The organism is Aeribacillus sp. FSL W8-0870 (genome assembly GCF_037963755.1).
In the GTDB taxonomy this organism is placed as follows: domain Bacteria; phylum Bacillota; class Bacilli; order Bacillales; family Aeribacillaceae; genus Aeribacillus; species Aeribacillus composti.
Genome location: NZ_CP150165.1, coordinates 2,561,346 through 2,676,688, shown reverse-complemented (window position 1 = coordinate 2,676,688; position 115,343 = coordinate 2,561,346). Strand labels below are relative to the sequence as shown.

Annotated in this window: 125 protein-coding genes, 1 other RNA gene, 2 pseudogenes and 2 riboswitches (2 of these 130 cut by a window edge); of the genes and pseudogenes, 114 read left to right on the top strand and 14 right to left on the bottom strand. The window is 39.3% G+C overall.

All coding sequences use genetic code 11. The annotated features are described in order from the left end of the window. The 11 genes from NSU02_RS13015 to lysA form a co-directional block, all read left to right on the top strand. On the top strand, window positions 1-70 hold the end of the coding sequence (locus tag NSU02_RS13015) for a purine-nucleoside phosphorylase (RefSeq protein WP_094246165.1). The gene continues 749 nt to the left of window position 1, outside the view; the window shows 70 of its 819 coding nt (coding positions 750-819); its start codon lies beyond the left edge, outside the window; the stop codon is at window positions 68-70. 15 nt (window positions 71-85) lie between these two features. Continuing rightward, window positions 86-1,390 (top strand): pyrimidine-nucleoside phosphorylase, encoded by a 1,305-nt coding sequence (locus tag NSU02_RS13010; RefSeq protein WP_094246164.1) that lies wholly within the window; start codon window positions 86-88, stop codon window positions 1,388-1,390. A 181-nt stretch (window positions 1,391-1,571) separates the two neighbouring features. Next, a complete protein-coding gene (locus NSU02_RS13005; protein ID WP_063388332.1) occupies window positions 1,572-2,738 on the top strand; it encodes a D-alanyl-D-alanine carboxypeptidase family protein in 1,167 nt (388 codons plus the stop codon). A gap of 97 nt (window positions 2,739-2,835) precedes the next feature. Next, complete coding sequence (spoIIAA, locus tag NSU02_RS13000; protein ID WP_063388331.1) at window positions 2,836-3,189, top strand: anti-sigma F factor antagonist; 354 nt, start codon at window positions 2,836-2,838, stop codon at window positions 3,187-3,189. After that, window positions 3,186-3,626: an anti-sigma F factor gene (gene spoIIAB / locus NSU02_RS12995; RefSeq protein WP_063388330.1), complete on the top strand. Its 441-nt coding sequence runs from the start codon at window positions 3,186-3,188 to the stop codon at window positions 3,624-3,626. The genes spoIIAA and spoIIAB overlap by 4 nt, the downstream gene beginning before the upstream one ends. A 12-nt stretch (window positions 3,627-3,638) precedes the next feature. Next, window positions 3,639-4,397: an RNA polymerase sporulation sigma factor SigF gene (sigF, locus tag NSU02_RS12990; RefSeq protein WP_339193018.1), complete on the top strand. Its 759-nt coding sequence runs from the start codon at window positions 3,639-3,641 to the stop codon at window positions 4,395-4,397. 101 nt (window positions 4,398-4,498) lie between these two features. Next, entirely contained in the window at window positions 4,499-5,116 is a 618-nt protein-coding gene (locus tag NSU02_RS12985) for a stage V sporulation protein AA (protein WP_063388643.1), read from the top strand. Then, the gene (locus tag NSU02_RS12980) at window positions 5,103-5,528 is read left to right on the top strand and encodes a stage V sporulation protein AB (RefSeq protein ID WP_094246162.1); all 426 of its coding nucleotides are present in this window, start codon (window positions 5,103-5,105) and stop codon (window positions 5,526-5,528) included. The genes NSU02_RS12985 and NSU02_RS12980 overlap by 14 nt, the downstream gene beginning before the upstream one ends. A 37-nt stretch (window positions 5,529-5,565) precedes the next feature. Next, complete coding sequence (spoVAD, locus tag NSU02_RS12975) at window positions 5,566-6,573, top strand: stage V sporulation protein AD (protein ID WP_063388662.1); 1,008 nt, start codon at window positions 5,566-5,568, stop codon at window positions 6,571-6,573. Window positions 6,574-6,628: 55 nt separating this feature from the next. Then, the gene (locus tag NSU02_RS12970) at window positions 6,629-8,104 is read left to right on the top strand and encodes a spore germination protein (RefSeq protein ID WP_327855896.1); all 1,476 of its coding nucleotides are present in this window, start codon (window positions 6,629-6,631) and stop codon (window positions 8,102-8,104) included. Between the two features lie 74 nt (window positions 8,105-8,178). Next, on the top strand, window positions 8,179-9,501 hold the full coding sequence (gene lysA / locus NSU02_RS12965) for a diaminopimelate decarboxylase (RefSeq protein WP_066247674.1): 1,323 nt from the start codon (window positions 8,179-8,181) through the stop codon (window positions 9,499-9,501). Between the two features lie 43 nt (window positions 9,502-9,544). Here the strand turns inward: lysA and NSU02_RS12960 are convergent, their stop codons facing one another. Next, window positions 9,545-10,411 carry a DUF1002 domain-containing protein gene (locus NSU02_RS12960; RefSeq protein ID WP_094246160.1) on the bottom strand — a complete coding sequence of 289 codons (867 nt, stop codon included), beginning with the start codon at window positions 10,409-10,411 and terminating at the stop codon, window positions 9,545-9,547. Window positions 10,412-10,574: 163 nt separating this feature from the next. Between NSU02_RS12960 and NSU02_RS12955 the strand changes: the two genes are divergently transcribed. From NSU02_RS12955 to NSU02_RS12930, 6 genes are all read left to right on the top strand, one after another. Continuing rightward, entirely contained in the window at window positions 10,575-11,012 is a 438-nt protein-coding gene (locus NSU02_RS12955; protein ID WP_063388640.1) for a peptidylprolyl isomerase, read from the top strand. 392 nt (window positions 11,013-11,404) lie between these two features. Then, window positions 11,405-11,556, top strand: a riboswitch (FMN riboswitch). A 152-nt stretch (window positions 11,557-11,708) separates the two neighbouring features. Continuing rightward, a complete protein-coding gene (ribD, locus tag NSU02_RS12950; protein WP_339193017.1) occupies window positions 11,709-12,824 on the top strand; it encodes a bifunctional diaminohydroxyphosphoribosylaminopyrimidine deaminase/5-amino-6-(5-phosphoribosylamino)uracil reductase RibD in 1,116 nt (371 codons plus the stop codon). After that, the gene (gene ribE, locus NSU02_RS12945; protein ID WP_094246158.1) at window positions 12,797-13,441 is read left to right on the top strand and encodes a riboflavin synthase; all 645 of its coding nucleotides are present in this window, start codon (window positions 12,797-12,799) and stop codon (window positions 13,439-13,441) included. The genes ribD and ribE (NSU02_RS12945) overlap by 28 nt, the downstream gene beginning before the upstream one ends. A 13-nt stretch (window positions 13,442-13,454) precedes the next feature. Beyond that, entirely contained in the window at window positions 13,455-14,648 is a 1,194-nt protein-coding gene (locus NSU02_RS12940; RefSeq protein ID WP_063388637.1) for a bifunctional 3,4-dihydroxy-2-butanone-4-phosphate synthase/GTP cyclohydrolase II, read from the top strand. A gap of 21 nt (window positions 14,649-14,669) precedes the next feature. Beyond that, a complete protein-coding gene (ribE, locus tag NSU02_RS12935) occupies window positions 14,670-15,140 on the top strand; it encodes a 6,7-dimethyl-8-ribityllumazine synthase (RefSeq protein ID WP_063388660.1) in 471 nt (156 codons plus the stop codon). Between the two features lie 127 nt (window positions 15,141-15,267). Beyond that, window positions 15,268-15,636, top strand: coding sequence for a GNAT family N-acetyltransferase (locus NSU02_RS12930; protein WP_063388636.1), 369 nt, complete (start codon window positions 15,268-15,270; stop codon window positions 15,634-15,636). Here the strand turns inward: NSU02_RS12930 and NSU02_RS12925 are convergent, their stop codons facing one another. Then, window positions 15,637-16,161, bottom strand: a complete 525-nt coding sequence (locus NSU02_RS12925; protein ID WP_311066290.1) for a DUF309 domain-containing protein — start codon at window positions 16,159-16,161, stop codon at window positions 15,637-15,639. A 184-nt stretch (window positions 16,162-16,345) separates the two neighbouring features. On the opposite strand from NSU02_RS12925, the gene NSU02_RS12920 reads away from it, so the two are divergent. From NSU02_RS12920 to NSU02_RS12850, 15 genes are all read left to right on the top strand, one after another. Then, window positions 16,346-17,110 carry a segregation/condensation protein A gene (locus NSU02_RS12920; protein ID WP_063388634.1) on the top strand — a complete coding sequence of 255 codons (765 nt, stop codon included), beginning with the start codon at window positions 16,346-16,348 and terminating at the stop codon, window positions 17,108-17,110. After that, window positions 17,091-17,675, top strand: a complete 585-nt coding sequence (gene scpB / locus NSU02_RS12915; RefSeq protein WP_063388633.1) for an SMC-Scp complex subunit ScpB — start codon at window positions 17,091-17,093, stop codon at window positions 17,673-17,675. Before NSU02_RS12920 ends, scpB begins: the two co-directional genes overlap by 20 nt. Before the next feature lie 124 nt (window positions 17,676-17,799). Beyond that, a complete protein-coding gene (locus NSU02_RS12910) occupies window positions 17,800-18,930 on the top strand; it encodes a D-alanyl-D-alanine carboxypeptidase family protein (protein ID WP_339193016.1) in 1,131 nt (376 codons plus the stop codon). Beyond that, window positions 18,927-19,517 carry a nucleoside recognition domain-containing protein gene (locus NSU02_RS12905; protein ID WP_063388631.1) on the top strand — a complete coding sequence of 197 codons (591 nt, stop codon included), beginning with the start codon at window positions 18,927-18,929 and terminating at the stop codon, window positions 19,515-19,517. The genes NSU02_RS12910 and NSU02_RS12905 overlap by 4 nt, the downstream gene beginning before the upstream one ends. A gap of 2 nt (window positions 19,518-19,519) precedes the next feature. After that, on the top strand, window positions 19,520-20,050 hold the full coding sequence (locus NSU02_RS12900) for a spore maturation protein (RefSeq protein ID WP_063388630.1): 531 nt from the start codon (window positions 19,520-19,522) through the stop codon (window positions 20,048-20,050). A gap of 99 nt (window positions 20,051-20,149) precedes the next feature. Then, window positions 20,150-20,887, top strand: a complete 738-nt coding sequence (locus NSU02_RS12895; protein WP_339193015.1) for a pseudouridine synthase — start codon at window positions 20,150-20,152, stop codon at window positions 20,885-20,887. A 171-nt stretch (window positions 20,888-21,058) separates the two neighbouring features. Next, a complete protein-coding gene (locus tag NSU02_RS12890; protein WP_063388628.1) occupies window positions 21,059-21,580 on the top strand; it encodes a thiol-disulfide oxidoreductase ResA in 522 nt (173 codons plus the stop codon). Between the two features lie 16 nt (window positions 21,581-21,596). After that, window positions 21,597-23,228, top strand: a complete 1,632-nt coding sequence (locus NSU02_RS12885; protein ID WP_130157473.1) for a cytochrome c biogenesis protein ResB — start codon at window positions 21,597-21,599, stop codon at window positions 23,226-23,228. Window positions 23,229-23,252: 24 nt separating this feature from the next. Further along, the gene (gene ccsB / locus NSU02_RS12880; protein WP_063388626.1) at window positions 23,253-24,428 is read left to right on the top strand and encodes a c-type cytochrome biogenesis protein CcsB; all 1,176 of its coding nucleotides are present in this window, start codon (window positions 23,253-23,255) and stop codon (window positions 24,426-24,428) included. Between the two features lie 91 nt (window positions 24,429-24,519). Continuing rightward, a complete protein-coding gene (locus NSU02_RS12875; protein ID WP_066247683.1) occupies window positions 24,520-25,242 on the top strand; it encodes a response regulator transcription factor in 723 nt (240 codons plus the stop codon). Next, complete coding sequence (locus tag NSU02_RS12870; protein WP_339193014.1) at window positions 25,239-27,005, top strand: ATP-binding protein; 1,767 nt, start codon at window positions 25,239-25,241, stop codon at window positions 27,003-27,005. The genes NSU02_RS12875 and NSU02_RS12870 overlap by 4 nt, the downstream gene beginning before the upstream one ends. A gap of 50 nt (window positions 27,006-27,055) precedes the next feature. Continuing rightward, entirely contained in the window at window positions 27,056-27,640 is a 585-nt protein-coding gene (locus NSU02_RS12865) for a cob(I)yrinic acid a,c-diamide adenosyltransferase (RefSeq protein ID WP_094246153.1), read from the top strand. 92 nt (window positions 27,641-27,732) lie between these two features. Next, complete coding sequence (sigX, locus tag NSU02_RS12860; protein ID WP_130157469.1) at window positions 27,733-28,323, top strand: RNA polymerase sigma factor SigX; 591 nt, start codon at window positions 27,733-27,735, stop codon at window positions 28,321-28,323. After that, window positions 28,298-29,410: a GerMN domain-containing protein gene (locus NSU02_RS12855; RefSeq protein ID WP_339193013.1), complete on the top strand. Its 1,113-nt coding sequence runs from the start codon at window positions 28,298-28,300 to the stop codon at window positions 29,408-29,410. Before sigX ends, NSU02_RS12855 begins: the two co-directional genes overlap by 26 nt. An 84-nt stretch (window positions 29,411-29,494) precedes the next feature. Further along, window positions 29,495-29,629: a hypothetical protein gene (locus NSU02_RS12850; protein ID WP_261308724.1), complete on the top strand. Its 135-nt coding sequence runs from the start codon at window positions 29,495-29,497 to the stop codon at window positions 29,627-29,629. Here the strand turns inward: NSU02_RS12850 and serA are convergent. Both serA and NSU02_RS12840 read right to left on the bottom strand, forming a co-directional pair. Then, window positions 29,620-31,191, bottom strand: coding sequence for a phosphoglycerate dehydrogenase (gene serA / locus NSU02_RS12845; RefSeq protein ID WP_066247685.1), 1,572 nt, complete (start codon window positions 31,189-31,191; stop codon window positions 29,620-29,622). The two genes, NSU02_RS12850 and serA, sit on opposite strands and share 10 nt — an antisense overlap. Window positions 31,192-31,361: 170 nt before the next feature. Then, entirely contained in the window at window positions 31,362-31,859 is a 498-nt protein-coding gene (locus tag NSU02_RS12840) for an inorganic diphosphatase (protein WP_063388619.1), read from the bottom strand. Window positions 31,860-32,000: 141 nt separating this feature from the next. After that, window positions 32,001-32,152, top strand: a riboswitch (FMN riboswitch). Between the two features lie 196 nt (window positions 32,153-32,348). On the opposite strand from NSU02_RS12840, the gene NSU02_RS12835 reads away from it, so the two are divergent. Then, complete coding sequence (locus NSU02_RS12835; RefSeq protein ID WP_232515771.1) at window positions 32,349-32,891, top strand: ECF transporter S component; 543 nt, start codon at window positions 32,349-32,351, stop codon at window positions 32,889-32,891. A 139-nt stretch (window positions 32,892-33,030) separates the two neighbouring features. Here the strand turns inward: NSU02_RS12835 and NSU02_RS12830 are convergent, their stop codons facing one another. Further along, window positions 33,031-33,279, bottom strand: a complete 249-nt coding sequence (locus NSU02_RS12830) for a ferredoxin (RefSeq protein ID WP_063388618.1) — start codon at window positions 33,277-33,279, stop codon at window positions 33,031-33,033. Between the two features lie 274 nt (window positions 33,280-33,553). On the opposite strand from NSU02_RS12830, the gene NSU02_RS12825 reads away from it, so the two are divergent. The 8 genes from NSU02_RS12825 to NSU02_RS12790 all read left to right on the top strand — a co-directional run bounded on the left by NSU02_RS12825 (window position 33,554) and on the right by NSU02_RS12790 (window position 41,148). Beyond that, window positions 33,554-34,615, top strand: a complete 1,062-nt coding sequence (locus NSU02_RS12825; RefSeq protein WP_063388617.1) for a helix-turn-helix domain-containing protein — start codon at window positions 33,554-33,556, stop codon at window positions 34,613-34,615. Continuing rightward, entirely contained in the window at window positions 34,612-36,108 is a 1,497-nt protein-coding gene (locus NSU02_RS12820) for an ATP-dependent DNA helicase RecQ (RefSeq protein ID WP_130157461.1), read from the top strand. Before NSU02_RS12825 ends, NSU02_RS12820 begins: the two co-directional genes overlap by 4 nt. Before the next feature lie 4 nt (window positions 36,109-36,112). Beyond that, window positions 36,113-36,736, top strand: a complete 624-nt coding sequence (locus tag NSU02_RS12815; protein ID WP_063388615.1) for a CPBP family intramembrane glutamic endopeptidase — start codon at window positions 36,113-36,115, stop codon at window positions 36,734-36,736. Then, window positions 36,711-37,361: a LysM peptidoglycan-binding domain-containing protein gene (locus tag NSU02_RS12810; protein ID WP_157728008.1), complete on the top strand. Its 651-nt coding sequence runs from the start codon at window positions 36,711-36,713 to the stop codon at window positions 37,359-37,361. The genes NSU02_RS12815 and NSU02_RS12810 overlap by 26 nt, the downstream gene beginning before the upstream one ends. 70 nt (window positions 37,362-37,431) lie before the next feature. Next, complete coding sequence (locus NSU02_RS12805) at window positions 37,432-37,884, top strand: DUF2663 family protein (RefSeq protein WP_339193012.1); 453 nt, start codon at window positions 37,432-37,434, stop codon at window positions 37,882-37,884. 130 nt (window positions 37,885-38,014) lie between these two features. Next, entirely contained in the window at window positions 38,015-38,596 is a 582-nt protein-coding gene (locus NSU02_RS12800) for a genetic competence negative regulator (protein WP_063388612.1), read from the top strand. Window positions 38,597-38,832: 236 nt separating this feature from the next. Next, entirely contained in the window at window positions 38,833-40,089 is a 1,257-nt protein-coding gene (locus NSU02_RS12795; protein WP_063388611.1) for a Glu/Leu/Phe/Val dehydrogenase, read from the top strand. A 90-nt stretch (window positions 40,090-40,179) separates the two neighbouring features. Beyond that, window positions 40,180-41,148 (top strand): YpdA family putative bacillithiol disulfide reductase, encoded by a 969-nt coding sequence (locus tag NSU02_RS12790; protein WP_339195795.1) that lies wholly within the window; start codon window positions 40,180-40,182, stop codon window positions 41,146-41,148. A 255-nt stretch (window positions 41,149-41,403) separates the two neighbouring features. Here NSU02_RS12790 and NSU02_RS12785 read toward each other — a convergent pair whose 3' ends face one another. Continuing rightward, complete coding sequence (locus NSU02_RS12785; RefSeq protein ID WP_339193011.1) at window positions 41,404-42,372, bottom strand: asparaginase; 969 nt, start codon at window positions 42,370-42,372, stop codon at window positions 41,404-41,406. 223 nt (window positions 42,373-42,595) lie between these two features. On the opposite strand from NSU02_RS12785, the gene prsW reads away from it, so the two are divergent. The 16 genes from prsW (at window position 42,596) to spoIVA (ending at window position 57,063) form a co-directional block, all read left to right on the top strand. After that, window positions 42,596-43,267: a glutamic-type intramembrane protease PrsW gene (gene prsW, locus NSU02_RS12780; protein ID WP_066251976.1), complete on the top strand. Its 672-nt coding sequence runs from the start codon at window positions 42,596-42,598 to the stop codon at window positions 43,265-43,267. Window positions 43,268-43,359: 92 nt separating this feature from the next. Beyond that, a complete protein-coding gene (gene sleB, locus NSU02_RS12775; protein ID WP_094246145.1) occupies window positions 43,360-44,313 on the top strand; it encodes a spore cortex-lytic enzyme in 954 nt (317 codons plus the stop codon). A 14-nt stretch (window positions 44,314-44,327) separates the two neighbouring features. Then, complete coding sequence (gene ypeB / locus NSU02_RS12770; protein WP_066251975.1) at window positions 44,328-45,671, top strand: germination protein YpeB; 1,344 nt, start codon at window positions 44,328-44,330, stop codon at window positions 45,669-45,671. A 95-nt stretch (window positions 45,672-45,766) separates the two neighbouring features. Next, on the top strand, window positions 45,767-46,414 hold the full coding sequence (locus NSU02_RS12765; protein WP_339193010.1) for a flagellar brake domain-containing protein: 648 nt from the start codon (window positions 45,767-45,769) through the stop codon (window positions 46,412-46,414). A 44-nt stretch (window positions 46,415-46,458) separates the two neighbouring features. Beyond that, the gene (locus NSU02_RS12760) at window positions 46,459-46,644 is read left to right on the top strand and encodes a DUF5359 family protein (protein ID WP_232515564.1); all 186 of its coding nucleotides are present in this window, start codon (window positions 46,459-46,461) and stop codon (window positions 46,642-46,644) included. Between the two features lie 79 nt (window positions 46,645-46,723). Continuing rightward, complete coding sequence (gene cmk / locus NSU02_RS12755) at window positions 46,724-47,395, top strand: (d)CMP kinase (RefSeq protein WP_339193008.1); 672 nt, start codon at window positions 46,724-46,726, stop codon at window positions 47,393-47,395. 3 nt (window positions 47,396-47,398) lie between these two features. Continuing rightward, window positions 47,399-47,983, top strand: coding sequence for a lysophospholipid acyltransferase family protein (locus tag NSU02_RS12750; RefSeq protein WP_339193007.1), 585 nt, complete (start codon window positions 47,399-47,401; stop codon window positions 47,981-47,983). 150 nt (window positions 47,984-48,133) lie between these two features. Then, complete coding sequence (gene rpsA, locus NSU02_RS12745) at window positions 48,134-49,279, top strand: 30S ribosomal protein S1 (protein WP_339193006.1); 1,146 nt, start codon at window positions 48,134-48,136, stop codon at window positions 49,277-49,279. A gap of 846 nt (window positions 49,280-50,125) precedes the next feature. Beyond that, on the top strand, window positions 50,126-50,722 hold the full coding sequence (locus NSU02_RS12740; protein ID WP_339193005.1) for a hypothetical protein: 597 nt from the start codon (window positions 50,126-50,128) through the stop codon (window positions 50,720-50,722). Further along, entirely contained in the window at window positions 50,719-51,621 is a 903-nt protein-coding gene (locus NSU02_RS12735; RefSeq protein ID WP_063388600.1) for a YIEGIA family protein, read from the top strand. Before NSU02_RS12740 ends, NSU02_RS12735 begins: the two co-directional genes overlap by 4 nt. Next, entirely contained in the window at window positions 51,612-51,800 is a 189-nt protein-coding gene (locus NSU02_RS12730; RefSeq protein WP_327856234.1) for a hypothetical protein, read from the top strand. The genes NSU02_RS12735 and NSU02_RS12730 overlap by 10 nt, the downstream gene beginning before the upstream one ends. 191 nt (window positions 51,801-51,991) lie before the next feature. Then, the gene (gene der, locus NSU02_RS12725) at window positions 51,992-53,302 is read left to right on the top strand and encodes a ribosome biogenesis GTPase Der (protein WP_339193004.1); all 1,311 of its coding nucleotides are present in this window, start codon (window positions 51,992-51,994) and stop codon (window positions 53,300-53,302) included. 19 nt (window positions 53,303-53,321) lie between these two features. Further along, a complete protein-coding gene (locus NSU02_RS12720; RefSeq protein WP_339193003.1) occupies window positions 53,322-54,365 on the top strand; it encodes an NAD(P)H-dependent glycerol-3-phosphate dehydrogenase in 1,044 nt (347 codons plus the stop codon). A gap of 114 nt (window positions 54,366-54,479) precedes the next feature. Further along, window positions 54,480-54,680: a DUF2768 domain-containing protein gene (locus tag NSU02_RS12715; protein WP_063388596.1), complete on the top strand. Its 201-nt coding sequence runs from the start codon at window positions 54,480-54,482 to the stop codon at window positions 54,678-54,680. A 20-nt stretch (window positions 54,681-54,700) separates the two neighbouring features. Further along, complete coding sequence (locus NSU02_RS12710; protein WP_339193002.1) at window positions 54,701-55,414, top strand: hypothetical protein; 714 nt, start codon at window positions 54,701-54,703, stop codon at window positions 55,412-55,414. Between the two features lie 170 nt (window positions 55,415-55,584). After that, window positions 55,585-57,063 carry a stage IV sporulation protein A gene (gene spoIVA, locus NSU02_RS12705; RefSeq protein WP_063388595.1) on the top strand — a complete coding sequence of 493 codons (1,479 nt, stop codon included), beginning with the start codon at window positions 55,585-55,587 and terminating at the stop codon, window positions 57,061-57,063. Between the two features lie 150 nt (window positions 57,064-57,213). On the opposite strand, the pseudogene NSU02_RS12700 reads toward spoIVA, so the two are convergent. After that, window positions 57,214-58,070, bottom strand: a pseudogene (locus NSU02_RS12700) (CotH kinase family protein). 351 nt (window positions 58,071-58,421) lie between these two features. Between NSU02_RS12700 and NSU02_RS12695 the strand changes: the two are divergent. The 30 genes and pseudogenes from NSU02_RS12695 to NSU02_RS12550 all read left to right on the top strand — a co-directional run. After that, on the top strand, window positions 58,422-58,637 hold the full coding sequence (locus NSU02_RS12695; RefSeq protein ID WP_066251957.1) for a hypothetical protein: 216 nt from the start codon (window positions 58,422-58,424) through the stop codon (window positions 58,635-58,637). Between the two features lie 259 nt (window positions 58,638-58,896). Beyond that, on the top strand, window positions 58,897-59,175 hold the full coding sequence (gene hbs, locus NSU02_RS12690) for a non-specific DNA-binding protein Hbs (RefSeq protein ID WP_063388591.1): 279 nt from the start codon (window positions 58,897-58,899) through the stop codon (window positions 59,173-59,175). A gap of 227 nt (window positions 59,176-59,402) precedes the next feature. Then, the gene (gene folE / locus NSU02_RS12685; RefSeq protein ID WP_066251953.1) at window positions 59,403-59,969 is read left to right on the top strand and encodes a GTP cyclohydrolase I FolE; all 567 of its coding nucleotides are present in this window, start codon (window positions 59,403-59,405) and stop codon (window positions 59,967-59,969) included. Between the two features lie 17 nt (window positions 59,970-59,986). Next, window positions 59,987-60,214: a trp RNA-binding attenuation protein MtrB gene (gene mtrB, locus NSU02_RS12680; protein WP_063388589.1), complete on the top strand. Its 228-nt coding sequence runs from the start codon at window positions 59,987-59,989 to the stop codon at window positions 60,212-60,214. A 110-nt stretch (window positions 60,215-60,324) separates the two neighbouring features. Then, window positions 60,325-61,104 carry a heptaprenyl diphosphate synthase component 1 gene (locus tag NSU02_RS12675; protein WP_066251950.1) on the top strand — a complete coding sequence of 260 codons (780 nt, stop codon included), beginning with the start codon at window positions 60,325-60,327 and terminating at the stop codon, window positions 61,102-61,104. A 3-nt stretch (window positions 61,105-61,107) separates the two neighbouring features. Continuing rightward, a complete protein-coding gene (locus NSU02_RS12670) occupies window positions 61,108-61,833 on the top strand; it encodes a demethylmenaquinone methyltransferase (protein ID WP_063388587.1) in 726 nt (241 codons plus the stop codon). Beyond that, window positions 61,834-62,796, top strand: coding sequence for a heptaprenyl diphosphate synthase component II (hepT, locus tag NSU02_RS12665; RefSeq protein WP_311066277.1), 963 nt, complete (start codon window positions 61,834-61,836; stop codon window positions 62,794-62,796). 84 nt (window positions 62,797-62,880) lie between these two features. Next, the gene (gene ndk, locus NSU02_RS12660) at window positions 62,881-63,327 is read left to right on the top strand and encodes a nucleoside-diphosphate kinase (RefSeq protein ID WP_063388585.1); all 447 of its coding nucleotides are present in this window, start codon (window positions 62,881-62,883) and stop codon (window positions 63,325-63,327) included. A gap of 68 nt (window positions 63,328-63,395) precedes the next feature. Further along, the gene (locus NSU02_RS12655) at window positions 63,396-64,172 is read left to right on the top strand and encodes a protein-glutamate O-methyltransferase CheR (protein WP_311066276.1); all 777 of its coding nucleotides are present in this window, start codon (window positions 63,396-63,398) and stop codon (window positions 64,170-64,172) included. A gap of 105 nt (window positions 64,173-64,277) precedes the next feature. After that, window positions 64,278-65,450, top strand: a complete 1,173-nt coding sequence (aroC, locus tag NSU02_RS12650) for a chorismate synthase (protein ID WP_339193001.1) — start codon at window positions 64,278-64,280, stop codon at window positions 65,448-65,450. Beyond that, window positions 65,450-66,544 carry a 3-dehydroquinate synthase gene (gene aroB, locus NSU02_RS12645; RefSeq protein ID WP_339193000.1) on the top strand — a complete coding sequence of 365 codons (1,095 nt, stop codon included), beginning with the start codon at window positions 65,450-65,452 and terminating at the stop codon, window positions 66,542-66,544. Before aroC ends, aroB begins: the two co-directional genes overlap by 1 nt. Beyond that, window positions 66,541-66,906 (top strand): chorismate mutase, encoded by a 366-nt coding sequence (gene aroH / locus NSU02_RS12640; RefSeq protein ID WP_063388656.1) that lies wholly within the window; start codon window positions 66,541-66,543, stop codon window positions 66,904-66,906. Before aroB ends, aroH begins: the two co-directional genes overlap by 4 nt. Before the next feature lie 237 nt (window positions 66,907-67,143). Beyond that, window positions 67,144-68,658, top strand: a complete 1,515-nt coding sequence (gene trpE / locus NSU02_RS12635) for an anthranilate synthase component I (RefSeq protein ID WP_339192999.1) — start codon at window positions 67,144-67,146, stop codon at window positions 68,656-68,658. Further along, window positions 68,655-69,671 (top strand): anthranilate phosphoribosyltransferase, encoded by a 1,017-nt coding sequence (trpD, locus tag NSU02_RS12630; RefSeq protein ID WP_339192998.1) that lies wholly within the window; start codon window positions 68,655-68,657, stop codon window positions 69,669-69,671. The genes trpE and trpD overlap by 4 nt, the downstream gene beginning before the upstream one ends. Next, on the top strand, window positions 69,664-70,431 hold the full coding sequence (gene trpC / locus NSU02_RS12625; protein WP_339192997.1) for an indole-3-glycerol phosphate synthase TrpC: 768 nt from the start codon (window positions 69,664-69,666) through the stop codon (window positions 70,429-70,431). The genes trpD and trpC overlap by 8 nt, the downstream gene beginning before the upstream one ends. Beyond that, window positions 70,428-71,066, top strand: a complete 639-nt coding sequence (locus NSU02_RS12620; protein WP_066251930.1) for a phosphoribosylanthranilate isomerase — start codon at window positions 70,428-70,430, stop codon at window positions 71,064-71,066. Before trpC ends, NSU02_RS12620 begins: the two co-directional genes overlap by 4 nt. Next, window positions 71,063-72,262: a tryptophan synthase subunit beta gene (trpB, locus tag NSU02_RS12615; protein ID WP_133309193.1), complete on the top strand. Its 1,200-nt coding sequence runs from the start codon at window positions 71,063-71,065 to the stop codon at window positions 72,260-72,262. The genes NSU02_RS12620 and trpB overlap by 4 nt, the downstream gene beginning before the upstream one ends. A gap of 7 nt (window positions 72,263-72,269) precedes the next feature. Beyond that, a complete protein-coding gene (gene trpA, locus NSU02_RS12610) occupies window positions 72,270-73,046 on the top strand; it encodes a tryptophan synthase subunit alpha (RefSeq protein ID WP_339195792.1) in 777 nt (258 codons plus the stop codon). A gap of 21 nt (window positions 73,047-73,067) precedes the next feature. After that, a complete protein-coding gene (gene hisC / locus NSU02_RS12605) occupies window positions 73,068-74,150 on the top strand; it encodes a histidinol-phosphate transaminase (RefSeq protein WP_066251925.1) in 1,083 nt (360 codons plus the stop codon). Between the two features lie 55 nt (window positions 74,151-74,205). Next, a complete protein-coding gene (locus NSU02_RS12600; protein ID WP_339192996.1) occupies window positions 74,206-75,306 on the top strand; it encodes a prephenate dehydrogenase in 1,101 nt (366 codons plus the stop codon). Between the two features lie 16 nt (window positions 75,307-75,322). Then, window positions 75,323-76,618 (top strand): 3-phosphoshikimate 1-carboxyvinyltransferase, encoded by a 1,296-nt coding sequence (aroA, locus tag NSU02_RS12595; protein WP_144598141.1) that lies wholly within the window; start codon window positions 75,323-75,325, stop codon window positions 76,616-76,618. A gap of 75 nt (window positions 76,619-76,693) precedes the next feature. Beyond that, entirely contained in the window at window positions 76,694-77,605 is a 912-nt protein-coding gene (locus tag NSU02_RS12590; protein ID WP_339192995.1) for a hypothetical protein, read from the top strand. A gap of 21 nt (window positions 77,606-77,626) precedes the next feature. Further along, entirely contained in the window at window positions 77,627-78,892 is a 1,266-nt protein-coding gene (locus NSU02_RS12585; protein WP_144598143.1) for a tetratricopeptide repeat protein, read from the top strand. A 72-nt stretch (window positions 78,893-78,964) separates the two neighbouring features. Beyond that, window positions 78,965-79,507: a ReoY family proteolytic degradation factor gene (locus tag NSU02_RS12580; RefSeq protein ID WP_066251907.1), complete on the top strand. Its 543-nt coding sequence runs from the start codon at window positions 78,965-78,967 to the stop codon at window positions 79,505-79,507. An 83-nt stretch (window positions 79,508-79,590) separates the two neighbouring features. After that, window positions 79,591-80,034, top strand: a complete 444-nt coding sequence (locus NSU02_RS12575) for a YpiF family protein (protein ID WP_339192994.1) — start codon at window positions 79,591-79,593, stop codon at window positions 80,032-80,034. A gap of 140 nt (window positions 80,035-80,174) precedes the next feature. Continuing rightward, window positions 80,175-80,687 (top strand): ubiquinol-cytochrome c reductase iron-sulfur subunit, encoded by a 513-nt coding sequence (locus NSU02_RS12570; protein WP_063388569.1) that lies wholly within the window; start codon window positions 80,175-80,177, stop codon window positions 80,685-80,687. Between the two features lie 3 nt (window positions 80,688-80,690). Continuing rightward, a complete protein-coding gene (locus tag NSU02_RS12565) occupies window positions 80,691-81,365 on the top strand; it encodes a cytochrome b6 (RefSeq protein WP_063388568.1) in 675 nt (224 codons plus the stop codon). Between the two features lie 64 nt (window positions 81,366-81,429). Further along, window positions 81,430-82,197, top strand: a complete 768-nt coding sequence (locus tag NSU02_RS12560; RefSeq protein ID WP_063388567.1) for a menaquinol-cytochrome c reductase cytochrome b/c subunit — start codon at window positions 81,430-81,432, stop codon at window positions 82,195-82,197. An 862-nt stretch (window positions 82,198-83,059) separates the two neighbouring features. Continuing rightward, a complete protein-coding gene (locus NSU02_RS12555; protein WP_063388566.1) occupies window positions 83,060-84,520 on the top strand; it encodes an alanine/glycine:cation symporter family protein in 1,461 nt (486 codons plus the stop codon). A 141-nt stretch (window positions 84,521-84,661) separates the two neighbouring features. Next, window positions 84,662-84,785: pseudogene (locus NSU02_RS12550) on the top strand (IS200/IS605 family transposase); the annotation flags it as partial. Between the two features lie 123 nt (window positions 84,786-84,908). Here the strand turns inward: NSU02_RS12550 and NSU02_RS12545 are convergent. After that, entirely contained in the window at window positions 84,909-85,178 is a 270-nt protein-coding gene (locus NSU02_RS12545) for a hypothetical protein (protein WP_339192993.1), read from the bottom strand. A gap of 660 nt (window positions 85,179-85,838) precedes the next feature. On the opposite strand from NSU02_RS12545, the gene NSU02_RS12540 reads away from it, so the two are divergent. Both NSU02_RS12540 and ypjB read left to right on the top strand, forming a co-directional pair. After that, window positions 85,839-86,438, top strand: coding sequence for a DUF1405 domain-containing protein (locus tag NSU02_RS12540; RefSeq protein ID WP_339192992.1), 600 nt, complete (start codon window positions 85,839-85,841; stop codon window positions 86,436-86,438). Between the two features lie 64 nt (window positions 86,439-86,502). Then, window positions 86,503-87,282 (top strand): sporulation protein YpjB, encoded by a 780-nt coding sequence (gene ypjB / locus NSU02_RS12535; protein ID WP_063388562.1) that lies wholly within the window; start codon window positions 86,503-86,505, stop codon window positions 87,280-87,282. 212 nt (window positions 87,283-87,494) lie between these two features. Here ypjB and NSU02_RS12530 read toward each other — a convergent pair whose 3' ends face one another. Further along, window positions 87,495-88,364 carry a YitT family protein gene (locus NSU02_RS12530; protein WP_094246122.1) on the bottom strand — a complete coding sequence of 290 codons (870 nt, stop codon included), beginning with the start codon at window positions 88,362-88,364 and terminating at the stop codon, window positions 87,495-87,497. Window positions 88,365-88,505: 141 nt separating this feature from the next. Here NSU02_RS12530 and NSU02_RS12525 point away from each other — a divergent pair, with 141 nt between their 5' ends. From NSU02_RS12525 to NSU02_RS12450, 16 genes are all read left to right on the top strand, one after another. Beyond that, complete coding sequence (locus tag NSU02_RS12525; RefSeq protein ID WP_063388560.1) at window positions 88,506-88,829, top strand: nucleotide pyrophosphohydrolase; 324 nt, start codon at window positions 88,506-88,508, stop codon at window positions 88,827-88,829. A gap of 15 nt (window positions 88,830-88,844) precedes the next feature. Further along, a complete protein-coding gene (gene dapB, locus NSU02_RS12520; RefSeq protein WP_063388559.1) occupies window positions 88,845-89,624 on the top strand; it encodes a 4-hydroxy-tetrahydrodipicolinate reductase in 780 nt (259 codons plus the stop codon). 11 nt (window positions 89,625-89,635) lie between these two features. Continuing rightward, the gene (gene mgsA, locus NSU02_RS12515; protein ID WP_063388558.1) at window positions 89,636-90,040 is read left to right on the top strand and encodes a methylglyoxal synthase; all 405 of its coding nucleotides are present in this window, start codon (window positions 89,636-89,638) and stop codon (window positions 90,038-90,040) included. 44 nt (window positions 90,041-90,084) lie between these two features. Continuing rightward, the gene (gene bshA, locus NSU02_RS12510; protein WP_063388557.1) at window positions 90,085-91,227 is read left to right on the top strand and encodes an N-acetyl-alpha-D-glucosaminyl L-malate synthase BshA; all 1,143 of its coding nucleotides are present in this window, start codon (window positions 90,085-90,087) and stop codon (window positions 91,225-91,227) included. Next, window positions 91,224-92,435, top strand: a complete 1,212-nt coding sequence (locus tag NSU02_RS12505) for a CCA tRNA nucleotidyltransferase (RefSeq protein WP_130156202.1) — start codon at window positions 91,224-91,226, stop codon at window positions 92,433-92,435. Before bshA ends, NSU02_RS12505 begins: the two co-directional genes overlap by 4 nt. After that, window positions 92,405-93,385, top strand: coding sequence for a biotin--[acetyl-CoA-carboxylase] ligase (locus NSU02_RS12500; protein WP_117016804.1), 981 nt, complete (start codon window positions 92,405-92,407; stop codon window positions 93,383-93,385). Before NSU02_RS12505 ends, NSU02_RS12500 begins: the two co-directional genes overlap by 31 nt. A 246-nt stretch (window positions 93,386-93,631) precedes the next feature. Beyond that, a complete protein-coding gene (gene panB, locus NSU02_RS12495; RefSeq protein WP_063388554.1) occupies window positions 93,632-94,465 on the top strand; it encodes a 3-methyl-2-oxobutanoate hydroxymethyltransferase in 834 nt (277 codons plus the stop codon). Further along, window positions 94,462-95,310, top strand: coding sequence for a pantoate--beta-alanine ligase (gene panC, locus NSU02_RS12490; RefSeq protein WP_063388553.1), 849 nt, complete (start codon window positions 94,462-94,464; stop codon window positions 95,308-95,310). Before panB ends, panC begins: the two co-directional genes overlap by 4 nt. A 14-nt stretch (window positions 95,311-95,324) precedes the next feature. After that, window positions 95,325-95,708, top strand: a complete 384-nt coding sequence (panD, locus tag NSU02_RS12485) for an aspartate 1-decarboxylase (protein ID WP_063388552.1) — start codon at window positions 95,325-95,327, stop codon at window positions 95,706-95,708. Between the two features lie 278 nt (window positions 95,709-95,986). Then, a complete protein-coding gene (locus tag NSU02_RS12480) occupies window positions 95,987-96,157 on the top strand; it encodes a YpmA family protein (protein WP_065095534.1) in 171 nt (56 codons plus the stop codon). A gap of 12 nt (window positions 96,158-96,169) precedes the next feature. Beyond that, window positions 96,170-96,673, top strand: a complete 504-nt coding sequence (locus NSU02_RS12475; protein WP_063388550.1) for a DUF5590 domain-containing protein — start codon at window positions 96,170-96,172, stop codon at window positions 96,671-96,673. 18 nt (window positions 96,674-96,691) lie between these two features. Continuing rightward, window positions 96,692-97,876, top strand: coding sequence for a pyridoxal phosphate-dependent aminotransferase (locus NSU02_RS12470; protein WP_339192991.1), 1,185 nt, complete (start codon window positions 96,692-96,694; stop codon window positions 97,874-97,876). A 125-nt stretch (window positions 97,877-98,001) separates the two neighbouring features. Next, window positions 98,002-99,294 (top strand): asparagine--tRNA ligase, encoded by a 1,293-nt coding sequence (gene asnS, locus NSU02_RS12465; RefSeq protein WP_063388654.1) that lies wholly within the window; start codon window positions 98,002-98,004, stop codon window positions 99,292-99,294. Between the two features lie 104 nt (window positions 99,295-99,398). After that, window positions 99,399-100,091, top strand: coding sequence for a DnaD domain-containing protein (locus NSU02_RS12460; RefSeq protein ID WP_063388653.1), 693 nt, complete (start codon window positions 99,399-99,401; stop codon window positions 100,089-100,091). 41 nt (window positions 100,092-100,132) lie between these two features. Next, window positions 100,133-100,783 carry an endonuclease III gene (nth, locus tag NSU02_RS12455; protein ID WP_063388548.1) on the top strand — a complete coding sequence of 217 codons (651 nt, stop codon included), beginning with the start codon at window positions 100,133-100,135 and terminating at the stop codon, window positions 100,781-100,783. 3 nt (window positions 100,784-100,786) lie between these two features. After that, the gene (locus tag NSU02_RS12450; protein ID WP_133309192.1) at window positions 100,787-101,302 is read left to right on the top strand and encodes a YpoC family protein; all 516 of its coding nucleotides are present in this window, start codon (window positions 100,787-100,789) and stop codon (window positions 101,300-101,302) included. Window positions 101,303-101,412: 110 nt separating this feature from the next. Here the strand turns inward: NSU02_RS12450 and NSU02_RS12445 are convergent, their stop codons facing one another. Together NSU02_RS12445 and recU are read right to left on the bottom strand one after the other, a co-directional pair. Next, window positions 101,413-104,040, bottom strand: coding sequence for a PBP1A family penicillin-binding protein (locus NSU02_RS12445; protein ID WP_339192990.1), 2,628 nt, complete (start codon window positions 104,038-104,040; stop codon window positions 101,413-101,415). 40 nt (window positions 104,041-104,080) lie between these two features. Next, on the bottom strand, window positions 104,081-104,677 hold the full coding sequence (recU, locus tag NSU02_RS12440; RefSeq protein ID WP_144598150.1) for a Holliday junction resolvase RecU: 597 nt from the start codon (window positions 104,675-104,677) through the stop codon (window positions 104,081-104,083). A 106-nt stretch (window positions 104,678-104,783) separates the two neighbouring features. On the opposite strand from recU, the gene NSU02_RS12435 reads away from it, so the two are divergent. From NSU02_RS12435 to NSU02_RS12425, 3 genes are all read left to right on the top strand, one after another. Then, on the top strand, window positions 104,784-105,728 hold the full coding sequence (locus tag NSU02_RS12435) for a DUF2515 family protein (protein WP_339192989.1): 945 nt from the start codon (window positions 104,784-104,786) through the stop codon (window positions 105,726-105,728). A gap of 309 nt (window positions 105,729-106,037) precedes the next feature. Continuing rightward, entirely contained in the window at window positions 106,038-106,265 is a 228-nt protein-coding gene (locus tag NSU02_RS12430; RefSeq protein ID WP_066251875.1) for a hypothetical protein, read from the top strand. Window positions 106,266-106,315: 50 nt separating this feature from the next. Beyond that, window positions 106,316-106,681 (top strand): YppE family protein, encoded by a 366-nt coding sequence (locus tag NSU02_RS12425; RefSeq protein WP_063388542.1) that lies wholly within the window; start codon window positions 106,316-106,318, stop codon window positions 106,679-106,681. A gap of 244 nt (window positions 106,682-106,925) precedes the next feature. Here NSU02_RS12425 and yppF read toward each other — a convergent pair whose 3' ends face one another. Continuing rightward, window positions 106,926-107,111 (bottom strand): YppF family protein, encoded by a 186-nt coding sequence (gene yppF / locus NSU02_RS12420; RefSeq protein ID WP_063388541.1) that lies wholly within the window; start codon window positions 107,109-107,111, stop codon window positions 106,926-106,928. A 159-nt stretch (window positions 107,112-107,270) separates the two neighbouring features. Here yppF and NSU02_RS12415 point away from each other — a divergent pair, with 159 nt between their 5' ends. Beyond that, window positions 107,271-107,585, top strand: a complete 315-nt coding sequence (locus NSU02_RS12415; RefSeq protein ID WP_063388540.1) for a YppG family protein — start codon at window positions 107,271-107,273, stop codon at window positions 107,583-107,585. 738 nt (window positions 107,586-108,323) lie between these two features. Here the strand turns inward: NSU02_RS12415 and NSU02_RS12410 are convergent. Continuing rightward, window positions 108,324-108,791: an Hsp20 family protein gene (locus NSU02_RS12410; protein WP_063388539.1), complete on the bottom strand. Its 468-nt coding sequence runs from the start codon at window positions 108,789-108,791 to the stop codon at window positions 108,324-108,326. Window positions 108,792-108,937: 146 nt separating this feature from the next. Between NSU02_RS12410 and NSU02_RS12405 the strand changes: the two genes are divergently transcribed. The 5 genes from NSU02_RS12405 to rnpB all read left to right on the top strand — a co-directional run bounded on the left by NSU02_RS12405 (window position 108,938) and on the right by rnpB (window position 113,987). Next, window positions 108,938-111,220 carry a DEAD/DEAH box helicase gene (locus NSU02_RS12405; RefSeq protein ID WP_339192987.1) on the top strand — a complete coding sequence of 761 codons (2,283 nt, stop codon included), beginning with the start codon at window positions 108,938-108,940 and terminating at the stop codon, window positions 111,218-111,220. After that, the gene (locus NSU02_RS12400) at window positions 111,211-112,467 is read left to right on the top strand and encodes a ribonuclease H-like domain-containing protein (RefSeq protein WP_066251863.1); all 1,257 of its coding nucleotides are present in this window, start codon (window positions 111,211-111,213) and stop codon (window positions 112,465-112,467) included. Before NSU02_RS12405 ends, NSU02_RS12400 begins: the two co-directional genes overlap by 10 nt. A 364-nt stretch (window positions 112,468-112,831) precedes the next feature. After that, complete coding sequence (locus NSU02_RS12395; RefSeq protein ID WP_063388536.1) at window positions 112,832-113,059, top strand: CotD family spore coat protein; 228 nt, start codon at window positions 112,832-112,834, stop codon at window positions 113,057-113,059. Window positions 113,060-113,246: 187 nt separating this feature from the next. Beyond that, window positions 113,247-113,546, top strand: a complete 300-nt coding sequence (gene gpsB, locus NSU02_RS12390) for a cell division regulator GpsB (protein WP_063388535.1) — start codon at window positions 113,247-113,249, stop codon at window positions 113,544-113,546. A 65-nt stretch (window positions 113,547-113,611) separates the two neighbouring features. Next, an RNA gene (gene rnpB / locus NSU02_RS12385) (RNase P RNA component class B) lies at window positions 113,612-113,987 on the top strand. Here rnpB and NSU02_RS12380 read toward each other — a convergent pair. Further along, window positions 113,980-115,343, bottom strand: the 3' portion of a protein-coding gene (locus NSU02_RS12380) for an IS1182 family transposase (RefSeq protein WP_339192986.1). Its footprint extends 457 nt past the window's final position; the window shows 1,364 of its 1,821 coding nt (coding positions 458-1,821); its start codon lies off the right edge, out of view — the gene reads right to left on this strand; it ends in the stop codon at window positions 113,980-113,982. The two genes, rnpB and NSU02_RS12380, sit on opposite strands and share 8 nt — an antisense overlap.

Here is a 115,343-nt window from a genome sequence, read left to right as displayed (position 1 = left end):
CATGAAAACGGCGGAAATGGTTCGGGCTGATTTTATAGCGCTAGTAAAATCCATCGTAGCCAAAATGTAGAAAAAGGTGATTTGCATGCGAATGGTCGATTTAATAGAGAAGAAGCGGGATGGGAAAGCGCTCACAAAAAAAGAAATCCGTTATATCATTGAAGGATATACGGCCGGGGAGATTCCGGACTATCAAATGAGCGCTTTCGCCATGGCCGTTTTTTTTAGAGGGATGACGGAAGAGGAAATGGCGGAGCTCACAATGGCGATGGTTGATTCTGGAGAAAAGATCGATCTTAGTGAAATTAAAGGAATAAAAGTGGATAAGCATTCGACCGGAGGAGTTGGCGATAAAACTACGTTGGTGCTTGCGCCGCTTGTGGCTTCAGCTGGTGTTCCTGTTGCCAAGATGAGCGGAAGAGGTCTTGGCCATACCGGCGGAACGATTGATAAACTAGAATCGATCCCGGGGTTTCATGTTGAAATAGACAATCAACAGTTTGTCCGTTTAGTCAATCAAAATAAAATTGCAGTCGTTGGACAAACGGGGAATTTAACTCCCGCTGATAAAAAACTGTACGCATTAAGAGATGTGACAGCGACGGTTAACAGTATTCCTCTTATTGCCAGCTCCATCATGAGCAAAAAAATCGCTGCCGGAGCGGATGCCATTGTTTTAGATGTTAAAACCGGATCGGGCGCTTTTATGAAAAATATAGAAGAATCAAAAAAACTGGCAAAAGCGATGGTGAAAATAGGGGAAAACGTCGGCAAAAAAACGATTGCCGTGATCTCCGATATGAGTCAGCCGTTAGGGTTTGCCATCGGAAACGCTCTTGAAGTCCAAGAAGCGATTGATACATTAAAAGGTGAAGGTCCTGAAGATTTAACTGAACTATGTTTAACGCTTGGCAGCTATATGGTGTATATGGCGGAAAAAGCAGACAGTTTAGAAAAAGCGCGTAAACTGCTCGAGCAATCCATTGCTTCCGGAAAAGCTTTAGAGACTTTTAAAACATTTGTCTCTGCCCAAGGGGGAGATGCCTCAATTGTGGACGATCCATCAAAATTGCCGCATTCTTCGTATACATTCGAATTAAAGGCGAAAGAAGAAGGCTATGTAAACGAAATTGCAGCTGATGCAGTCGGGACTGCCGCCATGTGGCTTGGTGCCGGAAGAGCGACGAAAGATGCTGCAATTGATTTGGCAGTCGGCCTCATCCTCCATAAAAAAATAGGCGATTACGTAAAAAAGGGAGAAACATTCGTTACAATTTACAGCAATCAACAAGATATTGAAAAGGTGAAACAAACTTTATACTACAGCATTAAAATTTCGAAAAACAAAACAAAAAAGCCTGTCCTTATTTATGAAACAATAACAAATTAGGAAAGAAAAAAAGAATCGGGTAATCCCGATTCTTTTTTTGTATAACTTTTTAATAATTGGAAAAAATGGGTTTTATACAGATAATTTTACCAGTAAAAATTCATTCTCATTTCATTTTTAGAGTCTTTTACATTTCATTAGATTAGATTGCAGTTACATATGAGGAATGGAGGATGTGGAGATGAAACAATTACTACTGTCTGTCATGGCAACATTTGTTCTTTTTTTTGGGGTTTCAACGGCTGCGTGGGCAGAAGAAAAAAATGTCAAACTAGTAGATGGAGTGAAATCGGCTATATTGATTGAGCGGGATACAGGTCAAGTACTATATGAAGAAAATTCAGATACACCGCTGCCGCCCGCCAGTATGACGAAAATCATGACGCTTCTTCTTATTATGGAAGCTCTTGATAAAGGAAAGATTCAAATGGATGAAAAAGTAAGAGCGAGCGAATATGCAGCATCCATGGGGGGATCGCAAATCTTTTTGGAGCCTGGGGAAGAAATGACAGTGGAAGATTTATTAAAAGGAATTGCGATTGCTTCCGGCAATGATGCGTCTGTCGCGATGGCGGAGAGAATTGCAGGATCAGAAGAACAGTTTGTATCCATGATGAATCAAAAAGCGAAAGAGCTCGGACTGAAAAATACGCATTTTAAAAATTCGACCGGATTACCTGCAAAAGGACATTATTCGTCGGCAAAGGACATGGCGGTTATTGCCAAAGAGCTATTAAAATATGAAGAAATTACGAAATTTACGGGAACATATGAGGATTATTTACGAGAAGGAACAGACAAAAAATTTTGGTTGGTCAATACAAATCGGCTTGTGAAATTTTACGACGGAGTTGACGGTGTAAAAACAGGTTATACAAACGAAGCGAAATACTGTTTAACGGCAACAGCCAAAAAAGGGAATATGCGGGTTATTGCTGTTGTATTTGGAGCTAAAACGCCAAAAGATCGAAATGCTCAAATCACGAAGCTGTTAGATTATGCCTTTTCCCAGTATGAAACCCATCCTCTGTTTAAACGAAACGAAGTGGTGACAAAAGCAAAACTGAGCAAAGGAAGCGATAAAGATGTACAGCTGATTACTTCGGAGCCTGTTTCCATTATAACCAAAAAGGGCGAAAGCATTGATGATATTAAACAAGAAATTATGTTTAAAAACCACCTGGTAGCGCCAGTGAAAAAAGGAGATGAGCTTGGAACCCTCGTGCTGAAAAAGAATGGAAAGGTTTTTGCTGAAAGCAAGCTTGTGGCTAAACAAGATGTTCGCGTTGCGAGCTGGTGGAAGCTGTTCAAAAGGGTTCTAGGCGAATGGACGAAGGCCGAAAAATGATATTTTTGGCGAAATTCCACTAGTTTTGTCTTCAGGCAGGAAATATGAAAGGTCAACTCGAAAGATTCAATATCATAGTTGAAGGAGGAATATGATCTTGAGTCTAGCGGTTGACCTTGAAGTAAAAGAAAACGTGTTATTGATACGTCTGTCAGGGGAGCTCGACCACCATACAGCAGAGGAACTTCGGCAAAAAGTCAATGATGCCATCGAAAATAACTCTATTCAACATATTTTATTAAATTTAGAACAATTAACTTTTATGGATAGCTCTGGACTTGGAGTGATTCTCGGGCGTTATAAGCAAATAAAACATCTCGGCGGTGAAATGATTGTTTGCGCCATCTCCCCGAGTGTAAAGCGTCTTTTTGACATGTCAGGTTTATTTAAAATTATTCATCTGGCCGAGACAGAGAAAGCGGCTTTGCAAACGTTGGGGGTGGCGTCATGAAAAACGAAATGAAGCTTCAATTTTCCGCTGTAAGTCAAAATGAATCATTTGCAAGAGTAGCTGTAGCTTCCTTTATCGCACAGCTGGATCCGACGATCGATGAACTAACCGAAATCAAAACAGTAGTTTCCGAAGCTGTGACAAATGCGATCATTCACGGTTATGAAAATAATCCTGACGGTATTGTGTATATTTCCTGCACGCTAGAGGACCATATCGTTCATTTGACGATTCGAGATGAAGGGGTAGGAATTGACAACATTGAAGAAGCTAGACAGCCGCTTTTTACAACAAAGCCTGAGCTGGAGCGTTCAGGAATGGGATTTACCATCATGGAAAATTTTATGGATGAAGTGAAAATAGAATCGGAAAAAAATAAAGGCACAATCATTCGATTAACAAAACATCTTACAAAAAGCAAAGCTTTATGTAATTAAGGAGATTAGCTTATGGATGTGGAGGTCAAGAACGAACATTCGAATGGACAATTGAAGGATCAGGAAGTCAGGGATTTGATTAAAAGAAGCCAGCAAGGCGATCAGGTAGCCCGCGATTTGCTTATCCAAAAAAACATGCGGCTCGTTTGGTCAGTTGTGCAGCGATTTTTAAACCGAGGCTATGAGGCGGATGATCTATTTCAAATCGGCTGCATTGGCTTAGTGAAATCGGTCGATAAGTTTGATTTGTCGTATGATGTTAAATTTTCCACTTATGCTGTTCCGATGATTATAGGAGAAATTCAACGATTCATCCGGGATGACGGAACAGTAAAAGTGAGCCGTTCATTAAAAGAGCTCGGAAATAAAATTAGACGGGCTAGAGAGGAACTGTCCAAAACACTTGGCAAGGTGCCAACAGTAGGGGAGATCGCTGACTACTTAGATATTTCACCTGAAGATATCGTTCTTGCACAAGAAGCTGTACGTGCACCTTCCTCCATCCATGAAACGGTTTATGAAAATGATGGCGATCCGATTACATTGCTGGATCAAATTGCAGATCAAAATGAGCAAAAATGGTTTGATCAAATAGCATTAAAAGATGCTATGAACGATTTAGGCGAGCGGGAGCGGCTGATCGTTTATTTGCGGTATTATAAAGATCAAACACAGTCGGAAGTCGCAAAACGGTTAGGAATCTCACAAGTTCAGGTGTCCAGACTGGAAAAGAAAATATTAAAGCAAATGAAAGACCGAATGAGCGGATAGCTCTTTGGTCTTTTTTTGTGGAAATAAATGGTCTTGATCATTTTGCATGAGGGAGTGGCGAACGTTTCATACTATTAGAAAAAAGTAGGATGTGACAGGGCGTGAATAAAACGGTTTATGTGCGTCTAAAGCATCGTATTCAGGCAAAACCGAACGAAAGGATCACGCTTAACAAAATCGCGAAAATAATTGCAGACGAAGCGTTAATCAGCAAAATGGGGGATCAAATCATTCATCAAATTCAATCAAAAGATAAAACATATGTTGTCATTGATGTCATCAACGTCATAGAAAAAATCCAATCCATTGATCCTTCCCTTGATGTCCAACCTGTTGGGCCGACGCAAACAATTGTTGAAATTCAAAATCATCGAAAAAAATTTGCTCCTGTCCTTTTTTTTCTTGTATGGCTGTTATTATTTGTCGGATCGGCTTTAACGATTATGAACTTTCATGAAGATGTCAGCATGCAGCGGATGCATCGCAATTTGTATCAGTTTTTCACTGGCAATAAGATCGATAAGCCGTTAATTTTGCAAATCCCCTACTCCATCGGTTTGGGGCTGGGAATGGTTCTGTTTTTTAATCACGTTTTTAAAAAGAAATTTAATGAAGAGCCGAGTCCGTTGGAAGTCGAGATTTTTAATTATCAAATGGATCTCGACCAATACATCGCCATAAACGAAAACAAAGAAAGCGTGAAAAATGATGATGATTAAATGGTTCATGCTTTTGTTTACGGGGTTTGCAGGGGGCTTGGCTGTCGGGTGTGGATTTGTTGCGTTTTTATCTGTTCTCGGAATCATTCCAAGACTCATGCAGCTGACGAAGACAATAAAATGGATTCGTTTGTATGAATGGGCTGTTATTCTTGGCGCCGTGTCCGGCGGTTGGTTCAGCCTCTCTCCCGTCTATTTGCATGCTTCGCATTATTGGTTTATCCCGATCGGTCTCCTTTACGGAATATTTGTCGGAATGCTTGCAGCAGCATTAACAGAAGTGCTGAATGTATTTCCGATATTAGCGAAAAGGATCGGCATTGATGACAAAATCGTTATGTTGATGATGGCGATCGTTTTAGGAAAAATTTGCGGCTCTTTGTTTCATTGGCTTTATTTTGCTGGTCTGTAAAGGCAATTTGTCATATGATCGGAGGAAACATAGCATGATGCGGTTAACGGGAAAGCAAACATGGGTGTTTCAGCATAAATTGTTTGTCAATAAAACGGCAACTGTCGTTGGGCCGAAGGAAGCGAAAGGACCGCTTAAGGAAACATTTGATGCTCATTTTGATGATATGTACTGCGGTGCGCCGTCTTGGGAATTGGCCGAGCGGAATTTAATGGAGCAGGCGATCAGCCGCTGTTTAAAAAAAGCTGAATTAAAGGAAGAGGATATTGATTTGTTTTTGGCGGGGGATTTATTGAACCAAAATGCTACATCGAACTATACAGCTAGAATGCTCAATATTCCGCTGTTATGTATGTACGGGGCCTGTTCGACTTCAATGGAAACAGTCGCTGCGGCATGCGCGCTGATCGATGGGGGGTTCGCGAACAAAATTATCGCTGCCACAAGCAGCCATTATGGCGCAGCTGAAAAGCAGTTTCGGCATCCAACGAATTTCGGCGGACAAAAACCAGAAACAGCGACGACAACCGTAACAGGGGCAGGTGCTGTATTAATCAGCAAAGACGAAAGTGAGATTGCCATAACGGCTGCAACGATCGGCAAGGTGATCGATGTTGGCAGGAAAAACCCTTATGATATGGGGTCCGCAATGGCGCCGGCAGCTGCAGATACAATTAAGCAGCACTTTCGTGATTTAAATCGGACTCCTTCTGACTACGATTTAATTCTTACCGGCGATCTTTCGGGAGTCGGCAGTCCGAAGCTGAAGGAATTATTGCTTGAGGATGGGTACGACATCCGAGGCAACCATTCAGATTGCGGGCTGTTAATTTTTCATCCAGCACAAAGAGCATTTGCCGGCGGGAGCGGATGTGCTTGTTCAGCAGTTGTAACTTACGGCCACATATTCCAAGAAATGAAAAAAGGGAATTTAAAACGAGTATTGATGGTGGCAACCGGGGCTCTGTTAAGTAAAACGATGATCAAGCTGAACGAATCGATCCCGGCCATAGCTCACGGAGTAGTTTTTGAAAGACAGAGATAGAAAGGCGGGAAAAGGTGAGCTGAACATGAATGATGAAGAGAAAGGATTCGATAGCATGACGAAATTAACCGATCAAGAAAAAAGTCAAATCTCTCCCAAGCTGCAAGATACCGAAAAATTTTTTCGAGATCATATTGGCTTAGGAACAAGCTTTGATTTAGGCGTGCGCAAATTTATGCTTCTCGGAAAACAAGTGCATTTATATTATGTGACAGGACTTTGCGATTCACTTTATGTCATCGAACTGATCAAGGAGCTTTTGAAAATCAATGATCATGAAACGGAAGCCAATCGTTTAAAGGAAATTGTCAAAAACCGTCTCGTTCATCAGCAAGTAACATTGGTTCAAACGCTTGATGAAGCAGTCGATCAAGTGTTGTCAGGCTTAGTCGTTTTTTTTGTCGAAGACAGCGATTTTGCTTTTGTTGTCGATGTCCGCAACTATCCTGGAAGACAGCCGGAAGAGCCGGATACGGAAAAAGTGATCCGCGGCGCACGTGACGGTTTTGTGGAAAATATCGTTGTCAACACGGGACTGATTCGGAGAAGAATAAGGGACGAACGTCTGAGATATGAAATCATGAAAATCGGCGAGCGATCAAAAACCGACATTGCGATCGCGTATTTGGAAGATGTGGCGGATCCAGGATTAATTGAAGTGATCAAAAAGGAGTTAAAAACGATAAAGATTGACGGGCTTCCAATGGCAGATAAAACAATTGAAGAATTTTTAGTAAAGCAAGGCTTTAATCCGTTTCCGCTTGTCCGCTATACGGAAAGAGCGGATGTCGCTGCAGTTCATTTGCTGGAAGGACATGTCATTATTCTTGTTGACACGTCCCCGAGTGTCATTATTACGCCAACTACTTTTTTTCACCATGTTCAGCACGCCGAAGAATACCGTCAGGCGCCAGCGGCCGGAACGTTTGTCAGATGGGTGCGCTTTTTTGGCATGCTAGCTTCTATTTATTTGCTTCCTCTTTGGATGCTGTATGTAGTGCAGCCGTCTTTACTGCCGGAGGCTATATCTTACATCGGACCAAACAAAGAAAAAAATATTCCGATTGTTGTTCAAATTTTTCTTGCTGACATAGGGATTGAGCTTTTAAGAATGGCAGCCATTCATACACCGACAGCTCTTTCAGTGGCGATGGGTTTAATTGCAGCAGTTCTCATAGGACAAATTGCCATCGATGTCGGTTTGTTTTCGCCGGAAGTTATTTTGTACGTTTCCATTGCGGCGGTCGGTACTTTTGCAACCCCGAGCTATGAATTGAGCGTAGCCAATAAAATCGTTCGTTTTGTATTGCTGCTATTAGTAGTGATCTTTAAAGTGCCCGGATTAGTGATCGGCTGCACACTGTTCATCCTTTTCCTTGCCAGCATTCGATCGTTAAATACGCCTTATTTATGGCCGTTTATCCCTTTTAATCCTCAAGCCTTTTGGCAGATCATCGTCAGGTCGTCGGTGCCTCATATAAAAGTAAGGCCAAGCATTGTTCATCCGCAGAACGTAAAAAAGCAGCCTTAAAAAAATTTGAAAGAGAAAATGTTTTATGGTAATGTATTTTTAACTTTTACGTTCACGAAAGCGGGGGCTAGTCTTTGTATTTACAGGGAACAAGTAAAATCAACCAGTTAGGGCATTTAGAAATCGGCGGTGTCGATACAGTTGAACTTGCCAAACAGTATGGGACACCGTTATATGTATACGATGTCGCACTCATTCGCGAACGAGCCCGTTCTTTTAAAAATACATTTGAATCATTAGGAGTTCCATATCAAGTTGCTTATGCAAGCAAAGCCTTTTCTTCCATTGCAATGGTGCAGCTTGCAAATGAGGAAGGGCTTTCTCTTGATGTCGTTTCAGGCGGTGAACTGTATACGGCATTAAAAGCAGGATTTCCTCCGGAAAAAATTCATTTTCATGGAAACAATAAAAGCATCGACGAGCTTGCAATGGCTCTGGAGGCAAATATCGGTTGCATTGTGATTGATAATTTTTATGAAATTGATGTTTTATCTTCTCTTTGCCAGCAAATGAATAAAAAAGTTGCGGTGTTGCTTCGCGTTACACCAGGCGTCGAGGCACATACACATGATTACATTACAACCGGGCAGGAAGATTCGAAATTTGGATTCGACCTTCATAATGGTCAAATCGAAAAAGCGATTGAGCTTGTAAAAAATCAATCGCATTTACAGCTATTAGGAATCCATTGCCATATCGGTTCGCAAATTTTTGGCACTGAAGGATTTGTTTTAGCAGCAGGAAAGATTTTTGGGAAAATTTCTATTTGGAAAGAGAAGTTTCAGTTTGTTCCGAAAGTTGTAAACTTAGGGGGAGGATTCGGAATTCGATATACGAAAGAGGATGATCCTCTGCCAATGAATGTATATGTTGAAAAAATGGTGGAAGTTGTGAAAGGACACTCTGAGAAGCTTCAAATTCCTCTCCCTGAAATATGGATTGAGCCAGGACGCTCTCTCGTCGGGGATGCAGGAACAACCTTGTACTCGATAGGATCTCAAAAGGTCGTCCCTAACATACGCAAATATGTTGCGGTGGACGGAGGCATGAGCGACAACATCCGGCCTGCTTTGTACCAGGCAAAATACGAGGGGGCTCTTGCCAACCGGATGAATGACGAATGTTCTGAGACTGTATCGATTGCAGGAAAATGCTGCGAAAGCGGGGACATGCTCATTTGGGATTTATCCCTTCCTACCGTAAAAGCAGGCGATATATTAGCTGTTTTTTGCACGGGAGCTTACGGATATTCTATGGCAAATAATTATAACCGGATCGCTCGGCCTGCTGTTGTATTTGTTGAAAACGGCGAAGCGAGACTTGTCGTCAAAAGGGAAACATACGAGGATTTAGTCAGTCTCGATTTGCCTTTAAAAGCGGAAGTCGGTCAACCGTAAACGAAAAACGGCGTCTCAACATTAGTTGAAGACGCCTTTTTCATTATTGGAAAAACGATGCGATGGCATCAATGATCGAAGAAAAGAATTCTTTCAATTTTTGCAAAAAGCTTTGTCCTTCTTCGGATTCGAGAAATTTAGAAATTTTGTCTTTTGCTTTGTCAAGCTGGTTTCCGACTTCATCCCAATTGATATTGACGTTAATCATATTGTTAAATAAGAGGATTAAATTGTTTATATCATCTTCGGAAAGATTTATTTGCAAATCTTTTGCTGCTTGTTCAATCATTTCTCTTAGCTCTTGGTCATTTTTCGGAACGCCGTTTTCGGACATCTGTTCTTTTACTTTTGCAATTAATGCCGAAGCATTTTCGTCACCAATCTTATCTCCAAGCTTTGCTGTTTCCACCAGCTCTTGGTTGGCGACCTGTTTCACGTCTTCAGGGATCGCTTTATCAGTCGAAACTTCATAAGCTTTTATCAACCCTGTTAAAGCGGCTGTTCCGGAAACTTCAAAAGGCGCGGTGACATAAACATTTGCATCTTTGACACCAGCTGTCATGAGCGCATTTAAGTACATTTCATCCGTGACCCAGTTTATGTTGTTTGTTTGGACTTCTAAACCAGATCCCTTTTTCTCAATTTGTATTTTGGAAGAAGAAATCGCTTTTGAACCGATTTGCGCTTTCGGAATATAATCCCCTAAATATTTGTGCTCCTCTTCGTTTGTCACGGTGACCGTTTGCACGTTATCTGGTACGTCCATTTCCTTTAAGAGATCCTGCTTTTGCTGCTCCGTTAAATCGCTGCCTAACGTGACAATAACATCTCCAACAACAGAATCAGCAAAACTAGTAGTTGGTGTTGCCAATCCAATAGCAAGTAATATGGATAAAACGATTTTTTTCATCACTTAACCTCCTAAGCGAACATGACTTCGAATATATGATATAGAGTGCAAAAACTTTCATCCATTTAAGACGTATATATATACTAAAACGTTTCATCTGTATTTTATGTTTTACTCTATGATAAAATAAAGAGAAAATTTTTTCATGAAAGGGAGCTGTTTTATGAGCAAAAAAGGCTACATTTTAATGGAAAACGGAGAAAAAATTGAATTTGAGCTTTTTCCGAATGAAGCTCCAAATACAGTGAAGAACTTTGAAAAACTTGCGAATTCAGGCTTTTATGACGGTTTGACTTTTCATCGTGTTATTCCAGGGTTTGTAAGCCAAGGCGGATGTCCGAATGGCAACGGCACTGGTAATGCAGGATATACGATCAAATGCGAAACAGATGGCAATCCACATAAACATGTAACCGGCGCCATTTCTATGGCTCACGCAGGCAGGGATACAGGCTCTTGTCAATTTTTTATCGTTCATGAACCTCAGCCTCACTTGGATGGAGTTCATACTGTTTTTGGCCAAGTAACTTCAGGCATGGAAACTGTGTTGAGCATGAAAAACGGAGATGTAATGAAAAAAGTAGAAGTGTATGAAAATTAAATTCCTCTTTCAAATAGAAAGGGATGTACAAAATGAGAATGAAAAACTGGATATTATTTATTGTTCTTGTTGTATTGAGCATTATTTGGGGACTCGTCTATTGGATGTTCATTGCTGACTAGCTGAATACCGCTCAGCTTTAGTTGATAATATAATTTTTGTAGATGCGGTCAAGTGTAGGAGAGAAATAATCGATAAAAAGGCACTTTTTCATATTGTTCAAAGATTGCTTTCTTGACAGAAGACCGTTTGAAGGGAGATAATAGTAAAATAATTGGCTGTTTTCTTCAGCTTTGTTTCTTTTTCAAAAACTCGTGAATGCTTCAAAATGGAAGGTGGGAAGCAAGAGGAAGCAGCCGTTTTTCCCATTGAAAATAACATAAAATGAATGATGCATCCTTCGGGGCAGGGTGAAATTCCCGACCGGCGGTGATAAAAGCTTTTAAGCTTTTTTAGCCCGTGACCCGCATTGGCGGAACGCCTTTGCGGTGGATCTGGTGAAAATCCAGAGCCGACAGTATAGTCTGGATGGGAGAAGGATCACTTTTGAAGGTGAGGAGTATAAACTGTTCAAAAAGAACAGATTTTATACTCTTATTTGAGTATACCTTCTTTTCGTTAAAGTGATCATCAAGCCCTGGGGGAACAAACCCGGGGCTTTTGTTTTGAAATCAACAAAAGGGAGGTGTGTCCTTTATGAATGACGAAAAATGGATGGAATTTGCCTTTCAGCTAGCGAAACAAGCAATCGGACAAACGAGCCCTAACCCGTTGGTGGGAGCGGTCGTTGTGAAGGATGGGGAACTGATCGGGTTTGGAGCGCATTTAAAGGCTGGGGAACCCCATGCGGAAGTTCATGCTTTAAATATGGCTGGGGAAAAGGCAAGAGGTGCAACGCTGTACGTCACGCTTGAACCTTGCAGTCATTTTGGCAAAACTCCTCCCTGCTCTGAGCTTATTATCAAAAGAGGGATTAAACGGGTCGTTGTAGCTGCTTTGGATCCGAATCCTCTCGTAAGTGGACGCGGTGTGAAAGCTTTGCAAGATGCTGGAATCGATGTGGAAGCCGGGATATTGCAAAAAAATGGACATGAACTTAACAAAGTTTTCTTTCATTACATTCAAACAAACACTCCGTTTGTCACATTAAAATATGCCGCAACATTCGATGGGAAAATTGCTACAAAAATAGGTGACAGCAAGTGGATTACCGGAGAGGAAGCAAGACAGGATGTGCACCGTTACAGAGAAATACACGACGGCATTTTAGTGGGTGTTAATACAATTATAAAAGACAATCCAAGTCTGACTTGTCGGCTGCCGGATCGCAAACGAACACCGATACGGATTATTTTAGATACCCATCTGCGAATTCCGCTGGATGCCAATGTGATAACTGACAAGGAAGCAGAAACTTGGGTCATTTGCCAAGACGGGGATCTCAATAAAAAAGCGGAACTGAAAAAATTAGGAATAGAAGTGTTGACTTTACATGATCAATGGAATATCCCAAATATTTTAAAAATATTAGGCGAGCGAGGCATCACCTCCCTGTTCGTTGAAGGAGGAGCAAGAGTCCATGCTTCATTTTTAAAAGCGGAAGCAGTGAATGAATTAATCGTGTATTTTGCACCCAAAATATTGGGAGACCCTGAAGGAATATCAGCCGTGATGGGCGATGAAGCATTAAAGATGAGCATGGCACATTCATTTGAAATTCAGTCCGTTACGAAAATAGGAGAAGATGTGAAAATTGTCTCCGTTCCGAAAAGAGGTGGACAAGATTGTTTACTGGAATCATTGAAGAAATAGGGGAAATCAAATCAGTAAAAGGAACGAATCAAGCAGTAATTTTAGAAATTTATGCAAAAAACATTTTGCAAGATGTAAAAATAGGCGACAGCATTGCCGTCAACGGAGTCTGTTTAACGGTCACCGACTTTGAATCGAATTATTTTTCTGTGGATGTCATGCCTGAGACGATGGCGGCAACGACATTAGGTACATTAAAAACCGGATCAAAGGTGAATTTGGAAAGGGCAATGGCTGTTGGCGACCGATTTGGCGGCCACATCGTTTCAGGACATGTTGATGGCGTTGGCACGATCGTCAAAAAAGAAAGAAAGGAAAATGCTGTTTATTATCAAATTAAAGCTCCTAAAGATTTGCTTTATTACATGATATTAAAAGGTTCAGTTGCAGTTGACGGAACGAGTTTAACCATTTTTGGCTTAACAGAACAAACCTTTACGATTTCGATTATTCCTCACACATATTCAGAAACAATTATTGGGGAAAAGGAGATAGGCGATAAGGTCAATATTGAATGTGATTTGATCGGGAAATATTTAGAAAAGTTTGCTCGCAAAGAGGCGCCAACCGGAATTACCGTTGATTTTTTGCAAAAGCACGGTTTTTACAGTGAATAGAGGTGATAGAATAATGTTTCATTCCATTGAGGATGCCATCGCAGATTTAAAACAGGGGAAAGTGATCATTGTCGTGGATGATGAGAATCGGGAAAACGAAGGAGATTTTGTCGGTCTAGCTGAGTTTTCCACCCCTGAAATGATCAATTTTATGATTTCAAAAGGAAAAGGTCTCGTCTGTGTGCCGATCACGGAATCGTTAGCGCACCGTTTGCAGCTTCACCCTATGGTAGCGGAAAATACAGATTTGCACCAAACCGCGTTTACTGTCAGCATCGATCATCAAACAACAACGACGGGAATCAGCGCATATGAGCGAGCTAAAACGATTCAGTCGCTCATTCAGCCGGATGCAAGGGCGGAGGATTTTAAAAGACCCGGACATGTTTTCCCGTTGATTGCAAAGAACGAAGGAGTATTAAAAAGAGCCGGCCACACGGAAGCAGCCGTTGATTTGGCAAAGCTGGCAGGATGCTTTCCAGCTGGCGTCATTTGTGAAATTATTAATGAAGACGGAACAATGGCTCGGGTTCCTCAATTAAAAGAAATAGCGGAACAATACAATTTAAAAATGATCACGATTCAAGATTTAATTCAATACCGCAGAAAACGGGAGGAATTAATCAAAAAAGAAGTGGAAATCGAGCTTCCGACAGGTTTTGGCCGTTTTAAAGCCATCGGTTATACCAGCTTGTATGATGGAAAAGAGCATATTGCGCTGGTGAAGGGTGAAATTAAGCCGGAGCATCCCGTTTTAGTTAGAATCCATTCAGAATGCCTGACAGGAGACGTCTTTCATTCTCACAGATGCGACTGCGGCCCGCAGCTTCATTCTGCATTGAGTGAAATTGAAAAAGAAGGAAGCGGAATTTTGCTCTATTTGCGCCAAGAAGGCAGGGGGATCGGGCTAATAAATAAATTGAAAGCATATAAGCTTCAAGAAAAAGGTTATGATACGGTCGAAGCAAATGAGGAACTCGGCTTTCAGCCGGATCAAAGAGAATATGCTGTTGCAGCACAGATGCTGAAGGATATTGGAGCCAAGTCTATTCGTTTAATGACAAACAATCCGAGAAAAATGAAAGAAATGCAAGAATACGGACTTGAAATATTGGAGCGGGTTCCAATTGAAATACCGGCAAACAAGGATAATGAAAAATATTTGAAAACAAAAAAATCGAAACTAGGACATCTACTTCATATTTAGCGGGAGGTTATACTAATGAGCATAAACAAAATTGAAGGACATTTAGTCGGAAAAGATTTGAAAATCGGAATTGTCGTATCAAGATTTAATGAATTTATTACAAGCAAGCTGTTAAGCGGAGCAATCGATGCTCTCATCCGCCACGGCGTTTCGGAAAGCGACATTGATGTTGCATGGGTTCCGGGGGCTTTTGAAATCCCGCTTGTATCCAAAAAACTGGCTGAGTCCAAAAAATACGATGCGGTCATTGCCTTAGGAACAGTTATCCGTGGATCCACTACGCATTACGATTACGTATGCAATGAAGCGGCAAAAGGGATTGCGAACGCTTCTCTGCAAACAGGAGTGCCGGTAATATTTGGCGTCGTCACGACGGAAAATATCGAGCAAGCGATTGAACGAGCAGGAACGAAAGCGGGCAATAAAGGCTGGGACGCAGCACTATCGGCAATTGAAATGGCAAATTTAATCAAATCCCTCGCCCAACTTTAAAGAAAACAGTTTAAAATTCATAAGAAAATGTATATAATGTTAAGAGCAATATGATAAATGGGATTCAACACCAGTTGCCCATAAAATCTTTCTTGAAAGAATGTTATATATTAACGAGGGATCCAGCATGTTAGTTCGATATAAGAAAGCTTTTGAAAAAATTGCGATGGGGCTTCTTTCCTTTATGCCGAGTGAAAAGGATTTAAAGCAGCTCCAGCAAACGATGAAAACGTATGAAAATGACGAAAATTGGCAGCTTTTCTTATGGAAGGAAGAAGATGTTATCGGAGTGATCGGCGTTGAATTGAAAGATAAAGGAATAGTGGAAATTCAGCATATTTGCGTAAACCCGTCCCATCGTCATGAAGGAATCGGCAAAAAAATGATCAATGCCGTAAAAGAGCTATATAAAGATAAACATGTTATTCCTAGCGAACAAATTCAATCCTTTTTTGAAAAATGCGACCATGAACAATTGGAAAAAGAAGAGAGCTGATCACTCTCTTCTTTTTCTTTTTTTATGCCAATTTTTCAATCTCTCCTCAATGATGTCCGTTCGATCCCTTGTTTTATGTTTATGTATTAAAAAAACGTTTGAAATATCGCTAGGCTCACCGAACGTTTTTCCTCGTTCCTTTGCCGTTGTTAAGCAAATTTCGTAAAGGTTTTGATCAAAAATCGGCAGCTGAATGCTTTTATATGGTTCTCTTTTTTGAATTCGACCAAAAGTGTCTTGTAAAATATGTAAGAGCTGTTCATCATCCAAACCGAGTTTGTTAAGAGACGCCGTTTCATTTTTTAAAATGCGAATAGCATTTTTCATCATCCGTTCAGCACCATTGAAATTTTTTCTCCTGTAATGATAAAAGCTAACGGCAATTTGTATGAGCCCGACCCAGATTTGTTTTCTCTCTTCTTTAGGATCTTTTTTCCACAATTCTTCTAAAATTTCATGACATTCAAAATAATCCCGGTCACAATGAAAATGATATAAAAACTCAATATATTCAGGTGGGTACATGTTGAGAAAACTCCTTTTTTCTACTATATATGTTATAGTTTATGAAAATGGCTGCAAAAAAGAAAGTATTCATGCCTGATTTAAAAATAAACAAAAATGAGCTTTGTTGAAAAAGAGTATTGGATGTATTTTTCTATTGGTCTATACTAAAAATTAGCCATTTATCGAGGGTGATGATCAGGTAATGTATCTAGTAAAGTTAGAAGCTTTTGAAGGTCCGTTAGATTTGCTTTTGCATTTAATTCATCGTTTAGAAATTGATATATATGATATCCCTGTCAGCGAAATAACAGAACAGTATATGGAATATATTCACACGATGCAGGAGCTTGAGCTGGATGTTGCCAGTGAATATTTAGTGATGGCAGCCACATTATTGTCGATTAAAAGCAAAATGCTCCTTCCAAGACAGGAGGAAGAGTGGTCAGACGAGGAAATCATCGAAGAAGAGCAGTCCGATCCGAGAGATGAGCTTGTTACCCGTTTAATTGAATACAAGAAATATAAAGAAGCGGCAGTAAAGCTGAAAGAACTGGAAAGTGAACGGGCGCTTGTCTATACGAAGCCTCCAAGCGACTTGAGCGAATATTTGGAGGAAAAAGAGCCGATTTTGCAAAAAGGAAACGTAACGGTTTATGATATGATCGCTGCCTTTCAAAAAATGCTAAAACGAAAAAAAATTGAAAAGCCAATCGAACGAACCGTAGCAAAAGAAGAAATCCCGATCGAAAAACGAATGAAGGAAATGATCATGGAGCTGAAGGCATCGAAAAAGAAAAAGGAGTTTCACGATTTCTTTCCAGCTGACAGGAAGGATTATATGGTCGTGACTTTTTTAGCTTTGCTTCAGCTGATGAAAAATGAATACGTTCATGTAGAACAAGAACATAATTTTTCAGAAATTTATATTTACGGGAGTGAAAAGCTGCATGAGTTTAGGGATTATTGAATGGAAATCCATTTTGGAAGGGCTCTTATTTGCGGCTGGAGACGAAGGCCTTTCCATCAAGCAATTAACTTCCGTTCTTGAAATTGACGAAGCAACGGTTTTAAGTATTATTGAAGATTTAAAAGAGGAATACCAAAAAAAAGAACGGGGGATCGACCTTGTAGAAGTAGCAGGGGTTTACCAGCTCACAACCAAAAAGGAGCATGCACCATATTTAAAGCGGCTGATGGAAACTCCTATGAACCAATCACTCTCTCAGGCTGCGCTTGAAACATTGGCCATTATCGCTTATAAACAGCCGATTACCCGGATTGAAATAGAAGAAATTAGAGGGGTAAAGTCAGAAAGGCCGATCCGGACCCTTTTAGCGAAAGGGCTTATTCAAGAAGTCGGCAGAGAAGAGGGAGTGGGAAGAGCTATTTTATACGGAACGACAAAAGAGTTTCTTGAATATTTCGGATTAAAAACGATCGAAGAATTGCCTTCATTGACAGAGATCGAGAATGAAGAGCATTTTATTCAAGAAGAGGCAGATTTATTCTTTGAAAAATTAAATAACTTGTAAGTCGTCTCAGGCGGCAGTCTGAGACTTATTTTTATTTCACATTCTTTCAAATTCCGTTCATACGGTTGTCTTCTTTGCATAAACTTGTACAAAACGAATCGAATAAAGGGACGTGAAAGCATTAATGAACAAATGGACATCACGTATTAATGTATTCATTCTTTTTATATTGATAGGCCATTTTTTTATCCCGACAGCTCATGCAACTCATACGATTGAAGTTAGTGCAGAAAGCGCCATATTAATGGATCAGGAGAGCGGCCGGATCCTTTTTGAAAAAAACCCACATAAAAAAATGCGCATTGCAAGCATTACGAAAATCATGACGGCGATTTTAGCAATTGAATCAGGAAAAATGGATCAAAATGTGACTGTCAGTGACCGCGCTGTCCGAACTGAAGGGTCTTCCATATATCTTAAGCAAAAGCAAAAGGTGAAGCTGGAAGATTTGGTTTATGGTCTTATGCTAAGGTCCGGAAATGACGCTGCGGTGGCGATTGCTGAATTTGTCGGAGGCAGTTTAGATGGTTTCGTATTTATGATGAACGAAAAAGCGAAGGAAATCGGCATGACAAATACTGAATTTGCCAACCCGCACGGTTTGGATGATCACGAAAACCACTATTCTACCGCATATGATATGGCTCTTTTAACGAAATACGCCATGGAGAATGAAACGTTCCGCAAAATATTTGGAACAAAAGTTTATAAAAAAGACGGATTTCAGTGGAAAAATAAAAACAAACTTTTAAATTTATATGAATATTGTACAGGCGGTAAAACCGGGTACACAAAGAGGGCAAATAGAACATTAGTCTCCACTGCGGAAAAAGATGATTTACATTTAATTGCTGTTACGCTAAATGCTCCCGATGATTGGAACGACCATATGTCGATGTTTAACAGCGCGTTCAGCGAATATGATCAAGTGACGATCAAAAAAGAAGGATACCTTGCCATTGACAACAAGTTTTACAAAGACCGCATCTTCATTAATCGCGACATTGTTTATCCGCTGATGGAGGAAGAAAAAAACAAAATAAACATCCGTTTATTCCTAACAAAACCGAAGGCTTCGTGGAAGAACCATCCTGAAAAGGTTCCAGAAAAAGTAGGAACATTGAGAGTGTTGCTCGATGGCGAAACGATTGAAGAAGTGCCGATCTATTTTGAAAACGGTGATGTAGAGCCTCCGCATGGCTGGTTTGGAAAGATGATCGATCTATTTTTTGATATGCTGGGTGTTTCCGCATGATTCATATTATTTGGGTTGCCTTAACTTTGATCGGCGTCGTATTTGCAATGTTCAACGGAACAATGGAGGAAGTGAATAAAGCCGTCTTTTCAGGTGCAAAAGAGGGTGTCACCATTGCCTTTGGCTTCATCAGCGTGCTTGTATTTTGGTTAGGCTTAATGAATATTGCGGAGAAAAGCGGTCTGTTAGAAAAGCTAGGGAATCTGTTCAAACCGCTGATGAGGAGAATTTTTCCTGATGTTCCCCCTGAGCATCCTGCGATGGGCTACATGCTGTCAAACTTGCTCGCCAATATGTTTGGGCTAGGAAACGCAGCTACACCGTTGGGAATTAAGGCGATGGAGCAGCTGAAAAAATTGAACAAAAATAAAGACCAGGCGTCCAGAAGCATGATCACCTTTCTAGCATTAAATACAACTGGATTGACTCTTGTTCCAACAACTGTAATTTCTATACGAATGACATACGGTTCGCATAATCCGACTGATATTGTCGTGCCAACGCTTCTGTCGACTTTCTTTGCTACCATAGCCGCTATTATGATTGACCGCTATTTTTACTATTTACGAAAAAGAAAAGGAGAATAACGATGGTGTTCATTAGTGCTGTTTCGATATGGCTGATCCCATTGATCATCGGTTTTATTTTGTTGTACGGGACTTTTAAACGCATTCCAACTTATGAAGCGTTTGTTGAAGGTGGAAAAGAAGGAATCGAAATTTCTTTTTCCATTATTCCGTATCTTGTCGGCATGCTCGTGGCAGTGTCTGTTTTTCGCGCTTCAGGGGCTCTCGATTTTTTTATGGACCTGTTAAAACCGATGTTTCAAGCTATCCACGTCCCGGCGGAAATTGTTCCGCTGGCGTTAATTCGGCCCATCTCTGGAACAGCTTCGTTAGGAATTATGAGCGATTTAATTTCAATGCATGGAGCGGATTCGTTGATCGGCCGACTGGCAGCCACCATGCAAGGGAGCACAGACACGACTTTGTATATCATTACAGTATATTTCGGTGCTGTTGGGATCAAGCGAATGGGTGATGCGATAAAGGTTGGGCTGTTGGCGGATTTTGCAGCCATCCTTTCTTCCATAATAATTGTTACGCTCCTTTTCGGTTAAGCTTTAATGAGCTTAGCTTTTTTATTTGCAAAAAAATAAATGCGTTCATCTTGTGTAACGAGACCGAAAGAAGGTAATATTTTTAGAGAGGTGAGATCAATGGAACGATTGCAAAAGGTGATAGCGCGTTCGGGAATTGCTTCAAGAAGAAAAGCGGAGCAATTAATTTTGGACGGAAAAGTTACTGTAAATGGACAAGTTGTAACAGAGCTCGGAACAAAAGTATCTGACGAGGACAAGGTGGAGGTAAACGGGATTCCGGTAGAAAGGGAAGAACCGATTTATATTTTGTTTTATAAGCCTAGGGGAGTTATTTCGAGCGTGAAAGATGAAAAAGGGAGAAAAGTCGTCACCGATTACTTTCGAGATTTTGAGCAGCGCATCTTTCCGGTCGGCAGACTTGATTATGATACTTCAGGCCTTCTAATCCTGACAAACGATGGCGATTTTGCTAATTTGTTAATGCATCCACGATATGAAATTGATAAAGTGTATGTAGCGAAAGTTAAAGGAATTCCAGAAAGGAAAGAATTAAAACAACTGGAGCAAGGGATCATGCTGGAAGATGGAATGACAAAACCAGCAAAAGTCAAAATGCTTTCTTTAGATAAAAGAAAAAAAACGTGTATAATCGAAATTACCATTCATGAAGGAAGAAACCGGCAAATTAGAAGAATGTTTGATAAAATCGGCTTTCCTGTGCTGAAGCTGAAAAGAGAACGGTACGCATTTTTAGATTTAAAAGGGCTCCATCCGGGTACGTTCCGCGAAATTACTCCCCACGAGGTGAAGAGATTGCGGGCGCTGGCCCAGCACGGCAAGCATGCGAGAGTTTAGCCTAAAATCGGTTAAGCTTTCGCATTTATACCGACAAAACGTTGCAAACAATGTACTGCTTTAGGGGCTTACACGTTTTTATGTCACATAAACGTCAAAATTATTTTTCTGAATGAACGGAAATTCAATGATATAATAACAAGCGAATGAAAAACAAAGGGAGTACACACGATGAAAAAAAGGCGACTCATTACTCGCTCGATTATTCTTGTTATTTTATTAGGTGCTCTTGGATATACACTCTATTCAAATTTTTTTATGAGCAAAGAAAAAGTGAAAGTCGGATCAGCTGCGCCTGATTTTGTTCTTACTGATTTAGAAGGAAAAAAGCATCAATTTTCCGATTATAGAGGAAAAGGGGTATTTCTCAATTTCTGGGGAACGTGGTGCAAACCTTGTGAACGTGAAATGCCTTACATTGAAAGACAATATCAGCACTATAAAAATTTAGGCGTGGAAGTTTTAGCTGTCAACGTTGGCGAATCAAAATTAGTAGTGGAAAAATTTGCGGAAAAATACGGGCTCAATTTCCCGATTGTCATTGACAAAAATCAGCAGGTGCTTCATGCATATGATGTAGATCCGCTGCCTACTACGTTTCTCATCGATAAGAACGGGAAGGTTGTCAAAATCATTACTGCACCAATGACGGAACGGGAAGTTCGAGATTACATGGAAATGATAAAACCATAGTTAGGGAGTTTTCAACATGAATCATGTGAAATGTGAATGCGGTCATGTAAATCCGTTCGGTACTGTGCTGTGTGAAAATTGCGGACGGGCCTTGGCAGCAGAGGGCGAAGGCAATTCGGAAAAACTTCATGATATGCGTTATGACGGAAGTGCCAGACGTTCTCAAACATATAATAAAACGATCGTCGATAAAGTATGGAATTTTTTCTCTTCTGTTAAAGTTGGAGTCTGGCTGATTGTGATAACGCTGATCGCATCAGCAATCGGAACGATTTTTCCGCAAGAATTGTACATACCTTCCAACGTAACGCCAGAGCAATTTTATAAAGATGAATATGGAATTTTAGGCCAGCTTTATTATCAATTAGGCTTCCACCGCCTATACGGTTCTTGGTGGTATATGACCTTGATCGCATCGATTGGAATATCGCTTGTGATTTGCTCGCTCGACCGGGTTATTCCACTTTATCGTGCCTTGAAAAATCAAGGTGTGTCTCGGCACGAGTCTTTTTTGAAAAGACAGCGCCTTTTTAGCGAATCATATGTGGACAATATTGAAAAAAATGTAGAACAAGTTAAAAAAAATTTAACAGCGCGCCGTTATCGCATTCGAGAAGAAAATGGAAACATTTTGGCAGAGAAAAATCGATTTTCCAGATGGGGTCCGTATGTCAATCATATCGGATTGATTATTTTTTTAATTGGAGCCATGCTCCGCTTTTTCCCGGGGATGTATGTGGATGAGGTTCTCTGGTTAAGAGAAGGGGAAACGAAAGAAATACCCGGGACAAATGGCGAGTATTATTTGAAACATCATCAATTCATTTTGGAAACTTATCAAAAGGAAAAAGAAAAAGATGTGTTTCAGGAAGCGATTGACCGTGTCGGCGATGGAAGCGTAGCTAAAAACTTCCAATCAAATGTGACGCTTTATAAAAAGCAGGGAGACAGCCTGCCGGGTGAAGAACCAAAATTAAAAGAGGTAAAAGACTTCAGCATTCGCGTCAACGAACCGTTGAAATTTGATTCTTATGCTGTCTATCAAGTGAATTACAAGCTGAATGAATTAAATAAAATGACGTTTGATCTTATCGATAAAAAATCGGGGAAAAGCTTCGGGAAAGTTGTCATTGACCTCTTAAACCCAGAAAAGAAATATGATTTAGGAAACGGCTATGCTGTTGAAATTGCCAGCTATCTTCCAGATTTTTATTTTGATGACGAAGGCAATCCAGCCACGCGGTCGAGAGTGCCAAACAACCCGGCATTTGTTTTTAAAATGATTGCACCTGACAGACCGAAGGGAGAAACGAGTTTCGTTGCCATCCAGCAAACGATTGAACCTAACGAGAATAACAAATACAAAATGAAATTTTCAGGAATTGAAACGAAAAACTTAACGGGTCTAGTTGTAAGAAAAGATTTAACTTTATGGGTGCTCGGTGTCGGCGGAGCCATTTTTATGATAGGCTTAATTCAAGGATTGTACTGGCAGCATCGCCGCATATGGCTGAAAGCGGATAACGACAAAATCATGCTGGCGGGGCATACAAACAAAAACTGGTTTGGATTAAAAAATGAATTGGACATCATTTTGCGCGATACTGAAATTCAAAAGCCTGTTGACCAAAAACAATTAAAAGAATAGAACCTCATGAAGGAGGGGAAGTTTGTGGCTGAACTTAGCAGCACTTTATTATACATTGCGTTTATTTTGTATTTAATAGGAACATTCTTTTTTGGCGGTTCTATCCGTGACAAAAGAGGAAAGGATGAAAAACCGAATAGATGGGCGCGATTAGGCATTGCGGCGGCGATCCTCGGTTTTTTGTCTCAACTGGGATACTTCGTTACGAGATGGATCGCTGCTGGACATGCCCCGGTTTCGAACTTATTTGAATTCACGACATTCTTTGGTATGATGCTAGTAGGAGCATTTATCATTATTTATTTTATTTATAAGCTGTCTGCACTTGGCTTATTTACATTGCCAGTTGCACTTTTATTGATTGCATATGCCAGCATGTTTCCGACAGAAATCAGCCCTTTAATACCAGCTCTTCAAAGCGATTGGCTGAAAATCCATGTAACAACAGCTGCTGCCGGACAAGCTATTTTGGCGATCAGCTTTGTAGCCGGAGTCCTGTATTTAACAAAGGTTGTGGACCAATCAAAAGCAACAAAAAAGACGTTTTGGCTTGAATTTGTCATGTTTGTATTAGTCACAACACTTGCATTTGTCATTGTCACAACCGTGTTCCGAGCAATGGATTATGAATCAGTGTTTAAATGGATCGATAAAAATGGACAAGAGGCGGAAATGGAATTTCATTTGCCTGCTCTCGTAGCGCCGCACGAAGGAGAATTGCTGACAAAAGATCGGCTTGCAGGATTTGTGGAATTGCCGGCGATTTTATCGGCCAGAAAGGTGAACACTGTTTTATGGTCCACATTTGTAGGACTGATTTTATACGGAGTGATCCGCCTAATATTGAGAAAGCGTATTTCTGCAGCGTTGCAGCCTTTAGTGAAAAATTTAAATTTGGATGTGGTGGATGAAATTGGCTACCGTTCAGTAGCGATTGGATTCCCAGTATTTACACTAGGTGCTTTAATATTTGCCATGATTTGGGCGCAGATCGCTTGGACCCGATTTTGGGGCTGGGATCCGAAAGAGGTTTGGGCATTGATCACTTGGCTGTTTTACGCGGCATATCTTCACTTACGGCTTTCGAGAGGATGGCATGGAGAAAAATCAGCATGGCTTGCGGTTATTGGATTTGCGATCATCATGTTTAATTTAATTTTTGTAAACCTTGTGATAGCTGGTTTACATTCATATGCATAAACGGATTGGCTGACTCATGATACATGCTGGAATTTGGATCATTATCATTTGAGTCAGCTCTTTTTTAACCTGATCAAGGGAGGAATAAAATATGTCAGAGAACCAGGATGTAACGATTTTAGTGGTAGATGATGAAGAAAGAATTCGCAGGCTTTTGAAAATGTACTTAGAAAGGGAAAATTATCAAATAGATGAGGCGGAAAATGGTGATGAAGCGCTTGAAAAGGCTCTTTGTGCCGATTATGATTTGATTATTCTGGATATTATGATGCCCGGAATTGACGGAATCGAAGTGTGCAAGCAGCTGAGAGAAAAGAAAGCCACTCCTGTCATTATGCTGACAGCAAAAGGAGAGGAGGTAAACCGTGTTCAAGGGTTTGAGGTCGGTGCGGACGATTATATTGTAAAACCGTTCAGCCCGAGAGAGGTTGTTTTGCGTGTGAAAGCGATTTTAAGAAGGGCGTCACAAACAAGCTATTTAAAAACCGATTCATCGGCGAAAAATGTGATCGTTTTCCCGCACTTAACAATCGATCATGATGCTCATCGCGTGACGGCCGACGGCAAGGAAGTCAACTTAACCCCGAAAGAGTACGAGCTGCTTTATTTTTTGGCAAAAACTCCTGATAAAGTATACGACCGGGAAAAGCTGCTGAAGGAAGTATGGCATTACGAATTTTTTGGAGATTTACGAACAGTTGACACTCATGTGAAAAGACTTAGGGAAAAATTAAACAAAGTTTCGCCTGAAGCCGCCAAAATGATCGTGACTGTTTGGGGTGTCGGCTATAAATTCGAGGTCGTTGAAGAATGAAATTTTGGAGAAGCGTTGTTGGCAAGCTTTGGATGACCATTTTATTTCTTGTGATAGTGGTTCTGTCGATTTTAACCATTTTGCTGCTCGAGTTTATGGAAAATTATCATATAAAAGATGCCGAGCAAAAATTGACCCAGCTTGCCAATAAAGCAGCCATTATTATGGAAAATCATCAAAATACACCATTAGCCGGCTCCATCGCAACTGAACTTTCTGATAAACTAACAAGTGTGTATATCGTTGATGGTGGAAAAACATATTGGCAAAAGCAAAATGACGGGGCGGGTGTCGCTCAATATTCATTAAATGAAATCATCAGTGAGAAAGAACTGTCAAAAGTATTGGAAGATCAAGAAAAAATCAGCCTTGTAAAAAGCTTTCCGCAAACGAATGATCACAATAAATTCAACAATGAAATGATGATCGTCGGAGTGCCTTATCAATCTGGAGCGATATTTGTCGTACAATCTTTGTCTGCCATTAATGAAACAACAAAACAAACAACTAAATATATTTTTATGGCAGCATTTATAGCTATTATATTAACTACCGTTTTTGCCTTTTTTTTATCAACCCGCATTACCTATCCGCTCCGAAAAATGAGAGAAGTCGCAATTGAAGTGGCGAATGGAAAATTTGATACGAAAGTTCCGAAGCTGACAAGCGATGAAATTGGTGAATTAGCTGTTGCCTTTAACCAAATGGGCCGGCAGGTGAAATTCCATATTAACGCTTTGCGGCAAGAAAAAGAACAGCTTTCAAACATTTTAAGCAGCATGGCCGACGGTGTCATTACGTTAAATATCGATGGAACGATTTTAGTCACAAATCCTCCTGCTGAACGTTTTTTGCAGGCATGGTATTATGAAAACGGAATGCATCCGAAAAAGGAACATGAGCTTCCGCCGGCTATTGAAGAGCTATTTAAACGAGTGACGACGACTCACCGCGAGCAGGTTACTGAGATTACTTTGCAAGGCAGAACATGGGGAGTGATCATGAGCTCTCTTTATAATCAAAATCGTGTTCGAGGAGCGGTCGTTGTTTTGCGCGATATAACGGAGGAAAGACGTCTCGACAAATTAAGAATTGATTTTATTGCCAATGTGTCCCACGAGCTGCGGACGCCTATTGCCATGCTGCAAGGATACAGCGAAGCTCTTCGCGATGACATTGCAGGAAGCGAAAAGGAGCGGAAGGAGATTGTTCAGGTTATTTATGACGAATCATTGCGAATGGGCCGATTGGTGAATGATTTATTGGATTTGGCCAGAATGGAGGCAGGACATATTTCCTTAAATATACAAGATGTCAAATTGAAGCCTTTTATTGAAAAAATTATTCGCAAATTTCAAGGCATTGCAAAAGAAAAACAGATTCACCTCGAATATTTGCTGAATGTTCAAACGGATTCCTTTTCGTTTGATCCGGACCGCATTGAGCAAGTACTGACCAATTTAATTGACAATGCTATCCGCCATACGAGTGCACAAGGATTTGTAAAAGTAATTATTTCAGAAAGCAATGGTTTAAAAATAGATGTTCAGGACTCAGGAAGCGGAATCAGTGAAGAAGATCTGCCGTTTGTGTTTGAACGCTTTTATAAAGCTGACAAAGCGAGAACGCGTGGAAGAGCAGGTACGGGTCTGGGGCTTGCCATTGCGAAAAATATTGTTGATGCCCATAAAGGGGTAATACAAGTTCACAGCAAATTAAATGTTGGAACGACATTTACCGTATTATTGCCGCAAACATCGTAAAAATTTGCCGATCTTTATTGTTTCACACGTAACAGAAGGGAGGTTTGGCAATGAATTTATATACGCGTACAGGGGATCAAGGACAGACGAACGTTATTGGTGCGCGCGTCGATAAAGATGATCCAAGGGTGGAAGCTTACGGAACGATTGATGAATTGAACGCTTACATAGGCTATGCAAGGACGTTTTTAACAGATAAAGCGTTTCAAGATATTTACGAAGAGCTTGAAAAAATTCAGCATCATTTGTTTGATTGCGGATCTGACATAGCGGTTGTGTACGAAAAGCAAAAACATCCGTTTAAAACGACGGAGGATATGATCCGTTTTTTAGAGGAACGAATCGATCATTATGTGGAAGAAGCTCCTGCATTAGAAAAATTTATTTTGCCCGGAGGAACGGAGGCGGCCAGCGTTTTACATATTGCGAGAACAGTTGCCAGAAGAGCAGAGCGTTTAATCGTTTCTTTAATGAAAGAGGTTAAAATTCATCATCCGGTCCTCATTTACATGAACCGTCTGTCTGATTATTTATTTGCTGCTGCTCGGGTTGTAAATTACCGCCTAAACGTGAAGGATGTCGAATACGAACGAAGCGGGAAGGTGTTCCGGACAAATAATAGCAAAAAAAATTGACACCGAGGGTCTCTTTTATAAGACCCTTTCTTTTTTGTTTGTAACATGTCATGCGTCTCTTTCGACAAATATTTTAAACGGAGGGTATGTGCATGGATGAATCGTTTCAAAGATTATACGAAAAGTATCATCAAGATATTTTTCAGTTTTTATATTATTTGGTGAAGGATCGGGAACAAGCGGAAGATTTGGTGCATGAAGTGTATATAAAAGTTTTAAAATCATACTCGAGCTTTGAAGGACGAAGCAGTGAAAAAACATGGTTATTTTCCATTGCTCGGCATGTAGCGATTGATTTTTTTCGAAAGCAAAAAACTCTCCGTCAGCGAATAATGGAAAAATTTGATTTAGATCAAGCACAAATTGCGGATCAAGAGCCCCTCCCGGAAGAAATAGCTTTACAACGAGAAGAAATACAGATGCTATACAAAGCAATGAATGACTGTAATGTGAATCAAAGAACCGTTTTAATTTTACGGTTTATAAAAGAATTATCTGTTGCAGAAACAGCCGAGGTGTTGGGGTGGACGGAAAGCAAAGTCAAAACAACCCAGCATCGGGCTTTAAAAGTGTTAAAAAATTATATAGATAAAGCTATGAAAGAACAAGGTGCCACGAAAGATCAGGGAGCTATGACAGAACAGGAGGTAGTTTCAAGTGAAAAACTCTCGGTGGAGCGATGAACAAATCAAAAAATGGATAAGCGAGTTTCCAAAAGTAGAAGATTCCCGCAGTTCATTCGAGATTTGGAACAATATTACCGAGAAAAAAAGAAAAAGAACAATATTGAAATTCATTGTTCCATCAGCTTCGATTGTTGCTTTGACAGCAGCCGTCACTTTTGTAGTTTTTCCGCTAAGCAACAGCAAAAATGAACAAACCCAATATTCATACAACAAAAAGGCCGAAAACGCAGGAAACAGTCATTTAACCGAAAGTCAAACGATGGAGGCTTCGCCGAAGTATCGTTCCATAGTTCCAAATTCTTCAACTGAACAAATTATCACAGTAGGGCTTTTAGATGAAAGCAAACAGCATGTCGTTCCTCTAAGCTTTAAAGGAAATCAATTCGAGCCTGCCGTCAAGCAAATAAATGACGTCTTAAACAAGATCGATGTGAAACGTTTCAATCTTTCAGCTTTTGCCTTTCAAGATGCAGACATTTATGAAAGCAAAAGCCGAAGTGACGAGGTGATCATAAATTTTGAAAAATTGAATATAAAAGACCGTTTCCATAATGAACAAAATTTTAAAGAAGTATTAAAAGAAACATTTCGGTGGCAAAATTATAAAAAGGTGCGCTTATTTACAAATGAAAAGCAGCATGTTCCTTCTGAGCGTTTTGTTTCCGAATTTCAAATAAAGAAGCTGCTGAAAAAAGCCTATTTCTTGTTTTTTCCTAAAAATAGCAGCAATCCTTTGCTCGTTCCATCAAAAAATGAATATGAAACAATTGAAGAGGCAATGAATGCCATGCAAAAAGGGAAGGAAGACGGGCTTGAACCTTCCATTAATAATTCCGTTAAAATTAAGCAATTGAAAAAGGATGATGAGCTGCTTACGGTCACTTTTGACAATGCTTCAAAAATGAAAAACACAGAGCATACTGAAGTTATGCTGGAAGCGATTTTAATGACAGCGAAAGAATTCGGCTTTAAGAAAGTGAAGTTCGAAGGCTTTGATGCGAAAAAAATCGGAAATATTGATATTTCAAAACCGGTGGAAGTGCCTTTTTCGCCTAATTTTATTGACCTGAAAGTTGATGCATAGCAAAAGGAACGGAAATAGGTCTAAACATAAAGACACCATCATAAATATTGAGAATGTACGAAAGGAGGAAAGGAGGATGAACGGATGCTGGATTTAATGCGGAGGCTGGGTATTGCCCTAATCATGGGGCTTTTCATCGGTCTTTTGTTTTTGGGAGGATTAAAAACAGAGGAGCCAGGAGAGATAAGCCCTCCCAGCACCTTTAAATATTATAAATGAATAGTTTTGGCTGAAACGATGTCATCGAACTGGACTAACGCTTCAATAAGCTGATCATCAATCAGTTTATCACAAGTTAAAACCATGATTGCTTCGCCGCCGATGTTTTTACGTCCAACCTGCATTGTTGCGATGTTTACGCCATGGTCGCCCAGTACTTTTCCGACGCGTCCAATAACACCTGGTTTATCGATGTGTTCTACATATAATACTTCCCCTGCCGGGTAAAAATCGATATCGAAACCGTTTAAATCAACAATTCGTTCACCGTAGTTTGGAATATACGTTGCTTTTACGGAAAAAGTCCGATGATCTCCATCTACTTGAACAGCGATGCAATTTGCATATCCAGAACCGTTTGAAGCAATTTTTTCGCTGAAGCTGATGCCGCGTTCTTTGGCGATGAGGCCAGCATTCACTTCGTTAACAGTTGAATCAACCCGTTCTCCTAAAAATCCAGCAAGAAATGCTTTCGTAATAAAAGATGTTTCGAGTTCAGCAACCGTTCCTTCGTAAACGATTCCGATATGTTGAACAGGTTCTTTCATGTATTGAGAAGCAAGCTGACCCAATTTTTTGGCCAATTTATAAAACGGCTGTATTTTGTCAAATATATCTTTTGTTAATGTTGGTAGATTAATAGAATTTGTAACAGGTTTTCCATTTAAAAATTTTAATACTTCTTCAGCAACTTGAGAGGCAACGTTTAATTGGGCCTCTTTCGTTGATGCTCCAAGATGCGGTGTAGCAATGACCTGTTCAAAATCAAGCAGCTTCCGATTTACTGGAGGCTCGACTTCAAATACATCAAGAGCAACGCCTTTCACATGTCCAATTTCTAAATAATGAATTAATGCTTCTTCATCGATGATGCCGCCCCGGGCGCAGTTTAATAAATAAACTCCTTTTTTCGTTTTTCCGATATTTTCCTTTCCTAATAAACCTCTTGTTTCTTTTGTCAATGGTGTATGAACAGTAATGATATCAGCTTGCGCTAAAACTTCATCGAGCTTGCAACTGTTTACTCCCAATTTTTGCGCCCGGTCTTTTGTTAAAAATGGATCAAACACTAAGACGTTCATTCCAAAAGCTTTTGCTCTTTTGGCAATTTCGCTGCCGATTCGTCCTAAACCGATAATTCCTAAGCTTTTGCCGTATAGCTCAGTACCGAGAAAGGCGGAGCGGTTCCATTCACCTGATTTAACGGAAACATTTGCTTGTGGAATATGACGAACAAGCGATGCCATCATGGCAAATGTATGCTCGGCAGTTGAAATCGTATTTCCGTCAGGTGCATTAATTACGACAACTCCGTATTTTGTCGCTGCTTCAACATCGATATTATCGACTCCGACGCCTGCTCTTGCAACAATTTTTAAATTTGTCATTTTTTGAAGCAGTTCTTCTGTTACTTTCGTTGCACTGCGGACGAGCAGAGCATCATATTTTTCCAGGTCGTCAACTTCACTTACTTTTTTCTGAACGACATTGATGTTTTCATCGTTCAATAATGGTGCTAATCCATCGCTTGATATTGAGTCAGAAACAAGAACATGAAACATTTTCTAAGATCCCCCTAGTGAACGAATTAAAAATGAAAACAAAATTTCTGATTATTTTATCTTAACTGATCTATGTTGTCAAGGTTCAAAACTTTACAGTTTGAAAACGTTTACTGTGTGTAAAAAGGGAAAAAGAGAGTTGCTTCTGAAGAAACAGCTCTCTTTTTTGTTTAATTGTTAGATTCATTGTATCGTGCGATACATTCGTCAATTAGTTTTGCCGCTGCTTCAGGTCCTTCCCAGCTGCCGATCTCTGTTCGTTTTCCTTCCAAATCTTTGTAACGTTCAAAGAAATGGGCAATTTCTTTTAATTTGTGCTCCGGCAGATCTTCAATCGATTGAACATGATCAAAACGAGGATCATCTACAGGAACGCCGATTAATTTTGCATCTTCTTCACCGCTGTCGATCATGTTTAAATAGCCAATGACACGCGATTCTATGACGCATCCAGGGAAAGTCGGATTGGTGACGATTACGAGAATGTCAAGAGGATCGCCGTCAAGTGCTAAAGTATTTTCTAAATAACCGTACTCTGCAGGGTAAAACATAGGCGAATAAAGAACCCGGTCTAGTTTAAAAACGCCTTTTTCCTTGTCATATTCATATTTGTTTTGGCTTCCTGTCGGAATTTCAATAAAAGCTTCGACAACTTTATTGTTTGCCATCGACAAAATCCTCCTTTATTATGTATGCCTTTTTATTATAGAGGATGTAAAAAATATTGGCAATTGTAGAAAAAAGACAATGAAATAAAATAAGTTTCTTTTTTTTTCATTATTGTATATAATGAAGATAAAAAAATATGGATTCATCTTCGGGGCAGGGTGAAATTCCCGACCGGCGGTGATAAAAGCTTTTAAGCTTTTTTAGCCCGTGACCCGTAAAGGTGTTTTTCCTTTACGGTGGATCTGGTGAGAATCCAGAGCCGACAGTATAGTCTGGATGGGAGAAGATGAGGGTTCAGGCGTTTCAAAAAATATGATCATTGAAACGTTTATTTTAACCTGCTTACAATTCTCCCTCTGCGTCAATGTAGAGGGTTTTTTTATTGATGCAGGAGATGGACCCTTCCTTCTTTTCAAGATGGATCACAGAAAGAAAAGGAGAGAAGGACTGTGTTAAAAACAAAGGCATTTAAACTTGTTTTTGTAGGAATGTTGAGCGGGATTTCCTATTTGCTTATGGCTCTTAACTTTCCGCTTCCGGGACTTCCGGCATTTTTAAAAATTGATTTCAGCGAAATTCCTGCTATGCTGGCGACGATTTTATTAGGGCCGATTGCAGGATTGGCTGTAGAAGCGATTAAAAATACGCTTCATTACATCATTCAAGGAAGCGCGACAGGAGTTCCGATTGATCAGTTGGCAAATTTCTTGGCCGGATTGTTTTTCCTTTTGCCGTTTGCATTCGTATTTCAAAAAATTCGTTCGATGAAAGGGGTTCTTTTCGGTTTAGCTGCCGGGACCATTTCGATGTCAGTAGCCATGAGCTTATTGAACTATTATTTCATTTTGCCGGCATATACACTGTTTTTAAATATGCCGCAAATGTCGATTGCAGAAGTGAAGCAAGTCATTATTGCCGGGATTTTGCCTTTTAACCTCATTAAAGGAACAATTATTGCCATTGTCTTTTTAATGATTTACGGCAGAATCAAAGAATGGCTTCAACATAAATTTAACGTGCAAAATGCATAAATTTATATGCGAGCAAAAAAGCGGAGATCAGCCGTTATGATGTTTTCGCATCATCACGGTGTTCCGAATTATGATACACAAAACCCCCACAGAAATTCGTTTTTCCGTGGGGGTTGTTCTTTTAAAGCTGATGAAACAGCTATTCAAATTTTAAAGGATCGCCGTCAAAGGGTTCATCGGCAATTTTAATGGAATCTGTTGGGCAACCTTCAAAAGCATCCATTAAATCATCTTCTAAAACTTCTGGAACTTCAACCGTCCCTTGGTTATCATCTAGAATAACGTATGCGATTCCTTCGTCGTCATAATCATAAATATCTGGCGCTGCTGCCCCACATGCACCACATGCAATGCATGTTTCTTTGTCAACGATTGTATATTTTGGCATTGTCTAACCTCCTGTATAAATGAAATGAGTAGAAGTCATAAAAGAGAAAGAAACATTTATCTTCCACTTCAGAATGTTTTATATAATAATCAGAATACCACATAATTATTGTAAGATGGAATATTAAACATTTCAATAAAAAAAGATGAAATGTCATAGTATTTCGATAAACTTACTTAAATCAAATCATTCATTATATATTTTTCGACAATTATTGGATAAATTTTGATAAAATAAGGATTGAACAGAAGGTTTCAATTTTTAAGGTGATCAAATGCCTCTCTCTTATTTGGAAGGAATCATCCTTTATTGTTTTCAACAGCTCAAATGCGAGCGATCGAAAGCAGCTGTTTTTCATTTATTAAAAGGAAAAAAATCTTCTCAAACGATTCAAGATAGCATTATTTTTCATTTATCGAACTTATTTGGCATTTGCCGTGAGCTCGAGCTTGAAGAATATAATCACTTGTTAAACAGATTGGTTCAGCTGTCATATGTCAAACAAGTAAAAGGCGAGTTTTATATGGTCACAATGAACGGCGAACGGGTGCTGCAAGAATTTTTGTCAGAAAAACCGTTTCCTGATAAGCTGGATGGGGCCACCTACAATGATATAGGAAAAATTTTTTGGCAGCGTTTATCTTTATTTGTTCAAACGGTTTCCCATCTAGTTTATAACCATTCGAAATTTTTACCTATAACAAATAATGGTCAGCTGTTGCATTTTGTCAAAACATACATATTACAGATGAAAGAGACAAAGAAAAATATCGGAAATCGAACGTTTTTGGAAATGAACCGTTTGCTTGAATGTTTAGATGAAAAGGGAGCTATCTTAGTTGTCAATCGTTTGTCCGGCTTTAAAAAAAATGGAATCACCTTTGAACAGCTTGCAGCAGCTGCGAATGAAGATCCTTTTTATTTGAAGCTTATGTTTCAAGCTGCCGTCATTCAAATGGTGAACGAATTGCAAAAACGTTCTGATCAATATCCGATATTATTCGGTCTTTTAAGAGATTTGATAAAAAAACACCCGCTAACCGCATCGGCGGAAAAAACGTACCGCTTGTTGGCGGAGGGGTTGGGCATTGATGAAATTGCAGCAGTCCGAAAGCTTAAAAGAAATACGATTGAGGACCATATTGTTGAGATTGCTTTAAACATGCACGATTTTGCCTTCGAACCTTATGTAAGCAAAGAAGATGTGGTCAAAATCGGGCAAGCGATTGAAAAGCTGCAAACAAACAAGCTGAAAACAGTTAAAGAATATCTTCAAGATCAATACAGCTATTTTCAAATTCGGCTGGCAATGGCTGCAATAAGGAGATGGCAATGACGAAAGATCTTTTTACTTTGCTGAAGGAAAAATTCGGTTATTCAAGCTTTAAAACAGGCCAAAAGGAAATAATTGAAGATGTTATTAGCGGACATGACGTAGTTGCCATGCTTCAGACAGGCGGTGGAAAATCATTGTGCTATCAGCTTTCTGGCTATTGTTTACAAGGTGCTGTATTAATAGTGTCTCCGCTATTGTCGCTCATGCAAGACCAGGAACAGCAGATGAAAATGTTTGGAGAAAAAAGAGTCATTGCATTAAACAGCTTTTTAACCCGATATGAAAAAGAAAAAGCTTTCCGGCAATTGCACCGTTACAAATTTATATTTTTATCGCCTGAAATGTTTAAATCAAAAAGGCTATTGGATGCATTGGCGCAAATCCAAATATCTTTATTTGTCGTCGATGAAGCGCATTGCATTTCACAGTGGGGACATGATTTTCGGCCTGACTATTTAAAGCTCGGAAAGGTAAGGGAGATGATCGGTTCTCCCCCTTGTTTGGCGATGACCGCCACAGCCACTAAAGAAGTGCTGAACGATATCGCGAAATGCTTGCATTTAACCGATGCAACATTTCATATTCATTCTATTGACAGGCAAAACGTTGCCATTAATGTTGAAGCCGTAAGCAGCCAAGAGGAAAAATTGGAGCGATTAGCCGAATGGCTGAAAATGTTAGAAGGGCCGGGTATCATTTATTGCTCCACAAGAAAGTGGGCGGAAGAGCTTGCCAGATGGATTGAACAAAAGGGAATGACAAATGCGGCTTATTATCATGGCGGAATGGAATATGAAGATAGAATGTTGATTCAACAGCAATTTTTAAATGACGAACTTTCGGTTATAACGGCGACAAATGCTTTTGGAATGGGAATAAACAAAAAAGACGTTCGATTTGTCATCCATTTCCATTATCCTGCTGACATGGAATCATACGTACAAGAAATAGGCCGGGCAGGAAGAGATGGAAACCAAAGCATTGCAATTGCACTTGTAGCAAAGGGTGACGAGGAGTTTCCCCGGTCGATAATACGTTCTGAATTTCCTGAAAAAAAAGAGATTGAGTTGATTGTAAAAACGATTCGGTTAAAGGGAAGCTTTGATTTAACAGAAGAAGAGTGGAGCAGCTTCGGCTTGTCTGATGTACAGAGGAGATTTTTACAATATAATTTCCAAATGTTGGATGAAAACATGTATCATTGGACGACTGATCAGATCGTAAATTATGTATGGAGCAAGATTGAAGATCGAATGAAAATGAAATTTAAAAAATTAGCCGACATGGAAGCATTTTTACGAGCAAAAGCATGCAGGCGGAACATGATTTTAAGCTATTTTCAGGAAAAACCTTCAACAAAGGTTTCGATTTGCTGCGACAATTGCGGAATAAACGATCGTTTTTTTATCCGAAAAAAAATTCATTCATCCCAGCCAATGATAAAGTGGGATTGGAAGCAAGAATTAAAAAGGCTGTTTCGTCAAAGTGGGTGAAGGCGTGATTAAAAGACAAGAAGAATTGATAAAGAACATGACCGATCGAGAGCTTTTATTTCATCTCATGGTCACTCAGTCGCTATTTCTTCTTATATCGATTATTTTAGGGTTCATTTTTTTTGACCGTGCGGAGGATTTTTTTCAATTATGGGAATTGAGTTGGGAAACGATAGCTGTTGGCTTGCTTGCAACAGTTATCGTTCTGCTCATTGATTTGGTAATTATGAAATGGGCGCCAAAAAGCTGGTACGATGATGGAGGAATCAATGAAAAACTGTTTCAAAACAGAAGCTTGCCGGAAATTTTTTGGATGACCCTTATCGTTGCTTTTGCGGAAGAAATATTGTTTCGCGGGGTTCTGCAAACCCATTTCGGACTGTTTATCGCCAGTTTGATCTTTGCCTTCATGCATTTTCGTTATCTTTCAAAATGGCTGTTATTTGCAACGGTTTTGTTCGTCAGTTTTTTTCTCGGAGTGATATTTGAACTGACTGAGAATATTTTAACAACAATTTTCGCTCATTTTCTTATCGACTTTGTATCGGCAGTGCAAATTCGCTTTCAATATTTGAAAAATAGTAAAGGCGATGGGAGGGACGATGAAGAAGATGACAAGTCCGTATGAACATGACCAAGCTGAGCGTTTAAGGGAAAAAATGATTGATGAAATAAAAGAGAGAACGGGGACATATCCGTCTCGGAGTGAAGTGCATAAAAAAAGGCGGAAGAAAAAAAAGAAAATGAACTATCCGCTTTTGCGTATTCTCGTCTTTCTTTTTATATTAGTGCCAGTCGTTGTTTTATTTTTAACTTCTTATTTGGAACGAAATCAATCAAACCGCAGCGGGGAAAATCTTTCAGATTTTGACTCTGTAATTATTAAAAATAATAGCGGGAAGTCTGTTCAAGAAGAGAGAGTGGAAGAAAATAATTCCTCTAACTCAGACAAAGAAGAAGGAAATCAGAATGAACAGGAAGCTTCTCCAACGACTGAAGAACAATCCTCTTCCAACAGCACAAGAGACGAAACCCGAAAAGAAATTTCTGGAAATGAAAGCGATGGAAACATGGAAGAGAACAGACGCATCATTACTCATGTTGTCCAGCCGAACGAAACGCTGTATAAAATCTCGATGAAGTATTATAAAAGCCGAAATGGCGAAGAGCTTATTCGAGAATGGAATCATCTTCAAGATTCCAACATTTATGTCGGACAAGTTTTAAAAATCCCTTTAGATAATCCCCAATAACTAAAAAATTTTCATATTTGAAAAAGATCATGCATAACTTGTACAAAAAACTTTGGGGGATTTTAAACGAATGGAAAGGCAAATTAAAGATCTGCCCTATACAGATCAACCTACCAAGCATATGCTGCAAGGGCTCATTGAGCGTAAAAGAGAATTCGAAACATATAAACAGAAATGTTTGGTTTGGCAAATAATTACATTTGTGGAAGTGATTGTTTTTATAGTGTTTATTTATTTCAACGTATATCAACGATTGGAAACAGATCTTTTGTTTGTTTTATTCTATTTTTTTCAATCATCACACTTATTCGCCGTTTTGCTGATTGCATTCAGCTATTCAACAGCCGTTTATTTTAAAAAGAAAGAAGAAAAAGCGGAAAAAGAATATCATGAGCTTAGATGGGAAATTATTGATAAAAGCACTGATTTTTGGAAAAGCGAAGAAGAGTGGATGAATCGCGACAAGGTTTTTTCTGTTATGAAAAAAGAATTCGATATTAATCTCTATTATAAAACGAAATAAAAATGTGATTTGTGAGTAAAAATGCTTGTCTTCACCCCCTCGTAATTGTAAACTGTTTACTAACTAAAGAACCATCTTTTAGAATCAACATACAATATCGTATGATGTATTGACGGCAGGAGGGAAGAAGATGCGGCTCGAGCGTCTTAATCATAATAAAATTAAAATTTTCCTGACTCTAGATGATTTGTCGGATCGCGGCTTAACAAAAGAAGATCTATGGAACAACTCTTTAAAAGTTCATCAGCTTTTCCGGGAAATGATCAATGAGGCAAGTGAAGAACTCGATTTTCATGCAAACGGTTCGATTGCGGTCGAGGTTTATTCACTAAAAGCACAGGGAATGGTGATCATTGTTTCCAAAAATAATGATGAAGAACTTGAAGATGAATTTTTAGATGATTATATTGAAATGCAAGTAAAAGTGGATGAACATCAAGATATATTGTATGAGTTTTTGAATTTCGAAGATGTCCTCGATCTTGCAAAAGTTCTTCAACGTTTCGAAATAACAGAAGGCGCGCTATATTCATATCAGGGACGATACTACCTGCTGTTTGATGACATCTCTAAGATTGAAACGGAGCATCTTGTTGCAATTTTAGCGGAATATGGAACGCCGACACATATGACAACTCATAGACTGCATGAATATGGAAAATTATTGATAAAGGATCACGCTGTTCGTCTTTTGAATGACTATTTTTCCTGAGGCTGACAAAACATCGCCTTTCAGCGATGTTTTATCAGCTTTTTTTGCGTAGATTTAGTATTTTATTTGATAAAAAACAAAGCGGTTTGCCGCTTTCTTTTTTTAACAAGAAATTCAGTATCCCTTTATTTTCTATGAATTAATGATTGAATTAATTTATAGAAGGTGTATACTAAGTCATGAAAGGTGGACTTTTCCTTTTCATTATTAAAGAACATATAGGAGGTTTACTTATTATGGTAGCCGAAGGCAATGACAAGCATGATGTGCTAAAAGCTACGCAAAAGGTAATACATAAAGCGTTAGGAAAACTAGGTTATCCAGAAGAGGTGTATGAATTATTAAAAGAGCCGATTCGCATGCTGACAGTGAAAATACCTGTTCGCATGGATGACGGTTCTGTTAAAATATTTACTGGCTACCGGGCGCAGCATAATGATTCTGTAGGACCTACAAAAGGAGGCGTTCGCTTCCATCCAAATGTAACTGAAAACGAGGTAAAAGCGCTTTCAATTTGGATGAGTCTAAAATGCGGAATTATTGATTTGCCTTACGGTGGTGGAAAAGGTGGAATTGTTTGTGATCCAAGAGATATGTCGTTCAGGGAATTAGAAAGATTAAGCAGAGGATACGTTCGGGCAATTAGTCAAATTGTGGGCCCTACAAAAGATATACCTGCACCTGATGTATTTACGAACTCGCAAATCATGGCTTGGATGATGGATGAATACAGCCGGATTGATGAATTTAATTCGCCAGGATTTATTACCGGCAAGCCTCTCGTTCTCGGCGGTTCACATGGCCGTGAATCGGCAACGGCAAAAGGCGTGACCATTTGCATTCGCGAAGCAGCGAAGAAGCGTGGAATTTCTTTACAAGGGGCTAGGGTCGTTGTCCAAGGATTTGGAAATGCAGGCGGTTATTTAGCAAAATTTATGCATGATGCCGGAGCAAAAGTTGTAGGTATTTCCGATGCATACGGCGGTCTGTACGATCCAGACGGACTAGACATCGATTATTTATTAGACCGGCGCGACAGCTTCGGAACTGTTACGAAATTGTTTAATGATACGATCACTAATAAAGAATTGTTAGAACTTGATTGCGAAATTTTAGTTCCTGCGGCGATTGAAAACCAAATTACAGAAGAAAATGCCCATAATATTCGGGCTCAAATTGTCGTAGAAGCAGCCAACGGTCCGACAACTGTTGAAGCCACTCAAATCTTAACGGACCGGGGAATTTTACTCGTGCCTGACGTATTGGCAAGCGCGGGAGGAGTAACGGTTTCTTATTTCGAATGGGTTCAAAATAATCAGGGCTACTATTGGTCTGAAGAAGAAGTGGAAGAAAAATTGGAAAAAATGATGGTGAAAGCATTTAACACTGTATATGAAACGGCGCAAAACAGAAGAGTAGATATGCGGCTTGCTGCATATATGGTAGGCGTAAGAAAAATGGCAGAAGCATGCAGATATCGCGGATGGGTATAATATTTGCATCGTTTTGCAGTTTCCCCTATGATAATGTAGGGGAAATTTTTCTTTTGTCACCAGCCGCTTAATGCTATAGGAGTGATCATGATGCAAGAAGAAAAAGTGATCATTGTCGGCGGAGGTCCATGTGGACTATCGGCTGCGATCGAATTGAAGGAAAAAGGAATAAATCCTTTAGTTATTGAAAAAGGAAATATTGTTGATTCCATTTATCGCTTTCCAACACATCAAACCTTTTTCAGCACAGCAGACAGGCTTGAAATTGGCGGAGTCCCATTTATCACAGAAAACCGAAAGCCTGTCCGCAATCAAGCGCTTGCTTACTACCGGGAAGTTGTGAAGCGAAAAAATTTGCGCATTCATACATATGAAAAAGTAGAGAAGGTAGAAAAGCAGCAGGACGGAACGTTCATGGTAACGACGGAAAAAGGAAAATATCGTGCGTCATTTGTTGTGATTGCTACAGGTTATTATGATAATCCAAATTACATGAATGTTCCAGGCGAAAATCTGCCCCACGTTTTCCATTATTTTAAAGAAGCTCATCCATATTTTGATAAAGATGTCGTTGTGATCGGCGGGAAAAACTCAAGTGTTGATGCCGCGCTTGAGCTTTATAAAGCCGGGGCTAGAGTAACTGTATTGTACCGAGGAAGCGGGTATTCTTCAAGCATTAAGCCTTGGATATTGCCGGAATTTGATTCTCTTATCAAAAAAGGCTATATAAAAATGGAATTTCGGGCAGATGTAAAAGAAATTAAAAATGACTCTATTAGTTATATTGTGAACGGAATAGAAGAAAAAACTATTCCTTGTGATTTTGTCTTTGCCATGACTGGCTACCATCCAGATCATAACTTTTTGAAAAAAATGGGTGTACTTATTGATGAGCAGACAGGCAGACCTTACTACAATCCCGATACAATGGAAACGAATGTAAACGGGATTTTTATAGCCGGTGTCATCGCAGCTGGAAATGATGCGAATGAAATTTTTATCGAAAACGGCAGATTTCACGGGGAATTGATCGCAGAAGAAATTATCAAAAGAGTGTAAAAATAGGGATATCCCGAAAATAATCAAGTAGAGAAAAACAATCCGTTTTTCTCTACTTGATTTTGTTGCTTTCATAAGTTGTGGGGCCGTCCAGAAATCAAATCGCCATTGAAAACAAAAAATTATAAACACCGATATATCAACGTTTCTAACACATTAATGGGGCCGTCAATAAGCCGTAAAACGGCTTATTAGACACCCCCTTTACTTGTAACATTTTTTAGTAAAATTTGTGTTGATCATCACAACAGCTTATTATTTCGAAAACATTTCTTCTATTTCAGTTAAATCGCTCGTTTTTTCTAAAGCCACTAAAAGCTTTATTCTAGCTTTTTGCCCGTTTAATCCGTTCGAAAATATAACGCCAAGCTGTTTTAAATGTTTTCCTCCGCCCTGATAATCATAGACATCCTGCACAATGCCGTTAAAACATCGTGAGACAATGACGATCGGCACTTTCTTCTCAATAAGCCGTTTCATGCCGGGGACTAAAGCCGGCGGCAAATTTCCTTGCCCTAAAGCTTCAATGACGATTCCATCCGGATTCAGTCCTTCAACTGCTTCCATTATTTTTTCATCCATGCCTGCATACGCCTTTAAAAGGAGCACATGTTTAGTGATTTTCGTTATACTATATGTTTCTTTTCTTAACGGATAGTGATGAAATGCCAGAATTTTTTTGTTCACAATACCGATCGGTCCGTATTGCGGACTTTGGAATGTAGCGATATTGCTTGTATGCGTTTTTGTGACGTTTTTTGCTGTATGAATCTCGTCATTCATGACAACTAACACACCAAGGTTTTTCGCTTCGTCGGAAGCAGCAACTTTTATGGACATCAATAAATTATATAATCCGTCTGATCCGAGTTCATTATTTGACCTCATCGCACCTGTTACAACAACCGGGATGGGAAGGTCAAGAGTCAAATCTAAAAAATAAGCTGTTTCTTCTAAAGTATCCGTTCCATGAGTGACGACGACACCGTCGATGCTTCCATTTTTGGCATGATGTTCGATTTCTTTTTTAATTTCCAGCATTTCCTTAGGAGTTATATGCGGGGAAGGCAAGTTAAAAAGCTCTTTTACGATTGTTTGTACATTGTTTGCATTCAATGAAAAATTTGTTAGAGGATTGGACCCTTCTGGTCTCACTGCACCGCTTTGCTCATCTTCCAGCATTGAAATTGTACCGCCTGTATGTAAAATCAATACTTTCTTCATCTTTTTATCCCTTTCATTAAAGTTTCATTTTTTCATGCTTATTTTTGATTTTCATTTTGTCATATACATGTTACCATTTTATCAAAAGGATGTTTTTAACAACTTACTGCTGCTCTACATGAATCATCATTTCTCATTCTTTTATTTTGTTTTATTTTAAAAGGAACATTCTAATAAATCTATACATAAATAAGGAGATACTAGAAGAAAAGAGGCTGTCATTATGATTGCGATTATTACAGCAGGCATTGCACCAGGGCTGGCAATACTTTCATATTTTTATTTGAAGGATCAATATGAAATGGAACCCCTTTACATGGTTGTTCGGACGTTTATTTTCGGTGCGCTGCTTGTTTTTCCAATTATGTTTATTGAATACGTTCTGGAAACAGAAAATGTATTTCCCTCTTCTTTTTTACAAGCTTTCTTTGCTTCGAGTTTATTGGAAGAGTTTTTTAAATGGTTTATTTTTTATTTTACAATTTACTCCCATTTTCATTTTGATGAACATTACGATGGAATCGTTTATGGTGTGTCCATCTCTCTCGGCTTTGCGACATTGGAAAATATTTTATATTTAATTGCGAACGGTGTGGAGTTTGCATTCGGGCGCGCAATTTTTCCAGTCCCAAGCCATGCATTGTTCGGTGTCATCATGGGGTATTATTTAGGAAAAAGCAAATTTTCGAATGATAGGCTTAAAAAAAGATGGCTCTTTTATTCTCTAGTTATTCCGTTTCTTTTGCACGGAACGTACAATTATATCTTGCTTTCCAATGAAGACTGGAAGTTTTGGGTCACTCCGTTTATGGTGTTTTTATGGTGGTTTGGGCTTCATAAAGCAAAAAAAGCGCGCATGGTATACAAGCAAAATATCGAAACAATATCAGGATAAAAAAATTTTTGAACCGGCATGAGCCGGTTTTTTTGTTGTATAAAATGACATCTACTACAGAAAATACATGTAACGATATAAAGTGAGGAGGCATGATGATGGGAAAAAACATGAAATATCTGCTCGCAAACGCTTTTGTTTTAATCGTTTTTCTTATTCTTTCTAACAATCAGCTGCATGTTCATGCTTTTAGCGAACAAGTGATTCAGAGAGGTGCGACAGGTGATGATGTCATTGAACTGCAGGCAAGACTTCAATATAACGGATATTATCATGGGAAAATTGATGGGGTATATGGATGGAATACTTATTGGGCAGTTAGAAAATTTCAAAATAATTTCGGACTTAAAGAAGTAGATGGTTTAGTTGGTCCTGAAACAAAACAAAAGCTTATCAATACGACAAAATATTATAAGTCTTTTGTCCACGAACAAATTCGAAAAGGCAGAGACTTTACCCATTATGGCGGAGTGCCGCTAAAAATCCAAACAGCGCCTTCTGAGGAGCTGCGCGCAAAATGGCGGAAGCAAACCGAAAAAAATCTCGCAAAAAATGTACCGCCAAAAAAACAACAAGCTGGTCAGGCTGGACAAGGGCAAAAGCAGGCTGCTCCTAAACAGCAAGCAGCCCAAAATAAACAACAAACAGGGAAATCGGTACAGCCGATGGCGGTGAATATGCCTGGAGGCTTTTCACAAAATGACTTAAATCTTTTAGCCAATGCCGTTTACGGAGAAGCCCGCGGCGAGCCTTATATTGGTCAAGTAGCAATTGCGGCAGTTATTTTAAACCGACTGAACAGCCCGACATTTCCAAATACGGTTGCTGGTGTTATTTTTGAACCGGGTGCTTTTACAGCTGTCAGCGATGGACAAATATATTTGACACCAAATGAAACAGCGAGAAAAGCGGTGATGGACGCCATTAACGGGTGGGATCCGACAGAAGAAGCTCTCTATTATTTCAATCCTGATACAGCAACAAGCCCATGGATATGGACGCGGCCGCAAATCAAGAAAATCGGAAAACACATATTCTGTGAATAGTGAGGTGATTCAATATGCTTCGAGGATTATTAATCGGGCTGCTTACAGTGGCCTTAATCGGAACAGGCTACTGGGGATATAAAGAGCATCAGGAAAAAAACGCCGTATTAATTCATGCAGAAAACAATTACCAGCGGGCTTTTCACGATCTAACCTATCAAGTGGATCAGCTTCATGACAAAATTGGCGAGACACTCGCCATGAATTCAAGAAAATCATTGTCACCGGCGCTGGCGGAAGTTTGGAGAATTACATCGGAAGCGCACAATGATGTCGGCCAGCTTCCGTTAACTCTTTTACCTTTCAATAAAACAGAGGAATTCTTATCAAATATTGGTAAATTTAGTTATCAAACAGCAGTGAGAGATTTAAACAAAGATCCGTTAACGGATCAAGAATATGAAACGTTAAAAAAATTGTATAAAAATGCAAAAGACATACAAGACGAATTGAGAAACGTCCAGCATTTAATCTTAAAAAACAATCTGCGCTGGATGGATGTTGAACTCGCACTAGCATCAGGGCAAAAACAAATGGACAATACGATCATTGATGGATTTAAAACGGTAGAAAAAAATGTTGAAGGCTATTCCGAAACTAATTTCGGTCCAACGGCAACAGCGCTGCAAAAGCCTAAAAAAGGATTTGAACAATTAACTGGAAAGGAAATATCAGAGCAAGAAGCAAAACAAATCGCAAAACGATTTGCCCCTAAAAATGTAGAACGAGTAGATGTAACAACAAATGGTAAAGGATCAAATATTCAGTTTTACAGCATTACTATGCATGATAAAGGAAATAAACATGATGTTTATATGGATATCACGAAAAAAGGCGGTCATTTAATTTATTTATTGCACAACAGAGATATTAAACAACAAAAAATCAGCTTAAATGAAGCATCCAACCGAGCAACGGAATTTTTGAAAAAGCTAAAATTTAAGGATTTAGAGCTTTATGAGAGTGCACAATATGACAACATTGGTGTTTTCACATTTGTTTCTAATTACAAAGGTGTACGTCTATATCCTGATGCAGTTCGTTTAAAGGTAGCGTTGGACAACGGAGAAATTATAGGTTATTCTGGACGTGATTATTTAGCAGCGCACAAAAAAAGAAATTTGCCGAAACCTGCTATTACAAAAGAAGAAGCGAAAAAATCAGTCCATTCTAACGTTGAAATTCAGGAGGATCGATTAGCTGTTGTGACAAATGATGCCGGCGAAGAAGTGCTGTGCTATGAATTTTTAGGAACGATTGACCAAGACACGTACCGCATTTTCATCAACGCAATGGACGGAACGGAAGAAAAAGTGGAAAAATTGCAAAGTGCTGAACCGTTATTCAGAGAAATTTAATCACAAAAAGGGGAGTCGATTTTTAGGCTTTCCCTTTTTTTCATTTCATGCTTTAATAAATGTAGAGCGCTTATTACATTGAAAGAGTGGTAACGTTGATAAAAATTGGTACGATGATCACATTGGAACTTTCTGGCCAAGATCAAATACTAAAATGCAAACTTGTGGACCAAGAAGAAAACATTCTTTATATTGATTTTCCTATAAATAGCAAGACAGGAAAAACTGTTTTCTTAACAGACGGCACCGAGCTCGTTGCAACATTTGTGAACAGCGAAAAAAAACCGTATAAATTTCGTACTAAAGTTCTTGGCAAGAAAAAAGATAACCTCCCGATGATCATGCTTCAGGCACCTGAGTATATGGAGGAGATCCAAAGGCGGCAATTTGTCAGAATCGAGACAGCCGTTGATGTAGCCATACACGCCATTAATCAGGAATTCGCCCCATTTACAACAGTTACAAACGACATAAGTGCTGGCGGCATTTCAATCATTATTCCAAACGGTGTGGACGTACCGCTAAATGAAAATATACATATTTATATGGTGCTCACGTTTATGGACGGAACGATTGAATATTATAAGGTAACAGGGAAGGCGCTCAGAGTTGTGGAAGCGGAACATCATAAGCTCGCTTCCATAGCATTTATCAATATTGATGAAAAGACACAGCAAAAATTGATTCGCTTTTGCTTTGAACAGCAGCTGCAAATGAAAAAGAAAGGAATTTTGAATGAATAATACCGGCAAGGCTGTCCATACTATTTATAAAAAATGGCAAAAGGATGTTTTTTGTGAAGCGCTTTGAACAAATATTGATCAAATTGATCATTATACAATTCATTATGTTAATTGCCGCTCAGCTTTTTTTGCGCCATTCTGAATTGAAGCCATATTTATCAAAAGCCGTGCAATATGAAGGTGTTGGAAACATGTCCATCTCCGAATGGGTGGAAACTATCAGCCGCTAAAAGAGCAGGAAACCCCTGCTTTTCTTTCTGTATTCCAAAAAAATAGATACATATTTTTTGAAACTAGCTAGGAGGTATTATGAGTAAAAAAATTTCCATTGCAATCGACGGTCCGGCAGCTGCCGGGAAAAGCACAGTTGCCAAAAAAATCGCAAAAGATTTAGGCTATACATACATTGATACGGGTGCGATGTACAGAGCTCTCACTTTGAAAGCTTTACAGAATGGCATTTCTTTGGAGGATGAAAAAGCGCTAACCAAGCTTTTGAATGAAATGACGATTGAACTGAAGCCGATAAAAGAAGGTCAGCAAGTGCTAGTAAACGGTGAAGACGTAACGGCGATTATCCGTTCCAATGAAGTAACAAAGCATGTTTCCACTGTTTCCAAACATCCTAATGTGCGGGAGGAAATGGTGAAAAGGCAAAAACAGCTTGCAGGAAACGGCGGCGTTGTCATGGATGGCAGGGATATCGGCACTCATGTGCTGCCGAATGCGGAGTTGAAAATATTTTTAAAAGCTTCTGTAGAGGAAAGAGCAAAAAGAAGGTATGAGGAAAATTTAAGAAAAGGTTTTACATCCGATTTAACACAATTAAAGAAAGAAATTGAAGAAAGAGATAAGCTTGATTCCACGAGGGCAACTGCCCCATTAAAAAAAGCGCCGGATGCCGTCGAAATCGATACAACTTCATTGACGATTGAAGAGGTGGCGGAATTAATTAAAGAATTGGTAAAAGAAAGGCTGTAAGAAATGGGTAAATTTTATCAATTTGCAAAGGCAATTGTTTACTGCTTTATTAAACCGCTCTTTCGGGTCGAAGTGATCGGAAAGGAACATTTTCCAGTGGATGGTGCCGTGCTGCTTTGTTCCAATCATATTAATAATTTGGACCCTCCGACGATTGGTATCGTTTCACCAAGGCAGCTCCGTTTTATGGCAAAAGAGGAGCTGTTTAAAATTCCGGTTTTCAGCCTGATCGTCCGGGCATTGGGGGCGTTTCCGGTGAAAAGGGGCTTTTCCGATCGAGAGGCGTTAAGAACAGGCTTGAAAATATTAAAAGAAAGAGAAGTTTTAGCCATTTTTCCGGAAGGAACGAGAAGCAAAACAGGTGAACTCGGAAAAGGTTTGGCTGGTGCAGGTTTTTTTGCCTTAAGATCAGATTGTGTCGTCTTGCCATGCGCCGTCGTCAGTTCTTACAAACCGTTTCGGAAAACGAAAGTCATTTTCGGCCCAGCCATTGATTTTACATCTTATCGAAACAAAAAAATTTCAGCTGAAGAAGCGACCGATAAAATCATGACAGAAATTAGAAATTTGCTCGAAAAATATAGGTAATCAATGGATTTAACTTGACAAACGGAATTTTTTGTTAGAACTTATAGAAAAGAGGTATTTTTCATTCTATTTAGAGTAGCTTGTGACATACTAAATAGAATGGTACATATTTTGTTGAGTTGCTATGGCTTGACCAAGGAGGTAAATGGTATGGTAGAGGACATCAATCAAGGTGAAGTTTTTGTGCCTGAAGTGGGAGACGTTGTAGAGGGAACTGTAACAAAAGTGGAAGATAAGCAGGTGATTGTTGATATTAAAAATTGCAAACAAATGGGCATCATTCCGATTAGTGAACTGTCTAGTTTGCATATTGAAAAAGCTTCAGATGTTGTAAAGGAAAATGACAAGCTTGAACTAGCGGTCATTAAAGTTGAGGAAGAAGCCGTCATTTTATCGAAAAGCAAAGTGGCTGCGGATAAAGCTTGGGTGGAATTAGAGAGAAAATTTGAAAATAAAGAAGTATTTGAGGCAGAAGTGAAGGATGTCGTAAAAGGCGGTTTAGTGGTAGACCTGGGCGTCCGCGGATTTATTCCTGCTTCATTGGTTGAACCTCACTATGTTGAGGATTTTTCAGATTATAAAGGAAAAACATTGACATTGATGGTTGTGGAGCTAAACCGTGAAAAAAATCGAGTGATTTTGTCTCATCGTGCTGTAGTGGAAAAGGAGCAGGAAGAGAAAAAACAGCAAGTGCTTCAGTCGATTCAGCCTGGTGATGTATTGGAAGGAACAGTCCAACGTTTAGCCGATTTCGGAGCCTTTGTTGACATCGGCGGGATTGACGGTCTTGTACATATTTCTCAGATCTCTCATGCTCATGTAGATAAACCGTCAGATGTGCTTCAAGAAGGCGAAAAGGTAAAAGTGAAAGTTTTGTCTGTCGATCGGGATAATGGACGGGTTTCACTATCGATTAAAGAAACATTGCCTGGTCCATGGGAAAACATTTCTGAAAAAATCAAATCCGGTGATGTTGTCGAAGGAACTGTACAACGCCTCGTCTCATTCGGAGCTTTTGTAGAAGTTTTACCTGGAGTAGAAGGTCTTGTCCATATATCGCAAATTTCTAAAAAACATATAGGCACTCCTCAAGAAGTATTAGAAGAAGGACAAAAGGTAAAAGTAAAAGTGCTTGATGTAAACGAAGAAGAGAAACGGATTTCCTTAAGCATAAAGGAATTGGAAGATGATGGATCCGGTAGTGAAGAAGATTTTCGCAAATATCGTCCGAAAGAGGAATCGACAGGATTTCAACTAAGCGAAATGATCGGAGAGCAATTAAATAAATTAAAATAAAGACAAAGGCGATTATCACGAGCTGCCCCTTGTCAAGGTGACGGCGGAATAAAAAATGATCTAAGCGGCTTTATCTCTATATTCCATAGGGCTGAGGCCGTTTAGTCGTTTTATGAGGGTAATTTGTATCGATTGCCAGTCCTCAAACGAAATCTACGTTTCGCATTTGAGCGTTCTCCATAAAGACTCCATAAGCACCGCCCAGCATATAACGAGCTGTTTTATCATCTTCTCCACTGCTGTTCTTTTCATAAATCCTTGAGAATGATACGATCCATCCTCGCTGTAATAAGCTGTTATTGTTCGAAGCCTCGCCTAGTATATAGCTTCCATATCACTTCAATAAGCTGTATTTTGAGTTCTGCAGTATCGGTTCTATTTTTGCTAAGCTGCTCTATATCGTGATTATATGTGCGAACAAAATTCTTCGCTGCTTTTAATAAGCAAGCGATACGTCCGTTTTGCGTTCGTATCTCCATTAAAAATCAAAACTTGTGCAGATAAACAAGTGATACATCCAGCCTGAATTCATTAGCCCACAATTTTTTTGCAGAAAAACTCCCTCCTAAAAAACAAATAATGATTTAGAAGCCTTTTTTTATGAAAAGAAATTATACGGACATTCTGCCATTAAACAGATCGGCTTATGAGTTCTAAAAAAATAGCGAAAATTCCTTTCTTGACGGGCAGTGAAATGTTTACATTTTCCTCTCACAGCAATCCATCAGCAATCAATTCTCCCACAGCCTTTTAACTGCTTTTTATACGCTTTTAGCTTTGATTTTAAAATTTGTACGGTTAGCATCCATAAATTTTTCACATAATGGAAATAGTAGGAGGTTGGAGATGGAAGGAATATATTATTATTGGTTCATGTGGATAATTTGGGTAATTGTAACATTTTGGCTTCCAAAAACGGATGCTCGTTTTTGGCTCTCCTTTTTTATATTGTTAAATATTTTAGGAAGTGCAACGTTTATACACTTTACACAAATACATGTTGGTTTTTCGTATATCTTATTTGCTTTGCTTAGTTTTTTCATCTTGTATAGAACTAAGCGTTTATTTTATTCATTATTTTCCGTTTTGATCATTACGGTTGCCTATGCAGGAGTCAAGCTGTTTTATTTATTTGATCCTGTCTGGTTTTTACTTGACGTTCAGATGTATTTATCTATATTAGGAGTCATTTTATCCAATATGCTGAGCAAAGATTTTTTTGAAGGAATGGCATTTTTTATATTGGGATCTTGTTACGGAGAAGCTCTTTTTTCGTCTGCAGTTTATTCTTATTATCGGCCGATTGTAATAGGCGACTTTCCTTTTCTTGATATGCTGTCAATCGGAATCTTTTCATTGCTCATATGGGCGTCATTCAAAACATTCGCTGCTTCTTTAGAACATATATTCAAAAAACATGCAAGGGAGAGGCAAGGGTCATGAATGAATACACGCTTCCTATTTTTTATGGTGTCTTCGTAGGTGTGTTAGCCCGTCTTTTTATGCTAAAAACCGATTATCGCCAATATCCAACATATTTGCACGGAAAAATTATTCATATCGCACTTGGATTTATAGCGGCGGGACTCGGCACGATTGCTGTTCCGGCCATAATGGAAAAGGAGTTTACTGCCATTACTTTTTTAACGTTGGCTGCATCGCAGTTTCGCGAAGTCCGCAACATGGAAAGAAATACACTGTCAGAGCTCGATCAATATGAGCTTGTTCCTCGGGGAAGTACATATATTGAAGGAATTGCAATCGCCTTTGAAAGCAGAAATTATTTAGTGATTTTCACATCTTTATTTGTTACGCTTGCTTATTTAATCTTTGGCTTTTGGATGGCTCTTGTGATGACGGTCGTTTGCTTTATCATTTCTAAAGTGTTAATGTCTGGAGGCACATTGAAAGATATTGTTGACATTCAATATGTAAAGCCGCATTTTGACGGTGCAGGCTTGTATGTCGATGACATTTATATTATGAATATCGGCATCCCGGAAAAACGTGAACTAGTTTTAAAATATGGCATGGGGTTTATTTTGACACCAAAATCATTTGATGCGAGAACAACGATTGCCAACATCGGACAACGTCAGGCGATTCTCCATGATGTCTCAACTGCGCTGGGCGTAAACCGCGATGCGGGTGAACCATCTTTAGTCCCATTGGCAAAACGAGATCTTGAGGATGGAAGAGTCGGCGTGTTTGTGCTTCCTCAAAAACATGATTTGGATATCGCCATTCGAGTGATCAGCAACGTGCCAACGCTTGAAAATGCCATTCGCATGCCGACGGAGTCGAAGGCAAATAGGAAAGGTGAGAAAAAACGATGGTTTTAGAGAAAGCGGTTTTAGCGGTCGTTACGACAAATGAGAAAAAAATAAAAGGCGGTGCACCTGTTTTTATTTGTGATAACCAAAACGAAATGGATTCGATTGCAAAAAATTTAGAAGCGATTCTAGATGGAATTGCTCATGCCATAAGCGAGGAAATATATATCATTGTGAAACATTTTTAAGGCAGTTGTTCAATTTCATAAACTGCTATATAATAGGGTAGTTGGAAAAAAGCTTGGTAAAAAACTTCCGGGGCATGCCGAAAAAGGAGTTAGGCGCGAAAACATGCTGCGATTTCTTGAAGGCGTAGCCCCTTTAACATTATACATAGTGAAAAATGTGATGAGTTTTAAATTAGGAAGGAAGTTTTAGTATGCCGAAACCTGTTGTGGCTATTGTCGGTCGACCAAATGTCGGCAAATCGACGATTTTTAATCGAATTGTCGGTGAACGTATTTCAATTGTAGAAGATATACCTGGTGTTACCCGTGACCGTATTTATGCACCTTGTGAATGGCTGAATTTCCAATTTAACTTGATCGATACAGGTGGAATTGAAATTGGGGATGAACCGTTTCTAGCACAAATTCGCCATCAGGCGGAGATTGCGATTGAAGAAGCGGATGTAATTATTTTCATTACTAACGGTCGAGAAGGCGTAACTCCCGCTGATGAAGAAGTTGCAAAAATATTGTACCGCTCAAACAAACCCGTTGTCCTTGCCGTCAATAAAATGGACAACCCGGATATGAGGGAAAATATATATGAATTTTATTCTCTTGGCTTTGGAGAACCGTACCCGATATCAGGAGCGCATGGGCTCGGACTGGGAGATCTTTTGGATGCAGTATGCAAACATTTTCCAAAACTCCAATCAGAAAATGATGATGAAGGCATCATTAAATTTTCTTTGATTGGCCGACCAAATGTCGGCAAATCTTCCTTAGTAAATGCTATTTTAGGAGAAGAAAGAGTGATTGTCAGCGAAATTGCTGGAACAACACGAGACGCTATTGACACTAAGTTTACGTATAACAAGCAGGAGTTTGTCATCATTGATACAGCTGGCATGAGAAAAAAAGGAAAAATTTATGAGACAACAGAAAAATACAGTGTTTTGCGGGCGCTTAAAGCGATTGAACGCTCTGACGTAGTGTTAGTTGTTTTAAATGCAGAGGAAGGAATTATTGAACAAGACAAGCGAATTGCTGGCTACGCCCATGAAGCCGGGAAAGCCGTTGTCATTGTAGTAAACAAATGGGATGCAGTGGAAAAAGATGAAAGAACGATGAGAGAGTTTGAAAAAGATATTCGCGATCAATTTTTATTTTTAGACTATGCGCCAATCGTCTTTTTGTCTGCAAAAACGAAGAAAAGATTGCACACATTAATGCCTCAAATTATTCTTGCCAGCGAGAATCATGCGATGCGTGTCCAAACAAACGTATTGAATGATGTGATCATGGATGCCGTTGCTATGAATCCGACTCCAACGGACCACGGTACGAGATTAAAAATCTATTATGCAACACAAGTTTCTGTTAAACCGCCTACATTTGTCATATTTGTAAATGATCCGGAGCTTCTTCATTTTTCATATGAACGTTTTTTGGAAAATCGTATTCGCGATGCATTCGGGTTTGAAGGAACCCCTATTAAAATCATTGCGAGAAAAAGAAGATAAATAAAAGGAAGTGAGTAATTTGGCGAAGGTGGCAATATTGGGAGCTGGAAGCTGGGGAACAGCGCTTGCAATTGTTCTTTGCGACAATGGTCATGAAGTGCATCTTTGGGGACATCGGAAAGAACATATAGAAGCGATCAATCGTACAAAAAAAAATGAGAAATATTTGCCAAATGTCCCATTGCCGGACAATTTAACCGGATTTTATTCCTTAAAGGATGCGGTTGAAAATGTGGAAACGATTGTCTTGGCAGTCCCGACAAAAGCGATAAGAGAAGTGCTGAGTCAATTAAGAGAAGCCATTGATCGGCCGGTTTTAATTGTCCATGTTTCAAAAGGGATTGAGCCGGGTTCATTAAAAAGAATTTCCGAAATTATTGAAGAAGAAATGCCTCCTCACCTTTTGAAGGACGTAGTTGTATTATCAGGTCCAAGCCATGCGGAAGAAGTGTCTTTGAGACAGCCGACAACAGTGACTTCTGCGAGCAAAAATATTCAAGCAGCAAAATTTGTTCAAGATTTATTTATTAACCGCTATTTTCGTGTGTATACGAATCCGGATATAATCGGGGTTGAAATTGGAGGAGCGCTGAAAAACATTATTGCTTTAGCTGCCGGAATCAGCGACGGCCTTGGATACGGGGACAATGCGAAGGCTGCTTTAATAACTAGAGGATTGGCGGAAATTTCAAGATTAGGCTGTAAAATGGGTGCCAATCCATTAACGTTTTCTGGTCTTGCCGGAATCGGCGACTTAATTGTCACTTGCACAAGTGTGCATTCCCGCAATTGGCGTGCCGGCCATTTGCTAGGAAAGGGCAAAAAACTAGATGAAGTTTTAGAAAGCATGGGAATGGTTGTCGAAGGAGTAAGAACAACAAAAGCAGCTAAACAGCTTTCTGAAAAATATTCAGTAAAAATGCCGATTGCCAATGTCCTTTATGAAGTGCTGTTTCACGAAAAAGATCCGAAAGAAGCAGTCGAAGCGCTTATGGCGAGAGTTAAAACGCATGAAATGGAAGATCTTGTGAACATATTAGAAAATCGAAATGAAGAACTGTAGCACATTTCCCAGCTGCTTCAGTTTTTTTTTGAATTCGATTCTTATATGGAAAACAATTGCGTGAAAAAGAGCATATGTTAAAATGATTGGTAGGAATAGAAGGAGTGGATCACAATGTCAGAAGGTCTAATGAAAATGTGGATTGCCCTCACAGCGATGGCCTTTATGTTTATCGCGGTCTTTTCCATATACTTGAGCCGTTTTAAACTAAAAGGATTTTTGAAATCTATCACAGCAGTGATTGCTTATTTTTTTATGATTTTAGCAGGAATTATCATTTTTTTCGTAGTCTTTTCCGGACCGACAAGCGAGTAGGCAAAGTGAGGAAGACGAGGATGAACAAGAAAAGCATAATGAAATCTTTCATCTCTATCATGTTTGTTTTGCTTTTATCTGGATGTTTATACCCAGAAGAACGATTACATAAAAATGAAATACCTTATGAAGCGCAAATACAATCCGTGCAAAAAGCAGTAGAACAATATAAGGCTGATACGGAAGGGCTTTTGCCGATTAAAACGAGAGACAAATCAACGCCTATTTATGAAAAATACCCTATTGATTTCAATCTGTTGATTCCTGAATATTTGCCTGAGCCCCCTGGCGCCGCGTTTGAAAATGGAGGCATTTACTTATATGTTTTAGTCGATGTGGAAAAAAATCCAACCGTAAAGCTGATCGATTTACGAATAGCAGAGGCGATCCGTGAACTAAAGATGAGGATCAATGCTCATGAATATCCTCCTTATGAAAAGCAAATAGCGAAAAATGTATTTACACTGAACTATAAAAAGCTAGGATTAAAAGAGCCTCCTCATGTGAAGAGTCCGTACTCAGGGGAAAATCTTCCGCTTGTGATCGACAACAATCGAGAAGTTTATGTTGATTACAGCTTAGATTTATACCGTGCCATAAAGGAATCAAAAAGATCATTCAAAGAGGGGGAAGATATCCGTCATTTGCTAGTAGAAAACTCCCCGTTCGTCCCTGCATTTTCCCTTCCATATACTGTGAATGAAAAAAATGAACCGGTATTTTTAATAAAATAAGTCATGAACCTTTTTCTTAAGAATACAATTTAAGAGAAAGGTTCTTTTCTTTTTGGAAGAAATTCTTTTTTTACAGTCATAACTAGATAGGACAACATCATAAATATGTAATGACTAAAGAATTGTAAATGTATGGATGTTATAAGACTTGAAAGTCGGGAGGGAATCACTTGGAAAAGGTAGATATTTTCAAAGACATTGCAGAGCGAACTGGCGGCGATATTTATCTAGGGGTCGTTGGTGCAGTTAGAACCGGTAAATCAACATTCATAAAAAAGTTTATGGAATTAGTTGTTCTTCCCAATATTGAAAATGAAGCGGATAAAGCACGTGCTCAAGATGAGCTCCCTCAGAGCGCAGCAGGCAAAACCATTATGACAACGGAGCCAAAGTTTGTCCCGAATCAAGCGGTCACCGTCCATGTTGATGAAGGCCTTGATGTCAATATAAGATTAGTAGATTGCGTAGGATATACAGTGCCTGGTGCAAAGGGATACGAAGATGAAAATGGGCCGAGAATGATCAACACTCCATGGTATGAGGAGCCGATCCCGTTTCATGAAGCAGCGGAAATTGGCACCCGCAAGGTTATTCAAGACCACTCAACAATCGGTGTAGTCGTCACAACAGACGGTTCAATCGGCGAAATTCCTAGAAAAGATTACGTAGAAGCGGAAGAACGAGTAATTGAAGAGTTAAAAGAAGTCGGAAAACCATTTATTATGATTATTAATTCTGTGCATCCTCATCATCCGGATACGGAGGCTTTAAGAAAAGAATTAAATGAAAAATATGATATTCCAGTTCTTGCTATGAGCGTGGAAAGCATGAGGGAAATTGATGTAACGAATGTATTGAGAGAAGCGCTTTTCGAATTTCCAGTCTTGGAAGTCAATGTGAATTTGCCCAGCTGGGTGATGGTGCTGAGAGAAGATCATTGGCTTCGCACGAGCTATCAAGAAACGGTGAAGGAAACAGTAAAAGATATCAAACGTCTGCGTGATGTCAATCAAGTTGTCCAGCAGTTCAGTGAGTATGATTTTATTGAGCGGGCTGGACTAGCTGGTATTCAAATGGGCCAAGGGATTGCGGAGATCGATTTGTTTGCGCCGGATGAGCTGTACGATCAAATTTTAAAAGAAGTTGTCGGTGTTGAAATACGCGGGAAGGATCATCTGCTTGAGCTCATGCAAAATTTTGCACACGCTAAGGCGGAATACGATCAAGTAGCTGATGCTTTAAAAATGGTAAAACAGACAGGTTACGGCATAGCAGCACCGGCTTTATCAGATATGAGTCTGGATGAACCGGAAATTATCCGCCAAGGATCGAGATTCGGCGTCCGGCTCAAAGCAGTCGCACCTTCCATTCATATGATTAAAGTAGATGTTGAATCTGAATTTGCGCCGATCATTGGCACAGAAAAACAAAGTGAAGAGCTTGTTCGTTATTTAATGCAAGATTTTGAAGAAAATCCTTTGTCCATATGGAATTCCGATATATTCGGAAGAAGCTTAAGCTCGATCGTCAGAGAAGGAATACAGGCAAAATTGTCGTTGATGCCTGAAAATGCCCGCTACAAATTAAAAGAAACATTGGAAAGAATCATCAACGAGGGGTCAGGCGGGCTCATAGCAATCATATTATAAAAGATCAAAAGGTCAAAAACAACGGTTTTTGGCCGTTGTTTTTTTAACAAGGGGGCAAACGAGTGAGCCCTGTTTTTTTGACAAGAAGTTCTGCCCTGCGTTTTCCGGCCTTTGAAAAGACACATCATTTTTTTTAAAAGGTTAAACAACTTAGCGAAAAAACCGAATTTGAAGGTATTCGTACTGAAATAATTTTATTAGGCGGCGGAAGCTGTCGCTTTTCGATGCGTTTTGTTCAATATCTTCCAGTCGAAAAGGTTTGAAATTTGTCTTAGAATTTTCCGTAATGCTTTTAATGTGTTTCAATTGGTAGTAAACAACATTGTTTGATTCGAATAAATAGAGGGCCAAATAATCAGTTTTTACTTCAAGCAGCAAACCGCTTTTGCTTTCAGGGCCGCCTCTATTCACCTTAATAATATGAAAACGGCTTGTTTCTCCATGTAAGTAAAGTGCGTAATTGTGAACAAAACCATCGTAATTTTGTGTGCAAATAACACCTGTCAGCCATTTTAAATATTGCTCCACGTCTAAATATTGTTCAATTTCTTCAGAAAATTGGGACGAAATGCTTGTATTAACAAAATAAATAAATTGTTCGAACTTACTAAAATCGTCATTTTCCCCGTATTTTAGCTCATATCCTTGTGATAAGCTTTTTTTACCTTTTGGTCTAAATCGCTGTATAACGAAAAACTAGCATCACCATCTATTGCATAAAAAATTGGGCCTTTAGGCAGTTTTCTTTTTGCTAAAAAATCTTCATTGACGGATTCTTGGCGTAAATAAATGCCTTGATGGATTCCATTGATCGATAAAAGGGTGAATTTTGTTTCGGGGACGTATACTCCTATGCGGTCAAAAAAATAAAAAGAAAGCTTATTGCGAATCAGTGAAGGATCAAAATATTCCGCATTTAAATGAAATTCCTTTTCGTTATTGTATTTTGAAGGACGGTAATATTTTATAAAAAAAGATTTTTTTCGCTTTCCTAGTATGAGAGCCACGATACATTATATCCCCATCGATCTTCTTCTTCCCTAAATAAACCATGACGGGAACTCCGTCTTCATCCCATTTATTTTTTCATAAAAAAAGAAAATCTTTCGGATGAATGTATAAGGAAATTTTCTCCAAGTCTTTTTCCATTTGATCCCTCTTTTCACTGTTTTTCATTTAAATAGTATGAATGTGGATAAAACATGCCACTGTTGGTAAACGCACATTTTTTTTACGATTTAAAAGTCCAAACGAATTAATGTAAAGACACAGATGCTATACAAAATAAAAGGGGAGGGCAGAATAGTGATTTCCGAAAAAGTGATTAAAGAAGCATTTCATAGCGGGGAAGAAAAGGGTTGAAACATTTTTATTTCCAAGAACCTGAAGGAAGAAGAAGATCGGATAAAACAAGCGGCAGCCGGGATTTTAAACATACGAAAAGAAAAAGAATTCGGCGCTTTGAAAACGGAAATATGTGGGAGCTGCGTTTTCAAATGATGGAAGGGTTGACTGCTCATGCAGTCTCCCTATATTGTTTTGGCGAACTTTTTGCCAAATCGATTGAAAAATGACTGAAATTAATAGAATTGTGCTTGATTCTGCCATTATTGTTATGATAATCTTTTTACAGAAATTCTTCTCTCATAAGGATGAATCATCCTTTGCAACCAATTTGAAAATGAAAAACTGTTGAAATGAAATATTGTTTCATTTATGATAAGCTAGTCACCAACTTCTTGTTGTTGCATGTATAGAATTCTTAAAAGCTGTGAAGAAATGTATAATAGCTGGATTTTCATGAAACTTTTTTGGGAGGAGGTGAAACATTAAATGAACAAAACAGAATTAATCAACGCTGTAGCAGAAGCTAGCGAATTATCCAAAAAGGATGCAACGAAAGCTGTAGATGCTGTTTTCGATACAATTTTAGAATCTTTGAAAAAAGGTGACAAAGTTCAACTCATCGGTTTTGGAAACTTTGAAGTGCGTGAGCGTTCAGCGCGCAAAGGTCGCAATCCTCAAACTGGTGAAGAAATTGAAATTCCGGCAAGCAAAGTGCCTGCGTTTAAACCAGGCAAAGCTCTTAAAGATGCAGTTGCTGGCAAGTAATGAAATGAACGCACACAATTAAGAAATGAGTAGCGACTACATATGCTCGCTGCATTTCTTCACAGAATAAGCCCCTTTTTGGGGCTTTTCCTATTTAGGCGAGATTGTTCAAAGGTTTTATTGAAAAGATTTCTGTTCTATTTGCGGGAAAGGAAGCTTCATTTTGCTTTTTTTTCATTAATTGTGCTAGAATCGGTATGAATGAATGACAATAGGAGGAGCCGAGTATGCCAAAAATTAATAAAGAGCAAATAGAACAGGCAGTACGTTTAATTATAGAAGCTATAGGGGAGGATCCTAATAGGGAAGGATTGGCTGATACACCTAAGCGGGTTGCCAATATGTATGAGGAAATTTTTTCAGGTATAAATCAGGATCCTAAAGAATATTTTCAAACCGTATTTGAAGAGGATCATGAAGAGCTTGTTTTAGTAAAGGATATTCAATTTTTTTCAATGTGCGAACACCATCTAGTTCCTTTTTTCGGTAAAGTACATATTGCATACATACCAAAAGGCGGCAAAGTGACTGGACTAAGCAAACTAGCCCGCGCTGTTGAAGCGGTTGTAAAAAAACCACAGCTGCAAGAACGGATTACATCAACGATTGCCGACAGCATAGTCGAATCATTGGATCCTCACGGTGTGATGGTTGTTGTTGAAGCGGAGCATATGTGCATGACAATGCGCGGAGTGAAAAAGCCTGGATCAATCACTGTAACGTCAGCAGTCAGAGGATGTTTTTTGAATGATGCTGCGGCAAGAAGCGAAGTGTTGTCATTAATAAAAAAATAAACGGTAGGTGTTGATAGATGAATCCGAATCAAAATGATTATGTGGTTATTAAAGCAATTGAAGATGGCGTCAATGTGATTGGTTTGACAAGAGGTTCCGATACTAGGTTCCACCATTCCGAAAAGCTTGATAAAGGAGAAGTAATGATTGCTCAATTTACGGAACACACTTCTGCCATTAAAATTCGCGGCAAGGCGCTTATTCAAACAAGCTATGGAGAGATTGAGAGCGGCGAGAGAAAATAAGCAGGATTTCTGCTTTTACTTTTTCGACAAAGCCTAATGAAAAAATGTGGTTATGATATAATAAAATTTGTAAATGTTAGTATAGAGATATATGGGGGACAAGGGTGATAATGATGGAAATCTATCAAAAGCTGGAGCAAATAAAACGTTCGCTAGACCAATATTTTTCACATCCTGTGCTTAAACAATATATTCAAAAGCCTGTAATTGATGAAGACAAGCTGCTATTGTTTTACGCGCTTTTTGAAGAAGCGGAAATAGCAGATGAAAAGAAGGAAAAATATGTTGTGACCGCCATGCTTGTTCAATCAGCCCTTGATACCCATGATTTAGTAACGACAACGGAATGTGAAAATAAGAAGCTTTTTGTTGAAAGACAATTAAATGTTATTGCAGGTGATTATTTCAGCGGACTATATTATTTTATTCTTTCTGAAATTCAAGACTTGAAAATGGTTCGTGCGCTTGCAACCGCGATTAAAGAAATTAATGAGCATAAAATTCGTCTTTACGACCGAAGCTGCCAGTCGATTGAAGCAATAGTCGAAAGCATCGTCATTGTGGAAACCGCGTTATTTCAACGGATCGGAGAGCATTTTCAAATTGAGACGTGGCCGGAAATTTCCAAAACATATTTAACATATAAACGTTTATGTGAAGAAAAACATAAATACGATAAAAATAGCCAGTCCGTTTTAACACAATTTCAAAAGAAATCTAAAAGCCCGATTGATTTAGTTGGAACTTTCATAGAATGCTGCAATCATTATTTCTGGGAAATTAATAAACTGTTGGAAAAAAGTCTGAAATATTCGCCTGCCGTAAAACAATTTATTATGAACCGAATTCATGTATTACGGTTTTCGCATATGATAGTGGAGGAAGGTTAAAAAATGCAGCAATCGAAAGAAGAACGTGTGCACCGCGTATTTGAAAAAATTTATAAAAATTATGACCGGATGAATTCTGTGATCAGCTTTAATCGTCATATTGCATGGCGAAAAGAAACGATGCGGAGAATGAATGTGAAAAAAGGTTCCTACGCACTCGATGTTTGCTGCGGAACGGGGGACTGGACGCTTGCGCTCGGGGAAGCAGTCGGGCAAAACGGAAAGGTCATAGGACTTGATTTTAGCCAAAATATGTTAAGCATCGGTGAGGAAAAGGCAAAGGAAAGACAATTTTCCAATATTTCATTTATTCACGGCAATGCGATGGATTTGCCGTTTCCTGAAAACGAGTTTGATTATGTGACCATCGGGTTTGGCCTCAGAAATGTTCCTGATTATATGCAGGTTCTATCGGAAATGTACCGCGTATTGAAACCCGGAGGAATGGTAGTTTGTTTGGAGACATCACAGCCGACCTTGATTGGCTTCAAACAGCTTTACTATTTTTATTTTCGCTTTATCATGCCTTTATTCGGCAAGATATTTGCTAAAAGCTATGAAGAATATTCTTGGCTGCAGGAGTCCGCGCGTCAATTTCCTGGCATGAAAGAGCTGAAAAAAATGTTCGAGCAAACTGGTTTTATAAATGTAGAAGTGAAGCCATTTACAGGCGGTGTTGCAGCAATGCACTTAGGTTATAAACCGAAATTGGAAACAAAGGTGAAATAAATGAAGTTAAAATCATTCTATTCCTTTTTAACAAAAGACCTTGAAGTGATTGAAAATGAATTGCTGTCTTCCGTACAAACAAAAGATCCGTTAATACGTGAAGCCGGGATTCATCTTCTTCAAGCAGGGGGAAAACGGATTCGCCCTGTTTTTGTATTGTTGTCAGGAATGTTCGGAGATTATAACATTGACCGTATGAAACCGGTTGCCGTCGCTTTAGAGCTGATTCACAGCGCCTCATTGGTACACGATGACGTCATCGACAATGCTGAGCTGCGAAGAGGAAAACCAACAGTTAATGCAAAATGGGACAATCGCATTGCCATGTATGTTGGAGATTACTTATTCGCACGGGCTCTTGAAATCATAACAGAGCTGGACGAGCCGCTTATTCACCGAGTTCTTTCGAAAGCTCTTGTTGAACTCTGTTTAGGAGAAATCGAACAAATCAACGATAAATACAATTTTGATCAGTCTTATCGGACGTATGTCAAACGAATTAAAAGAAAAACAGCTTTATTAATTGCTGTCAGCTGCCAATTGGGCGCTCTTGCCTCCGGCGCTCCAGAATCCGTTTGTAAAAAGCTTTATTTGTACGGTTATTATGTTGGAATTTCGTATCAAATTATTGACGATCTTTTAGATTTTATCTCTACGGAAGAAGAGCTTGGAAAACCAGTTGGGAGCGATTTACTTCAAGGAAACATTACCCTTCCTGTTTTGTTTGCCATGCAAAATGAGGAATTAAGAAAAAAAATTGTCAAAATCAATAATCAAACAACTGCTGAAGAAATCAAACCGATTATTTATGAAATTAAAAAATCAAGAGCAATCGAACAGTCGATGAATATTAGTGACCGCTATTTGCAGAAGAGCTTTCATCAATTGGAAGGCCTCAAGCACGGGAAAGCGCGAACTTCGCTATACAATATTGCCAAATATATTGGAAAAAGGAAATTTTAGTTTGCGTAACCGCTTTAATAATGATACTATTTTCTTGTGGATTTTGTACTTATACATAATGAAATTTTCGAGGTGGATGTGTTGATGGAAAAGACGTTTTTAATGGTAAAGCCTGATGGTGTACAACGACAGCTAATTGGACAAATCGTTTCAAGATTTGAGCAAAAAGGGCTGAAGCTTATCGGTGCAAAATTAATGAAAATCTCTGAAGAATTGGCCCAGCAGCATTATGGAGAACATAAAGAAAAGCCTTTTTTCAATGAGCTCGTTCAATTCATCACATCAGGACCGGTTTTTGCAATGGTTTGGGAAGGCGAAAATGCAATCGAAATTGCCCGTCAAATGATGGGAAAAACCAATCCAAAGGATGCCCTTTCTGGAACAATTCGCGGCGATTTTGGTTTAACAGTAGGGAAGAATGTAATTCACGGTTCAGATTCACCTGAAAGCGCTGAGCGGGAAATTCAATTGTTTTTTAAAGCTGAAGAGCTTGTAGAATATGACCGTGAAATTGATGCATGGATCTATTAACATCTGACCCTAATCAAACAATGGTTTGATTAGGGTTTTCTACATTACATTCGGGGGAAGATCGGAAAGTGACAGATAAGGACTATGTTGCATTTATCGAAAAGATAAAAAGAAAAAGCGGGATTGACCTGTCGTTATATAAAGAGACTCAAATGAAAAGAAGATTAAAATCATTGTATGAAAAAAAAGGATTTCAATCCTTTCAAGAGTTTTTTTTAGCTATGGAAAAGGACAAATGTTTATACAATCTGTTTTTAGATCGAATGACGATTAATGTTTCTGAATTTTTTCGCAACTATCAGCGCTGGAACATCCTTGAAAAAAAATTGCTTCCGCGTTTGCTGAATGGTAAAAAACATATAAAAGTTTGGAGCGCTGCGTGCTCAACGGGAGAAGAACCTTACACAATTGCGATGATTTTAGCACAGAATTCGCTATTGGAAGCCTCATATATTTTAGCAACAGATATAGATGAACAAGCGATTAAAACAGCACAAATTGGAATTTATCCGGAAAGAGCGCTAAAAGAAGTACCTCTTGAATATAAAACTAATTATTTTCAGCAAGAAGGCTCTTTCTATCATGTAAAAGAAGACATTAAACGCTCGGTTACTTTTCGAAAACATAATTTGCTGTCAGATCGTTTTGAAACAGATTTTGATTTGATCGTATGCCGAAACGTCCTCATTTATTTTACTGAGTCTGCGAAAAAAGAACTTTATGAAAAATTCAGCAAGTCGCTTAGACGAAACGGGATTTTATTTGTTGGCAGCACAGAGCAAATTTTCACTCCGGAAAAATATGGATTAAAAACGATCGAAACGTTTTTTTATACACGATTGTAGCAATAGCAAAGATCTTTCTATTCAAACAAAAAATCTTATGGTATAGTTACGTAAAAGCATAAAAGCATAAAAGCGTTAAAGTGTTATGGGAAGGAGTTTGCTAGTATGAGATATTTGACAGCAGGGGAATCTCACGGCCCGCAATTAACGACGATTATAGAAGGAGTTCCGGCAGGGCTTCCTCTAACGAAAGAAGACATCAATATTGAGCTTGCAAGAAGACAGAAAGGCTATGGCCGCGGTCGAAGAATGCAAATCGAAAAAGACCAGGTGCAAATTCTAGGCGGAGTGCGCCATGGCGAAACGCTAGGATCACCAATAGCGCTAGTTGTAGAAAATAAAGACTTTGCCCATTGGACGAAAATTATGGGGGCAGAGCCGATTTCCGAATCGGAGAAAGCGGAAATGAAACGAAAAATTACGAGACCTCGCCCAGGCCATGCCGACTTAGTCGGGGCGATCAAATACGGACATCGTGATATGCGCAACGTGCTTGAACGCTCTTCTGCCCGGGAAACAACTGTCAGGGTGGCAGCAGGAGCTGTTGCGAAGAAAATTTTGTCTGAACTCGGCATTCAAGTGGCAGGACATGTCATTGAAATTGGCGGTGTCCGTGCGCAAAAATTGGACTATTCGACGCTTGCTGAGTTGAAGGAAAAGACAGAGAACTCACCTGTGCGTTGTTTAGATGAAAATGCGGCTCAGCAAATGATGAAGGCGATCGACGAAGCAAAAGAAAAGGGTGATTCCATCGGCGGCATCGTTGAGGTGATTGTTGAAGGAATGCCGCCTGGTGTCGGCAGCTATGTTCATTGGGACAAAAAGCTGGATGCCAAAATAGCGCAAGCGATCGTAAGCATCAACGCGTTTAAAGGGGTTGAATTCGGCTTGGGATTTGAAGCGGGACGGAGTTTTGGCAGCGAAGTTCATGATGAAATCCTTTGGAGCGAAGAGAAAGGATACTATCGCAAAACAAACAATCTGGGAGGCTTTGAGGGCGGCATGACGACCGGAATGCCCATCGTCGTCAGAGGAGTCATGAAGCCAATTCCAACACTGTACAAGCCTTTGCAAAGCGTTGACATTGATACGAAAGAGCCTTTTTTGGCGAGCATTGAACGATCGGATAGCTGCGCAGTCCCGGCTGCAAGTGTTGTGGCGGAGGCAGTTGTTGCATGGGAACTAGCCAAAGCGATCGTTGAACAGTTTGGTCTTGATCGCATTGACCTTATTCGGGAAAATATCGAACGTATGAAACAATATGCGAGGGAATTTTAATGGAACAGATGATGATTCAAACGAAAAGTCGCCCGTATCCAGTTTTTTTAGGAGACGGAATTATCGATAATGTCGGAGAATATCTTCTGTCTGTTTGCAATAATCCTTCGAAAATTTTGATCATTACTGACCAAACAATCAAGGATCTGTATGGCGGAAAATTAGAGTCGGTATTAAAAGCATTCGATTTGGACGTATTGACATGTGTTGTTCCGAGCGGCGAAAAGTCTAAATCATTTGAAACGTACTATAAATGCTTGACCTTTGCTTTAGAAAACAATCTGGACAGAGAATCCGTGATCATTGCTTTTGGCGGCGGCGTAGTGGGTGATTTAGCTGGCTTTGTAGCTGCAACATTTATGAGAGGAATTCCGTTCATTCAAGTGCCGACGACCCTTTTGGCTCATGACAGTGCTGTCGGGGGAAAGGTGGCCATTAACCATCCGCTCGGAAAAAATATGATCGGGGCTTTTCATCAGCCTCATGCCATTATTTATGATACACAGTTTTTAAAAACACTGCCTCTTCTAGAAATCCGCTCAGGATTTGCGGAAGTGGTGAAGCACGGCTTCATCAATGATCGTTCATTTGTTGAAAATTTAATGAAAACGATCCATTCGTTGAATCATGTAACAAGCGAACAACTGCAATGGTTTATACGAAAGGGAATTGAAGTGAAAGCAGAAATTGTCGCTGAAGATGAAAGAGAAACGGGAAAAAGGGCGTTTTTAAACTTCGGTCATACTCTCGGCCATGCGCTCGAAGCGGAGTTAGGTTACGGGAAGATTTCCCACGGAGATGCCGTTGCATGCGGCATGCTGTTTGCTCTATGGCTGAGTGAAAAGATATTCCGCAAAGATTTTCAATATAAATCGATCAAAAATTGGTTTAACGAAATCGGCTTTCCCGTCAAAATCGATGAAACCATTCAAACCGAATCGCTTCTCGAACGAATGAAAAAAGACAAAAAAACGGTACATAGCCAGATTCGTTTTGTACTTCTCGAGGATATCGGCAATCCGGTACTTAAGACGTTTGACACGCATACATTATATTCATTTCTTAATGAGTGGAGAACGGAGGGATGCGTTTGATAAGAGGTGTTAGAGGGGCCATCACCGTTTCGGAAAATAATGAAGAACAGATTGTTGAAAGCACGGAGAGGCTCTTAAGGGAGATGATTCGATTAAACAACATTGCCCCTGAACAAGTAGCTTCCGTGTTTATTTCGGCGACAAATGATTTAAATGCCTGCTTCCCTGCAAAAGCATTAAGAAATATTGAAGGCTGGAAATATGTTCCTGTGACATGCATGCAGGAAATAGCCGTTGAAGGCGCCCTTGAGAAATGCGTAAGGGTGATGATGCATATTAATACAGAAGCCGCCCAAAACGATATTTGCCATGTTTATTTAGAGAAGGCAAAAATTTTACGACCGGATCTTGTTGACAAATAATGCTGTATCCGATAATATGGCGAATAAGAAAGTTTTTATATGACCTGAAATGAGCTGAGTTTAGTTAAGGGTAGTTGAGAATGAGTCGAGGAAGTAATAGATGAGTGGTTTAGGAAGATAGATTGATCGACTGCCCAAAAACGTAATGTTTTTGGGCATTTTTATTATCAATTTCATCCCTCAAAAACGATCCTCTATGACTCATTCTCCAAATACTTTGGAGGAGTGAGTACTTCAATGGCAACAACCTTTCAAGATTTTTTGCAGGATTGCCGCAAATATAAGACGGTTCCCATTATCGAGCAATATCATGTCGATATGCTGACACCTATCCAAATATTTCAAACGCTGCAAACCGATGCTTGTTATATTTTAGAAAGCAATGACAGCGAGTCGAACTGGTCCAACTACTCGTTTATCGGTCTTGAGCCGATGTATTTTATCAAGGAAGAAAATGGAACGTTCCAGCTGCAAAATCGAAAACAGATGGTCATGGACAAAGATGTTTCGTTATCAGCATTGTTTCATAGAATGACGGTAAGCTTCAATGTAAAAAAAGTGGCGATCGATGTGCCGTTTTCAGGCGGAGCTGTCGGAAAAATCGATTATGATGCGGTCAGCCTATTTGAAAAAATTCCAGCTCATCGTCATGCTGACAGAACCCATTCTGTATGTGAACTGGTCATTTGCCAAACGGTCATTGCATATAGCCACAAGGAAAAACTGCTGACATTTATTCATTACAGAGAGCTAGAAGGAAACGAAAGCGAACAAGAGCTGAAGCAAATATTTGAGGCGGGAAAGGAACGCATTTTTCAATATCGCAATGAATTAAAAAACGTCAAGCCGGAAGGAAATATTTTCATCCCGTCAAACAAAGAACCGGTTTCTTTCGCCGGATTTGAATCGAATTATACAAAAGAACAATTTTTGCATCATGTTGAAAAAATGAAGGAATATATTCGTTCTGGCGATATATTTCAAGGAGTTCTTTCGCAGCGCTTTGAAAAACAAGTATCGGTAACCGGTCTGCAATTATATCGAATTTTAAGAATTATCAATCCTTCCCCTTATTTATTTTATATAAAACTATCAAACCAAGAGCTTATCGGCAGTTCACCGGAAAGATTGATTCATGTTCGCGACGATTATGTTGAAATTCATCCTATTGCCGGCACGAGAAAGCGAGGCAAAACAAAGGAAGAAGATAGAAAACTCGTTCGTCAATTGCTGCAGGATGAAAAAGAACTAGCGGAGCATTATATGCTTGTTGATTTAGCAAGAAATGATATCGGCCGAGTTGCTGAATACGGGACGGTCAAAACACCTGTACTTCTGGATGCAGCTTATTTTTCACATGTTATCCATCTCATTTCAAAAGTGAGAGGAAAATTGAGAAAAAGCATTCATCCGATTGATGCATTAATTTCGGCTTTTCCAGCCGGAACCGTTTCAGGCGCCCCAAAAATACGCGCGATGGAAATTATTCATGAGCTGGAGCCGACTGCCAGGGGGAGCTATGCGGGGACTGTTGCATACATCAGCTTCGATGGAAGCATTGATTCATGCATCACAATTCGGACGATCACGCTGAGCAATCAGAAGGCATATGTCCAGGCGGGGGCTGGGATCGTTGCCGATTCTGTTCCTGAAAAAGAATGGGAAGAAACAAGAAACAAAGCGAGTGCGCTCATTCAAACGATCGAATTAGCAGAACAATTGTTTTTAGAAAAAGGGAGGAAGAGGGCATGAAGAATATATTGGAGAAGTGCATTAATGGTGAGACTCTTTCAGCATCTGAAGCAGAAGATATTATGAAAAAAATCATGGAAGGAAAGGTTCCGGACAGTCAAATTGCCAGTCTCATCACTATTTTACGATTTCGCGGCGAAACGGTCGAAGAGATGACGGGATTTGTGAAAGCGATGAAGGAAAATATGACTCAGCTTGAAGGATTTGAAAATGCAGTTGATACTTGCGGAACGGGCGGAGATGGAGCATCAACATTTAACATTTCAACCGCATCTGCCATTGTTGCTTCATCGTTGGGAGTGAAAGTCGCAAAACACGGAAACCGCGCTGTTTCTTCAAGAAGCGGCAGCGCTGATGTGCTCGAATGTTTAAACATCCCAATCCAAACAACGCCTGAAGAAGCTAGAAGAAGCCTGGAAGAAACGAATATGAGCTTCTTGTTTGCTCCTCTCTATCATTCATCGATGAAGCATGTTGCCAAAGCAAGAAAAGAAGTGGGATTCCGAACGATTTTTAATTTGCTCGGGCCGCTGGCTAATCCGGCCAATACAAAACGACAAGTGCTTGGCGTTTCATCATTGGAGCATGCGGAGAAAATGGCTGAAACATTAAAACATTTCCGTTCAGAGCATGTGCTGTTAGTATCAGGAAGGGACGGATTGGATGAAATTTCGATCAGTGATGAAACGGATGTCGTAGAACTAAAAGATGGGAACATAACAAAATATACGATTTCTCCGGAACAATTTGGAATGAATCGAGGGAAGCTTGAAGAAATACAAGTCTCAGATGCGAAAGAAAGTGCTAAAATGATAGAGGAAGTACTGAAAAATAAAGGAAATGAAAGCGTGAAGAACATTGTAGCATTAAATTCGGCTGCAGCTCTTTACGTAGCAGGAAAAGCAAAAAACATTTCTGATGGGGTACAGATGGCTTTAACAGCCATAAAAGACGGGACCGCCTATCAGCAATTAAAGAGATTGGCCATCCGAAAGGAAGAGAGCTATGCTTGATACGATCATAAGAGTTAAAGAACAAGAAGTGAAAGAACTTGATTTGACGCAATTAGACAAAAAAACATTCGAAAAAAGATCATTTTTCGATGCTCTTCAAAACCCGAACCGTTTTCTTGGGCTCATTGCGGAAGTGAAGAAGGCATCGCCGTCCAAAGGTGTCATTCGTGAAGATTTCGATCCTGTCGATATTGCAAAAAAATATGAGAGAGGGAAGGCCGACTGCTTATCCGTTTTAACCGATCAAAAGTTTTTTCAAGGGTCAACCGCATTTTTGTCTGAAATTAAAGAAAAGGTGAAACTTCCTGTTTTGCGCAAAGATTTTATTATCGATAAAAAGCAAGTGTATGAATCGAAATGGATCGGAGCGGATGCCATTTTGTTAATCGGGGAGGCTCTTCCGCCAAAAAAATTAAAGGAGCTTTGGGATGAAGCGGTCAGCTTAGAGCTGGATGTGCTGGTGGAGGTCCATTCTGTCGAGACTCTTGAAAGAATACTAGATATATTTGTGCCGAATATACTGGGGGTGAACAACAGGGATTTAACAACTTTTCATACGGATATTCATCATCTGGAAACGATTCAAAAATATGTGCCGAAAGATATTTTATTGATCAGTGAAAGCGGCATAAGCACGATGGAAGATTTGCAAACGGTGTATGAATATGGAGCAAAAGGCGTGCTTGTCGGGGAGTCGCTCATGCGGAAAAAAGATCCGGAACAAGGAATTTATGAGCTGTTTAAGGAGAGTGTAAAGTGAGACTCGTCAAAATTTGCGGCAACCGCACATTTGAAGATACAGCTGTTTCCATCAATCAAGGAGCCGATTATATCGGCTTTATCTTTTCCTCTGAAAGCAGGCGGCAGGTGAAGGCAAATGATGTCGGCAGGTGGATGGAAGCTTTTCCAAAAGAAATGCGTCCAAAACTAGTAGGCGTATTTGTTCATCCGACGATTCAATTTTTAGAGGATGTGCTAGCAGCGGTCGAATTAGACTGCATACAGCTGCATGGCGATGAAGATGAAGAATTTGTAAAACAGGTAAAGGAAAAGTTCGGTCTTTCTGTTTGGAAAGCTCTTCCTCATCATGAACATGTGATAGAGGAAATGGAAAAATTTTCGCGTTGGGTGGATGGATATGTGATTGACAGCCGTGTGAAAGGAATGTGGGGCGGAACAGGCGTTGCATTTGACTGGTCAAATGTGTCTGATTATACAATATGGGCGAAAAATCACCGGAAGCTTTGTTTTATTGCGGGCGGCATTACACCTGAAAACATAACAGAGCTGCTTGAAAAAGGCGCTGAAAACATTGATGTTGCAAGCGGTGTTGAAACAAATGAAAAAAAAGATGTCGAAAAAATAGCAAAATTAATAGAGAAGGTGAAAGGCTGATGAAATACCCTGATGAATATGGCAGGTTTGGAGAATTTGGAGGAAAATATGTACCAGAAACGTTAATGAAGCCGTTGTATGAATTAGAAGAAGCATTAAAGGATGCATTAAGTGATTCTTCTTTTCAACAGCAATATCATCAAATGCTGCAAAAATATTCCGGCAGACCGACCGCTTTAACATTTGCAGACCAATTAACAAAACATGTCGGGGGAGCAAACATTTTTTTAAAACGGGAGGATCTCAACCATACTGGTGCCCATAAGATCAATAATGCCATTGGTCAAGCGCTTCTTTCGAAAAGAATGGGAAAAAAGAAGCTTATTGCTGAAACAGGTGCCGGACAGCACGGTGTGGCATCAGCAACTGTCGCTGCGAAATTTGGCATGGACTGCAAAGTATTTATGGGAGAAGAAGACATCGATAGACAGCGCCTCAACGTTTTTCGGATGCAGCTGCTAGGTGCTGAAGTAGTGCCTGTTACAAGCGGAAATAAAACATTAAAAGACGCTGTGAATGAGGCGATCCGATATTGGGTTCAGCATTGTGAAGACCATTTTTATTTAATGGGCTCAGCTGTCGGTCCGCATCCATATCCGATGATGGTAAGAGAATTCCAGCGGATCATTGGAGATGAAGCGAAAGAGCAGTTTTTCAACGAGTTTGGCAAACTGCCGGATGTTGTCATAGCTTGTGTGGGCGGAGGAAGCAATGCGATCGGGATGTTTACACCGTTTTTAGAAGAAGATGTAAAGCTTATTGGAGTGGAAGCAGGAGGAAAAGGAGTGGAAACGGGTGAACATGCGGCAACAATTACAAAGGGGACGAAAGGCGTTATTCACGGTTCGATGACGTACTTATTGCAAAATCAATACGGTGAAATTATTGAGCCTTATTCGATTTCTGCCGGCCTCGATTATCCGGGTGTCGGTCCGGAGCATGCTTATTTAGCAAAAATAGGGCGTGTCGTTTATGAATCTGTTACAGATGAAGAGGCGATTCTAGCACTCGAAACATTGGCGAAAACAGAAGGAATATTAGCCGCAATTGAATCTGCTCATGCCGTTGCAAAAGGAATTGAAATAGCAAAAACTTTATCAAATGAACAGTCAATTTTAATTTGTTTGTCCGGACGGGGCGATAAAGATGTTCACACTTTGATGAAAACGAAAGGGGGAGTTGAAAATGGTTTCTAACAAAAGCATGTTTCAACAGTTTGACAAGCTTTTTATTCCTTTTATTACAGCTGGAGATCCGAATGAAGAGTTGACCATTGATCTCGCCCTTATTTTAGAAAAATGCGGGGCGTCAGCCATTGAGCTTGGCGTTCCCTATTCGGACCCGCTTGCTGACGGCCCCGTTATTCAACAGGCATCCATCCGGGCAAGAAGAAATGGAATGAATATTGAAAAGGCGATGGAATTAGCATATAAAATGAAAGAAAGAGGTTTAAAAATTCCGATCATTCTCTTTACTTATTTCAATCCTGTGCTACAATTAGGAGAAAAATACTTTTTTACTTTAATGGAGAAAAATCGATTAGAAGGACTTCTCATTCCTGATCTCCCGTTCGAAGAAAGCGGATGGATGCGAAAAAAATGTGACGAGCATGGGATTTATTTTATCTCTATGGTTGCTCCCACTTCCTACAATCGAATAAAAAAAATTGCTGAGAACGCCGCAGGATTTTTATATTGTGTTTCATCTCTCGGGGTGACGGGTGAGCGCCAATCATTTGATGAGCGCGTTTCTGATTTTATCTCTCATGTAAAGAAGTATGCGGAAGTTCCGGTGGCTGTCGGGTTCGGCATTTCGTCGAATGAGCATGTAAAAAAATTTTTCAAAATAAGTGACGGCGTCGTTGTGGGCAGTGCGATTGTTAAACAAATTGAAAAGCTTATTCCGCTTCTCACAAATGCGAATACAAAACAGAGCGGGTTACAGGAATTTGAAAGGTTTATTAACGGTTTGCTCCATTAGGGGATGAAAGAGGTGTTAAGGTTGGAGGTAAAAGAACAGTTAAAGTCGCTGAAACCATACGAACCTGGAAAACCAATTGAACAAGTAAAAGAACAGTTTGGTCTAACAAAGGTGATCAAGCTTGCATCAAACGAAAACCCGTACGGTTGTTCTGATAAAGTGAAACAAGCGATACAAGAAGAGCTTGAATCTCTTGCGATCTATCCTGACGGCTATAGTGCAGAGCTGCGAAAACAGGTGGCAAAGCATGTAGGCGTAAAAGAAAATCAGCTCATTTTCGGAAACGGATCAGATAATATTATACAAATTCTGTCACGTTCACTTTTGAGCGAAGGCTTCAATACCGTAATGGCGTCACCGTCATTTTCCCAATACCGGCATAATGCGGTGATCGAAAATGCCGAAATTCGCGAAATTGAACTTGTAGATGGGCGGCACAATTTGGATAAAATGGCAGACTCTATTGATTCCAAAACAAAAATTGTATGGTTATGCAATCCGAATAACCCTACAGGAGTTTACATAAGTGAAGAAGAGCTTATTAATTTTTTAAACAAAGTGCCGAAGGATGTCCTTGTCGTATCTGATGAAGCGTATTACGAATATGTGACGGCGGAAGATTATCCGAATTCAGTCGCCTTATTGGATCAATTTCCAAATCTATTAATTTTACGGACGTTCTCAAAAGCATACGGTCTAGCTGCACTCCGAGTAGGATATGGAATTGGAAATGAAGAACTCATCCGCTTAATTGAGCCTGCAAGGGAACCTTTTAATACAAATCGTCTTGGACAAAAGGCTGCTATTGCAGCGCTAAACGATCAAACTTTTATCGAAACCTGCAAAAAATTGAACCGGGAAGGGCTCAAACAATACTATGATTTTTGTGAACAATTTGGTCTTGAGTACTTCCCTTCGCAAACGAACTTTATTTTAATAGATTTTCAAAGGGATGCGGATGAGCTTTTTCAACAGCTGCTTGAAAAAGGATTCATCGTCCGGTCAGGAAAAGCTCTCGGATTTCCGACATCGCTGAGAATTACTGTCGGAACAGAAGAGGAAAATGAAGCACTGATTCAAACTTTAAAGGAACTACTTTCCTAAAAGAGGTGAACGCTCACCTCTTTTTTTACCAAAAAGCAGAAACAGGTGGTTTTTTGTGGAAAAAGTTTTTATCATTGGTCTTGGCTTAATCGGCGGATCGATTTCACGTGCAATTAAGAAAGAACATCCATCGGTTCAATTGGTCGGATATGATATAAAAAATGATCAAGTGCAAATGGCAAAAAAATTGGGAATCATTGATCAATCAGCAGAATCTATTAAGGAAGGCGCTGAATCAGCGGACGTTATTATTATTTCAACTCCCGTTGAACAAACATTGAACGTTTTAACGTTTTTGGGAGAGCTAAGCTTGAAAGAAGGAGTCATTATCACTGATGTCGGCAGCACAAAGAAAAAAATTGTCGATCATGCGAGCTTTTCTTTGCCGAAAACAGTAACATTTATTGGCGGTCACCCAATGGCGGGCTCACATAAATCAGGCGTTGCGGCAGCGAAAACTCATTTATTTGAAAATGCGTTTTATATTTTAACGCCTGGCAGCAACGAACGTCCGGAAAAAATAGAACAATTAAAAAAGCTTTTAAAGGGAACAAAAGCGCAATTTATTGTCATGACACCTGAAGAACACGATTCCATTACCGGGGTCATTAGCCATTTTCCGCATTTAATCGCGGCAAGCCTCGTCCATCAGGCAGAAAAGAAAGAAGAAATGTTTCCAATTATTAAACGGCTTGCGGCCGGAGGATTTCGCGACATTACCCGAATTGCGTCAAGCAACCCGGTTATGTGGCGCGATATTATTGTTCACAACCATGATGTATTAATCGAGTTGTTTGATGAATGGATTCAAGAAATGAAGCAAATTAAACAATTCATTGAGAAGCTCGATAAAGAACAGCTTTATACATATTTTGAAAAAGCGAAGACATATCGAGACGGATTGCCTGAAAGGCAAAAAGGAGCTATTCCGTCCTTTTATGACCTTTATGTCGATGTTCCGGATTATCCGGGGGTTATTTCTGAAATTACCGGTTATTTAGCAAAAGAGGAAATTAGCATAACAAATATTCGAATTTTAGAAACGCGTGAAGAAATTTTTGGTGTTTTGCGCATCAGCTTTCAGTCGGATGAAGACCGGATGAAGGCGAAACAATGCATTGATCGCTACACGAATTATGAAACATATATACTGTAGTTGGGGTGATACAGATATGAATCAAGGGCTTGTTTTGACAAAAAAACATTCGCTGAATGGAACTATTGAAGTTCCCGGCGACAAATCGATCTCCCATAGGGCGGTTATGTTTGGGGCAATTGCGGAAGGAAAAACAACTATTCAAAACTTTTTAACTGGAGAGGATTGTTTAAGCACCATTTCATGCTTTAAAGAGATGGGGGTTTCGATCAAACAGGAAGGAACGAATGTAACAATTGAAGGGAAAGGATTTTCCGGACTGAAAGAACCTGTCAACATTTTAAATGTTGGGAACTCAGGCACCACGACAAGATTAATGCTGGGCATTTTAGCGGGACGTCCTTTTCATGCATGCATTATTGGGGATGAGTCAATTGCGAAAAGACCGATGGATCGTGTAACAGCTCCTTTAAGACAAATGGGAGCTCATATTGATGGACGGAATAACGGATCTTTTACCCCGCTGTCTTTGCGCGGCGGGAATTTAAAAAGCATTTATTACAAATCCCCAGTAGCGAGTGCTCAAGTGAAGTCATCGATTTTGCTTGCAGGTCTTCAAGCAGATGGAACCACAACAGTTGAGGAGCCGTATCAATCAAGAGATCATACGGAACGTCTTTTGTCAGCCTTTGGCGTCCATGTGAAAAAACAAAATTTGACCGTTTCGGTAGAGGGAGGACAAACATTAAAAGGCGCCAATATTTATGTGCCTGGTGACATTTCTTCCGCTGCTTTTTTCCTTGTTGCGGGAGCCATTGTTCCGGACAGTTCAATCAAGCTGAAAAATGTCGGCATTAACCCAACAAGAACAGGGATTTTAGATGTTTTAGAAAATATGGGTGCAGAGATCGAGATTATACCTACATTAGATTCTGCCGAACCGATGGCTGATATATCGATCAGGACATCTGAGTTAAAAGGAACCGAAATTTCAGGAGAGCTGATTCCGAGACTGATTGATGAAATTCCGATCATTGCCCTTCTTGCGACACAGGCTGAAGGAACGACAGTTATTAAAGACGCCGAAGAATTAAAGGTAAAAGAAACAAATAGAATTGATACAGTTGTCGGCGAGCTGAAAAAGCTTGGAGCGGATATTGAAGCTACAAACGATGGAATGATCATTCGCGGAAAAACAAAGCTGAAAGGAGGAACGAATGTTTCCAGCCATGGAGATCACCGCATCGGCATGATGCTCGCGATTGCCAGCACTATTTGTGAAGAACCTGTGGAATTAATGCAGCACGAGGCAGTCAGTGTATCCTATCCTGCTTTTTTTGACCATTTGAATTTGCTTTCCAAAACCATCTGAGTTTGTCAGATGGTTTTTGTCATATTTTTATCAACCTTTTCATAGCTTGTCTAAAAAAGCTATTGAGGTGGGAAAATGGCATATATTATTGATCAAATTCGTTTAATGGAAAACAATCAAATTGTGACGCGCTCAATACTCGTTGACGGAAATCAGTTTCGTTTTAAAGAAAAGCAATTAGATCAGTTTCGATTTATGAAAATGGACGGATCGCCCTATTTCATGACACCTGGCTTTGTCATGCTTGACCAAAACATTCAGCATTTAGAACAAAGCCATTCGTTCAAATTATATGTGAAAAATTTGATCCAAAAAGGCTGCACCTTTTTAATAGCTGCTGTTGATTTGCCGTTTGAAAGACAATGGGATGAAAAGAAAAAACATATTCGCAAAGTGATGATGAATTCGCCGATCGATTATGCGATCGCTGCAAAAATCCCAATCGACCGGCTGACTCCTTCAATCATCAGAATGCTAAAAAGAGAAAAAATTACTGTGATTATCGTGGAAATTAAACAGATTGCTGAGCTTGATGATGTTCCATGGGAATGGATTCGTGAGACTTTATTTCCAAAGCAAACTCCAATTTTTCCCCATTTTTCTTCAGAAGATCAATCCATCTTCCATCAGTTGAAAAGCAAATGGCGGCAAATTGTAAAAAAATATAAATTGCCATCATTGGAAGAATGTCCTGAAAACGGTGTCCCACTTACGAAAGAAGCATTAATGAAAATCGGTCTTTATCCGATTCGCGGCGAAATTTTAAGCGGAAGCAATGTTGATTATAATTTATTTCGGATGATCGATTTAGTTGAAGAAAATAATTATCTAGATTATTATAATCATAACCCAGAAGTGATCGTTCACAACGGAAGCGTTTTGAAAGCAGGAGAACAAATATTTTATAAACCAGGGTTCGGAAAAGAAGTGCAGCTGAATGCACCAGGACGCTTCAATATTTATTCGCAGCCAATAAACAAGTACTGAATTTAGAAGGGGAGTTTTAGGTTGAATAAAAAAATGAGCGAAGCCGTTCAATTAGTTGAAAGCGGCCAAGTGGAAAAAGGATTGAAAAAACTTTCATCCATTGAAAAAGAGTTAAATGATGAAGAAAAGTTTGAGCTTGCGGAAAAATATTTTCAATGGGGCAGGACAGATGAAGCGTTAAAAATAGCTGAGGAGCTGTCGCAGCTATACCCTGATGAATCTGCTATCACTCTTTTTTTGGCGGAAATATACATTGAGCTTGACGATGAAGAAAAAGCGATTGATCTGCTGAATGAAATTGATCAAGAAGATGAATCATATCCGCAAGCCCTTCTTCTTATGGCTGATTTGTATCAATTGCAAGGCTTATATGAAGTCAGTGAACAAAAGTTGAAGGAAGCCAAGAGAAGATTGCCTGAAGAGAAAGTAATTGATTTCGCATTAGCCGAGCATTATTTTCATCTCGGAAAATATCGTCAAGCAATCGACTTTTATAGAGTAGTCCTAGAGGAATTTGAAAATATAATGAATGTAAATATTCATAAACGAATAGGCGAGTCTTTATCTGCTTGCGGTGATTTTGAAGAAGCCCTTGCTTATTTTGAGAAAGCGGTGGAAGAAGAGGATTTGGACACATATTTCGCTTATGGGATGACAGCTTTAAATGCAGGCCAGACAAAAACAGCGATTGCACAATTTGAACGAATAAAGGAATTGGACCCTACCTACCACTCACTATATTTATATTTGGCCAAAAGCTATGAACAGGAAGGGATGGTGGAAAAAAGTTTTCAAATTGTTCAAGAAGGTTTGCAGGAGGATCCATTTAATAAAGAGCTTTATTTATTCGGCGGGAAAATTGCCTTAAAGCTCAAAGATGTAGACAATGCAGTAAAATTGTTAAAAAAAGCGCTGGAGCTTGATCCGGGTTATATAGAAGCAATCATAACACTTTCAGGAGTGTTGTTAAACCAAGGCAAATATATGGAAACGATCGAGATGTTGACGGAAATCGTAGAAAGACATGAAGAATATGATCCTCATTTTGACTTCAATTTAGCGATCGCTTATCATCGCACCGAACAGTACGAAAAGGCATTAAAGCATTATGAAAGTGCATATAATAATTTTAAAACAGACCCGGAATTTTTGGAGAATTACGCTTATTTTCTGCTTGAAGAAGGGGAGCGGGCAAAGGCTAGGAAGCTTTTTGAAAAAGCGCTGGAGCTTGATCCAGGCAACATTGAATATGAAAATATGCTGCTCGAATTGGAGGACAATTTTTAGGCGGAATTGGAAGGAATTCAACGCAACTATGTTGAATTTTTGAATTAGATGGAAAGCAGAGGAGGGTTAAAGATGAAAGCCCCTGTTTCTGTTAACGAGAAGAAAGAATTTATTCGCTGGTTTTTAAATCATTATCAGTTGAAAAGACGGGAATGCGTATGGATATTAAATTATTTAATGAGCCATGATTCATTAATGGAAAACGTCCACTTTGTAGAGCATGCCAAATTTTGTCCGAGGGGAATGGTCATGTCCACCCACTGTGTGGATGATGTTCCGTTTAGATTTTATAAAGAAAATGTGATGACAACAGATGCAGAAAAGTCTTTTCACGATATTCGCTTGAATAAAGATGAAGACTTGTATATCCAGTTAAACTTTCGCGCTCAATACCGTTCCCCGGAATATGCTGCCGTTTTAGTTGAAAATCCATATTTGCCTAAAGATATGCAAAGAAATGAGAAAGACCGATTGCTTGCGGAAAAAATTTTGGAGGAGTCAATTAAAAAATTTCAAAAAGAAAAACTCCTCCGCTTAATTGATGAAGCGTTGGATGCTCACGATGAAGAGGCGTTTCGAAAGCTTGTAAAACAATTGAACAATTTAGGATGTTAGGCAATGTGCACAGCATTGCTTTTTTATTTTGCTTATCAGTTTTATAATGAGTAAGGAAAAATAAAAAATAGGGGCTGAAATCAGTGAAATGGCAAATGGTTGATATCGATTCTTTTCTTCAATCAAGGGAGTACGTTGATACTGCAGTTGTTCCTCTCCTATCGGTATCTTTTGATGAGGAACTGAAAAGAAGTGCGTCAAAAGCAGATTTTATTAAGATTGTTTCACAGGAGCTTGAACGGCAGTTAAAGGGGCGGATCATGCTGTTACCTCCGTTTGTTTCTTTAAAAAATGACGACATTGATTTGGATAAACTGTTAAAAAAGTGGAAAGATACGATTAAACAGCATTTTCAGCATGTCATTTTTTTAACATGTGAAGAAAGATGGCGCAAAGAAGGTGATGAATTTATATGGATTCCGTCAATCCCAATAGAACATATGGATCAGGATGTAAAGCGAAAGGTTGTTCAGGACCAAATCGAACAAATTATGAACATTTTATTACAATATTGGAATCGAACCTAAAAACCCTTTCAATCCCTTGTTTCTAACGATATGATTATATTGACCTTCTACAAAGATTGATATATCATGAGTATGTCCTAGTTTTATATGTTTCTGTATATGTCCATTATGGACTAGCTTGAGATAGAGGGGGGAAAAAGATGAGCGAGAATAAACACCGTGTTTCAAGACGTCAATTTTTAAACTATACGCTAACGGGTGTAGGCGGCTTTATGGCTGCGGGCATGCTCATGCCGATGGTTCGTTTCGCTGTAGATCCTGTATTGCAGCCGAAAGCAGCTGGAGAATTTGTTAATACAAATGTAAAGGAATCAGACATTAAAGAAGAACCGACACGCGTTGACTTTACCATTAAACAGAAGGACGCGTGGCATGAAGCTGAAGAGCCAAAATCCGCGTGGGTTTATAAAAATGAAAAAGGAGAAATTGTTGCACTTTCTCCAATTTGTAAACACCTTGGCTGCACAGTAAACTGGAACGGGGATAAATCAAACCCTAACATGTTCTTCTGTCCTTGCCACGGAGGATTGTATGAGAAAAACGGCGACAATGTCCCTGGAACACCGCCTTCTGCTCCGCTGGATGAATATGAGTACAAAATTCAAGATGGATTTTTATATTTAGGAAAAGCTAAACCAAGAGGGGGGGCGTAATAAGTGCTCAACAAATTGTATGATTGGGTTGATGAACGGTTAGATATCACCCCTTTATGGCGCGATATCGCAGACCATGAAGTTCCCGAACATGTTAACCCAGCCCATCACTTCTCAGCATTTGTATACTGCTTTGGGGGTTTGACGTTTTTTGTTACAGTGATTCAAGTGCTGTCTGGCATGTTTTTAACGATGTATTACGTGCCGGATATTAAAAATGCATGGGAGTCTGTCTATTATTTGCAAAATGAAGTGGCGTTCGGACAAATTGTTCGCGGTATGCACCATTGGGGAGCAAGCTTAGTCATCGTCATGATGTTTTTACATACTTTACGTGTATTTTTCCAAGGAGCATACAAAAAGCCACGCGAGCTTAACTGGATTGTCGGTGTACTCATTTTCTTCGTTATGCTAGGTTTAGGTTTGACAGGCTATTTATTGCCTTGGGACATGAAAGCGTTGTTTGCGACAAAAGTTACCTTGCAGATTGCTGAATCGACACCGCTTATTGGAGAGTACGTCAAAATTTTGCTTGCAGGGCATTCCGAAATTGTCGGTGCGCAAACATTGACTCGCTTCTTTGCGATTCATGTATTTTTCTTGCCTGCTGCATTATTCGGATTAATGGCAGCGCACTTCTTAATGATTCGCAAACAAGGGATTTCAGGTCCGCTATAAAATCCGGCTTATTCTTTTTTAGTAAGTTGTTCGTGGCGAACCGCTTAACAAAGGAGGGGAAACAATGCATCGCGGAAAAGGTATGAAGTTCGTTGGAGACTCTCGTGTGTCGGCTGAAAGAAAGCCGAACATACCGAAAGACTACTCCGAATACCCAGGAAAAACTGAAGCTTTTTGGCCCAACTTTCTTTTAAAAGAATGGTTAGTTGGCGCGGTCTTTTTAATTGGCTTTTTATGTTTAACCGTTGCCCATCCGTCACCGCTTGAGCGGGTTGCAGATCCTACGGATACTGGTTACATACCGCTTCCTGACTGGTACTTCTTATTTTTATACCAGCTTTTAAAATATTCTTATGCATCAGGTCCTTATACCGTTATCGGTGCAATCGTAATACCAGGACTGGCATTTTCTGCGCTACTTCTTGCTCCATTTTTGGATCGCGGGCCAGAACGTCGTCCGCATAAGCGTCCGGTTGCTGTAGGAATGATGCTGCTAGCTGTAGCTTCCATCGTTTATTTAACATGGGAGTCGGTTGAGCATACGGACTGGGAATTAAAAGAGGAACAAGGGAAAATTAAAGCGGAAGCTAAAATTGATACAAATTCGGAAGGATACAAAATATTTCAGGAACAAGGCTGCGTCTCCTGCCACGGTGATAACCTGCAAGGCGGAGCGGCTGGACCTTCTTTAGTTGATAACGGATTGTCTCCAGAAGAAGTTGCGAAAATTGCTAAAGAAGGCGTAGGAAGCATGCCTCCTGGAATCTTTAAAGGTACGGATGAAGAGTTGAAAGTATTAGCGGAGTTTGTTTCTAGTGTTACATCGAAATAAAAAGAGCTGACATCGTGTTTGTCTGTATAGCTTGTAGAGAAAGGAAGATTTTTTCTCTACAAGCTTTTTTATTGTCTTATCTCCATTGACTGTGAAACAACTCTAACAATTAAGTCAGCAAGATTGATGCGATTGTATTTTTCTTTTGTAGACTGGTAAATGAAAAGTAGAGGAGGTCAATCGCCTTCGTTGACGTCTTTCTATCCATTTACTATTTTTTGACAAAATGATAAAGAAGGAGGGCTAGGACACCTGCTTATTATACGTTTCTCCTGTACACTCTAAACAAGCCACGTGTTCTAAATCGGCATCGGTTTCTATAGCCAGTATGCAAAGGCGTTTACTGTTTTGATTTTATGATTTGTGCCCTCTGCTCATGTGTAGGTATGGAGTGTCTGAAAGTATTCCATGATTGGGGTATTTGATAATTGAATTTTGAGCTGCTCCAATTATATATTTCACGATCATCGACACAACGATATCGTTTCACATAAACAATTCAAAACAACGGTTTATTTCATAAGGGTAATTCACAGATTTTTCTCGTCCACCTGTTCTGAACATTTGTGGTGAAAAAAGCCGTAAAAGGACAGTGTTCTTGCTAAAACCTTTTCTCTATTTAAACATTATAATGTGTTTCAAACATATGTTAAGTAACGACTTAAAATTCTGGAAATTCTAGTCGCACAGAAAATATGTTCAACCTCCTGATAATTGGTTGCATAGCACTAACATTCATTTCAAATAATTCAAAAATATTTTCTTTTTTGTGTTATTTCACAAAAATTAATGAAGAATCTATTATAAATATAAATGCTGAGCTATAATTACTCATAACATTAAAATAAGGGGGAATTTTTTTTTGGATGGTTTTATTGAAACATTGAGTGGGTGGCTTTGGAGTACGCCGATGATCGTATTTTGTATTGGAATCGGAGTGTTTTTTTCATTTATGACAAAATTTGCTCAAATACGATTGATCAAAGATATGGTTCAGCAAATGTTTAAAGGAAAAAGTTCCAAGTCAGGAATTTCTTCTTTTCAAGCATTGTCGATCGCATTATCGGGACGGGTCGGAACCGGGAATATTGCTGGTGTTGCTACTGCGATCGCATACGGTGGTCCCGGTTCAGTATTTTGGATGTGGCTAATTGCTTTTTTTGGTGCTGCTACGGCATATGTGGAATCGACACTTGGCCAAATTTATAAAGAAAAAGTGGATGGGATATACTGCGGAGGACCGGCTTATTATATTGAAAAAGGGTTAAATCGACGTTGGGCCGGAATGGTTTTTGCTGTGGCTGCGATTGTAGCAATGAGTGTTTTAATGCCGGGTGTTCAATCAAATGCCATTTCTTCTGGATTTAAAAAAGCATTCTCCGTTGATCCGACCGTAACAGGAATCATCTTAGTTGTACTATTGGGAGTGATTATTCTTGGCGGAGTAAAAAGAATCGCCAACGTCGCTCAATTAGTAGTGCCTTTTATGGCAATCGGATATATACTTATTTCACTTATCATTATTATCATGAATATTGAAGCAGTTCCTGGTGTATTTAAACTAATTTTCTCTAGTGCGTTTGGAGCTAATCAATTATTCGGAGGGATTTTAGGAAGTGCGATTTCTTGGGGTGTAAAGCGTGGGATTTATTCAAATGAAGCTGGTCAAGGAACGGGGCCGCATGCTGCTAGTGCTGCCGAAGTTTCCCACCCGGCCAAACAGGGGCTCGTACAGTCATTTTCTATTTACATTGATACATTGCTTGTCTGTTCAGCAACAGCTTTTATGATTTTGTTTACAAATTCCTACAATGTGTATGAGCCTGATCAAAAATCATTGCTTGTAAACAATATTGGAGAAACTGTTGAAGTGGGTACTGCTTATACTCAAATTGCAGTCGATTCCCAACTACCTGGATTTGGATCCCCCTTTGTAGCAGTGGCATTATTCTTCTTTGCATTTACAACAATAATGGCATACTATTATATTGCCGAGGTAAATATTATATATTTGTTTAAGAAAAAAAGTAAGAATATACCGATTCTTGTCTTAAAGTTAATTTTTTTGGCTGCCGTCTTTTACGGAACGGTTCGGACATCTGATATCGCATGGACTTTGGGAGATGTCGGACTAGGATTGATGGTATGGGTGAACTTAATCGGTCTCGTATTATTATATAAACCGGCCATCAGGGCGTTAAAAGACTATGAAAATCAGAAAAAACAAGGTGTTGATCCGACTTATGATTCTACAAAACAGGGTGTAAAAAATGCCGAATTTTGGGCAGACGGGTATAAACATGAAAATGAAGAAAGATCCTAAAGATTGCGTACCAACAATAAGCCCCTTTTTTAACGTAAATTGGCGAGAAGTCGCTCACCTTTATAGGCTGTGTGATGAATCGCCCTTTCTTTTCACTTGTGTTATGATCAGTTTATCAAAGGAAATGATCTTAATATAACATTGGGATTAGATAGTAATAATCATTCAGTGTTTTTCAGCATCGTAGACAATGATAGATGACGAAATATCAGAGTATGCAAACAGTACATTTGTTAGCATCGCTGAATCATATCACATGACTCTTTAGTCTTCCCTCCCGACTGTTAAGAGCTTCGGTATTCCTATGCGAAATTGTGGTAAACTCATTCTAGCCGGACGATCTTTGTTTCGCTTCTCCTCCAGGTCTGTTGATTAGCAAAATCTTTTATCAACCTGAGAATTCCTCGACAGCTGTACCGTACATTGCTGTACAACGGAAGAATTCTAAGTGAAACCGAGCAGTGCTGTATGCTCGATGAACGGGTTCACAGTAATCTTGTTTAAACCGCTCATAGCGGTTGTTGGAAAACAGTTTGATGAGAAAGTCAAGTTCATTGGCTTCAAAATCGAAAGTCGCAATCCAGTCCATGGCAAACATGCACTTAGCTTCTTTGATGTAATTTCCCATGGAACATCGTTTGTTGTAAAAACGCCACAAATTGAGCGCTTCCTACTCGAGGTTGGTGGCGATTGGTTTGTATCGAAATCCGTATCAAAGATTAGATTTAGAGCATCTGGCCGTCATCCACCACCTGTGTTTGGCATTATGATCTCAACACGATGAGGGTTCTTCCAGAAGATCGCTTGGTAGGTGACCGTCATGCCTTCTTCATCATCGACGTACCATTTCCAGTAACGACAGGCGGCATCTTCCGCAGCGTGACGTTTCGTTGATGCAGGCAAGTCCTGTAGCGCTTTCTCAGGCTTGATTTTTCGAGGTGCTCCAGTAATATTTGAATCTGCCGAAGTTGGTTGCATTTTGCGATGTACATTCGGTCTTGATTTTGTGGATAGGTGTGGTAGACTTCACCTTAAAGGTGCTCCTTTTTTGGTAGGTCATGTTCTTATCAAACAAAATTCTACCAAAGATGAGGAGCGCTTTCCTTATTTACAGAGAATGTTACTCTTGATAATCAGGATGAATATTGTTGCTATGGAAGACGATAAACTTATTTTAAAAATGCCTTCCTACCATTTAGTTCTTTAAAATATAAGGAACATTCCTGCAATGAAAAAAGAGTGTTTTCTTGGCATACATAGTACAGGGTGTCTCATGATCCATGACCCCGAATTCAATAAAACCAAGGAGTGAACTTGGATGGGTTGGTTATTTTTTTTATTAAGGCAGCGATCATTTTTATATTTGATACTTATAATCAATACAGCAGGAACAATTTATGGTTATATTTGGTATAAACAGCAGCTTTCCGAAACACCTCCACAGTTTATTGCGTTTGTTCCTGACAGTCCAACCGCTAGTTTGTTCTTTGTTTTCGTTTTGATTGGGTTTCTTGTTGGAAAGCATTTTAAATTGTTTGAAGCACTAGCGATGATTACGCTATTTAAATATGGAATTTGGGCGGTTGCCATGAACCTGTTTGTATATTTGGAAACGGGTGTTTTATCCATTTACGGAATGATGCTCATTTTGTCCCATTTAGGAATGGCAATAGAAGGGCTGTTGTATGCACCGTATTATCGGTTTGAAATGAAGCACTTGATGCTGGCCTCCATATGGACGCTTCACAATGAAATTATTGATTACGTTTTTGATATGATGCCTCAATATAGCGTTTTAAATCAATATTCTGCGCTAATCGGTTACTTTACGTTTTGGCTGAGTATTATTTCCATTGCGATCGCTTATTTTTTTGTTATAAAAAATCAAACATACAAATTTGAATTGAAAGAATTGTAAGAAACATGGTCTACTCTTGTCCACTCTTGAATAACTATTACTAGTAGTTATAGGGGGGACAAGAATGAAAAAATGGATCAGTACGTTGATTGTTCTCTTGCTTTTTTTCCTGCTTCAAATACCGATCAATGCAAAAGAAAAAAACAATTGGGAAACATTGGATGTCATGACGAATTATGCGTGGCAGCTTTCAAAGCAAAAAAAGTTTGATGAAGCGAAGCAGCTGTTATTATTTCTTGAAAACGAATTTAAAGAAAATAATGTTGAAAACCGCTTATCAATAAATGAGCTTCGGGTCATTTCTGCTTCTTACGAAAAAGCGTTGGATGCCGTTGAGAACGATGGAATGAGCTATGAAGATCGGATCGACAAAGTCACTCAATTCCGGCTTGTTGTTGATGCAATTTTGTCTGAACACCAGCCGCTCTGGAGCACAATGGAAGAACCGATCATGACGACATTTGCAGAATTAAAAACGGAAATGGAAAAAGAGGATTGGGCGGCTTTTCAGCATGAGTGGAATCGTTTTTTGTCACTGTACTCCGTTATTTATCCAAGCCTTACCGTTGATGTTGACAGCAAAAACATTGATAAGATTGAAACACATATTTCAGCAGTAAACGACAAAATGTTTTTTGAAATTTCGAAAAAGACAAGACAGAAGCATATGATGGAAATCGAAAAAGACTTAAAAAACATTTTTGATCGCGTCAAAAACGACGAAGCAGATCCATCGCTGTTATGGGTGATGTTTTCAACGGGCAGCGTCATTTTTATTGCACTAGCTTATACAGGATGGAAAAAATACAAAGGAGAAAAAACAGATAAAAGAAAAGAGAACTAGAGTGCGTGGCTGTCTAATAAGTCGTTTTTTGGCTTATTGACAGCCCCCTTTTATGTTTTAGAAACGTTGATATATCGATGTTTATGATTTTTTGTTTTCAAAAGGGATTTGACTTTCTGGACAGCCCCTGTCAGTGCTTAAACAAGTTTTTGTTTTCATGAAGGGTAAATCCTTCTTGAGCATCATAAACATCGTTGACGACAAGAAACGCGTTAGTGCTCAATCGGATTTTTATTTTCATCAAGGGTAAAGCCCTCACCGAGTACATCATGAACGTCGCTGACGACAACAAACGCATGAGGGTCGACAGCTGTAATAACTTGTTTCAGCTTGACAAATTCATTTTTGGCAACGACGCAATATAAAATATTCCGATTCTGTTTTGTAAACGAACCTTGTCCTTTTAAAATGGTCACTCCGCGATCCATATCCTTCATGATTTTTTCGGCAATTTCCTCATGTTTCTCCGATATGATGGTCGCTGCTTTTGCTCTATAGGCACCTTCCTGAATAAAATCAATGACTCTTGTTCCGATAAAAACAGCCACTAATGTGTACATGGCTTCGCGATAGGATAAATAAAAAATGGACGATAAAGTGATCACGCACGCGTCAAATAAAAACATTGTTTTTCCCATGCTGATGCCGAAAAATTTATAAACAAGACGAGCAATGATATCAACTCCACCTGTTGTTCCGCCATAGCGAAAAATAATCCCTAGTCCAACGCCGATGAAAACTCCTGCAAACAGAGCCGCCAATGTTAAATCTTCATGTAGAGGAATATGAAATGGATGCAGCTGAAAAATCCATAAAAAGAACGAAACCGAAATCGTTCCAATTAATGTATACAAAAAAGTCGTCTTCCCTAAAAGCTTCCATCCAATAAAAAAAATGGGTACATTCAATACAAGATTGGAAATAGAGGGGTTGATTTGAAACAAAAAAAATAAAAGGAGCGTAATACCAGTAAAACCGCCTTCAGCTAAATTGTTTTGCATATTAAAATGAACGAGTCCAAACGAGAAAATAGCGGATCCGAGCAATATAAAAAAGAGGTTTTTCAATTTAAATGGCAACAAACTCCCACCTCCTATTTTTTTCGATGTTTTTAATTATAATGGATCAGTTTGTATGTTACAATTCAATCGACATTTCTTTTCATTGTCAAATGGCAAGGAATTAGCTAACATGAAAGAGAAGACAAATGAGGTGGTTGCCTAATGGAACGTAAAACAATTAAAGACCTGCAAAAAGAAGTAGATGATTACATATCCCAATTTAAGGAAGGCTATTTCAGCCCGCTGGCGATGCTTGCGCGATTAACAGAAGAGCTTGGTGAGCTTGCAAGAGAAATTAATCATTACTATGGGGAAAAGCCAAAAAAAGAAACGGAGAAAGAGAAAGAAATTGAAGAGGAAATTGGCGATTTATTGTTTGTCATCATTTGCTTGGCCAATTCTTTAAACATTGATCTTGAAAAGGCGCACGATCGCGTCATGCATAAATTTCAAACTAGAGATCGAAACAGATGGACAAAAAAATAGAAAGGTGATGGAATAATGGAACAAATTAAGATCGTCATTGCCGGCCCAAGAGGACGCATGGGGCAAGAGGCAGTAAAACTGGTAAATGAAACAGAGCATTTTACACTTTCAGCTGTACTAGACAAAATAAATGATGGCGAATGGTTTCAAGATCAAGTCCGCACCTATACAAACCCTGAACAATGCTTTGCAGAAACATCGCCAGACGTGTTGATTGATTTGACAACACCAGAGGTTGGAAAAATACATACAAAGCTTGCGCTGGAGCACGGCGTACGCCCTGTAGTAGGAACTACCGGCTTTCAGGAAGAAGACTTGCAGGAATTGAGAAAATTAGCGGAAGAAAAAGGAATCGGGGCAATTATCGCGCCAAATTTTGCGATTGGAGCTGTACTGATGATGAAATTTGCAAAAATGGCGGCCAGATACTTCCCTGATGTTGAAATCATCGAAATGCATCATGATAAAAAGCTTGATGCACCTTCTGGAACTGGAATCAAAACGGCTGAAATGATTTATGAAGTTCGCGGAAATAAAAAGCAAGGACATCCGGAGGAAAAGGAAACGATCAAAGGAGCAAGAGGCGGCGAATGGAATGGCATTCATATCCACAGCGTTCGTCTTCCAGGGTTAGTGGCTCATCAAGAGGTTTTGTTTGGCGGTGACGGTCAAACGCTGAAAATTCGCCATGATTCCTATAATCGTGCGTCTTTTATGTCAGGAGTAAAGCTTTCCGTTGAAACCGTGATGAAGATCGATACGCTCGTTTACGGGTTGGAAAACATTATTGAATGAGGGGGAAATATATGAAGATTGCACTCATTGCTCACGATAAGAAAAAGGACGATATGGTTCAATTTACCATTGCTTATAAACATATATTAGAAAAGCATGATTTATTTGCAACAGGCACAACAGGCTTAAGAATACAGGAAGCAACTGGACTGAAAATTCACCGCTTCCAATCCGGTCCGCTTGGAGGCGACCAAGAAATTGGTGCATTAGTCGCGAAAAACGAAATGGATGCCGTCTTCTTTTTTCGCGACCCGCTGACTGCCCAGCCTCATGAACCGGACGTTTCTGCCCTTATCCGTCTATGCGATGTGTATGCAATCCCCCTGGCAACCAATATGGGCACTGCGGAAATATTAGTAAAGGGGCTTGAACGGGGAGATTTTACATGGAGAAACATCATCCACGAGAAAAATTGAGCAGAAATCATAGTTTTGAAAATATCCTTTCCTGGTGATAATGAATGAAAAAATTGAAAATTGGCATTACTTGCTACCCGTCTGTTGGAGGATCAGGCGTGGTGGCGACAGAGCTTGGAAAATTGCTTGCAGAAAGAGGGCATGAAATTCACTTTATTTCCTCCAGCATGCCATTCAGGCTGAATAAGGTTTATCACAACATTTATTTTCATGAAGTGGAAGTTAATCAATACTCTGTTTTTAAATATCCTCCATATGATCTCGCTTTATCCAGCAAAATTGCCGAAGTCATTGAGAGGGAAAATTTAGATATTTTGCACGTTCATTATGCTGTGCCTCATGCGATTTGCGCTTTTTTGGCTAAACAAATGGTTGGGGGAAAAATAAAAATCGTCACAACTCTTCATGGTACTGATATTACTGTGCTAGGATATGATCCGACGCTCTCCATAGCGATCAAATTTGGGATTGAAGCTTCGGACCGCGTTACAGCCGTATCAAAGGCGCTCGTTGAACAAACATATGATTTATTGGAGCCTAAAAAAGAGATTGAAACGGTTTACAATTTTATTGATGAACGAATTTATCATAAAAAACATTTGCCTTCATTAAAAAGAGAGTACGGGATTCAAGATGATGAAAAAGTGCTTATACACGTATCAAATTTTCGGCAAGTGAAGCGAGTTCCTGATGTCGTCAAAGCATTTGCCCTCATCCGACAGGAAGTCCCATCGAAGCTGTTGCTGGTCGGCGACGGACCGGAAGTGTCGATTGTCATGAAATTAGTGAAACAGCTGCAATTGGAAGATCATGTGCTGTTTTTGGGGAAGCAAGAAAACTTAGATCAATTGTATTCCATCAGTGATTTAAAATTGCTGCTGTCAGAAAAAGAAAGCTTTGGATTAGTTTTATTGGAAGCGATGGCTTGCGGAGTTCCCTGTATTGGAACGAGGATCGGCGGCATACCGGAAGTAATTGAAGATCATAAAACAGGCTATATTGTTGAGCTTGGCGATATTGAGGATACCGCCGAAAAATCGATTCGCTTATTGGAAGATCAAACACTTCATCAAAAAATGTCAGAAAATGCGATACTGCTTGTCAGAGAAAAATTTCATTCTGAAAAAATTGTGTCAACATATGAGCAAATTTATTTTGAATTACTATCTGAAGGAGTTCCAACATGAAAGCAGAATTTGTGGAGGCAATACCGATTATAGAACAATTAAATGAGCATGGCCATGAAGCGTATTTTGTCGGCGGTTCTGTTCGTGATTTATTGCTGAATCGGAAGATCGGGGATATCGACATTGCCACATCAGCAAAGCCTGATGAGATTCAAAAAATTTTTCCGAAAACAATTGATGTTGGGGTGCAGCATGGTACAGTCATCGTTCTTCATAATGGAAAGCCGTATGAAGTGACGACTTTTCGGACGGAAGGGGAATACGAAGAGTATCGAAGACCTAAATATGTCCGTTTTGTCAGCTCGCTGCAAGAAGATTTAAAGCGGCGCGATTTTACAATTAATGCTTTGGCGATGGACAAAAACGGGCGCATTTTAGATTATGTCAATGGCATGGAAGATTTAGAAAACCGCATGATTCGTACAGTGGGAGATCCGTATGAACGCTTTTCCGAAGATGCGTTAAGAATGCTGCGCGCTTTAAGATTTGTCAGCCAATTGTCCTTTCGGCTTGAAGAAAAAACTTTGCAAGCCATAACCGTTTGGCATAAGCTTCTTCAGAACATATCGATCGAGCGAATAACTGCTGAATTTGAAAAGCTTCTGGCTGGAGCTTCCGCAAATGATGCGATACAACTATTAACTCTTACGAATGTTTATCAACATATGCCTGGATTAAAACAAAAGAAAGAACAGTTGAACAAGCTGCTCAGATATCCAATGCATAATTTGTGTAAGCGGGAAGAATACTGGACTGTTTTGTTATTCGTTTTAGAAACGGATGATGGTGAATCATTTATGCGGAATTGGAAGCTTCCTAGAAGGGTGATCAAAAAAGTATGCAGACATCTTGAGTTGCTCAATTGTCTCTTCGAGAAAGACTGGACAGCCTTTCTTTTATATAAGACAGGGCTTGAGGATGCTCTTCAGCTGGAAAGAATAAGGCAGGTGCTGCAAAAAGAAAAAAACGAAGAAGCCATTCAGAAACTGCAAAAGTCTTACGAACAGCTTCCAATCCATTCTAGAAAAGAATTGGCCGTAACGGGGAATGACATTTTAAACATCGTGCCGAAAAAGCCGGGCAAATGGGTGGAGGAATATTTAACGCTGGTTGAACAACAGGTTGTCAATGGATTGATTGAAAATAATAGCGGCGAAATAAAGGAGTGGTTAAAAAATTGCAATCAGAAATTAGGCGAAAGCTGTTAGCAGCTTTTTCTGAAGCTGATGGAGGTTATGTTTCAGGCCAAAAAATCAGCGAATTGCTCGGTTGTTCAAGAACGGCAGTATGGAAGCATATTGAGGAATTGAGGAAGGAAGGATTTGTCCTCGAGGCGGTGCGAAGAAAGGGGTACAGAATAGTCAAGACGCCGGAAAAAATTACAGCCAACGAAATACAATTAGGTCTGCAAACGGATTTTATAGGACAAAACATTGTATATTACGATACGGTTGATTCTACTCAAAAAATTGCCCATGAATTGTCGCAGAAAGGTGTTGAGGAGGGAACGCTCGTAGTTGCGGATGAACAGACAGGCGGAAGAGGGAGAATGGCTAGAGTATGGTATTCGCCAAAAGGTACAGGGATTTGGATGAGCATCATTTTGCGGCCGAACATACCTTTACAGAAAACTCCTCAGCTTACTTTATTGACAGCCGTTGCTCTCGTAGAAGGGATTGAAGAGGCAACAGGGCTTTCTCCGACCATTAAATGGCCCAATGACATTTTGATTAATGGAAAAAAAGCAGTCGGAATTTTAACAGAGCTTGAGGCGGAAGCTGATCAAGTGCATTCGGTGATCATCGGCATCGGTATTAATGTAAATCAGCAAATTGATGAATTTCCTGAAGCGATTCGCAATACCGCCACCTCCATAGCGATTGAAAAGGGAGAGAAAATTCATCGCGCCCTTATCATTCAAAAGTTTCTCGAACGTTTTGAAAAATGGTATACTACATATTTAGAGCATGGATTTAAACCGATTAAACTTTTATGGGAAAGCTATTCCATTAGTTTAAACAAAACGATCCATGCCCGGACATTATCCGGAACAGTTGTCGGCAAGGCTCTTGGCATTAATGAAGAAGGGGCGCTTCTCATTGAAACTTCTGAAGGAAAAATAGAAAAAGTGTATTCAGCAGATATTGATATCAAATAAATATATTTTACAATGAAATTTTGTTATACTTAACGAAAGGGCAGTATCCTGTTTGGAACTGCACCAAAAAAGTTTCATGTTGTCATTATTAAAAGATTGATTCTGCCTTGATCCAAAAGGACTGGGACAGAGGGATGAAGAAGCCGATAATAAGGAAATGGTAAAAATCCTTCTTTCTCAGTGAAAGAAGGTTTTTTTAATCGGTTCGTTCTTACCCTCTGCAACTACAAAAGAGGGGGAGTTTTTATGAAAACAAAGCTGGATTTTATTCAAATGAAACAAAAGCAAGAGCCAATCGTGATGATGACGGCATACGATTATCCGTCCGCTAAGCTTGCTGAACAGGCAAATGTTGATATGATCCTTGTCGGCGATTCGCTTGGAATGGTCGTTTTAGGGTATGATTCAACCGTACCTGTAACGGTGGAAGATATGATTCATCATACGAAGGCTGTAAAACGCGGAGCAAAAAATACATTTGTTGTGACGGATATGCCCTTTATGTCGTATCATATTTCGACAGAAGACACGCTGCAAAATGCAAAGAAAATGGTGCAGCAAAGCGGGGCAGATGCCTTAAAGGTGGAAGGGCCTGTTTTTGACGTCATATCTCTGTTAACAAATGCCGGCATTCCTGTTGTTGCCCACCTCGGACTGACTCCTCAGTCAGTAGGTGTATTAGGCGGATATAAAGTACAAGGAAAAGAAGCGAAAAGTGCAGAAAAGCTGCTGCTAGATGCGAAAAAATGCGAACAGGCTGGCGCGATTGCCATTGTATTGGAATGCATCCCGTTTCAGCTGGCGGAAAAAATAACAAAAGAGCTGTCCATTCCAACCATCGGCATCGGCGCAGGAAAATATACAGATGGACAAGTGTTAGTGTTTCATGATTTGATTGGATTTGGAGTGGAAAGAGTGCCGAAGTTTGTTAAACAATATGCAAATGTAAATGAAAGCATTGTAAAAGCGATTGAAGCTTATAAAGATGAAGTGAAAAATCGGGACTTTCCATCGTTGGATCATTCGTTCCGCATGAATGAAGAGGAACTTGCAAGCTTATATGGAGGAAAAGGAAAATGAAAATCGTCACTACGATAGAGGAAATAAAAAAAGAAATCGATCTCAAGAAAAAAGAAGGAAAAACGATAGGGTTTGTGCCAACGATGGGATATTTGCATGAAGGTCATTTATCATTGGTTGAACGGGCCAAACAGGAAAACGACGTAACGGTGATGAGCGTTTTTGTGAATCCGCTTCAATTTGGACCGAATGAAGACTATCAAACATACCCTCGCGATATCAAACGCGACGAAGAGCTGGCAAGACAAAAAGGGGTTGACCTTTTTTTCGCGCCGACAAAAGAAGAAATGTATCCGGAAGAACCTGCCGTCACAGTAAAAGTGACGAAGCGCGTTGACGTTTTGTGCGGAAAATCAAGACCGGGACATTTTGACGGAGTGGCAACGGTTTTAACAAAGCTGTTTCACATCATAACTCCAGACAGAGCCTATTTCGGCTTGAAGGATGCCCAGCAAGTTGCCGTTGTTACAGCACTTATAAAAGATCTTAATTTCCCAATTGAAATTGTTCCGGTGGAAACGGTTCGTGAAGAGGACGGATTGGCCAAAAGCTCTCGAAACGTACGGTTAGACGAACAGGAACGAAAAGAAGCCGTTCATTTATATCAATCGTTATTAATGGCAAAAGAAATGGTTGAGAACAAAGTGCATGATCAAGAAGCCATCATCGAAAAAATGAGAGCGTATATAACGGAAAAGACGAGCGGAGAAATTGATTATATAGATATTTTGACTTATCCTGACTTGAAAAAACCAAACGCACTTACGGGAAAAATTATCGTTGCGATTGCTGTAAAATTTAAGCATGCTAGGCTGATCGATAATATTATTATCGATTTGACCTAAAGGGGGGTTCATACATGTTTCGTATGATGATGAACGGAAAAATTCATCGTGCAAGGGTGACGGAAGCAAATTTGAACTATGTCGGTTCCGTTACGATCGACCAGGATATTTTAGATGCCGTTGGGATTGTCCCGAATGAAAAAGTGCAAATCGTGAATAATAATAATGGCGAACGCTTTGAAACGTATGTGATTCCTGGAAAAAGAGGAAGCGGTGTCATTTGTTTAAACGGTGCGGCTGCCCGGCTTGTTCAGGTCGGTGATGTGGTCATTATCATTTCCTATAAGCTTGTGCATGAAGATCAATTAAAAAACCACCGTCCAACGATAGCCATCATGAATGAAAACAATGAAATCATCGAGTTAATTAAAGAGGAACCGGCGAACACGATTATGTGATAAACAAGGGTCAGGCTCTTAAGCTTTCGATAGGGCTTGACCTATTTTCTGTTGCGGACGTAATTGGCCATAACTTTTCTGTACATATAGAAAAAAGAGGAGCAGCGATGGCTCCTCAAAAAATTAGGTGTGGACTAGGAGAAATTTTATTTAGTGTGAGCCGTAAAGCTGTTATAATGGGTACAGATAACAACATATTGCTGTTGTATCTGTATTGTTTCCTGGATGCTTTGTAAGTATGAATTACAAATTTTGTTTTTGTAAAGGAGGAAGCTGACATGGAAAGCAAAATCGAAATTATATCTTCCGTTACGGTTGAGCATTCCGACGATTTGTATAAAATAGTTGATTTGCTAAATCGGACATTAAAAAGAGAACATTTATTATTCGGATTAGCCCTTGACAGCAAAGATCCAAATAAAGCGGTTTTTACTATTTATAGAACATAATCGGTGATCATAATGAAAGGAAAAATTTTTATTTCTTTTATATGCGCTCTTATCTTTTTAGTGGTGACGTTTGCTTTTCTTTATAATAGTGCAAAAGAAGATAAAACAAAAGGACACGAAACAGCTATACAAGCTGCGAAGGAGCATGGCTTTGCATCGATCGATGAAGTCAACACATTTTATAATCGAAATGTTTACTATATCATTCAAGGGAAAAATAAAAAAGGCGAAAAAATTATCGGCTGGATGAAAAAGGGGAACACGGATAAAATTTTAATTAAAAAAGCGAAGGAAGGCTTGAGCAAAGACGACGTACTTCAATTGATTCAAAACATTGACAACAGCAAGCCGAAGAAAATAAAGAAAATCATGCTTGGGTATGATGATACAGATTCGAAAAAATGGGATATACCGGTTTGGGAGGTCCAATATATTGACCAACAAAACCGTTATACATATTTTATTGTTAGCTTTACGGATGACAGAGTTTATAAAATGTACAGCATTAAGCAATAAGAAGGGAGCATTGTAAAAGTGAATTTATCTAAACGCGTATCAACTTTAACACCTTCATCTACACTGGCGATCACTGCAAAAGCAAAAGAATTGAAAGCAGCCGGGCATGATGTGATTGGCCTTGGGGCAGGCGAGCCGGATTTTAACACTCCTGATCATATTTTAGACGCTGCAGAAAAAGCGATGAAAGAAGGACATACGAAGTATACGCCTTCTGGAGGACTTATATCATTGAAAGAGGCAATTATAGAAAAATTTAAAAAAGACCAGCATTTAGAATATAAACCGTCTGAAATTATTGTTTCAACAGGCGCTAAACACGCTTTATATACATTGTTCCAAGCTATTCTTGACGATGGTGATGAAGTGATCATTCCTTCTCCATACTGGGTAAGCTATCCGGAACAAGTGAAGCTTGCAGGCGGAGCTCCAGTATTTGTAGAGGGAAGGGAAGAAAATCGATTTAAAATTACGCCTGATCAGCTGCAGCAAGCGATCACAAACAAAACAAAAGCGGTGATTATCAATTCTCCGAGCAACCCGACCGGCATGATCTATACGCGGGATGAGTTGAAAGAATTGGCGGAGGTTTGCCTTAGCCATGATCTTATTATCGTTTCCGATGAAATTTATGAAAAATTAGTATACGGAGAAAATGAACATGTGTCCATCGCTCAAATTTCTCCTGAAGTAAAAGAAAAAACAATTATTATTAATGGTGTATCGAAATCCCATTCAATGACAGGATGGAGAATTGGTTATGCGGCGGGCAATGAGCGCATTATTCAAGCTATGACGAACCTAGCGAGCCACAGCACTTCAAATCCGACTTCAATTGCTCAATATGCTGCGATCGCGGCGTATGAGGGACCTCAAGAACCGGTCGAAATAATGAGAAGAGCTTTTGAAGACCGTTTAAATATCATTTACGAAAAACTTGTGCAAATACCTGGTTTCTCGTGCATTAAACCGCAAGGAGCATTTTATTTATTTCCAAATGCAAAAGAAGCAGCAGAGATAACAGGTTTTCGTAATGTTGACGAATTTGTCGAGGCGCTCTTGGAAGAGGAAAAGGTAGCGCTAGTACCAGGAAGCGGCTTCGGTGCTCCAGATAATGTAAGATTATCGTATGCGACATCGCTAGAACTTTTAAATAAAGCGATTGAACGTATTGATCGCTTTGTCAACAATCATAAACAGTAAAGATTGTCAATAGCCGGTGGTTCAGCCGGCTTTTTCGCTGGTTTCCTTTATTAAAAAAAAAGGAATAACATATGTATAATAGAAAGCATCGAATAAAAAGGCGGTTTCATATGGAGGGTAAAGCTGTGAAAACAACAATTTCAAATGTTAAAAACCATGTCGGAGAACAAGTAACAATCGGCTGCTGGTTGGCGAATAAGCGATCAAGCGGAAAAATTGCTTTTTTGCAGCTTCGGGATGGAACAGGCTTTATTCAAGGGGTTGTTGAAAAATCGAAGGTGGATGAAGAAATATTTAAAAAAGCAAAACAACTCACACAAGAAAGCTCTTTGTATGTCACAGGAGTTGTGAGAGTGGATGAACGTTCACCTTTTGGATATGAGCTTGGCGTTGAAAATATAGAAATTATTCATGAAGCAAGCGATTATCCGATTACGCCGAAAGAACACGGTACTGAATTTTTAATGGACAATCGCCACCTTTGGCTTCGATCAAAGCGCCAGCACGCCATTATGAAAGTGCGCAACGAACTCATCCGTGCCACTTATGAATTTTTTAATGATCAAGGGTTTGTCAAAGTGGATCCCCCTATTTTGACCGGAAGTGCGCCTGAAGGAACGACGGAATTGTTTCATACGAAATATTTTGATGAAGATGCTTACCTTTCGCAGAGTGGTCAGCTGTATATGGAAGCAGCTGCTATGGCCTTAGGCAAAGTATTTTCATTCGGGCCGACATTCCGGGCTGAAAAATCGAAAACGCGCCGTCATTTAATTGAATTTTGGATGATTGAACCGGAAATGGCGTTTTATCAATTTGAAGACAATTTGCAGCTGCAGGAGCAGTACGTTTCCCATATTGTGCAATCGGTATTAAAAAATTGTTCACTTGAATTGAAAACATTAGAACGTGACATTTCCAAGCTGGAGCAGGTTGTTCCTCCGTTCCCGAAAATAACATACGACGACGCTATCGCGCTGCTGCATAAGAAAGGATTCAACGACATCGCATGGGGGGACGATTTTGGTTCGCCGCATGAAACAGCGATCGCGGAAAGCTTTGATAAACCAGTTTTCATTACACATTATCCGACAAGCTTAAAACCTTTTTATATGCAGCCTGATCCAAATCGACCAGAGGTTGTTCTGTGCGCGGATTTAATCGCTCCTGAAGGGTACGGAGAAATCATCGGCGGATCTGAACGCATCCATGATTATCATTTATTAAAAAAACGTCTTGAAGAGCATCATCTGGACGAAGCAGCTTATAAATGGTATCTTGAGCTGCGGCAATACGGATCCGTACCTCATTCCGGCTTCGGCCTTGGACTTGAACGAACTGTTGCTTGGATATGCGGTATCGAACATGTTCGTGAAACGATTCCATTTCCGCGTTTATTAAATCGTTTATATCCGTAAACTGCATGAAGCCTCCTATCTTCAGGAGGTTTCGTTTTTCAACCATGCATTCTGAAGCCATGAATGGCCGCAATCATGGTATACTTATTTTGAGGTGTCGAAATATGAAGAAAAAACAGTTCACCGAATTAGTGGAAGATGGATCACTGACCGTTCCCAATATACTGCTGCGGAATTATGCCGATTTAGGTTTGTCAGAAAAAGAATTTGTTCTCCTTTTGCACGTACATTCCCACATTCAAAAAGGAAATGCTTTTCCAACTCCTACAGAACTTTCCGACCATATGACAATCACAACGGCGGAATGTGTCAAATTGCTTCGGAGTTTAGTTCAGAGAGGTTTTTTAACGATAGAGGAATTTGAGCAAAACGGGATGATTTATGAGAAATATTCTTTAAAACAGCTATGGGAAAAGTTGTATGATGTAGTCGTCATGGACCAAGATCAAGAAAAAGTAGAAAAGGAAAATCAATTATACACCATCTTTGAACAAGAATTTGGACGACCTCTTTCCCCGATTGAGTGCGAAACGTTAGCTTTTTGGATCGACCAAGATCATCATGATCCCGATATTATCATTTCTGCATTAAGGGAAGCGGTGATCTCCGGAAAATTAAATTTTCGATATATTGACCGGATTTTATTTGAATGGAAGAAGAATGGAATCAAAACAATTGAACAAGCTAAGAAGCATTCACAAAAATTTCATGAATTCAATCAAAAACAAAAGCAGTCTACTCAAGGGGAGCAAGAATATAAAAGGAAGGTGCCTTTCTACAACTGGCTGGAAAACTAAAATTTTTTTCCTCGTTCAAGCTGATTGAAAGGTGATGGTACATGCTATCAAAAAAGAAAGTAAAAGAATGCTTAGAGGTTATCGGGAAAATGTTTCCTGATGCTCATTGCGAGCTTGTACACAGCAATCCTTTTGAACTGGTCATTGCTGTCGTTTTGTCTGCTCAATGCACGGATGCGTTAGTCAATAAAGTAACAAAAAATTTGTTTCAAAAATATAAAACACCTGATGATTATTTGTCTGTCCCGTTGGAGGAATTAGAACAAGATATTCGCTCCATCGGTCTTTATCGTAACAAAGCGAAAAATATTCAAAAATTATGCAAAATGTTAATTGAAGAATTTGACCGAAAAGTGCCGGAAACTAGAGAGGAATTAATGAGCCTTCCTGGAGTAGGAAGGAAAACGGCAAACGTTGTTTTATCTGTTGCGTTTGGAAAACCTGCCATCGCCGTCGATACACACGTTGAACGGGTGTCGAAGCGGCTCGGAATTTGCCGTTGGAAGGATTCTGTATTGGAAGTGGAAAAAACATTGATGGAAAAAGTTCCTGAGGACGAATGGGGAATCACCCACCATCGGCTTATTTTTTTTGGAAGGTATCATTGCAAAGCCCAATCACCAAAGTGTCATGAATGTCCTCTTCTTTATTTGTGCAGAGAAGGGGAAAAAAGAATGAAAGGAAAGGCATAAAAAATGCACGATAGGAAGATGTTTCATCTCCCTGAGCAATTTCAAAATACTGCATTTTTTGACGAGGAATCTGTATATTTGCATCCAACTGATTTTTTTTATTATGATCTTCAATATTTGGCTGGAATGGATGATACGAGACCATGGGAGGCGAGCGAGCAATTTTTGCCCAAGCTTTTTAAGCAGTGGAAGGAAATTCAAACCGAGATTCAACGCACGATAACAAAACCGTTTAAAATGGATCGACAAAAAATGATGACAGGGATCTGCCTCTATATCCAACTTCTTTATTGGCTCAATGAAAAGCCGGTTCATTCACTGCAATTAGACGAAATAAAGAAGCTGGATATAGCTCCCGTCAATATTGAAGATCGTCTAACGTTTATTTTAAAAAAGCCTACTCAATATCATGCATATATTCAATTAAATGAACTATTTACAGAAACGGAAAAATTGTTTTATAAACATCAGGCGATCAAAAAAGCAAAACAAAAGGGGGCTTCGAAAAATTCAGGGTAACTGAATTTTTCGAGCCCTCTCATTTTTTTTATAACAAAAGCCAGTGGAGAAAAACGAGCTGTTTTTCTTCACTGGCTCCATTTAGGAACTTATCGGACAGTCCCTTATTTTCATTGCTGAACAGCAGGCGTTTCGGTTTGTGAATTTCCGTTTCCACCCGTTTGTGAACGATTGAAGTTATTGCCTGGATCTTGAGGAGGAGTAGGTCCGCCGCCTTGATTGCCGTTTTGTGTACTGTCATTTGGCGTCTGCGGCTGTTCAGGATTCTCGTTTTGATTTTCCTCTTCATTTTGCCCGTTATTTTGTTCATTGTCATTTTCGTTCTCCAATTGATCCTCTTCATCTTGTCCTTCATTTTGTTCCTGTTCAGGCGGCGGCGTTAATTCATCTGGTAATTCTTCTTGCTCCTCTTCCTCCACAGAAGGTATTTCGATCATTGCGCTTGCAGGATCGCTTCGCATGCTGTCCCTTACAGCTGTAACGCTGAATTTATATACAGAACCAGGTTTCACATTTGACAAGACATACGATTTGTCTTTTGTAGTCGTTAATACTTTGGAAGCAGCGTTATCGATCGAGGCGCTCACTTCAAATGAAACGTCCGATTCACTGTGATTCCAGCTAAGCTTCACTGCATTCGTTTTTTGATCATAATTGATGGATAGGCCTGACGGTTTGTCCAGCTTTTCATATTTCGTTGAAACTTTTGTCGGCTCTTCGCCTCTTACAAAATATTCGTACGTAATCATATTTTTTGGCGTATATTTGCTTGCAAGCTTCGCCGGATTAGATCCTTTTTCGATTGCCTTTTTCACCACGCTTTTCGGCTGTTTGAAATCGGATGAATCCCCGTCAGATACATGCCGCATTAGCTTTCTAAAGATGTCTCTGGCAATTTGTTGTTCCCTTTTTGTTATATACATTTTCTCTTCATTTTTCTCATATCCAGTCCAAACAGCAGCTGTGTATTTTGGTGTATAGCCGACAAACCAATTGTCTTTTGCTGCACCGCGCTCCGGATGATATTTTGCTTTTTCTTGCTCTGTAAAGTTCGTTGAACCCGTTTTGCCGGCAATATTCAAGCCAGGCACCCGAGCTCTTGTACCGGTTCCTCGTTCTACAACGGTTTTTAACATATCGGTGATCATAAATGCTGTGTAATCGCTCATTGCTTCGACCGGATCTGGTGTTAAATCAGCTTTTGTTCCATCAACAAAAACAACCTTTGTTACGGAATATGGTTCATTGTATATACCGTTGTTGCCAAAGGCGCTGTAAGCCCCCGCCAATTGAAGAGGGGATATGCCGTGTTCAAATCCGCCGATTGCATATGCTTCTGTAATTTTATCGATTTTAATTCCCAATTTCTCGGCAAATGCTTTTGCCCTCGATTCACCAACCTCTTGAAACGCCTTTAATGCTGGGATGTTTCTTGAATCAGCCAATGCTTCTCTGATTGACATCTGCCCTTTATAGCTGCGGTCATAGTTGTTTATTGGTTTTCCGTTTGAATACGTGTACGGCTCATCAACGATTTGGTGATACGTTGACCATTTTAAATGCTCAATGGCAGGGCCGTAATCTAAAATAGGCTTAATGGTTGAACCAGGCTGCCGTTTTAAATCAACAGCATAGTTAAATCCGCCAATCGGTTGGTTTCTCCCGCCGCCGATAGCGCGTATTTCACCTGTTGTCGTGTCGATTAGAGCAATTCCAGCCTGAAAATATTTGCTCGGATAACTGATTTCATCGCCGTTCAATAATTGTTCAACATATTCTTGAGCATCTGTATCGATTGTTGTATAGATTTTTAATCCTGCTGAGCTTGGATCAACGCCAAGCTTTTTTCTTACTTCTTCAATCGCATGTTCAATAAAGGCATGATATTTGTTTTGCTGCTGTTTTGGTTCAACTAATGATTCTGTGATGGATGTTTGTTTAGCTTTTGCCGCTTCCTCTTCACTGATAAATCCGTTTTTAACCATTAAATTTAAGACAACATTGCGGCGCTTTTCCGCCAGATCGGGATTTTTTCTAGGGTTGTATAGATCAGGATTTTTAATCATCCCAGCCAGCATTGCCGCTTCAGACAGCGTGATGTCTTTAAGATCCTTCCCGAAGAAAGCTTCCGTAGCTCTTGCGACGCCGTAATAGTTGCCGGGATAATAAATTCTGTTTAAATACATTTCAAGTATTTCATCTTTTGAATATTTTTGCTCCACTTGCAAGGCAAGCCATGCTTCTTGAGCTTTTCTTTTTACTGTTTTGTCAAGAGATAAAAAGGAAAGCTTGACAAGCTGCTGCGTAATTGTACTTGCACCTTCAGAACCGAATCCTTCTTTAAAGTTGGCAATTACAGCGCCTCCAATACGAATTGGATCGATTCCGTTATGTTTATAAAATCGAACATCTTCCGTAGCAATAAACGCATCTTTTACAACTTGCGGAATTTCATCGATTTTCACATATGTCCGTTTTTCCGAACCGACTTCACCTATTTCATTTCCGTCCTTGTCATATACTTTTGATGACATATTTCCTTTTAAAAGATCATCATTTAGAGGAGGTGCTGTTGCTGCAAAATAAGCAAATGTCGATGTTCCTCCAATGATGCCTACGAGCCCTAACAAAAGAATGAAAAACACAATTTTTCTTGCGATTCCTTTTTTCTTCGGCTTTTTTTTCTTACTTGCTAAAGCTTTTCGTCTTTCTTCCCTCGATTTATATTGTTGACTCATTATAAATCCAACCTTTCATTTAGAATGAAAAGGGCAGTAGCTAAAAATATAACTTGTCTATTATACTAATATAATCAACTCTTGGGCAATAGCCAAGGGGGATATGGTGACCACATTCTACAATTTCTTGATGCGAAATCGATTTTCTTCCCCCGTTTTTCTGTCTTTTCCAAAAATGCATCAATTTTTCAGCCTCTAAGAAGTATATTTGATTTAGTTTAGTGAATCGTATAATTAGAAAACATATTCCGTTTTGTTCGAGCACAGCTTTCATATGCTCGATTTGATGATCATGAATATTTTTTAGTGGAAAAGAGCTGTTTTTTGTCTCTTTTGCTTCAAAGTCAATATATTTGCCTTTATAAACTCCGTTGTAGTCGGTTGTTGAAGCCTGTTTAAAATAAGCTTCTTTAATGACTGCTGCGCTCCGTTTCGGATAATCAACCGAAACGATTTGGATCGGAGTCGGTTTTTTATGGATGACAGCTATTCCATTTTCCCTGTAATAAAGATTTGTCTCATTTAAGTCGTCCTCGAGGGTCATCCCTCTATTTGAATATTGTATTTCAACTGGGACTGGATTCGCTACATTTTGTTTAGCTTTCCACAACTTTCCGTTAGGATAACGAATAGCCAAGCGATCTCCTCCTTTTTCCGGCTATTTATATCTTAACAAAAAATGTTAACCTTTTTTCGATGAAATGACTTCATTATACATGATTTAAGTTGAAAGAGGGAATACTATGTCACTACATGATATAATATTACAAACAAAATTAAAAACAGATGACGGAAATGTTGATAATATTTCACGGACGGAACGATATGCAAAGTTTTATAAAAAACATCCGGAAGTAAAATGGGCGTTGCTGGCAAGCATGGTCTCCAGAAACGCCGGCTGGTTTATGACAGATTTAGAAGGTATTCCCCTCAAACAGGCTTTGCCTTATGAAAAACGGCAATGGCTCTTTTTATCAGTTGAAACCGCAAACTGGCTCATTTTTGCTGATGCTTATCCACAGCTTTTACTATATGAATATTCCAAGCGTCACAACAAACCGATGTTTTATTTGCTCGAAGCTTTTCATGTATCCGCCTTTATGATGGAGGAGTGGGAACGCTTTTTCCGCACAAAAGATGAGAAAAGGCTTTTAACCTCCCTTATTATTAATGAGCAGCATGTTATTCAAAAACCGGTTATTGATCATCCATTATTTAAAAAATTTGTCTTTCACAGCTTGCCGTTTAATTTTCAAGATCTATTTCATTTTCGCGTTATACTGTTTCCGACGTTAACAGGAAAATTGTACGGATTTTCCACCCATCAATTCAGCCATGTCAAAAAACGGATTGAATTGGGAAAAAGGCTGGCATGGCTTTTATTTCATCCTCTTTACCATGGACAGTTTCTAAAATTTTCAAATCGTGTAATACATACAGGATCACGGTATGATTATGAAAAATATATGAAAAAAACAACAAAAAGAAAATCCCCATATTTAAGGACGGCTTTTCCGATAATCTCACACGAAATAGACGAAAAAGAAAGAGAATGGTTTCATGGGCAGAGGCTCGGAAAGTATTATAAAGATCCAGAGATTCCGAAACGAATTGAATTAACTAACTGGTATGAGAAAAAACAGTCCCAGCTACATTTATTATGCATGATGAAGCAATACTTACAATAATGGTCAGGCAATGAGCCTGACCATTTTTAAGTAGAGGGTCTGTTTGGACCTTCAAGCTTTTTGTCTCCAACTCCTCGCTTTTTTTCTTTTTGACTATCATTTTGAATGGTTTTTTTATCGTTTTTCATCATAACACCTCCCATGTTTATTTTTTCTAACCTGAAAAAATACATGCGCACAATGAAGCGGATTTTTGAATGCAGGGAATTTACACTTTTTTTGCCGAATCACAACTAGTTTTGTCAAACAGGCAGGACTCATATTTAGGAAGAAGAATTTTTTAGCAAAAATAAGAAAAGAGGGATGCTGATGAGTTCGTTTATAGAAAAGCAAGAGGCATTAAAAAAATTGCAGGAAATTGAAAAACAAATTGATCTTTTAGAGCAGCAATTGACGCAAAATATAGATAAAGAAATTCATCGGACAAAACAAGCCGTTTCAAACTTTATAGAAAATGGAGAAGAAAAGATGAATAAATTTGAGAAAATGTGTGCAGAAAGGAAATTCGTGCGGAGCTTGAGAAAAAAGGTAGTATAAAATTTGGTAAAACAAAAAAAATTTGCTATGATGAATCTGAGGTGAGAACCTTGGATGAAGAACAAGTCCGGAAAATCACGGAGCAATTGCTTCAAGTGATCCAAAAAAGTGCTCAACGCTTCGAGAGAACCAAGAAGGAAGGACTGGAATACGATTTTTTTGCCGAAATTAAACCGAGTGTTGACAAGATTTTGCCAATATTGGATGAATGGGAAATTGTTGCGAAAAAATGGATCAATAAGTACCATCCTAGATACCTGCATTCGCAACAAATTGATACGGCGAAAGAGCATATTGAAAACATTGTGATCCAATCTTTTTTTCAAGATACAAGCAAGGTGAGATTTAAAAATATAAAAGAATCTGCTGAATACACATTAAGAAGCATGATCCGTGAAATGGAAAAAAATGAATGAAAAAGGGGAAGCGGAGAAGCGAGCAGTTTCTCCGCTTTATTATGTGTGAAATATATAGACACAATCTATTGGGCTTTCGATTTACGCAAAACCTTACTTCGTTTGAAGAAATCTTGGGGTTAAAAGATTCTATCTAAAAAATATCCGTTCTTTTTTGTCAATCTATGCTATTGAACTGCCGTAAACGGGACTATTCGTAAGCGGCAAAAAGAGGCCGGAGAAAATTCTCCCGCCTCTGCTTGATTTAAAGGATGTATTCAGGTGTAACGGCTCCTTGCTGTTCTAGCGTTTTGACAATATTTCGAAAGTCTTTGATGCTGATGTTTTCATAAAGATACAATCTGCGAGCAAAGTCCAGCAATTCATTTGCACATTCTGCTTCGTATTGCTTCTCCATTTTAAATCTTTCCCTCAATGTTTGAACCGTCATAAAACATCCCCCCCTAACACTTATATTAATATGTTACCATCTCTTTTGTAATTATCAATTTTAAAAAAAATAAAAACTTCCGACACTATTTGACATCTCACCCTTTAAAAGGCAAAAACATATTTTATGATTAGTTAAGTTTTTATTGGAGGGATCAAAATGTATCATGATCATGTTTATGATTGGTTAAGACCTGTTTCTTACGATCAATATTTCATGATGAATCAACATGTTGTTCCTTATTTCCAATCTCCATATTATCAGCCTTTTATGAATCCGTATCCTCAGCCTTATCCAAGCACGCTGCCTATGATGATGCCAAAAGGGTCAAATCCTTCATTGCTTTCTTCATTTAAAAAAGCGGACGGACAGATGGATTTTAACAAAATGATCGATACAGCAGGACAAGTTGTTCAAACGATGAATCAAATGAGCTCCCTTTTAAAAGGAGTCACGCAAATTTTTAAAGCTTGATGCTGAATAATGAGCTTTGAAACGATGTAAGGGGCTAGGGATGCCGTTCGCCGCAAGTCAAGGCTGTTTATGCTTTGTTGGATATACGAAAAAATCCTTTTTATACCAAAAACCTATTTTTGGAAAAAGAATATTTCCAATCGGAACAACAGGCTGATGACATGATTGCCCGGGGAATGATGAGTACCGATCACAAAACAAACAATTACAGGATGCAATAGGAAAAATGGGACTGCCCGATAAGTCCCTAAAAGGAAGCAAGTAGAGAAAAACAACGCGTTTCTCTCCACTTGCTTTTATATTTTTCGATTTTTATCTGAAAGTAGCTGGCGGATGCCGGCTATTTCAGGAAGTGTGAGCTAATGAGAAAACAATACCTTATCTTGCATCGTCTCCACCATTTCGTCTACGGCACGTGCCACGTGATGTTCTGGTATGAGCAATTCAATATCCAAAATTACTTGAACTTGACGGTTGTCATATCGTTTGAAAGTAGGAGGGAATGTTAATTTCTTTTGTCAGGAGTATTTTCTTCTTTTACATCTACTGAAAGTGTTGTTTCCGTAGTAATCATTTGATTGGTTCATAAAAAATCGTCCTTTCAGTGATGTTGTGTCTCAACTACATTTTATTTAGAAAGGACGATTTTTTTGTGCTTTTTTTTAAAAGTGGAAAAATGAGGGGCTCCAAAAGTCAGCTACCCTGACTTTTTGGACAACCTCTTTGCTTAGAAGCATATTAGTCAATATTTATTTTTGTTTTTTTGGAAGGGATCACAATTTTCAGCTTTTCATTTTGAAACGATGCTTTAATACGTTGCACATCTAAGTAAGCTGGCAAATAAAAGGATTTCGCAAATTTGCCATGAGACTTGAACATTTGCGTCATCTGTTTTTCATCATTTGTTTGTTCAATATGTTGATCTTGATGAATGGAAATCGTTAATACATGATCATACGATTCGATGCGTATTTGCTCTTTTTTCACTCCTGGAAGCTTTCCCTCTAACACCCATTCTTGATCAGTTTCATGAGTGTCAAAATGAAAAAAAGGAAGGGACATTGCGGTATCAAACAAATCATGAAACGGTTTTAATAGCGATTGAATGTAGGCAGGATCGAAAAATTGTGAAAACCTGCCTGGAAGCGGATCTAGTTGGGAAAACACGGGCAAAAATTCATCATGTTCCTTTTTGTCTTTTTTCATCTTGCTCTCTCACTCCCTTTCTTTTTTTCACATTTATATGCAAAAGAGTTTCGAAAAGTTTATACGAAAGTTCCAATGAAAACATGCTTTATTTACGAACGTTTATTCGTTAGAATAGATGTAGTGAATTCGAGGAGGAATGGGTCATGCTTGGGCGGAAACCTTTTGAAAAAGTCATCCATGATTTTAGACATGACGAGCGTTTTCGGGATCAGATTGTATATTGGCACACAATACCTGAAAAAGAAGCAATCACAGTTCCTTTTCCAGAAGATATGGATAACCGATTGAAGGAAATGTTGAAGAAAAAAGGAATTGAACAATTATACAGTCATCAAAAAGAAGCGTTTGAATTAGCGTTAAATCATCACAACATTGTCGCTGTAACCCCGACAGCGTCGGGAAAAACGTTGTGCTACAATTTGCCTGTTTTAAACGCAATATTAAAAAACAATAACACGAGAGCATTATATCTTTTTCCGACAAAGGCGCTAGCTCAGGATCAAAAAAGCGAACTGAATGAATGGATTGAAGGAATAAAAACGGAGATAAATTGCTATACATACGATGGAGATACTTCTCCAACGATCCGTCAAAAGATTCGAAAAGCTGGTCATATTGTTATGACAAATCCTGATATGCTGCATTCAGGCATTTTACCGCATCATACGAAATGGGTGTCGCTTTTTGAAAACTTAAAATATGTCGTCATCGATGAATTGCATACATATCGCGGAGTATTTGGAAGCCATGTTGCGAATGTAATCAGAAGGCTGAAGAGAATTTGCCGATTTTACGGAAGCGACGTTCAATTTATATGTACATCGGCAACGATTGCAAATCCGTTGGAATTTGCTGAAACATTGATTGGAGAGAAAGCGGTTCTTATTGATCGAAACGGAGCCCCAAGAAGCAAAAAACATTTCATCTTTTACAATCCGCCTGTTGTTAACAAGCCTCTCAATATCCGCAGAAGCGCCATGCTTGATGTAAAAGAGATTGCGAAAGAATTTTTAAAAAACGACATTCAAACGATTGTGTTTGCTAGAAGCCGGACAAGGGTTGAAATTATTTTAACGTATCTGCAAGAGATGACGAAAAAGGAATTGGGATCGAAAACGATACGCGGATATCGCGGAGGTTATTTGCCGAAGCAGCGAAGGGAAATTGAAAAAGGCCTTAGAGAGGGAAAAATTAAAGGTGTCGTCAGCACCAATGCTTTGGAGCTAGGGGTTGATATCGGTCAGCTGCAGGTTTGCATTATGACAGGATACCCCGGATCGATTGCCAGCGCGTGGCAGCAATCAGGCCGGGCGGGCAGAAGGGAAGAGGAAGCAGCAATTATTCTCGTCGGAGGATCGAGTCCATTAGATCAATATATTTTAAAGCATCCAGAATATTTGTTTGAAAAAAATCCGGAAAGTGCGATCATTCATCCAGATAACTTAATCATTCTCGTAGATCATATAAAATGTGCGGCGTTTGAGCTTCCATTTCAGTCAGGTGAAACGTTAGATGGGGTGGAGGTTGACGATATACTTGATTTTCTGAAAGAGGAAGGCGTTCTTTACGAAAACGGAGGCAGATGGTATTGGATGAGCGATTCGTTTCCTGCACATGGGATCAGCTTGCGTTCTGCTTCTCAAGAAAATGTCGTAATTATTGACACTACAAATGGCGCAAATGTCATCGGGGAAATGGACCGATTCAGCGCCATGACGATGCTTCATGAAGAAGCGATCTATTTGCATGAAGGAAGGCAATTTCAGGTTGAAAAGCTCGATTGGGAAGAAAAAAAAGCATATGTTTCTGAAGTCAATGTTGACTATTTTACGGATGCGAACCTAGCTGTTCAATTGAAGGTGCTTGAGGTGGATCAGGAAAAGGAAAGCAAGAGCATGGAGATTGGATTTGGAGATGTCATGGTGCTTGCCCAACCGACGATATTTAAAAAAATCAAATTTGGCACACATGAGAACATTGGTTCTGGTCCTATTCATCTGCCGGAGGAAGAGCTTCATACAACAGGTGCTTGGATTAGCTTTAAAAATGACGTTTTTTCTGTTTTATCGGAAGAACAAATGGAAAAAGCTTTAGTCGGTATCAGCCATGCTTTAAAATATGTGAGTGCTCTTGCAGCAATGTGCGATCCAAACGATCTTGACGTTGTATTTCAAGTGAAATCCATTCACAACGGAAAACCAACCATCTATTTGTATGACCGATATCCAGGCGGAGTTGGGCTGGCGAAGAAAGTATTTGATGAGTTTGAATGCTTGCTTGAAAGAACGGAAGAAATGGTAACAAACTGTAAATGCGATGATGGCTGCCCTTCCTGCATCGGTCTTGATGGAGAATCGAGCGGAAGAAAGGAAGCGGCGCTTCTGCTGCTTCAATATATAAAGAAAGGACAGATTTTATGTCCATAAAACAAAAATTAAACAGATTAAAAAATCATATTGTTCATGAAGACGTATTGAAAAAGGAACAGGATATAGAGATTCCATATTTAAAACGCTGGGAAAGCGTTGGAGTCAAGCCGTTTTTCTTTGATGGCCAATATATTCTCATCCGTGAAGTAGAATATCCGCTCAATTATCGCCATGGATTGTATGAATTGAGCGAAGTAATTGATGTTGTAGATTACTGGAATGACAATGAAATGGAGCATCCGCTGTCAGCAAAAGGGCATAAACCTTATGAACTTTTCTTTTTCGATACGGAAACGACTGGTTTAAAGGGCGGAGCAGGCAATATGATCTTTTTACTTGGATTTGCGCGGATATTATTCGATAAAGTGGTGATCAAACAGCTTTTTTTGCCTGCTCCTGGCCATGAGGTTGCTTTATATCAACGGTTTTTAAGTGAAGTAAATATAAAAACATTAGTCACATACAATGGAAAAGCATTTGATTGGCCTCAAGTGAAAACGAGACATACTCTCATTCGCAATATGGTGCCGCAATTGCCTGAGTACGGCCATTTTGATTTATATCATGCAGCTAGACGTCTCTGGAAAAATAGATTGGAGTCGGTAAAATTATCAAATGTTGAAAAAGATATTTTGCAAGTGAACCGAAAGGAAGATACTCCCGGCTATTTAGCGCCGATCCTTTACCATCATTTTTTGAAAGACCCAAATCCTGATAGTGTGATCGGAATTTTTCAGCATAATGAGATGGATATTCTCTCCTTAATTTCACTTTATATTCATTTGTCAAAAAAGCTTTTGTTTCCCGATGACAACCATGATGATAAAGAACTGTTTGAAATGGCAAGATGGTTTCAAGCTCAAGGAAATGAAAAGCTTGCTTATTTTTCATATGCGAAAATAAACGAGCAGTCAAACAGCCTTCACCTCAAGGCGAAATTTGAAATGGCAATGCTGGCAAAACGAAACGGACGTTTGGATGAGGCAGTGAAACTATGGAGCGAAATTAAAAAACATGGACAAGGCTTTTTGAAAATAAAAGCTTTAGTCGAACTGGCCAAATTTTATGAGCATTATGAAAAAAATATTGATGCTGCATATATGGACACAAACGAAGCGATTCAAATTTTGAAACAGCTGGAAAGAATGGGAGTATCCAAACATTCAACACAAAAAGAAGAGCTGCTGAAAAGAAAATGGAGGCTGGAAAAGAAAAAAAATAAGTTGGAAGATTTGGAAAGATGAAACAATTACTCGATCACAACCGTCTAATATAAGGATTTGTTAAAAGGAATAGATGCCGGCGGCAACATATTTTGGTATTATATACGAGAAAAAACGGTATCGCCTATTAGATGCTTTTTCTGTCAAATATAAAAAAAGAAAAAGAAAAAGATTGACTAGCAAGACCTTCCATCGAACAAGAAGGTCTTTCTCTTTCAAAATTTTAATATAGTGCCTTAATCAATCGGTTATGAAGGAAATGCCTATACATGATAAATATCGCGCCTGCTTTTTTTTGAAAATAGGTATTTGAATTAGTACATGTACACTTTTATATTCATAGGCTAGTATTGTAAAAATAATAAATAGGAAGGAGTTATATAATATGAAATGCAGACCGAACGTTCTTCAGCCGATTGTTCATCCGACGAAATGCTGCGTCAATCATACACATTCAACAACAATCGTTCCTCATATCCATCCAATTCATACAACAAATGTTAATCATCAAATGTATCAACATTTGCATTATTTCCCGCATACTCAATCTGCGGTAAATAATGTGTCACATCAACATTTTCAGTGCATGGGACCTGGTCCGTTTCCGAGATAATCTTTGAGAAGGGGCTGAGTAACCAGCTCCTTCCGTTTATAATCATTATTTTTAAACCTCTGAAGGCTTCATTTTTTCCTATAATAGGATGGAGACATGTTATTACCATAAAGAATAAATTGACATTAATCAGGAAGTTTGAAAAAATATAGCCTAGGAGGACTTCTGACGATTGAGGTGAACCGAGTTGATTTCAGATAAAATTAGATTAACGGCGAAAGAAATTTTGGAAAAAGAGTTTAAGACTTCGATGCGCGGTTATAAACAAGAAGAAGTTGATAAATTTTTAGATATTATCATTAAAGATTACGAAACGTTTTACCAGGAGATTGAACAGTTGCGGCAGGAAAATATGCGGCTGAAAAAGCAGCTCGAAGAAGCATCGAAAAAACAACCGACGATGCAGGCGAATACAACGAACTTTGACATTTTGAAGCGTTTATCGAATTTAGAAAAACATGTATTTGGAAGCAAATTATATGAGTAATGTTCATGGATGCCACTTGAATTTTTTATTCATTTTCACTATACTACATAATGCGGTTTAGCATAACGTTCGGGTAATCGCTGCAACGGATCATCCGTTGTAGAGGAAAGTCCATGCTCGCACGGTGCTGAGATGCCCGTAGTGTTCGTGCCTAGCGAAACCATAAGCTAGGGCAGCCTTTTCGGCTGACGGCGGGGAACGTGCCTAAGCTATTGATTAGTATGGCACTATTACCCTGAAAGTGCCACAGTGACGTAGTCTTGCGAGAAATCGCAAGAGTGGAACGCGGTAAACCCCACGAGCGAGAAACCCAAATGATGGTAGGGGCACCTTCTCTGAGGAAATGAACGAGGAGAAGGACAGAAGGGCTAAAACCCTTCTGTAGATAGATGATTACCACCCATGTACAAGCTGCATGGGGACAAAACATGGCTTACAGAACGTTATGGAATAAACCGCAATTTTTCGTGGGGCTGTCCGATAAGTCCCTAAAATGAAGCAAGTGGAGAAAAACAATTCGTTTCTCTCCACTTGCTTTTATATTTTTTCGATTTTTATCTGAAAGTAGCTGGCGGATACCGGCTACTTTCAGTATGTTGTGGGCTAATGCCACAATCCCAAACTCAACATGTACCTTGTCGAGGCCCCGCAAAGAAAATCTGCGGAACGACCGATTGCCCTTGATGTGACCGAACACACTTTCTGCCTCGACTTTGCGTCGAGCGTAGATGGCGGCTTTCTCTTCACATTCAAGGGCTGTTTTGGCCTTTGCTTTCATTTCTTCGAAGATGGGATTCCAGTGAACTTGACGATTTCCCTTCGCTTTTGTGCATTTCGCTTTCAATGGGCAATCGGTACAATCTTCACATTCGTATATTTTGAAGCTTTGTTCATAGCCAGATGGATTCTTTTTGTTTTGGTATTTTTTAAACGTTACTCTCCTTCCATTCGGGCAAATAAAACAATCATCCTCTTCACAATAGGTCCAGTTTTTGGCATTTTTAATGTCTTTTTTGTATGTACGTGTTTGTTCTTTTACATAGCTCCCATAAGGAATTAGAAACTCAAAACGGGGCTCTTTCTCATCACCAACTGCATATACATAGTTTTCTTCACTACCATAGCCTGCATCCGCAATGACCGTTTTGGGCATCGGTAATGAACTGGAGGCTAGCTTCTCCATATGTGGGATAAAGCAACGTGTATCGGTCGGTCGTTGATGAATGGTATAAAACAAGATAAACTGATTCTCTGTCCCCATTTGCACGTTGTATCCGGGCTTGAGCTGACCGTTTTTCATATGGTCTTCTTTCATGCGCATGAAGGTTGCGTCTTTGTCTGTTTTCGAGTAGCTGTTACGGTCACCGAACATTTCCTTTTGTTCCTTGTATCTTGCCATTCGGGGCAGGAAATCTTCCCGAATTTGTTTCACCGATTTCTTTAATTGACTGCGTTTTTTTCGCTTCTCTTTCCGAATGGATGTATCGGTCTCCTTTTCGATTTCTTCCGTTAGCGTTTCAACTTTTTCTTCTATTTCTTTTGCGATTTCCTCCATGTTTTGTTCGGTGATCTCTGTATGTTGATCGCTTTCCTTTTGCCCTGTTCCGGCTTCTAATTGGGTTAATTCATGAATGTGCTTTAGTGTTTCTTGGATTTTTTCTTTTAATTTCTCTTCGAATTTCAAAGTGGATTTTTTCCACACAAAAGAATACTTATTGGCATTGGCTTCGATCTTAGTGCCATCCAAAAAGTAGTTTTCCATTGTGATGTAATGTTCTTTTATCAATTTGAGAATCA

Coding starts and splice junctions, on each gene's coding strand:
- NSU02_RS13010 (WP_094246164.1), top strand. CDS start 86: ATGCGAATGGTCGATTTAATAGAGAAGAAGCGGGATGGGAAAGCGCTC.
- NSU02_RS13005 (WP_063388332.1), top strand. CDS start 1,572: ATGAAACAATTACTACTGTCTGTCATGGCAACATTTGTTCTTTTTTTT.
- spoIIAB (WP_063388330.1), top strand. CDS start 3,186: ATGAAAAACGAAATGAAGCTTCAATTTTCCGCTGTAAGTCAAAATGAA.
- sigF (WP_339193018.1), top strand. CDS start 3,639: ATGGATGTGGAGGTCAAGAACGAACATTCGAATGGACAATTGAAGGAT.
- NSU02_RS12980 (WP_094246162.1), top strand. CDS start 5,103: ATGATGATGATTAAATGGTTCATGCTTTTGTTTACGGGGTTTGCAGGG.
- spoVAD (WP_063388662.1), top strand. CDS start 5,566: ATGCGGTTAACGGGAAAGCAAACATGGGTGTTTCAGCATAAATTGTTT.
- NSU02_RS12970 (WP_327855896.1), top strand. CDS start 6,629: ATGACGAAATTAACCGATCAAGAAAAAAGTCAAATCTCTCCCAAGCTG.
- NSU02_RS12960 (WP_094246160.1), bottom strand. CDS start 10,411: ATGAAAAAAATCGTTTTATCCATATTACTTGCTATTGGATTGGCAACA.
- NSU02_RS12955 (WP_063388640.1), top strand. CDS start 10,575: ATGAGCAAAAAAGGCTACATTTTAATGGAAAACGGAGAAAAAATTGAA.
- ribD (WP_339193017.1), top strand. CDS start 11,709: ATGAATGACGAAAAATGGATGGAATTTGCCTTTCAGCTAGCGAAACAA.
- NSU02_RS12940 (WP_063388637.1), top strand. CDS start 13,455: ATGTTTCATTCCATTGAGGATGCCATCGCAGATTTAAAACAGGGGAAA.
- NSU02_RS12930 (WP_063388636.1), top strand. CDS start 15,268: ATGTTAGTTCGATATAAGAAAGCTTTTGAAAAAATTGCGATGGGGCTT.
- NSU02_RS12925 (WP_311066290.1), bottom strand. CDS start 16,161: ATGTACCCACCTGAATATATTGAGTTTTTATATCATTTTCATTGTGAC.
- NSU02_RS12920 (WP_063388634.1), top strand. CDS start 16,346: ATGTATCTAGTAAAGTTAGAAGCTTTTGAAGGTCCGTTAGATTTGCTT.
- scpB (WP_063388633.1), top strand. CDS start 17,091: ATGAGTTTAGGGATTATTGAATGGAAATCCATTTTGGAAGGGCTCTTA.
- NSU02_RS12910 (WP_339193016.1), top strand. CDS start 17,800: ATGAACAAATGGACATCACGTATTAATGTATTCATTCTTTTTATATTG.
- NSU02_RS12905 (WP_063388631.1), top strand. CDS start 18,927: ATGATTCATATTATTTGGGTTGCCTTAACTTTGATCGGCGTCGTATTT.
- NSU02_RS12900 (WP_063388630.1), top strand. CDS start 19,520: ATGGTGTTCATTAGTGCTGTTTCGATATGGCTGATCCCATTGATCATC.
- NSU02_RS12895 (WP_339193015.1), top strand. CDS start 20,150: ATGGAACGATTGCAAAAGGTGATAGCGCGTTCGGGAATTGCTTCAAGA.
- NSU02_RS12890 (WP_063388628.1), top strand. CDS start 21,059: ATGAAAAAAAGGCGACTCATTACTCGCTCGATTATTCTTGTTATTTTA.
- NSU02_RS12885 (WP_130157473.1), top strand. CDS start 21,597: ATGAATCATGTGAAATGTGAATGCGGTCATGTAAATCCGTTCGGTACT.
- NSU02_RS12875 (WP_066247683.1), top strand. CDS start 24,520: ATGTCAGAGAACCAGGATGTAACGATTTTAGTGGTAGATGATGAAGAA.
- NSU02_RS12870 (WP_339193014.1), top strand. CDS start 25,239: ATGAAATTTTGGAGAAGCGTTGTTGGCAAGCTTTGGATGACCATTTTA.
- NSU02_RS12865 (WP_094246153.1), top strand. CDS start 27,056: ATGAATTTATATACGCGTACAGGGGATCAAGGACAGACGAACGTTATT.
- sigX (WP_130157469.1), top strand. CDS start 27,733: ATGGATGAATCGTTTCAAAGATTATACGAAAAGTATCATCAAGATATT.
- NSU02_RS12850 (WP_261308724.1), top strand. CDS start 29,495: ATGCTGGATTTAATGCGGAGGCTGGGTATTGCCCTAATCATGGGGCTT.
- serA (WP_066247685.1), bottom strand. CDS start 31,191: ATGTTTCATGTTCTTGTTTCTGACTCAATATCAAGCGATGGATTAGCA.
- NSU02_RS12840 (WP_063388619.1), bottom strand. CDS start 31,859: ATGGCAAACAATAAAGTTGTCGAAGCTTTTATTGAAATTCCGACAGGA.
- NSU02_RS12835 (WP_232515771.1), top strand. CDS start 32,349: ATGTTGAGCGGGATTTCCTATTTGCTTATGGCTCTTAACTTTCCGCTT.
- NSU02_RS12830 (WP_063388618.1), bottom strand. CDS start 33,279: ATGCCAAAATATACAATCGTTGACAAAGAAACATGCATTGCATGTGGT.
- NSU02_RS12825 (WP_063388617.1), top strand. CDS start 33,554: ATGCCTCTCTCTTATTTGGAAGGAATCATCCTTTATTGTTTTCAACAG.
- NSU02_RS12820 (WP_130157461.1), top strand. CDS start 34,612: ATGACGAAAGATCTTTTTACTTTGCTGAAGGAAAAATTCGGTTATTCA.
- NSU02_RS12810 (WP_157728008.1), top strand. CDS start 36,711: ATGAAGAAGATGACAAGTCCGTATGAACATGACCAAGCTGAGCGTTTA.
- NSU02_RS12805 (WP_339193012.1), top strand. CDS start 37,432: ATGGAAAGGCAAATTAAAGATCTGCCCTATACAGATCAACCTACCAAG.
- NSU02_RS12800 (WP_063388612.1), top strand. CDS start 38,015: ATGCGGCTCGAGCGTCTTAATCATAATAAAATTAAAATTTTCCTGACT.
- NSU02_RS12795 (WP_063388611.1), top strand. CDS start 38,833: ATGGTAGCCGAAGGCAATGACAAGCATGATGTGCTAAAAGCTACGCAA.
- NSU02_RS12790 (WP_339195795.1), top strand. CDS start 40,180: ATGCAAGAAGAAAAAGTGATCATTGTCGGCGGAGGTCCATGTGGACTA.
- NSU02_RS12785 (WP_339193011.1), bottom strand. CDS start 42,372: ATGAAGAAAGTATTGATTTTACATACAGGCGGTACAATTTCAATGCTG.
- prsW (WP_066251976.1), top strand. CDS start 42,596: ATGATTGCGATTATTACAGCAGGCATTGCACCAGGGCTGGCAATACTT.
- sleB (WP_094246145.1), top strand. CDS start 43,360: ATGATGATGGGAAAAAACATGAAATATCTGCTCGCAAACGCTTTTGTT.
- ypeB (WP_066251975.1), top strand. CDS start 44,328: ATGCTTCGAGGATTATTAATCGGGCTGCTTACAGTGGCCTTAATCGGA.
- NSU02_RS12760 (WP_232515564.1), top strand. CDS start 46,459: ATGTTTTTTGTGAAGCGCTTTGAACAAATATTGATCAAATTGATCATT.
- cmk (WP_339193008.1), top strand. CDS start 46,724: ATGAGTAAAAAAATTTCCATTGCAATCGACGGTCCGGCAGCTGCCGGG.
- NSU02_RS12750 (WP_339193007.1), top strand. CDS start 47,399: ATGGGTAAATTTTATCAATTTGCAAAGGCAATTGTTTACTGCTTTATT.
- rpsA (WP_339193006.1), top strand. CDS start 48,134: ATGGTAGAGGACATCAATCAAGGTGAAGTTTTTGTGCCTGAAGTGGGA.
- NSU02_RS12740 (WP_339193005.1), top strand. CDS start 50,126: ATGGAAGGAATATATTATTATTGGTTCATGTGGATAATTTGGGTAATT.
- NSU02_RS12735 (WP_063388600.1), top strand. CDS start 50,719: ATGAATGAATACACGCTTCCTATTTTTTATGGTGTCTTCGTAGGTGTG.
- NSU02_RS12730 (WP_327856234.1), top strand. CDS start 51,612: ATGGTTTTAGAGAAAGCGGTTTTAGCGGTCGTTACGACAAATGAGAAA.
- der (WP_339193004.1), top strand. CDS start 51,992: ATGCCGAAACCTGTTGTGGCTATTGTCGGTCGACCAAATGTCGGCAAA.
- NSU02_RS12715 (WP_063388596.1), top strand. CDS start 54,480: ATGTCAGAAGGTCTAATGAAAATGTGGATTGCCCTCACAGCGATGGCC.
- NSU02_RS12710 (WP_339193002.1), top strand. CDS start 54,701: ATGAACAAGAAAAGCATAATGAAATCTTTCATCTCTATCATGTTTGTT.
- hbs (WP_063388591.1), top strand. CDS start 58,897: ATGAACAAAACAGAATTAATCAACGCTGTAGCAGAAGCTAGCGAATTA.
- folE (WP_066251953.1), top strand. CDS start 59,403: ATGCCAAAAATTAATAAAGAGCAAATAGAACAGGCAGTACGTTTAATT.
- mtrB (WP_063388589.1), top strand. CDS start 59,987: ATGAATCCGAATCAAAATGATTATGTGGTTATTAAAGCAATTGAAGAT.
- NSU02_RS12675 (WP_066251950.1), top strand. CDS start 60,325: ATGATGGAAATCTATCAAAAGCTGGAGCAAATAAAACGTTCGCTAGAC.
- NSU02_RS12670 (WP_063388587.1), top strand. CDS start 61,108: ATGCAGCAATCGAAAGAAGAACGTGTGCACCGCGTATTTGAAAAAATT.
- hepT (WP_311066277.1), top strand. CDS start 61,834: ATGAAGTTAAAATCATTCTATTCCTTTTTAACAAAAGACCTTGAAGTG.
- ndk (WP_063388585.1), top strand. CDS start 62,881: ATGGAAAAGACGTTTTTAATGGTAAAGCCTGATGGTGTACAACGACAG.
- aroC (WP_339193001.1), top strand. CDS start 64,278: ATGAGATATTTGACAGCAGGGGAATCTCACGGCCCGCAATTAACGACG.
- aroB (WP_339193000.1), top strand. CDS start 65,450: ATGGAACAGATGATGATTCAAACGAAAAGTCGCCCGTATCCAGTTTTT.
- trpE (WP_339192999.1), top strand. CDS start 67,144: ATGGCAACAACCTTTCAAGATTTTTTGCAGGATTGCCGCAAATATAAG.
- trpD (WP_339192998.1), top strand. CDS start 68,655: ATGAAGAATATATTGGAGAAGTGCATTAATGGTGAGACTCTTTCAGCA.
- trpC (WP_339192997.1), top strand. CDS start 69,664: ATGCTTGATACGATCATAAGAGTTAAAGAACAAGAAGTGAAAGAACTT.
- trpA (WP_339195792.1), top strand. CDS start 72,270: ATGTTTCAACAGTTTGACAAGCTTTTTATTCCTTTTATTACAGCTGGA.
- aroA (WP_144598141.1), top strand. CDS start 75,323: ATGAATCAAGGGCTTGTTTTGACAAAAAAACATTCGCTGAATGGAACT.
- NSU02_RS12590 (WP_339192995.1), top strand. CDS start 76,694: ATGGCATATATTATTGATCAAATTCGTTTAATGGAAAACAATCAAATT.
- NSU02_RS12580 (WP_066251907.1), top strand. CDS start 78,965: ATGAAAGCCCCTGTTTCTGTTAACGAGAAGAAAGAATTTATTCGCTGG.
- NSU02_RS12570 (WP_063388569.1), top strand. CDS start 80,175: ATGAGCGAGAATAAACACCGTGTTTCAAGACGTCAATTTTTAAACTAT.
- NSU02_RS12560 (WP_063388567.1), top strand. CDS start 81,430: ATGCATCGCGGAAAAGGTATGAAGTTCGTTGGAGACTCTCGTGTGTCG.
- NSU02_RS12540 (WP_339192992.1), top strand. CDS start 85,839: ATGGGTTGGTTATTTTTTTTATTAAGGCAGCGATCATTTTTATATTTG.
- ypjB (WP_063388562.1), top strand. CDS start 86,503: ATGAAAAAATGGATCAGTACGTTGATTGTTCTCTTGCTTTTTTTCCTG.
- NSU02_RS12525 (WP_063388560.1), top strand. CDS start 88,506: ATGGAACGTAAAACAATTAAAGACCTGCAAAAAGAAGTAGATGATTAC.
- dapB (WP_063388559.1), top strand. CDS start 88,845: ATGGAACAAATTAAGATCGTCATTGCCGGCCCAAGAGGACGCATGGGG.
- mgsA (WP_063388558.1), top strand. CDS start 89,636: ATGAAGATTGCACTCATTGCTCACGATAAGAAAAAGGACGATATGGTT.
- bshA (WP_063388557.1), top strand. CDS start 90,085: ATGAAAAAATTGAAAATTGGCATTACTTGCTACCCGTCTGTTGGAGGA.
- NSU02_RS12505 (WP_130156202.1), top strand. CDS start 91,224: ATGAAAGCAGAATTTGTGGAGGCAATACCGATTATAGAACAATTAAAT.
- panB (WP_063388554.1), top strand. CDS start 93,632: ATGAAAACAAAGCTGGATTTTATTCAAATGAAACAAAAGCAAGAGCCA.
- panC (WP_063388553.1), top strand. CDS start 94,462: ATGAAAATCGTCACTACGATAGAGGAAATAAAAAAAGAAATCGATCTC.
- panD (WP_063388552.1), top strand. CDS start 95,325: ATGTTTCGTATGATGATGAACGGAAAAATTCATCGTGCAAGGGTGACG.
- NSU02_RS12480 (WP_065095534.1), top strand. CDS start 95,987: ATGGAAAGCAAAATCGAAATTATATCTTCCGTTACGGTTGAGCATTCC.
- NSU02_RS12475 (WP_063388550.1), top strand. CDS start 96,170: ATGAAAGGAAAAATTTTTATTTCTTTTATATGCGCTCTTATCTTTTTA.
- NSU02_RS12460 (WP_063388653.1), top strand. CDS start 99,399: ATGAAGAAAAAACAGTTCACCGAATTAGTGGAAGATGGATCACTGACC.
- nth (WP_063388548.1), top strand. CDS start 100,133: ATGCTATCAAAAAAGAAAGTAAAAGAATGCTTAGAGGTTATCGGGAAA.
- NSU02_RS12450 (WP_133309192.1), top strand. CDS start 100,787: ATGCACGATAGGAAGATGTTTCATCTCCCTGAGCAATTTCAAAATACT.
- NSU02_RS12445 (WP_339192990.1), bottom strand. CDS start 104,040: ATGAGTCAACAATATAAATCGAGGGAAGAAAGACGAAAAGCTTTAGCA.
- NSU02_RS12435 (WP_339192989.1), top strand. CDS start 104,784: ATGTCACTACATGATATAATATTACAAACAAAATTAAAAACAGATGAC.
- NSU02_RS12430 (WP_066251875.1), top strand. CDS start 106,038: ATGAGTTCGTTTATAGAAAAGCAAGAGGCATTAAAAAAATTGCAGGAA.
- yppF (WP_063388541.1), bottom strand. CDS start 107,111: ATGACGGTTCAAACATTGAGGGAAAGATTTAAAATGGAGAAGCAATAC.
- NSU02_RS12415 (WP_063388540.1), top strand. CDS start 107,271: ATGTATCATGATCATGTTTATGATTGGTTAAGACCTGTTTCTTACGAT.
- NSU02_RS12410 (WP_063388539.1), bottom strand. CDS start 108,791: ATGAAAAAAGACAAAAAGGAACATGATGAATTTTTGCCCGTGTTTTCC.
- NSU02_RS12405 (WP_339192987.1), top strand. CDS start 108,938: ATGCTTGGGCGGAAACCTTTTGAAAAAGTCATCCATGATTTTAGACAT.
- NSU02_RS12400 (WP_066251863.1), top strand. CDS start 111,211: ATGTCCATAAAACAAAAATTAAACAGATTAAAAAATCATATTGTTCAT.
- NSU02_RS12395 (WP_063388536.1), top strand. CDS start 112,832: ATGAAATGCAGACCGAACGTTCTTCAGCCGATTGTTCATCCGACGAAA.